The 112,350-nt window shown below is 65.1% G+C and carries 109 protein-coding genes (2 of these 109 only partly in view); 53 read left to right on the forward strand and 56 right to left on the reverse strand.

Annotated features, from left to right (window positions below):
- From SKP52_RS18995 to SKP52_RS19015, 5 genes are all read left to right on the forward strand, one after another.
- On the forward strand, positions 1–228 hold the 3' portion of the coding sequence (locus tag SKP52_RS18995; protein ID WP_039577485.1) for a histidine triad nucleotide-binding protein. 150 nt of this gene lie to the left of the window's left edge; the window shows 228 of its 378 coding nt (coding positions 151–378); its start codon lies off the left edge, out of view; the stop codon is at positions 226–228.
- A gap of 136 nt (positions 229–364) precedes the next feature.
- Entirely contained in the window at positions 365–6,205 is a 5,841-nt protein-coding gene (locus SKP52_RS19000; protein ID WP_081997443.1) for an alpha-2-macroglobulin family protein, read from the forward strand.
- Between the two features lie 229 nt (positions 6,206–6,434).
- Positions 6,435–8,582 (forward strand): penicillin-binding protein 1C, encoded by a 2,148-nt coding sequence (gene pbpC, locus SKP52_RS19005; protein WP_039577490.1) that lies wholly within the window; start codon positions 6,435–6,437, stop codon positions 8,580–8,582.
- 125 nt (positions 8,583–8,707) lie between these two features.
- Positions 8,708–10,246: an amino acid permease gene (locus tag SKP52_RS19010; protein WP_039577492.1), complete on the forward strand. Its 1,539-nt coding sequence runs from the start codon at positions 8,708–8,710 to the stop codon at positions 10,244–10,246.
- 170 nt (positions 10,247–10,416) lie between these two features.
- A complete protein-coding gene (locus SKP52_RS19015) occupies positions 10,417–10,656 on the forward strand; it encodes a hypothetical protein (RefSeq protein ID WP_039577495.1) in 240 nt (79 codons plus the stop codon).
- 111 nt (positions 10,657–10,767) lie between these two features.
- On the opposite strand, the gene SKP52_RS19020 is transcribed toward SKP52_RS19015, so the two are convergent.
- Positions 10,768–12,090 carry a hemolysin family protein gene (locus SKP52_RS19020; RefSeq protein WP_039577498.1) on the reverse strand — a complete coding sequence of 441 codons (1,323 nt, stop codon included), beginning with the start codon at positions 12,088–12,090 and terminating at the stop codon, positions 10,768–10,770.
- A gap of 215 nt (positions 12,091–12,305) precedes the next feature.
- Between SKP52_RS19020 and SKP52_RS19025 the strand changes: the two genes are divergently transcribed.
- A complete protein-coding gene (locus SKP52_RS19025) occupies positions 12,306–12,995 on the forward strand; it encodes an OmpA family protein (protein ID WP_039577501.1) in 690 nt (229 codons plus the stop codon).
- Between the two features lie 59 nt (positions 12,996–13,054).
- On the opposite strand, the gene SKP52_RS19030 is transcribed toward SKP52_RS19025, so the two are convergent.
- The 6 genes from SKP52_RS19030 to SKP52_RS19055 are packed head-to-tail and all read right to left on the reverse strand — an operon-like array spanning position 13,055 to position 17,147.
- The gene (locus tag SKP52_RS19030) at positions 13,055–13,681 is read right to left on the reverse strand and encodes a MarC family protein (RefSeq protein ID WP_039577504.1); all 627 of its coding nucleotides are present in this window, start codon (positions 13,679–13,681) and stop codon (positions 13,055–13,057) included.
- Positions 13,678–14,346, reverse strand: a complete 669-nt coding sequence (locus SKP52_RS19035; RefSeq protein ID WP_039577506.1) for a hypothetical protein — start codon at positions 14,344–14,346, stop codon at positions 13,678–13,680. Before SKP52_RS19035 ends, SKP52_RS19030 begins: the two co-directional genes overlap by 4 nt.
- Positions 14,346–15,242 carry a bifunctional methylenetetrahydrofolate dehydrogenase/methenyltetrahydrofolate cyclohydrolase FolD gene (gene folD / locus SKP52_RS19040; RefSeq protein WP_039577510.1) on the reverse strand — a complete coding sequence of 299 codons (897 nt, stop codon included), beginning with the start codon at positions 15,240–15,242 and terminating at the stop codon, positions 14,346–14,348. Before folD ends, SKP52_RS19035 begins: the two co-directional genes overlap by 1 nt.
- Positions 15,242–15,541, reverse strand: coding sequence for a YggT family protein (locus SKP52_RS19045; protein ID WP_039577512.1), 300 nt, complete (start codon positions 15,539–15,541; stop codon positions 15,242–15,244). Before SKP52_RS19045 ends, folD begins: the two co-directional genes overlap by 1 nt.
- 44 nt (positions 15,542–15,585) lie before the next feature.
- Positions 15,586–16,494 (reverse strand): acetylglutamate kinase, encoded by a 909-nt coding sequence (argB, locus tag SKP52_RS19050; protein WP_407695039.1) that lies wholly within the window; start codon positions 16,492–16,494, stop codon positions 15,586–15,588.
- Complete coding sequence (locus SKP52_RS19055) at positions 16,491–17,147, reverse strand: queuosine precursor transporter (protein ID WP_039577515.1); 657 nt, start codon at positions 17,145–17,147, stop codon at positions 16,491–16,493. Before SKP52_RS19055 ends, argB begins: the two co-directional genes overlap by 4 nt.
- A 116-nt stretch (positions 17,148–17,263) precedes the next feature.
- Between SKP52_RS19055 and SKP52_RS19060 the strand changes: the two genes are divergently transcribed.
- The 3 genes from SKP52_RS19060 (at position 17,264) to SKP52_RS19070 (ending at position 19,672) form a co-directional block, all read left to right on the forward strand.
- Positions 17,264–18,616 carry a NupC/NupG family nucleoside CNT transporter gene (locus SKP52_RS19060; RefSeq protein WP_039577518.1) on the forward strand — a complete coding sequence of 451 codons (1,353 nt, stop codon included), beginning with the start codon at positions 17,264–17,266 and terminating at the stop codon, positions 18,614–18,616.
- Between the two features lie 100 nt (positions 18,617–18,716).
- A complete protein-coding gene (locus SKP52_RS19065; protein WP_039577521.1) occupies positions 18,717–19,340 on the forward strand; it encodes a beta/gamma crystallin-related protein in 624 nt (207 codons plus the stop codon).
- Between the two features lie 14 nt (positions 19,341–19,354).
- Complete coding sequence (locus SKP52_RS19070; RefSeq protein WP_039577525.1) at positions 19,355–19,672, forward strand: MliC family protein; 318 nt, start codon at positions 19,355–19,357, stop codon at positions 19,670–19,672.
- 21 nt (positions 19,673–19,693) lie between these two features.
- Here SKP52_RS19070 and SKP52_RS19075 read toward each other — a convergent pair whose 3' ends face one another.
- From SKP52_RS19075 to gluQRS, 9 genes are all read right to left on the reverse strand, one after another.
- Positions 19,694–20,842, reverse strand: a complete 1,149-nt coding sequence (locus SKP52_RS19075) for an epoxide hydrolase family protein (RefSeq protein ID WP_321164059.1) — start codon at positions 20,840–20,842, stop codon at positions 19,694–19,696.
- 22 nt (positions 20,843–20,864) lie between these two features.
- Entirely contained in the window at positions 20,865–21,302 is a 438-nt protein-coding gene (locus SKP52_RS19080) for a hypothetical protein (RefSeq protein ID WP_228383701.1), read from the reverse strand.
- 119 nt (positions 21,303–21,421) lie between these two features.
- The gene (locus SKP52_RS19085) at positions 21,422–22,024 is read right to left on the reverse strand and encodes a class I SAM-dependent methyltransferase (protein ID WP_039577527.1); all 603 of its coding nucleotides are present in this window, start codon (positions 22,022–22,024) and stop codon (positions 21,422–21,424) included.
- On the reverse strand, positions 22,021–22,887 hold the full coding sequence (locus SKP52_RS19090) for a 3-hydroxyacyl-CoA dehydrogenase NAD-binding domain-containing protein (RefSeq protein ID WP_039577531.1): 867 nt from the start codon (positions 22,885–22,887) through the stop codon (positions 22,021–22,023). Before SKP52_RS19090 ends, SKP52_RS19085 begins: the two co-directional genes overlap by 4 nt.
- Positions 22,888–22,942: 55 nt before the next feature.
- Positions 22,943–23,929, reverse strand: coding sequence for an L-histidine N(alpha)-methyltransferase (gene egtD / locus SKP52_RS19095; RefSeq protein WP_039577535.1), 987 nt, complete (start codon positions 23,927–23,929; stop codon positions 22,943–22,945).
- Between the two features lie 2 nt (positions 23,930–23,931).
- Positions 23,932–25,203 carry an ergothioneine biosynthesis protein EgtB gene (egtB, locus tag SKP52_RS19100; RefSeq protein ID WP_052208575.1) on the reverse strand — a complete coding sequence of 424 codons (1,272 nt, stop codon included), beginning with the start codon at positions 25,201–25,203 and terminating at the stop codon, positions 23,932–23,934.
- Between the two features lie 184 nt (positions 25,204–25,387).
- Positions 25,388–25,969: a cob(I)yrinic acid a,c-diamide adenosyltransferase gene (locus SKP52_RS19105; RefSeq protein WP_039577539.1), complete on the reverse strand. Its 582-nt coding sequence runs from the start codon at positions 25,967–25,969 to the stop codon at positions 25,388–25,390.
- 12 nt (positions 25,970–25,981) lie between these two features.
- Positions 25,982–26,206, reverse strand: coding sequence for an HIG1 domain-containing protein (locus SKP52_RS19110; protein ID WP_039577543.1), 225 nt, complete (start codon positions 26,204–26,206; stop codon positions 25,982–25,984).
- A 9-nt stretch (positions 26,207–26,215) separates the two neighbouring features.
- Positions 26,216–27,079 carry a tRNA glutamyl-Q(34) synthetase GluQRS gene (gluQRS, locus tag SKP52_RS19115; protein WP_039577548.1) on the reverse strand — a complete coding sequence of 288 codons (864 nt, stop codon included), beginning with the start codon at positions 27,077–27,079 and terminating at the stop codon, positions 26,216–26,218.
- Between the two features lie 160 nt (positions 27,080–27,239).
- Here gluQRS and SKP52_RS19120 point away from each other — a divergent pair, with 160 nt between their 5' ends.
- The 3 genes from SKP52_RS19120 to ppc all read left to right on the forward strand — a co-directional run bounded on the left by SKP52_RS19120 (position 27,240) and on the right by ppc (position 31,110).
- Complete coding sequence (locus tag SKP52_RS19120; RefSeq protein WP_039577552.1) at positions 27,240–27,806, forward strand: HNH endonuclease; 567 nt, start codon at positions 27,240–27,242, stop codon at positions 27,804–27,806.
- 137 nt (positions 27,807–27,943) lie between these two features.
- Positions 27,944–28,354 (forward strand): YbaY family lipoprotein, encoded by a 411-nt coding sequence (locus tag SKP52_RS19125; RefSeq protein ID WP_039577555.1) that lies wholly within the window; start codon positions 27,944–27,946, stop codon positions 28,352–28,354.
- A gap of 77 nt (positions 28,355–28,431) precedes the next feature.
- Positions 28,432–31,110, forward strand: coding sequence for a phosphoenolpyruvate carboxylase (gene ppc / locus SKP52_RS19130; RefSeq protein WP_039577558.1), 2,679 nt, complete (start codon positions 28,432–28,434; stop codon positions 31,108–31,110).
- Positions 31,111–31,222: 112 nt separating this feature from the next.
- On the opposite strand, the gene SKP52_RS19135 is transcribed toward ppc, so the two are convergent.
- The 4 genes from SKP52_RS19135 to SKP52_RS19150 all read right to left on the reverse strand — a co-directional run bounded on the left by SKP52_RS19135 (position 31,223) and on the right by SKP52_RS19150 (position 35,129).
- Positions 31,223–31,738 (reverse strand): hypothetical protein, encoded by a 516-nt coding sequence (locus tag SKP52_RS19135; RefSeq protein WP_039577561.1) that lies wholly within the window; start codon positions 31,736–31,738, stop codon positions 31,223–31,225.
- A 146-nt stretch (positions 31,739–31,884) separates the two neighbouring features.
- Complete coding sequence (locus tag SKP52_RS19140) at positions 31,885–32,688, reverse strand: SDR family oxidoreductase (RefSeq protein ID WP_039577563.1); 804 nt, start codon at positions 32,686–32,688, stop codon at positions 31,885–31,887.
- 137 nt (positions 32,689–32,825) lie between these two features.
- Complete coding sequence (locus SKP52_RS19145) at positions 32,826–33,944, reverse strand: acyl-CoA dehydrogenase family protein (protein WP_039577567.1); 1,119 nt, start codon at positions 33,942–33,944, stop codon at positions 32,826–32,828.
- Between the two features lie 3 nt (positions 33,945–33,947).
- Positions 33,948–35,129, reverse strand: coding sequence for an acyl-CoA dehydrogenase family protein (locus SKP52_RS19150; RefSeq protein WP_039577569.1), 1,182 nt, complete (start codon positions 35,127–35,129; stop codon positions 33,948–33,950).
- A 172-nt stretch (positions 35,130–35,301) separates the two neighbouring features.
- Here SKP52_RS19150 and SKP52_RS19155 point away from each other — a divergent pair, with 172 nt between their 5' ends.
- The 10 genes from SKP52_RS19155 (at position 35,302) to SKP52_RS19200 (ending at position 46,617) form a co-directional block, all read left to right on the forward strand.
- On the forward strand, positions 35,302–36,159 hold the full coding sequence (locus SKP52_RS19155; RefSeq protein WP_039577572.1) for an SDR family NAD(P)-dependent oxidoreductase: 858 nt from the start codon (positions 35,302–35,304) through the stop codon (positions 36,157–36,159).
- Positions 36,156–37,616, forward strand: a complete 1,461-nt coding sequence (locus SKP52_RS19160) for an MFS transporter (protein WP_052208579.1) — start codon at positions 36,156–36,158, stop codon at positions 37,614–37,616. The genes SKP52_RS19155 and SKP52_RS19160 overlap by 4 nt, the downstream gene beginning before the upstream one ends.
- 111 nt (positions 37,617–37,727) lie before the next feature.
- Entirely contained in the window at positions 37,728–39,017 is a 1,290-nt protein-coding gene (locus SKP52_RS19165) for an acyl-CoA dehydrogenase family protein (RefSeq protein WP_039577574.1), read from the forward strand.
- A 122-nt stretch (positions 39,018–39,139) separates the two neighbouring features.
- Positions 39,140–40,231, forward strand: coding sequence for a Zn-dependent alcohol dehydrogenase (locus SKP52_RS19170; RefSeq protein ID WP_039577577.1), 1,092 nt, complete (start codon positions 39,140–39,142; stop codon positions 40,229–40,231).
- Positions 40,228–41,295, forward strand: a complete 1,068-nt coding sequence (locus SKP52_RS19175; protein WP_039577581.1) for a phosphotransferase family protein — start codon at positions 40,228–40,230, stop codon at positions 41,293–41,295. The genes SKP52_RS19170 and SKP52_RS19175 overlap by 4 nt, the downstream gene beginning before the upstream one ends.
- On the forward strand, positions 41,292–42,068 hold the full coding sequence (locus tag SKP52_RS19180) for an SDR family NAD(P)-dependent oxidoreductase (protein ID WP_039577585.1): 777 nt from the start codon (positions 41,292–41,294) through the stop codon (positions 42,066–42,068). The genes SKP52_RS19175 and SKP52_RS19180 overlap by 4 nt, the downstream gene beginning before the upstream one ends.
- Entirely contained in the window at positions 42,068–42,871 is an 804-nt protein-coding gene (locus SKP52_RS19185) for an SDR family NAD(P)-dependent oxidoreductase (protein ID WP_039577589.1), read from the forward strand. The genes SKP52_RS19180 and SKP52_RS19185 overlap by 1 nt, the downstream gene beginning before the upstream one ends.
- A gap of 13 nt (positions 42,872–42,884) precedes the next feature.
- Positions 42,885–44,087 (forward strand): serine hydrolase domain-containing protein, encoded by a 1,203-nt coding sequence (locus SKP52_RS19190; protein ID WP_039577592.1) that lies wholly within the window; start codon positions 42,885–42,887, stop codon positions 44,085–44,087.
- A gap of 121 nt (positions 44,088–44,208) precedes the next feature.
- The gene (locus tag SKP52_RS19195) at positions 44,209–46,242 is read left to right on the forward strand and encodes a 3-hydroxyacyl-CoA dehydrogenase NAD-binding domain-containing protein (RefSeq protein WP_039577596.1); all 2,034 of its coding nucleotides are present in this window, start codon (positions 44,209–44,211) and stop codon (positions 46,240–46,242) included.
- 144 nt (positions 46,243–46,386) lie between these two features.
- Positions 46,387–46,617, forward strand: coding sequence for a hypothetical protein (locus tag SKP52_RS19200; RefSeq protein ID WP_039577599.1), 231 nt, complete (start codon positions 46,387–46,389; stop codon positions 46,615–46,617).
- 132 nt (positions 46,618–46,749) lie between these two features.
- Here the strand turns inward: SKP52_RS19200 and mmsB are convergent, their stop codons facing one another.
- The 9 genes from mmsB to SKP52_RS19245 all read right to left on the reverse strand — a co-directional run bounded on the left by mmsB (position 46,750) and on the right by SKP52_RS19245 (position 53,762).
- Entirely contained in the window at positions 46,750–47,625 is an 876-nt protein-coding gene (mmsB, locus tag SKP52_RS19205) for a 3-hydroxyisobutyrate dehydrogenase (protein ID WP_039577602.1), read from the reverse strand.
- Between the two features lie 11 nt (positions 47,626–47,636).
- Positions 47,637–47,837 (reverse strand): hypothetical protein, encoded by a 201-nt coding sequence (locus SKP52_RS19210; RefSeq protein ID WP_039577606.1) that lies wholly within the window; start codon positions 47,835–47,837, stop codon positions 47,637–47,639.
- 41 nt (positions 47,838–47,878) lie between these two features.
- Positions 47,879–48,661, reverse strand: a complete 783-nt coding sequence (locus SKP52_RS19215) for an enoyl-CoA hydratase-related protein (protein WP_039577608.1) — start codon at positions 48,659–48,661, stop codon at positions 47,879–47,881.
- 119 nt (positions 48,662–48,780) lie between these two features.
- Complete coding sequence (locus SKP52_RS19220) at positions 48,781–49,827, reverse strand: enoyl-CoA hydratase/isomerase family protein (protein WP_039577612.1); 1,047 nt, start codon at positions 49,825–49,827, stop codon at positions 48,781–48,783.
- The gene (locus SKP52_RS19225; protein ID WP_039577617.1) at positions 49,824–50,969 is read right to left on the reverse strand and encodes an acyl-CoA dehydrogenase family protein; all 1,146 of its coding nucleotides are present in this window, start codon (positions 50,967–50,969) and stop codon (positions 49,824–49,826) included. The genes SKP52_RS19220 and SKP52_RS19225 overlap by 4 nt, the downstream gene beginning before the upstream one ends.
- Before the next feature lie 2 nt (positions 50,970–50,971).
- Positions 50,972–51,289: a RidA family protein gene (locus tag SKP52_RS19230; RefSeq protein WP_321164060.1), complete on the reverse strand. Its 318-nt coding sequence runs from the start codon at positions 51,287–51,289 to the stop codon at positions 50,972–50,974.
- Between the two features lie 70 nt (positions 51,290–51,359).
- A complete protein-coding gene (locus SKP52_RS19235; protein WP_052208583.1) occupies positions 51,360–51,668 on the reverse strand; it encodes an I78 family peptidase inhibitor in 309 nt (102 codons plus the stop codon).
- A gap of 20 nt (positions 51,669–51,688) precedes the next feature.
- The gene (locus SKP52_RS19240) at positions 51,689–52,198 is read right to left on the reverse strand and encodes a hypothetical protein (RefSeq protein WP_039581677.1); all 510 of its coding nucleotides are present in this window, start codon (positions 52,196–52,198) and stop codon (positions 51,689–51,691) included.
- A 70-nt stretch (positions 52,199–52,268) separates the two neighbouring features.
- Positions 52,269–53,762: a CoA-acylating methylmalonate-semialdehyde dehydrogenase gene (locus SKP52_RS19245; RefSeq protein WP_039577626.1), complete on the reverse strand. Its 1,494-nt coding sequence runs from the start codon at positions 53,760–53,762 to the stop codon at positions 52,269–52,271.
- A 99-nt stretch (positions 53,763–53,861) separates the two neighbouring features.
- On the opposite strand from SKP52_RS19245, the gene SKP52_RS19250 reads away from it, so the two are divergent.
- Positions 53,862–54,749 (forward strand): LysR family transcriptional regulator, encoded by an 888-nt coding sequence (locus tag SKP52_RS19250; RefSeq protein ID WP_187337304.1) that lies wholly within the window; start codon positions 53,862–53,864, stop codon positions 54,747–54,749.
- Positions 54,750–54,867: 118 nt separating this feature from the next.
- On the opposite strand, the gene SKP52_RS19255 is transcribed toward SKP52_RS19250, so the two are convergent.
- From SKP52_RS19255 to kduI, 7 genes are all read right to left on the reverse strand, one after another.
- Positions 54,868–56,190: a mannitol dehydrogenase family protein gene (locus tag SKP52_RS19255; RefSeq protein ID WP_039577629.1), complete on the reverse strand. Its 1,323-nt coding sequence runs from the start codon at positions 56,188–56,190 to the stop codon at positions 54,868–54,870.
- Positions 56,187–57,599: a glucuronate isomerase gene (gene uxaC / locus SKP52_RS19260; RefSeq protein WP_039577631.1), complete on the reverse strand. Its 1,413-nt coding sequence runs from the start codon at positions 57,597–57,599 to the stop codon at positions 56,187–56,189. The genes SKP52_RS19255 and uxaC overlap by 4 nt, the downstream gene beginning before the upstream one ends.
- Positions 57,600–57,603: 4 nt before the next feature.
- Positions 57,604–58,911: an MFS transporter gene (locus tag SKP52_RS19265; protein WP_039577634.1), complete on the reverse strand. Its 1,308-nt coding sequence runs from the start codon at positions 58,909–58,911 to the stop codon at positions 57,604–57,606.
- 22 nt (positions 58,912–58,933) lie between these two features.
- Entirely contained in the window at positions 58,934–59,719 is a 786-nt protein-coding gene (locus tag SKP52_RS19270) for a 2-keto-4-pentenoate hydratase (RefSeq protein WP_039577636.1), read from the reverse strand.
- A gap of 98 nt (positions 59,720–59,817) precedes the next feature.
- On the reverse strand, positions 59,818–60,822 hold the full coding sequence (locus SKP52_RS19275) for a sugar kinase (protein WP_039577640.1): 1,005 nt from the start codon (positions 60,820–60,822) through the stop codon (positions 59,818–59,820).
- Positions 60,823–60,832: 10 nt separating this feature from the next.
- Positions 60,833–61,585 (reverse strand): 2-dehydro-3-deoxy-D-gluconate 5-dehydrogenase KduD, encoded by a 753-nt coding sequence (gene kduD, locus SKP52_RS19280; protein WP_039581681.1) that lies wholly within the window; start codon positions 61,583–61,585, stop codon positions 60,833–60,835.
- A gap of 88 nt (positions 61,586–61,673) precedes the next feature.
- Entirely contained in the window at positions 61,674–62,516 is an 843-nt protein-coding gene (kduI, locus tag SKP52_RS19285) for a 5-dehydro-4-deoxy-D-glucuronate isomerase (RefSeq protein ID WP_039577643.1), read from the reverse strand.
- A gap of 168 nt (positions 62,517–62,684) precedes the next feature.
- Between kduI and SKP52_RS19290 the strand changes: the two genes are divergently transcribed.
- The gene (locus tag SKP52_RS19290; protein ID WP_039577646.1) at positions 62,685–63,734 is read left to right on the forward strand and encodes a LacI family DNA-binding transcriptional regulator; all 1,050 of its coding nucleotides are present in this window, start codon (positions 62,685–62,687) and stop codon (positions 63,732–63,734) included.
- Between the two features lie 3 nt (positions 63,735–63,737).
- Here the strand turns inward: SKP52_RS19290 and SKP52_RS19295 are convergent, their stop codons facing one another.
- Both SKP52_RS19295 and SKP52_RS19300 read right to left on the reverse strand, forming a co-directional pair.
- Positions 63,738–65,417, reverse strand: coding sequence for a hypothetical protein (locus tag SKP52_RS19295; RefSeq protein ID WP_052208585.1), 1,680 nt, complete (start codon positions 65,415–65,417; stop codon positions 63,738–63,740).
- 67 nt (positions 65,418–65,484) lie between these two features.
- Complete coding sequence (locus tag SKP52_RS19300) at positions 65,485–68,097, reverse strand: TonB-dependent receptor (RefSeq protein WP_160292445.1); 2,613 nt, start codon at positions 68,095–68,097, stop codon at positions 65,485–65,487.
- A 363-nt stretch (positions 68,098–68,460) separates the two neighbouring features.
- Here SKP52_RS19300 and SKP52_RS19305 point away from each other — a divergent pair, with 363 nt between their 5' ends.
- From SKP52_RS19305 to SKP52_RS19330, 6 genes are all read left to right on the forward strand, one after another.
- Positions 68,461–69,654, forward strand: coding sequence for an efflux RND transporter periplasmic adaptor subunit (locus tag SKP52_RS19305; protein WP_039577654.1), 1,194 nt, complete (start codon positions 68,461–68,463; stop codon positions 69,652–69,654).
- Between the two features lie 5 nt (positions 69,655–69,659).
- Positions 69,660–72,860, forward strand: coding sequence for an efflux RND transporter permease subunit (locus SKP52_RS19310; RefSeq protein ID WP_039577657.1), 3,201 nt, complete (start codon positions 69,660–69,662; stop codon positions 72,858–72,860).
- Positions 72,857–74,257 carry an efflux transporter outer membrane subunit gene (locus SKP52_RS19315; protein ID WP_039577660.1) on the forward strand — a complete coding sequence of 467 codons (1,401 nt, stop codon included), beginning with the start codon at positions 72,857–72,859 and terminating at the stop codon, positions 74,255–74,257. Before SKP52_RS19310 ends, SKP52_RS19315 begins: the two co-directional genes overlap by 4 nt.
- A gap of 158 nt (positions 74,258–74,415) precedes the next feature.
- Positions 74,416–75,219 (forward strand): ImuA family protein, encoded by an 804-nt coding sequence (locus SKP52_RS19320; protein ID WP_228383702.1) that lies wholly within the window; start codon positions 74,416–74,418, stop codon positions 75,217–75,219.
- A complete protein-coding gene (locus SKP52_RS19325) occupies positions 75,110–76,672 on the forward strand; it encodes a Y-family DNA polymerase (RefSeq protein WP_052208587.1) in 1,563 nt (520 codons plus the stop codon). Before SKP52_RS19320 ends, SKP52_RS19325 begins: the two co-directional genes overlap by 110 nt.
- Positions 76,669–79,950: an error-prone DNA polymerase gene (locus SKP52_RS19330; protein WP_039577668.1), complete on the forward strand. Its 3,282-nt coding sequence runs from the start codon at positions 76,669–76,671 to the stop codon at positions 79,948–79,950. Before SKP52_RS19325 ends, SKP52_RS19330 begins: the two co-directional genes overlap by 4 nt.
- Positions 79,951–80,259: 309 nt before the next feature.
- Here SKP52_RS19330 and SKP52_RS19335 read toward each other — a convergent pair whose 3' ends face one another.
- The gene (locus SKP52_RS19335) at positions 80,260–81,081 is read right to left on the reverse strand and encodes a flagellin N-terminal helical domain-containing protein (RefSeq protein WP_039577672.1); all 822 of its coding nucleotides are present in this window, start codon (positions 81,079–81,081) and stop codon (positions 80,260–80,262) included.
- A gap of 248 nt (positions 81,082–81,329) precedes the next feature.
- On the opposite strand from SKP52_RS19335, the gene fliE reads away from it, so the two are divergent.
- Genes fliE through SKP52_RS19420 form a run of 17 tightly spaced genes read left to right on the forward strand, consistent with a single transcriptional unit; the run spans position 81,330 to position 94,837 of the window.
- Positions 81,330–81,683, forward strand: coding sequence for a flagellar hook-basal body complex protein FliE (gene fliE, locus SKP52_RS19340; protein WP_039577675.1), 354 nt, complete (start codon positions 81,330–81,332; stop codon positions 81,681–81,683).
- Between the two features lie 3 nt (positions 81,684–81,686).
- On the forward strand, positions 81,687–83,354 hold the full coding sequence (gene fliF / locus SKP52_RS19345) for a flagellar basal-body MS-ring/collar protein FliF (RefSeq protein ID WP_039577679.1): 1,668 nt from the start codon (positions 81,687–81,689) through the stop codon (positions 83,352–83,354).
- Positions 83,347–84,378, forward strand: coding sequence for a flagellar motor switch protein FliG (gene fliG / locus SKP52_RS19350; RefSeq protein WP_039577683.1), 1,032 nt, complete (start codon positions 83,347–83,349; stop codon positions 84,376–84,378). Before fliF ends, fliG begins: the two co-directional genes overlap by 8 nt.
- Entirely contained in the window at positions 84,371–84,973 is a 603-nt protein-coding gene (locus SKP52_RS19355; RefSeq protein WP_039577686.1) for a FliH/SctL family protein, read from the forward strand. Before fliG ends, SKP52_RS19355 begins: the two co-directional genes overlap by 8 nt.
- Complete coding sequence (locus SKP52_RS19360) at positions 84,970–86,301, forward strand: FliI/YscN family ATPase (protein ID WP_039577688.1); 1,332 nt, start codon at positions 84,970–84,972, stop codon at positions 86,299–86,301. Before SKP52_RS19355 ends, SKP52_RS19360 begins: the two co-directional genes overlap by 4 nt.
- Positions 86,298–86,744: a hypothetical protein gene (locus SKP52_RS19365; protein ID WP_039577691.1), complete on the forward strand. Its 447-nt coding sequence runs from the start codon at positions 86,298–86,300 to the stop codon at positions 86,742–86,744. The genes SKP52_RS19360 and SKP52_RS19365 overlap by 4 nt, the downstream gene beginning before the upstream one ends.
- The gene (locus tag SKP52_RS19370; RefSeq protein WP_081997446.1) at positions 86,741–87,883 is read left to right on the forward strand and encodes a flagellar hook-length control protein FliK; all 1,143 of its coding nucleotides are present in this window, start codon (positions 86,741–86,743) and stop codon (positions 87,881–87,883) included. Before SKP52_RS19365 ends, SKP52_RS19370 begins: the two co-directional genes overlap by 4 nt.
- A 14-nt stretch (positions 87,884–87,897) precedes the next feature.
- Positions 87,898–88,506, forward strand: a complete 609-nt coding sequence (locus tag SKP52_RS19375) for a flagellar basal body-associated FliL family protein (RefSeq protein WP_228383703.1) — start codon at positions 87,898–87,900, stop codon at positions 88,504–88,506.
- Positions 88,503–89,450, forward strand: a complete 948-nt coding sequence (locus SKP52_RS19380) for a FliM/FliN family flagellar motor switch protein (RefSeq protein WP_039577699.1) — start codon at positions 88,503–88,505, stop codon at positions 89,448–89,450. The genes SKP52_RS19375 and SKP52_RS19380 overlap by 4 nt, the downstream gene beginning before the upstream one ends.
- Entirely contained in the window at positions 89,443–89,778 is a 336-nt protein-coding gene (fliN, locus tag SKP52_RS19385) for a flagellar motor switch protein FliN (RefSeq protein ID WP_039577700.1), read from the forward strand. The genes SKP52_RS19380 and fliN overlap by 8 nt, the downstream gene beginning before the upstream one ends.
- Positions 89,778–90,056 (forward strand): flagellar biosynthetic protein FliO, encoded by a 279-nt coding sequence (locus tag SKP52_RS19390; protein WP_039577703.1) that lies wholly within the window; start codon positions 89,778–89,780, stop codon positions 90,054–90,056. Before fliN ends, SKP52_RS19390 begins: the two co-directional genes overlap by 1 nt.
- Positions 90,046–90,816 carry a flagellar type III secretion system pore protein FliP gene (fliP, locus tag SKP52_RS19395; protein WP_039577707.1) on the forward strand — a complete coding sequence of 257 codons (771 nt, stop codon included), beginning with the start codon at positions 90,046–90,048 and terminating at the stop codon, positions 90,814–90,816. The genes SKP52_RS19390 and fliP overlap by 11 nt, the downstream gene beginning before the upstream one ends.
- Positions 90,817–90,820: 4 nt before the next feature.
- Entirely contained in the window at positions 90,821–91,090 is a 270-nt protein-coding gene (locus SKP52_RS19400; protein ID WP_039577709.1) for a flagellar biosynthetic protein FliQ, read from the forward strand.
- Positions 91,091–91,097: 7 nt separating this feature from the next.
- Positions 91,098–91,877: a flagellar biosynthetic protein FliR gene (gene fliR / locus SKP52_RS19405; RefSeq protein WP_039577711.1), complete on the forward strand. Its 780-nt coding sequence runs from the start codon at positions 91,098–91,100 to the stop codon at positions 91,875–91,877.
- A gap of 3 nt (positions 91,878–91,880) precedes the next feature.
- On the forward strand, positions 91,881–93,020 hold the full coding sequence (gene flhB / locus SKP52_RS19410) for a flagellar type III secretion system protein FlhB (RefSeq protein WP_039577714.1): 1,140 nt from the start codon (positions 91,881–91,883) through the stop codon (positions 93,018–93,020).
- Positions 93,021–93,065: 45 nt separating this feature from the next.
- Positions 93,066–94,436, forward strand: a complete 1,371-nt coding sequence (gene fliD / locus SKP52_RS19415) for a flagellar filament capping protein FliD (RefSeq protein ID WP_039577716.1) — start codon at positions 93,066–93,068, stop codon at positions 94,434–94,436.
- 11 nt (positions 94,437–94,447) lie between these two features.
- Complete coding sequence (locus SKP52_RS19420) at positions 94,448–94,837, forward strand: flagellar export chaperone FliS (protein WP_039577720.1); 390 nt, start codon at positions 94,448–94,450, stop codon at positions 94,835–94,837.
- A gap of 176 nt (positions 94,838–95,013) precedes the next feature.
- On the opposite strand, the gene SKP52_RS19425 is transcribed toward SKP52_RS19420, so the two are convergent.
- The 14 genes from SKP52_RS19425 to SKP52_RS19490 all read right to left on the reverse strand — a co-directional run bounded on the left by SKP52_RS19425 (position 95,014) and on the right by SKP52_RS19490 (position 105,777).
- Entirely contained in the window at positions 95,014–96,072 is a 1,059-nt protein-coding gene (locus SKP52_RS19425) for a sigma-54 interaction domain-containing protein (RefSeq protein ID WP_039581687.1), read from the reverse strand.
- A 196-nt stretch (positions 96,073–96,268) separates the two neighbouring features.
- Positions 96,269–97,117, reverse strand: coding sequence for a flagellar motor protein MotB (locus SKP52_RS19430; protein WP_039577722.1), 849 nt, complete (start codon positions 97,115–97,117; stop codon positions 96,269–96,271).
- Positions 97,117–97,980 carry a flagellar motor stator protein MotA gene (motA, locus tag SKP52_RS19435; RefSeq protein WP_039577724.1) on the reverse strand — a complete coding sequence of 288 codons (864 nt, stop codon included), beginning with the start codon at positions 97,978–97,980 and terminating at the stop codon, positions 97,117–97,119. The genes SKP52_RS19430 and motA overlap by 1 nt, the downstream gene beginning before the upstream one ends.
- A gap of 102 nt (positions 97,981–98,082) precedes the next feature.
- Positions 98,083–98,913, reverse strand: a complete 831-nt coding sequence (locus SKP52_RS19440) for a flagellin N-terminal helical domain-containing protein (protein WP_039577727.1) — start codon at positions 98,911–98,913, stop codon at positions 98,083–98,085.
- Positions 98,914–98,928: 15 nt separating this feature from the next.
- Positions 98,929–100,254 (reverse strand): flagellar hook-associated protein FlgK, encoded by a 1,326-nt coding sequence (gene flgK, locus SKP52_RS19445; RefSeq protein ID WP_039577731.1) that lies wholly within the window; start codon positions 100,252–100,254, stop codon positions 98,929–98,931.
- Positions 100,251–100,556 carry a rod-binding protein gene (locus SKP52_RS19450; RefSeq protein ID WP_039577734.1) on the reverse strand — a complete coding sequence of 102 codons (306 nt, stop codon included), beginning with the start codon at positions 100,554–100,556 and terminating at the stop codon, positions 100,251–100,253. Before SKP52_RS19450 ends, flgK begins: the two co-directional genes overlap by 4 nt.
- Complete coding sequence (locus SKP52_RS19455) at positions 100,553–101,662, reverse strand: flagellar basal body P-ring protein FlgI (RefSeq protein WP_052208591.1); 1,110 nt, start codon at positions 101,660–101,662, stop codon at positions 100,553–100,555. Before SKP52_RS19455 ends, SKP52_RS19450 begins: the two co-directional genes overlap by 4 nt.
- A gap of 13 nt (positions 101,663–101,675) precedes the next feature.
- Entirely contained in the window at positions 101,676–102,335 is a 660-nt protein-coding gene (locus SKP52_RS19460; protein WP_039577737.1) for a flagellar basal body L-ring protein FlgH, read from the reverse strand.
- Positions 102,316–103,101 carry a flagellar basal-body rod protein FlgG gene (flgG, locus tag SKP52_RS19465; RefSeq protein ID WP_039577740.1) on the reverse strand — a complete coding sequence of 262 codons (786 nt, stop codon included), beginning with the start codon at positions 103,099–103,101 and terminating at the stop codon, positions 102,316–102,318. Before flgG ends, SKP52_RS19460 begins: the two co-directional genes overlap by 20 nt.
- Positions 103,102–103,113: 12 nt before the next feature.
- A complete protein-coding gene (locus tag SKP52_RS19470) occupies positions 103,114–103,857 on the reverse strand; it encodes a flagellar basal body rod protein FlgF (RefSeq protein ID WP_039577742.1) in 744 nt (247 codons plus the stop codon).
- A gap of 35 nt (positions 103,858–103,892) precedes the next feature.
- On the reverse strand, positions 103,893–104,720 hold the full coding sequence (locus SKP52_RS19475; protein WP_039577745.1) for a flagellar hook-basal body complex protein: 828 nt from the start codon (positions 104,718–104,720) through the stop codon (positions 103,893–103,895).
- A 4-nt stretch (positions 104,721–104,724) separates the two neighbouring features.
- A complete protein-coding gene (locus SKP52_RS19480; protein ID WP_039577748.1) occupies positions 104,725–105,027 on the reverse strand; it encodes a flagellar hook assembly protein FlgD in 303 nt (100 codons plus the stop codon).
- Position 105,028: 1 nt separating this feature from the next.
- Positions 105,029–105,439: a flagellar basal body rod protein FlgC gene (gene flgC, locus SKP52_RS19485; protein WP_037512556.1), complete on the reverse strand. Its 411-nt coding sequence runs from the start codon at positions 105,437–105,439 to the stop codon at positions 105,029–105,031.
- Positions 105,436–105,777, reverse strand: a complete 342-nt coding sequence (locus SKP52_RS19490) for a flagellar basal body rod protein FlgB (protein ID WP_039577754.1) — start codon at positions 105,775–105,777, stop codon at positions 105,436–105,438. The genes flgC and SKP52_RS19490 overlap by 4 nt, the downstream gene beginning before the upstream one ends.
- A gap of 286 nt (positions 105,778–106,063) precedes the next feature.
- Between SKP52_RS19490 and SKP52_RS19495 the strand changes: the two genes are divergently transcribed.
- The 6 genes from SKP52_RS19495 (at position 106,064) to SKP52_RS19520 (ending at position 111,110) form a co-directional block, all read left to right on the forward strand.
- Entirely contained in the window at positions 106,064–106,579 is a 516-nt protein-coding gene (locus tag SKP52_RS19495) for a flagella basal body P-ring formation protein FlgA (RefSeq protein WP_039577758.1), read from the forward strand.
- Positions 106,580–106,747: 168 nt separating this feature from the next.
- Positions 106,748–107,047 (forward strand): flagellar biosynthesis anti-sigma factor FlgM, encoded by a 300-nt coding sequence (flgM, locus tag SKP52_RS19500; protein WP_160292446.1) that lies wholly within the window; start codon positions 106,748–106,750, stop codon positions 107,045–107,047.
- Positions 107,044–107,352: a hypothetical protein gene (locus tag SKP52_RS19505; RefSeq protein WP_228383704.1), complete on the forward strand. Its 309-nt coding sequence runs from the start codon at positions 107,044–107,046 to the stop codon at positions 107,350–107,352. The genes flgM and SKP52_RS19505 overlap by 4 nt, the downstream gene beginning before the upstream one ends.
- Positions 107,353–107,432: 80 nt before the next feature.
- Positions 107,433–108,254 carry a transglycosylase SLT domain-containing protein gene (locus SKP52_RS19510; RefSeq protein WP_039577765.1) on the forward strand — a complete coding sequence of 274 codons (822 nt, stop codon included), beginning with the start codon at positions 107,433–107,435 and terminating at the stop codon, positions 108,252–108,254.
- Positions 108,251–110,374: a flagellar biosynthesis protein FlhA gene (gene flhA / locus SKP52_RS19515; RefSeq protein WP_052208593.1), complete on the forward strand. Its 2,124-nt coding sequence runs from the start codon at positions 108,251–108,253 to the stop codon at positions 110,372–110,374. Before SKP52_RS19510 ends, flhA begins: the two co-directional genes overlap by 4 nt.
- A complete protein-coding gene (locus SKP52_RS19520; RefSeq protein ID WP_039577768.1) occupies positions 110,364–111,110 on the forward strand; it encodes a sigma-70 family RNA polymerase sigma factor in 747 nt (248 codons plus the stop codon). The genes flhA and SKP52_RS19520 overlap by 11 nt, the downstream gene beginning before the upstream one ends.
- 54 nt (positions 111,111–111,164) lie before the next feature.
- Here the strand turns inward: SKP52_RS19520 and SKP52_RS19525 are convergent, their stop codons facing one another.
- The 3 genes in view from SKP52_RS19525 to SKP52_RS19535 are tightly spaced (at most 27 nt apart) and all read right to left on the reverse strand, a layout consistent with a single transcriptional unit that may run on beyond the window.
- Positions 111,165–111,668: a MarR family winged helix-turn-helix transcriptional regulator gene (locus SKP52_RS19525; protein ID WP_039577770.1), complete on the reverse strand. Its 504-nt coding sequence runs from the start codon at positions 111,666–111,668 to the stop codon at positions 111,165–111,167.
- A 27-nt stretch (positions 111,669–111,695) separates the two neighbouring features.
- The gene (locus SKP52_RS19530; protein ID WP_039577772.1) at positions 111,696–112,109 is read right to left on the reverse strand and encodes a hypothetical protein; all 414 of its coding nucleotides are present in this window, start codon (positions 112,107–112,109) and stop codon (positions 111,696–111,698) included.
- Positions 112,110–112,134: 25 nt separating this feature from the next.
- Positions 112,135–112,350, reverse strand: partial view of a hypothetical protein gene (locus SKP52_RS19535; protein WP_039577774.1) — the 3' portion only. Its footprint extends 159 nt past the window's final position; the window shows 216 of its 375 coding nt (coding positions 160–375); its start codon lies beyond the right edge, outside the window; its stop codon occupies positions 112,135–112,137.

A 112,350-nucleotide genomic window follows, 5' to 3' on the forward strand; every position in this document is an offset into this window, starting at 1 on the left:
ATCCCCAAGGGCGCCTATGTCAGCTGGGACGACTTCTCCGAACGCGGCAGCGACGCCGAAATCGCGGGTTTCGTCCGCGCCGTCGGCCAGGTCGCGCGCGATCAGGGCCTCGTCGCGCCCGGCTACCGCCTGCTCGCCAACGTCGGCCTCGACAGCCATCAGGAGATCGCGCACCTTCACGTCCATATCTTCGCGGGACAAAAGCTCGGACCGATGCTCGCGCGCTGATGTTCGGGCGCAGTCTATGAAGGCGGTCACAGCAATTTCCCGAAACGCGATTAACCCTGTGCTATATGCGGCCACGGGTGGACTCTGTTCCCTGTTTCCAGCAGGATAGATGTTCGGACCGAAGGGGGAGCGGGTAATGGGTATGCGATGGCGCGCGCTGGCTACAGCATTGGCCGGCAAGGCAAAACTGGCGCTGATCCTGCCCCTCACCCTTGCGATGGCGGCCACCGCCGCCGACACCGTCCCACAGGTCACGCTCGCGACCCCCGGCAGCTCGGGCAGCGGCGACGGCACGATCACCCGCTTTACCTTGCGTTTCTCCGAAGACATGGTCCCGCTCGGTGATCCCCGCGCCCAGGCCCCTGCGACCAATGACTGCAAGCTCCCCGCGTCATCCCGCTGGGTCGACACGCGCACCTGGGTGCTCGAATTCGACAAACCGCTCCCCGGCGGGCTCGCCTGCCATGTCGAACTCCGCGATGGCCTGACCACCGCGCGCGGCGTGTCGGTCGTCGGCAACAGCCGCTTCGCGCTCGACACCGGCGGTCCCTCGGCACGCGCCGTGCTCGCGGGCGGCATCGGCGGCGATATCGAGGAAAACCAGATCTTCCTCGTCGCCACCAATGTCGCCGCCGATCGCGCCTCGGTCGGCCGCTACGGCTATTGCGCCGTCGACGGCATCGGCGAGAAGATCCCGCTCGACGTCCTGCCGCGCGAAACCGCGACCGAAATCCTGACCGGGCTGGGCGAGAATAACTGGTCGCGCCAGTCCTTCACCGAAGACGCCGGCCTGCCGCAGCGCTTCCCCGCCGCGGGCGCCGACCGCGATGCCGCGCTCGACCGCATCATCCCGGTCAAATGCCGCCGCCCGCTGCCCCCCGGGCGCGAGATGGCGCTCGTCTGGGACGCGCGCATTTCGCAAGCCGGCGTCCCCGGCCGCACCGCCGGCCGCGACCAGCGTTTCGACCATGACGTCCGCCCCGCCTTCACCGCCAAAATGTCGTGCAGCCGCGTCAATCTGCAGGCGGGCTGCAACCCGATCAAGGATGTCGTGCTGAGCTTCGCCTCGCCCGTCGCGCGCGAAACCATCCTTGCCGCGACGCTGAACACCGCCGACGGCAAGAAACTGGCGCCGAAAATCGCCGACGACGACCGCAACGACGCATGGCTCACGACCGTCCGCTTCACCGGCCCGCTGCCGCAGAATGTCGACGCGACGCTCGTTCTGCCCGCCGATGTCTCCGACCAGAGCGGCCGGCGCCTGCAGAACCAGTCGAATTTCCCGCTGAAATTCCACATCGACCGCGCTCCCCCGCTCGTCAAATTCGCCGCCGAATTCGGCATCCTCGAAGCCGGCGAGGGCGGCGTCCTTCCCGTCACCGTCCGCGGGGTCGAAAGCGCGCTCGTCCAGGCGAACCTCAAAATGCCCGCGACCGCGCTCCGGGTCGGCGACGACGATGCCGCGATCGCGCGCTGGCTTCGCCGCGTCGATGACGCCGACGACACCGACTATCGCGAGGAAAAGGACCGCAGCGGCAAAGAGGTCACGGTCAACTACACCGGCACCAAATCGGTGTTCGCGGGCGCGCCCTCGGGCGGCGAACGCCGCGACCTGCAACTCTCGCCTCCGGGCGGCGGCAAGCTATTCGAAGTTGTCGGCATCCCGCTCACCGAAAAGGGGTTCCACGTCGTCGAGATCGCCAGCCCCGAACTCGGCGCCGCCCTGCTCGGCCGCAAGACGACGCGCTACGTCGCGACCTCTGCGCTGGTCACCAACATGGCGGTGCATTTCAAATGGGGCCGCGAGGGGTCGCTGGCGTGGGTGACGTCGCTCGATTCCGGCCTTCCCGTTTCGGGCGCCGAAATCCGCGTCTCCGACAGCTGCACCGGGCGCCTGCTCGCGCGCGGCACCGCCGACAAGGCTGGCCGCCTCGCCTTTGCGGGCGGGCTGCCGCAGCCCGAAACCTATTCGAGCTGCGAAGAAAATCCCGACATGGCGAAAAGCGAGGGCCATGCCCTGATGGTCTCTGCCCGCGCCGGCGACGATTTCAGCTTCACCCTCACCGACTGGGGCGACGGCATCCGCCCCTATGACTTCGACCTCCCCTATGGCTGGTCCGAACGCAACGACATCCTCCACACCATCTTCGACCGCGCGCTCGTGAAGGCGGGCGAGACGGTGCATATGAAGCACCTGCTCCGCCGCCCGGTCGGCCTCGGCTTCCGCACCCCCGAACCGCTCGAGGGCAAGCTCCGTCTCGTCCACCGCGGTTCGGACACCGAATTTGAAATGCCCTTCAGCATCGCAGCGAACGGCAGCGGCGACAGCGTCTGGAACGTACCCGCCTCGGCGCCGATGGGCGATTATGAACTCGTCTTCGTCACCAAGGACAAGGACGGCGAAGACAAGACGATCTGGTCGAACCAGTCGGTGAAGGTCGACGAATATCGCCTGCCGACGATGAAGGCGACGGTCACAGGCCCGAAAACCGCGCTCGTGCGCCCTGCGGCGGTGCCTTTGTCGCTGTTCGTCGGTTATCTCTCGGGCGGTCCCGCGCCCAATATCCCGGTCGAGCTGCGCACCAATTTCCGCTCATCCTGGTCGCCGCCCGAAGATTATCGGGACTGGGATTTCGACGGCCAGCCCGTCAAGGAAGGCATCGTCCAGCTCGACGACAGCGGCGACACCCCCTCGGCCGACCTGCCGCTCGCGCGCTCGGTGCCGCTCAAACTCGACGCGAACGGCAGCGCGACGACCAATGTCACGGTCGACCAGCCGATCACCGAACCGACGCTGATGGCGGCCGAAATGGATTATCAGGATCCCAATGGCGAGACGCTGACCTCCAGCCGCCGCATCACCCTTTACCCCTCCGCCGTGCGCCTCGGGCTCAAGACCGACGGCTGGCTGATGCGCGACAACGACCTCAAACTCAATTTCATCGCGCTCGACCTCGATGGCAAGCCGATCCGCGGCCAGCGCGTGCAGGTCGCGCTCTACAATCGCGAAATCATCACCGCGCGGCGCCGCCTGATCGGCGGCTTCTATGCCTATGACAACCAGATGCGGACGACCAAGCTCGCCGCCAATTGCGCCGCGACGACCGACAAGCTCGGCCGCGCGAGCTGCGCGATGGCGCCGGGCATTTCGGGCGAAGTCACCGTCGTCGCAACGACGCTCGACGCCGACGGCAACGAAGCGCGCGCGGTCCGCTCGGTGTGGCTCGCGGGCGACGACGAATGGTGGTTCGGCGGCGACAATGGCGACCGCATGGACGTCATCGCCGAAAAGCCGCGCTATGCGGCGGGCGATACCGCGAGCTTCCAGGTCCGCATGCCGTTCCGCGAAGCGACCGCGCTCGTCACCGTCGAACGCGAGGGCGTGCTCTCCAGCTTCGTCGTGCCGCTCAAGGGCACCAACCCCGTCGTGAAGGTCAAGCTGCCCGCCACTTATGCGCCCGACGTCTATGTCTCGGTGATGGCGGTGCGCGGCCGCGTGACGGGGCAGGAAAGCTGGTTCCGCAAGATGAAGCGCGCGGTCGGTTTCAAGATCGAGAATAGCGAGGGCGCGCCGCCGACCGCGCTCGTCGATCTCGCCAAGCCCGCCTATCGCATGGGCATCGCGCGGATCAAGGTCGGCTGGGAAGGTCATCAGCTCGACGTCAAGGTGAAGGCCGACAAGGAGAAATATGCAGTCCGCGAAACCGCGAAAGTCGCGATCGAGGTCAAGACGCCCGGCGGCAAGGCGGCGCAGAATGCCGACGTCGCCTTCGCCGCGGTCGACGAAGCGTTACTCCAGCTCGCCCCCAACGAAAGCTGGGAGCTGATCGACGCCATGATGGGCGAACGCACGCTCGACGTCCTCACCTCGACCGCGCAGATGCAGGTCGTCGGCAAGCGCCACTATGGCCGCAAGGCGCTCGAACCCGGCGGCGGCGGCGGCGGCGACCTGTCGGGCCTGACGCGCGAGGATTTCCGTCCGGTCCTGCTGTGGAAAGGCAATGTCCCCCTTGACACCAAGGGCCGCGCCACCGTCGACGTGCCGCTGTCCGACAATCTGTCGGGCTTCCGCCTCGTCGCGATCGCGACCGACGGCTCGCAATTTTTCGGCACCGGCGAAACGAGTGTCCGCACCGTGCAGGATCTTGGCGTCTTCGCAGGGATGCCCGAACTCGTCCGCACCGGCGACACTTACGACGCGCGCTTCACGCTGCGCAACGGCACCGACAAGGCGATGGAGGTCATAGCGACCCCGACGCTGTCGCCCGCCGTCGCGACCGCGCCGCCGCTCACCGTCACCATCCCCGCGGGCGGCGCGGTGCCGATCAGCTGGTCGATGACCGCACCCGAGACGACCGGCCCGATCGAATGGACCGTCGAGGCGGCCCAAAAGGGCGGCAAGGCGCGCGACCGGCTCGTCTTTGCGCAGCAGGTCGAACCCGCGATCCCGGTCGAAACCTGGGCCGCCAGCCTCTTCCGCGTCGGCCCCGGCACCACCTTGCCGATCGCCATTCCGGCAGGCGCGCTGCCCGGCGGCTATGTCGATGTCGCGCTCGCGGGGACGCTGGCACCGCCACTGACGGGGGTGCGCGATTATATGAGCGCCTATCCGTACAACTGCTTCGAACAATCGACCTCGCGCGCGATCGCCCTCGGCGACCTCGGACGCTGGCAGGCGCTCGCGGGCGCGATGCCGACCTATCTCGATGACGACGGGCTGCTGCGTTACTGGCCCAACGAGCGGATGGAAGGGTCGATCGAGCTCACCGCCTATGTGATGAGCGTGACCGCAGCGAACGGCTTCGCGATCCCCGAGGCGTCGAAAGCGAAGATGGTCCAGGCGCTTCAAGCGGTCGTCGAAGGACGGCTGACGCGCAAAGGCCATGGCCCCTGGGATATTCGTCCCGTCCGCATCGCGGCGCTTGCGGCGCTCGCGCGCAACAATGCGTCGAGCGCGCAGTTGGTGTCGGCGATCGACGTCGCGCCGGTCGACATGACCACCGGCACGCTCGCCGACTGGCTCGTCGCGATTGAAAAAACGTCGGGCGTGCGGAACGCCCCCGCGCTGCGCACCGCAGCCGAGGCCGAGCTCCGCAAGCGTCTCGTTTATGAAGGCACGCGCCTCGATCTCGTCGACGACGCGCGCGCGCCCTGGTGGATGATGACCAGCGGCGACGAAATGGCGATCAAGGCGCTCGAAGCCATACTCGGGCGCAAGGGCTGGGAAGATGACGCGGGCAAGTTGATGGTCGGCGTCGCGCAGCGCCAGCGCAAGGGCCATTGGGACACTACCCCCGCCAACGCATGGGGCGCCGTCACCGTCCGCCGTTTCGCAAACCTCTATCCGGCGAGCGCGATCACCGGCGTCACCAATATCAGTCTGTCAGGCAGCTCCGCCTCGCAAAGCTGGCCGCTGCCCGCCGATCCCGTCTCGCCGCTGCGTGTCGCGCTGAACGCGGCGACGATGAGCCTCAAGCATGAAGGCACCGGCACGCCATGGGCCACCGTCAGCGTCAAGGCCGCCGTCCCGCTCAAGGAACCGCTGAACGTCGGCTACCGGATCAAGCGGTCGGTCAGCATCGTCAAGGCGGCGAACAAGGACCGGCTGACGCGCGGCGACGTGATCAAGATCCGGATTGAGGTCGTCGCGGCCGCGGGCCGGACGTGGGTGGTGATCAACGATCCGGTCGCGCCGGGCGCAACGATCGTCGGCAATCTCGGCGGCCAGTCCGAAATGTTTGGCCAACAGGCGGGCGGATCGGGCGCGCAGCCCAGCTATGTCGAGCGCGGCAAGGACAGCTGGCGCGGCTATTTCGGCTGGATGCCCGCGGGCACTCACGCGGTTGAATATGTCGTGTGCCTCAACGGCTCGGGCAAATTCACCCTGCCGCCGACGCGCGTCGAGGCGATGTATTCGCCCGCGATCCGCGGCCAATGGCCGAACGCCCCGCTGACGGTGGCGAGCGTCGGGCAGTGATGCCACTACGCTCTCCCTTTTTCCGTTCGTGTCGAGCGAAGTCGAGACATCCCAAAGGCCTGCACGACCGATGGGCATCTCGACTTCGCTCGATGCGAACGGGAAAAGCGGGTTTCGCTTCTCTATCCCTGTGCCCCTGCGAAGGCAGGGGCCCATCACCGATCGGTTCACGCTCGCACCGGCAGGAGATGGGCTCCTGCCTTCGCGGGAGCACGCGCTAATTTAGACAATGAATTTACCCTGCAAACGCCGCTGGCGTGACGCGCTGGCATGGCTCGCCCTCGCCCTGCTCATCCTCACAACCGCTGCGCATCTCGCGACGCGCCCGCCCGCGATGCCCGCATTCTCGGAAGTCCGCGCCGACTGGAAACCCAGCGAAGCCTGGCTCACCGACCGCGACGGCCAGTTGCTCGACAGCGAACGCGTCAATTTCGAACGCCGCCGTCTCGCATGGGTGCCGCTGAACGCCATCAGCCCTGCGGTCCGCACCGCCGTCGTGAAAGCCGAGGACCGCCGTTTCTGGTCGCACGGCGGCGTCGACTGGCTCGCGGTCGCCAGCGCCGTCCGGGCGCGCCTGACGATGGGGCGGGCCGGCGACCGGTCGCGCGGCGCCTCGACCCTCGCGATGCAGCTCGCCGCTTTCCTCGACCCCAGCCTCGCGCAGCCGGGAAAGCGCGACTGGCGTACCAAGCTGCGCCAAATGCGCGCGGGGCAGGCGCTCGCGGCGAACTGGTCGCACGAACAGATGCTCGAGGCTTATTTCAACCTCCTTCCCCTGCGCGGCGAGGCGCAGGGCATCGGCGCGGGCGCGCAAAGCCTGTTCGGCAAGAAGCCCGCCGACATGACCGGCACCGACGCCGCGCTCTTCGCCGGACTTCTCCCCAACCCCGCCGCCAGCGCCGAGGCGCTGTCCCGCCGTGCCTGCCGCGTCGCCCAAGCCAAGGACTGCACCGCGATCCGCGCCGCCGCCGCGACGCTCGTTTCCGGCGAATATGCCGCGCGCTTCGACCCCGGCCTCGCGCCGCACCTCGCCGTCCGCCTGCTCGACCAGCCCGGCAAGCGCGTCAAAACGACGATCGACCGCCGCATCCAGACCGCCGCGATCGTCGCGCTGCGCCGCCAGCTCGCGGGCCTCGGCGCGGACCGCGTCCGCGACGGCGCGGTCGTCGTCCTCGACAATGCCACCGGCGAAGTCCTCGCCTATGTCGGCGGCGTCGGCCTCAAATCGACCGCCGCGATGGTCGATGGCGCCAATGCGCGGCGGCAGGCGGGATCGACGCTGAAACCGCATCTTTACGCACAGGTGATCGAACATGGCTGGCTTACCGCCGCGTCGATCCTCGACGACAGCCCGGTCCAGCTAGACACCGCCTCGGGCCTCTATGTCCCCAAGAATTACGACCACAGCTTCAAGGGCCCGGTCAGCGTCCGCCACGCGCTCGCCTCGTCGCTCAACGTCCCTGCCGTGCGCGCGCTCATCATCGACGACGTCCAGCAATTCCGCGACCGCCTCTGGGCATTGGGCTACCATGGCCTCGTCGAAGACGGCGAATATTACGGCTTCAGCCTTGCACTTGGCTCCGCCGAAGTGTCGCTCGTAGAACAAGCTAACGCATTCAGAACATTTGCTAATATGGGAAGGTGGTCGCCCGTTTCATACCATATTACGCGGCACTTTCGACAACATCCGCCGCGCCAGATCGTGGGCCCCGCCGCCGCCTTCATCGTCGGCGACATCCTCGCCGACGCTTCCGCCCGCACCGACGCCTTCGGCGCCGACAGCGCGCTCCGCCTCCCCTTCTGGGCCGCCGCCAAGACCGGCACCTCCAAAGGCATGCGCGACAATTGGTGCATCGGCTTCACCGACCGCTTCACCGTCGCCGTCTGGGTCGGCAATCTCGAGGGCGATTCGATGCGCGCCGTCTCGGGCACCTCGGGCGCCGCGCCGGTGTGGCGCGACGTGATGCTCGCGCTCCACGCCGACCGCCCCGGCAAGCCACCGACGATGCCCGCCGGCGTCGAGGCGCGCCAGATCGTCCTCCCCGGCACCCGCGAACCCCCGCGCCGCGAATATTTCCTTCGCGGTACCGCGCAAAGTGAAATGGCCGCAGCCCCGCAAGCTGCACGCCGCCCGCGCATCACCAGCCCGGTCAGCGGCAGCGTCTATGCGCTCGACCCCGACATCCCGATCGACCGCCAGCGGCTCGCGGTGACGGTCAGCGGCTCGGTCGCCGGATACCGCCTGCTCCTCGACAAGAAGCCGCTTGGCGACGCCGACGCAGGTGCACAAATCCTGCCGCGCCCCGGCGTCCATATGCTCGCGCTAGTTGATCCAGGCGGCCGAATGATTGACCGCGTGCGCTTTACCGTACGGTAAAGCACCGCTGGTCCCCATTATATGCTGCATTGGCCCCATGAAATTAAGTTGCGCTGACGCGCGGAGCGGCTAGTCTGCCCCGCCATGAGACGGGCGGCAGTTCAGCCGCTCCCAAGGGGAAGATTATGCTATTTGACCGCGTAAAGTCGTTGGATGCCATTTTGGCGACAGCGGAAAAAAAGTCGCTTACGCGCACATTGGGCGCCTTTCAGCTCACCATGCTGGGGATTGGCGCCGTCATTGGGACCGGAATTTTCGTCCTGACCGCCGAAGCCGCGCAAAAGGCGGGCCCCGGCATGATGATCAGCTTCATCATTGCCGGTTTCGTCTGCGCCTTTGCCGCGCTCTGCTACGCCGAAATGGCCTCGATGGTCCCCGTCTCGGGTTCGGCCTATACCTATAGCTATGCCGTGATGGGGGAATTGATCGCCTGGATGGTCGGCTGGGCGCTGATCCTCGAATATGCCGTTGCGGCGGGCGCCGTTTCGGTGGGCTGGTCGGGCTATGTCGTCGGCCTGATCGAAAACGCCTTCAGCATAGATATACCGGCGACATGGGTTCTCGGGCCGTTCGACGGCGGCATGATCAACTTGCCGGCGATGTTTATTGCGGGCCTCGTCACCATGCTGCTCGTCATCGGCACGCGCGAATCGGCGACGGTCAATGCGTTCCTCGTGGTCATCAAGGTCGCGGCGTTGACGCTCTTCGTCGTCCTCGCGGTCCCCGTGATGAACATGGAGAATTTCGAGCCCTTCGCTCCGCTCGGCTTTGGCGGCATTGGCGCCGCGGCCGCCTCGATCTTCTTTGCTTATGTCGGCTTCGACGCCGTTTCGACGGCGGCCGAGGAAACCAAGAACCCGCAGCGCAACATGCCGATCGGCCTGATCGGCAGCCTTGCCATCTGCACCATCTTCTATCTGCTCGTTGCCGCCGGCGTGATCGGCTCGGTCGGCGCGCAACCGGTCGGGATCGATGCTGCGACCCAGCATGCGCTGGAACCCGGCAGCCGCGAACTCGCCGCGGCGTGCGCCGCGATGGGCGATCAGGCGGTCGTGTGTTCGAAGGAAGCGCTTGCCTGGACGATGCGTGAAATCGGATGGCCGCAGGTCGGCAACCTGATCGGCCTTGCGGCTGGCCTCGCGCTGCCATCGGTCATCCTGATGATGATGTTCGGCCAGACCCGCATCTTCTTCGTCATGAGCCGCGACGGCCTGCTTCCGAAAGCCTTCTCGAAGATCCACCCGAAGTTCAACACGCCGCACGTGATCACGATCATCACGGGCATTGCGGTCGCGCTGTTCGCCGCCTTTTTCCCTGTCGGGCAGTTGGCGAACATCTCGAACTCGGGCACGCTCTTCGCCTTTGCCGCGGTGTCGATCGCAGTGATGGTGATCCGCAAGACCGATCCCAGCCGCCATCGTCCGTTCAAGACGCCGCTGATCTATATCACGGCGCCGATTGCGATCCTTGGCTGCCTCTACCTCTTCTTCAACCTCGATCAGAAGAGCATCAACCTCTTCCTGATCTGGGCCGCCATCGGCCTCGTCGTCTACTTTGCCTACAGCCGCTCGCGCAGCCATGTGGGTCAGGGACATATCGAGGTGCATGAGGACGACGCGGACGCACCGCCGCCGCCGGTCCCCCCGGCTCCGTCGTTCCGCTGAGGGTTCGAAACGCAAAGGGAAAGGGGGCTTCGGCCCCCTTTCTTTTGACCAGCGTGTCGAGCAGGGCCGCGGCCGTTATCGACCGTTTGACGACTTTCCACTGAATATCTGGTAATAGCCATCACGGGCGGTCGGCATCAGTCGCGCGAAAATCGTGAGGGGCAGGCGAGATGGTGGAGAGTTATGGGGCACTGGTTGGCTGGGCACATCATGATGCAGGGGACCGCATCATGCTCCGGCTCGAAAGCGTACAATCTTCGGAAGCGGCCAAGAAGCACGACCCCGATTTGTTTCGTTTCCTTATGACCAAGCAGCAAGCGGCTATCCTGGGCAATTATCTGGTGCGGCTTTCCGGTCAGTCCCCGGCCGTTCCAAAAAAGCGGCGTTGGTTTCGCCGCTTCTTGGGCTGACGGAGGTTTCTGGCGATTGCTGATCGCGTCGCAATATCCGCAATAGGCCAGCGGCCAATTGCAGGCCCTCGTTGCGCAGGCGCAGCCGTATCTTTTTCGCCTTAAGCCCGCCTACTCCGCATCCTCATCCTTTGGCGCCCGCACTTCGCTGACGAGCAATTTGTCGATCTTGCGTCCGTCCATGTCGACGATCTCGAACCGCCAGCCCCTGTCGGTGAAGCGCTCGCCTTCCTTGGGCAGATGCTTGAGGATCGCGAGCGCATGGCCTGCCGCGGTCGCGTAATCACGGTCGTCGCCAAGTTCGATGCCCAGCCGCTCGGCCATCTGGTCCGCGGGCATCGACCCCGCAATCAAGAGGCTGCCGTCCTCGCGCTCGACGACGAAGGGCTCGCTGCCGATATCCTGGTCCGACGCGAATTCGCCGGCGATCGCAGCGAGCAGATCGGCGGGGGTTACCAGCCCTTCGAAATGGCCATATTCGTCATGGACGAACAGCATCGGCACGTCGGCGACGCGCAGGGCTTCAAGCGCATCCATCGCGTCGATCTGGTCGTGAATGACCTTCGCCGACCGGGTCAGACGGTCAACCTCGAGCGCTTCGCCGCGGAACAGCGCCGCGGCGATATCGCGCGCCTGGACGACGCCCACGATATCGTCGACCGACCCGCGCGCCACGGGCAGCCGCGTGTGGGGGCTTTCCAGCAATTTGGCGCGCACGGCTTCGGCGTCCGCCGCGATGTCGATCCAGTCGACATCGATGCGGGGGGTCATCACCTCGCGCACCGGCCGGTCGGCGAGGCGCACGACGCCCGAAATGATCGCGCGCTCGCTTTCCTCGATCACCCCCGATTTTGAGGCTTCGGCGACGATCAGGTGAAGTTCCTCGGCGGTCACCCGGTCTTCGGATTCGCGATTGAGACCCAATATGCGAAACACGAGCGCCGAGCTGCGATCGAGCAACCAGACAAGCGGCGCGCCGATTTTCGACAGCCACAGCATCGGCAGCGCGATGAAAATAGCGATCGGTTCGGGCGCACGCAGTGCAAATTGCTTGGGCACCAGTTCGCCGACGATCAGGGAGAAATAAGTAGTGACCGCAATTACGACGGCGAAGCCGACCGTCAGCGCGGTCTCGTCGTCAAATCCGAACAGCACCTGCAGCCGCTCACCGACCGGTCCGCCCAGGCTGGCACCGGAATAGGCGCCGGCAAGGATGCTGATCAGCGTGATACCGACCTGTACCGTCGACAGAAAGCGCCCCGGATCCGCTGTCAGTTGCCGCGCGATTTTCGCACCGCGGCTGCCGCGCTTCTCGGCCGCCTGCAGTCGCGGGTCGCGCGCCGAGACGATGGCCAGTTCGGACATGGCGAAAACGCCATTGAGAAGGACAAGGACCGCGATGATCGCTACATCGGACCAGGGAAAGGGGGTCATTGGGCAGTCGTGCGGCGGGTCGGCGCCCAGCCCCTGTCTACGTCGGTCATGCCGGGCTTATAGGACAAAGCCGCGGCGATGCACAATGGCGGCTGAACACCCGGCTCAGTTATCGTTCAGTCGGATTCTGGAACTAGATCGTCGGCCATATGTTATCGGCATGAACGGTGGAATGCGAACGACCATAAGCAGCCACCGGATAAGGGAGCGACATAATGAATATCAACACGATCAAGCTGACCACCATCGCCGCATTGGGTGCGATGACCCTCACTGGCTGCGTCACCGATCCCGTGACCGGGGAACGCAAGATATCGAAGGCCGCGATCGGCGGTGTCGGCGGCGCGCTGGGTGGCTATCTGCTCGGCGACCTGATCGGCGGCCGCAACAGCCGCACCGAAGAAATCGTCGGCGCGGGTATCGGCGCGGTCGCCGGTGCGGGCGTCGGCTATTATATGGATCAGCAGGAAAAGAAGCTGCGCGAGCGTACCGCGGGCACCGGCATCGATGTCGAACGCCAGGGCGACCAGCTCGTGCTCAACATGCCCGGCGATGTGACCTTCGACCTCAACAGCGCGATGGTGAAATCGCAGTTCCGCAGCGCGCTCGACAGCGTCGCGTCGACGCTCGCGGAATATCCGAGCACCTATATCGACGTTTATGGTCACACCGATTCGACCGGCAGCGACACCTATAATCAGGGCTTGTCCGAACGCCGCGCGGCATCGGTCGCCGACTATCTGGCCGGCCGCGGCATCCAGCGCGCACGCATGGCGACGCTTGGTTATGGCGAATCGCAGCTGAAATGCTCGCCCGAACGCAGCGAGGCCGACTATCAATGCAACCGGCGCGTCGAAATCCGCATCGCGCCGGTCACCCAGTCCGACGTCAACGCGGCGCGCTAACCCGTTTCCATTCCCGTGGAAAAGAAAGGGCGTCGCCGAAAAGCGGCGCCCTTTTCATGTCAGCCGAGGTTGAAGCTCGCCTTGACCCCGTCGATGACGAACTGCGCGGCAAGCGCCGCGAGCAGGACGCCGAGCAGGCGGGTGATCACCGCTTCGCCCTTATTGCCGATAATCCGCATCAACGGCCCCGCCGCGAGCAGCGCGCCGAGCGTCAACAACAGCACGAGCAGCAATGCTCCGAAAATGACAAAGGCGCGGTCGATCCCGTTATTCTGCGACACGAGCAGCATCACCGACGCGATCGAGCCCGGCCCCGCCAGCATCGGCATCGCCATGGGAAACACCGAAACATCGTCGATCTCGGGGGTCGCGATCACCTTTTCGGCGCGCTGCTCGCGGCGTTCGGTGCGCTTTTCGAACACCATGTCGATCGCGATGATGAACAGCATGATGCCGCCCGCAATGCGGAAACTGTCGAGGTCGATATGCAGGAAGCTTAGCAGCGCTTCGCCGAACATCGCGAAAAAGACGAGAATGCACCCCGCGATCAGCGTCGCGCGGATCGCCATCGAACGCCGCTGCGCCGCGCTCGCGCCCGTCGTCAGGCTGGCATAGATCGGCGCGCAGCCCGGCGGGTCGATGACCACGAACAGCGTGACAAAGGCCGAGATGAACAGGTCGATCATGGCTGCTTCGGCGCCGCGACCTGGTCGTCGATGAACGTCGCCATATCCTTGCCGTCCCACAGGCGGATCGTCACGCGGCGCGACTGGTCGGCGCGCACGGTCGACGTCCAGCTCAACGTCTGATCCGGCGACAAGCCGACGGCCATATCCTCGCCATCACCGCCCGCTTCGATCGCCACCGCGGGACGCGATCCGCAGACCGCCTGCTTCGATGCGATGAATTCGGGGGCTTCGCGCGCGCTCGTCAGGCCATCGCCATGATCGAGGATCCAGCTAAGCTTGCCCTTCTTGGGATCGCGCAGCCAGACGGTCGTGAAATAACCGTTCGCCGGCCCCTTCTGCCACGCACCCGTGGTGACGCCGACATTGCCGTCGCAGCTGATATAGACCGCATGCGGCTGCCACTTCACCGCCTCTGCGGGGTCCTTCTGCGACTTCAGCCAATCGCGCGCCTTCACGCGCTGCGGCACGAACATCACCGCTTCGGGCGATGCGGTTTCGCTAAACGCCGTCCACTGGCCCTTTTCCTGCGCGAGCCGTGAAAAACCGATCTCGGCGGCGATGAAAGCGCTGGGGTTCGCTGCGAGCGGATCGCGTTCGCGTGCCGCTGCAGCGCCACCCGCAATCACCGAAAGCGACATGACTGCGACAGCCAGGTAGCGCATCAAAAACCCTCCGGATCGGCGAGCCCGGCGCGGCGGTGCGCGGCGACGAGCGTGTTGCGCAGCAGGCACGCGATGGTCATCGGGCCCACACCGCCCGGAACCGGCGTGATCGCATCGGCGACCGCGGCGACGCTGTCATAATCGACGTCGCCGACGAGCCGCCCCTTCGCCGCACCGTCGGCGGGCGGCAGGCGGTTGATACCGACGTCGATCACGGTCGCACCGGGCTTGATCCAGTCGCCCTTCACCATCTCGGCGCGCCCGACCGCCGCGACGACAATGTCGGCGCGGCGAACAAGCGCGGGCAGATCCTTGGTCCGGCTATGCGCCATGGTGACGGTGCAGTTCGCGCCGAGCAGCAATTGCGCCATCGGCTTGCCGACGAGGATCGAGCGCCCGACGACGATCGCGTCCTTGCCCGACAAATCACCGAGCCGGTCCTGCAACAGCAACAGGCAGCCATAGGGGGTGCACGGCACCATGCCGACTATGCCGAGCGCGAGACGTCCGGCGCTGACCGGGGTCAGGCCATCGACATCCTTGTCGGGATCGATCGTCGCGACCGCCGCCTGTTCGTCGAGATGGCCAGGCAGCGGCAATTGGAGGAGGATGCCGTCGACCGCCTCGTCGGCGTTGAGCCGCGCCAGCAAGGCCTCGACCTCGTCCTGCGTCGCGGTGGCGGGCAAGCGATGCTCGAAGCTTTCCATGCCGGCGGCGACCGTCGCCTTTCCCTTCGACCCGACATAAACCGCGCTCGCCGGATCGTCGCCGACGAGCACGACCGCCAGGCCGGGCGCACGCGACGTCGCGGCCTTGAACGCCGGAACCGCATCGGCAATCCGCGCCCGCAGGCCGGCGGCGAAAGCCTTGCCGTCGATCACCTGCGCAGCGGTCATCACGCCATCCCGTTGGCGTAGGCAAGCCGCGCAAGATAGCTAAGCACCGGACCGTCGAGAATGATGATGATGATCAGCACCAGCATGGGTGTCAGGTCGAGCCCGCCGAAATCGGGCATGATGCGGCGGAAAGGCCGATAAAGCGGCTCGGTAATCCGGTCGAGGACCGTCCAAAGCTGGCCGACGAACTGGCTGTGCGTGTTGATGACGTTGAACGCGATCAGCCACGACATCACCGCCTGCGCGATGATGAACCACCACAGGACCGTCAGGATGATGTGGACGATCTGGAGGAGCATGAGAAGCAAGGCGATTTCTCCGTAAAAGGGTCTTGCCGCGTCTCTTAGCGGTGAATGAGCGTGCCTGCACCCCTCGCGGTGAAAATTTCGAGCAGCATCGCGTGCGGGATGCGCCCGTCGAGGATGACCGCCGCCTCGACCCCGGCGTCGACGGCGGCGACGCAGGTCTCGACCTTCGGAATCATGCCGCCGGTGATCGTCCCGTCCTGTTTCAGTTCGTCGATCGCCGGGCGGTCGAGGTCGGTGAGCAGCGCGCCCGACTTGTCGAGCACCCCGGCGACGTCGGTGAGCAGGAAGAATCGTTTGGCGCCGAGCGCGCCCGCGATCGCGCCCGCCATCGTGTCGGCGTTGATATTATAGGTCGCGCCGTCCGCACCAAGCGCTACCGGCGCGACGATCGGAATGAAATTGTCCTTGGTCAGGTTGACGAGGATCGTCGGGTCGACCGCGACGGGTTCGCCGACGAAGCCCAGGTCCACATGCCGCTCGATCCCCGAATTGGGATCGGGTTCGGTGCGGCTGACCTTTTCGGCGAGCACAAGGTTCGCGTCCTTGCCCGAAATGCCGACCGCGCGGCCGCCAAGCGCGGCGAGCCAGCTGACGATCTCCTTGTTGATCTTACCCGCCAGCACCATCTCGGCGACCTCGGCGGTCGCGGCGTCGGTGACGCGCAGCCCGCCGACAAAGGTCGATTCGATCCCGAGCTGTTTCAGCATCGCGCCAATCTGCGGCCCGCCGCCATGGACGACGACCGGGTTGATACCGACGGCTTTCAGCAGGACGACATCCTCGGCGAAGTCGCGCTGCGCCTCGGGATCGCCCATCGCATGGCCGCCATATTTGATCACGAAGGTCTCGCCCGCATAGCGCTGCAGATAGGGCAGCGCCTCGACGAGCGTTTCGGCCTTGGCGAGCAGGTCGGGCATTTTCGAAGGATCGGTCATCGTCATCATCCTGCCGGCAGTTCGGCTTTGGCGTCCATCTTGCGGCCGATCGCGACCACCGCCATCACCAGCAAGGGCACCATCACCGCCGACAGAGCGACCTTGGCAAGCATCTGGCCGATCATCAGGTCGGCGATCGGGCGCACGCCATAGAAGCTGACCGTGATGAAGATCAACGTATCGATGATCTGGCTGAGCGCCGCCGCGACGAAGCCACGCAACGGCAACAGCCGGCCGTTGTTCGCGGTCATCCGCGCAAAAATCCAGACGTTGAGGCTGACCGACACGCCATAGGCCAAAATCCCCGCGGCCATCATCCGCCAGCCCTGCCCGACGATAATCGGAAAGGCTTCCTTGGCGGGTTCGTACATCCCCTCGTCGGTCGGCAGCTGCAGCACGAACACCGTCAGGATGATCGCGAGAATGAGCGGAATGAAACCGAACCGGACCAGCTTGTCGGCGACGGCGCGGCCGTGCAGTTCGGCGATGCCGCTCGATATCGCGATCAGCGTCAGAAAGGGGAAAATCCCGGCCTCGACCGCGAGCGGACCAAGCGCGACCTGCTTCGCGCCGAGGAAACCGCCGAGCGGGACCATGCCGCCGTAGAGGATTGCGAACAGCAGCAGCGAAGGCGCGATCAGGCGCGAGGAGCTATTTTCCATCGAGGCCGCTTAATCGCTTTTGCGGCGGGTGGAAAGGTGCCGCATCGGCACAGACTTGCCCCACCCGGAAAGCCCGCTAGAGACGGGTATCAATTTGCGGGGGACGCACAGACATTATGGAACGCCTGATCGGTTTGCTTGGCATCGTCGCATTGCTTGCGATTGCCGTGCTGTTTTCGTCGAACCGTCGCTGGATTCGCCCGCGCATCGTCATCCCGGCGTTCCTGCTCCAGGCCGGATTCGCGGTGCTCGTCATCGGCACGCCGTGGGGCCGCGCGGTGATTCAGGCGATGTCGAACGGCGTTTCGAACCTCTTGAGTTATGCCGACGAAGGCACGAAATTCCTGTTCGGCGAAGTGCTGACGCAGGCGCCCTATGGCAAGGCGGTGTTCGCGATCGGCGCACTGCCCGTGATCATCTTTTTCGCCTCGCTGATCTCGGTGCTCTATTATCTCGGGATCATGCAGCTGATCATCAAATGGGTCGGCGGCGCGATCCAGAAGGTCACCGGCATCACCAAGGTCGAAAGCCTCGGCGCCGCCGCGAACATCTTCGTCGGCCAATCCGAATCGCCGCTCGTCATCCGCCCTTATCTCGCCGGCCTCACCCCGCCGCAGCTGTTCACCGTGATGACGGTCGGCATGGCGGGCGTCGCGGGCACCATCCTCGGCGCTTATGCCGGGATGATCGGCCCGCACCTCCTCCCCTATCTGCTTGCAGCCAGCTTCATGTCGGCGCCCGGCGGCATCCTGATGGCCAAGATCATGATGCCCGACGATCCCAAGGACATCGGCATCGAACCCGTCGTAATGCCCGAGGCGAGCCATGACGAGGAAAAGCCCGCGAACATCATCATGGCCGCCGCGCAGGGCGCGCAGACCGGCGTCAAGCTCGCGGTCGCGGTCGGCGCGATGGTGATGGCGTTCGTCGCGCTCGTCGCGCTCGCCAACGGGCTGCTCGCGGGAATCGGCGGCTGGTTCGGCGTCGAAGGTCTGTCGTTCCAAGCGATCATCGGCACGATTTTCCGCCCCGTGATGTGGCTGATGGGGGTGCCATGGGAAGAAAGCGCCGTGGTCGGCGGGCTGTTCGGCAGCAAGGTCGTGCTCAACGAATTCGTCGCCTTCATCGACCTCGGCCGCGCGCAGGGCGATATGTCGGCCGCAGCGGTCGCGATCGCGACCTTTGCGCTCTGCGGTTTTGCCAATTTCAGTTCGATCGCGATCCAGATGGCGGTGACCGGCGGCCTCGCCCCGAACCAGCGTCCGATGATCGCCAAGCTCGGCCTCAAGGCATTGCTCGCGGGCAGCCTGTCGAACCTGATGTCGGCGGCGCTCGCGGGGCTGATGCTCGGCGTCGCCCCGCCGCTCGCTGCGCCTCCTCCGGCGACGCCCGCCGTTGCAGCGCCCGCGCCCGAAACCCATGCGGCTCCCCCGGCCGTACCGACAGCGGAACCAGCCAAGGCGCCCTAACCTCCCCGGCCGATTGGGACAATTTGCAAGCCGCCTGCGAATGACGTAAACTTTGGGATATAACGAATCCCGGGTCGCGTTCGCAATATGGGAGGCTGTCATGAAAACCGCTTATCGTTTGTCGATACTTGCCGCAGCAGCGGCGTCGATAGGGGCGGGTTTCCTCGCCACATCCTATGCCCAGACTGCCGAAACCGAACGCTATCGCCCCGAGCGACCGCCCAAAGCGACCATCTATCGCGATGCCGGCTATCGCGGCCCCGCGGTGTTCATCGGCGAGGAAAAGCCCAACCTCGGCCTCGCCTGGCCGGTCAATTCGATCCGCGTCCCGAACGGCCGCTGGGAGCTTTGCGAAAAGACGCGCTATCGCGGCAACTGCCGGACGGTCGATCGCGACACGCCGATGCTGAACAATGTCCTGCGCGGAATTACCATCCAGTCAATTCGCCCCGTCGGCGGGGGCGGCGGTGGATGGAACCCGAACCCGCCCGCCAACGACCAGGTCGCGCGCGGCAATTTCGCCGAATTCCACACCCAGCCGGCGGAGCGCAACTACCGCGTGCTCGCCTGTGCTCGCGGCTCTGCAACTGCCAATTGCGCCGCGCAGACCGCCGATACCTGGTGCCGCTCGATCGGCTGGAACGGGTCGGCACGCGAGCATATGGAAACGATCAGCGGGCGGGTCTACCTCGCCGACGTGCTGTGCGTCCGTTCGGGCTATTGAGGGGGAGACAGGATATGAAGACGACGATTTTCGTCGCGGCAGGCGCCGCGATCCTCTCGCTTGCGGCCTGTTCGTCGGTCCCGCGCAACACCGGCACCAGCTATGACTGCAGCGGCGGCACCAAGCTGAAGGTTGACTATGTCGGCAATACCGCCGTCGTTCGCGTCAACGGCATGCGTTCGATGTTACTCAAACAGACGCCGGCGAACAGCGGCCAGATTTACGAGAACAAGAACGGAGCACGGCTGCAGCGCAATGGCAACGACGTGACCTGGAACACGGCTTTGCGCTCGGCGCCCGAAAGCTGCCGCGTCGTCTATACCCCGATGTGATTCGGAAATCCGACGGCGCGGTTACAAAGTCATTTGCGCCAGCGCCGCGCGGACTTCGCCGACGAACAATTCGGGCTGTTCCCACGCCGCGAAATGCCCGCCGCTTGTCAGTTCGTTCCAGTAGACGATATTCTTGTAGCGCCGCTCGGCCCAGCGCCGCGATAGGCGCATGATCTCGTTCGGGAACAGGCTGCACCCCGTGGGTACCAGAATTTCCCCGGCAGCGAAGCTGCGGAAGCTGTGCCAATAGAGCCGCGCCGAGGATGCTGCGCTGGCGGTCAGCCAGTACAGGCTGACCGTATCAAGCATAGCATCGCGCAAAAGCGCATTTTCGGGATGGCCGCCGATTGACAGGCCGCCGGGCTGGTGCCCGCAGTCAGTCCATCCGTGAAATTTTTCGACGATCCACGCCATCTGCCCCACGGGTGAATCGGTCAGCGCATAGCCGATTGTTTGCGGCCGCGTCGCTTGCTGCGTCGAATAACCGCTGTCCTTCGACCGATACCAGCCGAAGCGCGCAAGATAGAGTTTCTCGCTATCGGAAAGGTCGGTCATCAGGTCGGGCGGCGGCGCGCCGACCACCATATTGACATGGATGCCAGCGCAACGATCGGCATGGTTCATCGCGATCGCGCACGTCACCGCGCTCCCCCAATCGCCGCCCTGCGCAAAATAGCGATCATAGCCGAGCGCCCGCATAAGCGCGTCCCACGCCGCGCCAATATGCTCGATGCTCCATCCGGCCTCGCCGGGCTTGCCCGAAAAGCCATAGCCAGGAAGTGACGGGATCACGAGATGATAATCGGCGACAAGCGGTTCGATCACGTCGAGGAATTCGAGCACCGACCCCGGCCAGCCGTGCGTCAGGACCAGCGGCCGTGCGGTTGGGTTGGCCGACTGGATATGCAGGAAATGGATGTCGACCCCGCCCACCGTCGCGAGATAATTGGGCAGCGAATTGACCCGCGCCTCGACCCGGCGCCAGTCATACGCATCGCGCCAATAGACCGCGAGTTCCTGCGCATAGGCGAGCGGAATGCCCTGATCCCAGTCGTCGACGGTTTCTTTTTCCGGCCAGCGGGTGCGCGCCAAACGCGCCTTCAGATCGTCGAGCGCCGCTTGCGGCATGTCGATGGTAAAGGCACGAATATTGTCGACCTGCATCCGCATCCTCCCGCTCAGGCCAATATGCTCAGGGGCGTGCGGGCGCCTTGCAACCGCGTTCGAGCCCGACACCCTTCAGGAAACCGCGGCGCACCGTACCGGCATAGACCGCCAGCGCATAGCGGCGACGCTCGGCGTTGGCGCCGGTGACTTCGCCAATCAGCCCGCGGAAAGGAATAATGCCGCCCGCGATCGTTCCGGCGACGCGGCCCGCGGTTTCCTCGCGCTTCTTGGCACGGTCCTTGTCGACCTGTTCGTTGACGTCGGGACCCAGCACTTCGTTGAGTTCGTTCACTTCGTTGATGATCGCCGCACATTTTCCAAGCCCCGCGAGCGAATAGGGATTGTCCTGAATCGCCAGCAACTTTGGCGGAACTTCCTTGCCGTCGAACGGCGCGGCCACCGAGTTGGCGGTGTCTTTGATAGTCGATTCTTCGGGCGCGCCCTGCTGTGCCTGGGCGGTCACAGCTCCGGCCAGAAGAACGGCGGCAAGTAAGAATAAGGTCTTGTTACGCATGATCATATCATCCCCTGCATTCCATATACCCAACGCATTGGATGCCTTTCGGCTCCCTCTGGTCAGACCTATAGCGGACGACGCAGGGTGATTTGAACCCACGGCCCCTGTGCGCCGTCATAGCCGCCGCCAACACCCTCGGAGATATCGAGTAAATCCCAAACGGCGGCGTCGCGATAGATGGATTCGAGCTCTGCGCGCGCAAAATAGTTGAAATAGCGCCCGAAGCGGTCGCGTCCTTCCGCCCCGCCGCCTTTGTAGCTTGCGAAATGCAACCCGCCCGGCCTCAGCGCGCGGTGAATGCGCGCAATTACCTCCCGAAGATCGCGGCGCGGTACGTGGAGCAAGCTCGCCGACGCCCAGACGGCATCATAGCGCGCGGTCGCATCGAGCTCTCCGAAGCGCATCACGCGCACCGGGCGACCGATCTGCGCTTCCGCCTTCGCAGCGATCTCGGCGACCCCGTCGGTCGGATCGACCGCAAAGCCCCGCGCCATCATGTGCGCGGCGTCGCGGCCGCCGCCGCATCCCAGTTCGAGTATCTCCGCTCCGGCGGGCAGCCGGTCGAGGAAGCGATCGAGATGGCGCGACACGCCAAGCTTGCCCGACGCCGTATAGACCGGCGCTTCCGCCGCATAGAATGCGAGGGTCCGGGCGTCGTATCCGCTCACCGCGTCGGGACGGGTTCCGACCCGGTCCAGTCGTAGAAGCCGCGCCCTGCCTTTTTGCCGACCCAGCCCGCATCGACATATTGGACGAGCAAGGGCGCGGGACGGAATTTCGGATCGCCGGTGCCGCTGTAGAGGACGCGGATGATCTCAAGGCAGGTGTCGAGCCCGATGAAGTCGGCGAGCGTGATCGGACCCATCGGATGATTGAGGCCGAGGCGGCAGCCGACGTCGATGTCCTGCATCGTTGCGACGCCTTCGCCCAAAGCGAACACCGCCTCGTTGATCATCGGCATCAGCACGCGGTTGACGATGAAGCCCGGCGCGTCGTTGGCGTGGACGATTTCCTTGCCGAGACCGCGGCCAAAACCTTCAACCTTTGCGAGCGTGTCATCGCTGGTGGCGAGGCCGCGGATCAATTCGATCAGGCCCATGACGGGCACCGGGTTGAAGAAATGAACGCCGATGAAGCGCGCCGGATCGGGCGCGGCCTGGGCCAGCCGCGTGATCGGGATCGAGCTGGTGTTGCTCGCGAGGATCGCTGTTGCCGATAGATGCTGGCCAACGCTGGCGAAGATCGCACGCTTGATCTCTTCGCGCTCGGTCGCCGCCTCGATGACGAGATCGGCGGGGGCGAAGGCGCTGTGATCAGCGACCGGGGTGATGCGGCCGAGCAGCGCGTCGGCATCGCCCTGCGTCATCTTTTCCTCGGCGACGAGGCGGCCGAGCGCCTTGGCGATGCCGGCCTTGCCCGCTTCGGCGCGCGCGAGGTCGATGTCGGATAGCAGCACATCATGCCCGGCGCCCGCCGACACCTGCGCAATTCCCGCGCCCATTTGTCCCGCACCGATAACGCCGACGATCATATGCTGCCCTTTCGCTGAAAACCGTGCCCGCTGCCTAGGCGCTGGCACGCCAGCGTCAAGGGGCGGAACGGAAAGCGGTCGCTTCGGCGAGAATCAGCGCAAAGGCAGGGTCGGCGTCGTCCCATGTTGCGACCGGCGTCCATCCGCTCGCGCGCAGGAGCAGGTTCGCGTCGCGCGCGCCATATTTATGGCTGTTTTCGCTGTGGATCGTCTCGCCCTTCGCCATCGCATAAAGGCGGCCGTCGATCGTGAATTCCATGTCGCACGCCGCGACGAGATGCATCTCGATGCGCGCATGGACATCGTCCCAGATCGCGCGATGCGAAAAATTGGCGACCGGGATATCGCCGCCAAGTTCGCGGTTGATCCGCTCGAGCAGGTTGAGGTTGAACGCCGCGGTCACGCCGGCCGGGTCGTCATAGGCCAGTTCGAGCGTCGCCACATCCTTGATCCGGTCGATCCCGATCAACAGAAGCGACGCTTCGCCGAGCGCGCAGCGCCAGTTGCGCAGCAGGTCGATCGCGGTGCGCGCGACCATATTGCCGATCGTGCTACCGGGGAAAAATCCGAGCTTGGGCAGGTCCGCAATTTCATCGGGCATGGTCACGCGCTGGGTGAAATCGGCCTCGACCGGATAGATTGGGAGGCCCGGAAAACGCGCCGCGAGCGCCTCGGCACTGCCGCGCAGGAAATCGCCCGAAATATCGACGGGGACATAGGCCGAGGGATCGATCGCATTGAGGAGCAACGGCGTCTTGGTCGAGCTGCCCGAGCCGAGTTCGACGACCGCGCGCGCCGGACCGGTCGCAGCCGCGATATCGGCGGCATGGCGCGTCAGCAGATCGGTTTCGCTGCGCGTGGGGTAATATTCGGGGAGCGCAGTGATATCCTCGAACAGCGCCGAGCCGATCGTATCGTAGAACCAGCGCGCCGGGATCGCCTTTTGCCTTTGCGCGAGGCCGGCGTGGACGTCGGCGCGAAAGGCTATGTCGACCCCCGCGGCATCGGCATCGACCTGACGAAGATTACGGACGACACCCATGGTCAAAGGTCCTTTGCGAGCCGCACGCCGGTGAATTGCCAACGCTGGTGGGGGTAGAAGAAATTGCGGTAGGAGGGGCGGAGGTGGCCGCGCGGGGTCGCGCAGCTGCCGCCGCGCAGCACGAACTGGCCGTTCATGAACTTGCCATTATATTCGCCGACCGCGCCGGGCGCAGCGCGGAAGCCGGGATAGGGACGATAGGCGCTGCCGGTCCATTCCCACACGCTGCCGAACATCTGTTGCAGACCCGTGTCATCGACCGGAGCCCGCGGCTGGACGGGCCCGGCGGTATCGAGCTGCTGCCCGCCGGTCGGGTCGAATGCCGCCGCCGCGGCTTCCCATTCCTGTTCGGTCGGGAGACGCGCGCCGGCCCAGCTCGCGAAGGCGTCGGCCTCGAAGAAGCTGATGTGCGTCACCGGCGCCGCGGGATCGATTTCGCGCCACCCCGAAAGCGTGAACTGGCGGTCGCCGTCCCAATAGGCGGGGGCGTCGATATTGTCGGCCTGCACCCACGCCCAACCGTCGCTGAGCCAAAGCGACGGCGTGTGGTAGCCGCCGTCGGCGATGAATTCGTGCCACTCGCCATTGCTCACCGGGCGGCTGGCAAGCGCGTGCGGGGCAAGCAGCGCGTCATGGCGCGGCCCTTCGCAGTCGAAGGCGAAGCCGTTACCGTCATGCCCGACCGCGGTCACACCGACGGCACCCTTGATCCATTTCATCGCAGAAAACTGCGTAACTTCACTCGCGATTCGCTTTTCGGCACCCCACACGGCGGGGCCGAGCGGGTTCTGCGCGAAGAGATGCTTGAGGTCGGTAAGCAGCAATTCCTGATGCTGCTGCTCGTGATGGATACCAAGCTCGACGAGCATCAGCGCGGCGGGTGGCAGGCCGGGCAAGGCACTTTGCACCGCGGTGTCGACATGCGCACGCCAGATGCAGATTTCGTCGAGCGACGGGCGCGTCAGCAGGCCGCGCTGCGGCCGCGCGTGGCGCGGCCCTTCGGCTTCATAATAGCTGTTGAACAGAAAGGGATAGCGTTCGTCGTGGAGCCGATAACCCGTCACATGGTCACGCAGCACAAAGGTTTCGAAGAACCATGTCGTGTGCGCGAGATGCCATTTGGCGGGCGAGGCATCGGGCATCGACTGCGCGCTCGCATCGGCGTCGGAGAGCGTCGCGACAAGATCGAGCGACAGGCGGCGTGTCGCGGCGAAGCGCCTGGTGACCTCTTCCAGCGGATCGGTACGATTTTGGGCATCTGTGCGGCTGGCCATGGTGAGACAATTCCCCGAGGTGCGATTCGGTTTCGCTGAGTCGCGGATTATGGTTACGCCGCAGAGAAAAGTCTAGAACGTTTGGGGAACATTGCTACCGTTCGTCATGCCAGCCCGATCCGGCATCCACCTTTCCGGCGTTGAGCTGGACCCCGGATCAAGTCCGGGGTGACGAGAGATTTGATCAGCGCGTCGCGCCCGGTTTCCAGAGGATGTCGCCGCCCGCCGCGGCATTGAGGTGCCGCGTGAGGACGAACAGATGATCGGACAGTCGGTTGAGATAATTGAGCGCGATCGGGTTGAGATCGCGCGTCGCCCCCGCTGCAACCGCCGCGCGTTCGGCGCGGCGCGTCACGGCACGGGCAAGGTGGAGCCGCGCGGCGGCTTCGGTCCCGCCCGGCAGGATGAAGCTTTTGAGCGTATCCAGGGCGTCGTTCATCGCGTCGATCTCGTCCTCGAGCCGCGCGATCTGGCTCGGCACGATACGCAGCGCCATTTCGTGCGGGCCGAAACCGAACTGGATGTCGGGCGGGGTAGCAAGGTCGGCGCCGAGGTCGAACATCTCGTTCTGGATCCGCGCGAGCATCGCGGCTTCGTCGCTCGCCGCGTCGAGCGCCGCGGCGGCGAGGCCGACCCAGCTGTTCGCTTCGTCGACATCGCCGATCGCCGCCATCAGCGCGTCGGACTTGGCGACGCGCGAGCCATCGACGAGTCCGGTCGTGCCATCGTCGCCGGTGCGCGTGTAGATCTTGTTGAGCTTGACCATCGGTGCGGGCGCTTACTTGCCGGCGGCGAACAGGCCGATCAGCACGAGCAGCATGATGGTGATCGCCTGCCACTTCACGCGCGACATCATCATCTTGTTCTGCATCACCTGATTTTCGTGCGCGGTGCCGTCCATCTGGGCTTTGTGCCCTTGCGAGAAATAGAAGAGCCCCCGCGCGAGCGAGAAGAGGACGAAGCCGGCGGCAATCACGACGCCAAGGATGAGCAGGATTTCCATAATGTCTATCTAGGGATTTTGCAGCGAATAGCCAGCGGGAAGCCGGTCGGCCGCCAAATCGGCCGCGAGTGTCGGCCCGTCGATCCCGGCCGCGCGGAGCGAGGCGAGCGAGGCCGCGGCTTCGCGTTTCGCGAGCCTCTTACCATCGGGGCCACAGACGAGCGCGTGGTGACGATAGAGCGGGGTCGGCAAGCCCAGCAGCGCCTGGAGCAGGCGGTGGACGTCGGTCGAGGCGATGAGGTCGGCGCCGCGGATCACGTGCGTCACCCCCATCGCCGCATCGTCGAGCGTGCTCGCGAGGTGATAGCTCGCGGGGGCGTCCTTGCGCGAGAGGACGATATCGCCGTGCGCGAGCGGATCGGCGGTGCGCAGCCCATGCCCCATTTCTTCCCACGCCTGCTTGCCCGTTTGCGCCACGGCGCGCGCCATGTCGAGCCGCCAGCAATGTGGCTCGCCCGCTAGGCGGCGCTCGCGCTCCGCATCTGGCAGGTTGCGGCAAGTGCCCGGATATACCGCCCCGGATGGCCCATGCGGAGCCGAAAGGCTCGCGGCGATGTCGGCGCGCGTGCAGAAGCAGGGATAGACGAGGTCGCGTTTTCGCAGCACTTCTAGCGCGGCGGCATAATCGCCAAGTCGCGCCGACTGGCGCACCGGATCGCCATCCCAATCGATCCCGAGCCAGGCGAGGTCGGCGAGCGATGCGCCGACAAATTCCTCGCGCGAACGGCTGCCGTCAATATCGTCGATGCGGATCAGGAAGCGCCCACCCGTGGCGCATCCCGCACCGTGCGCGAGCACCGCGCTATAGGCGTGGCCGAGGTGAAGCTCGCCGGTCGGGCTGGGGGCGAAACGTGTCAGCATCTTCCGCGCCATGAATCCATATGCTGTGCCGAGTCAAAGCGAATCATTCCATATCTTGCTAGCATATCCCCCCTTGACGTCAGAATCTGATAGGGCATGTAATGATGGTGTCACGCGCGGGAGGCAGTGGCGCGCCATCCCGTGAAACAAAGGGGGGCAGCGTTACCTAGCCATGTTCCATCCCGATCTTGCCCGGCATCCCGATAGCTGTCCGGCGCTCGTACTCAACGCAGATTATACGCCGCTGAGCTATTATCCCTTGAGCCTGTGGCCGTGGCAGACCGCGGTCAAGGCGGTGTTCCTCGACCGTGTCACCATCGTCGAAAATTACGAACGCGAGATCCACTCGCCGACGCGGACGATGGCGATCCCGAGCGTCATTGCGCTGCGCCAATATGTGAAGCCGTCGGAGCATCCGGCGTTCACGCGCTTCAACCTCTTCTTGCGCGACCGCTTCGCCTGCCAATATTGCGGGTCGGGCAAGGATCTGACCTTCGATCATGTCGTGCCCCGCCGCCTCGGCGGGCGCACGACATGGGAAAATGTCGCGACCGCCTGCGCGCCGTGCAACCTCAAGAAGGGCGGCCGTACGCCGAGCCAAGCGCATATGCCGATCTATCGCCAGCCGTGGCGCCCGACGAGTTGGCAGTTGCAGGACAATGGCCGCGCCTTTCCGCCGAACTATCTCCATACGAGCTGGATCGACTGGCTTTACTGGGATGTTGAGCTGGAGGGGTAGGCCTTTCGTCACTGCTCGCCTATATGGTTTTTGTGTCCCCGCGAATGCGGGGACCCATCTCCCGCAGCCTCCATATTGCGCCAACGGGAGATGGGCCCCTGCTTTCGCAGGGGTGCATGATTTGACGGGAGAAGATCATGCTTCGTATCGCCGCCCCTATCGGTCTGACGCTTTCGCTCGCCGCCTGCGCAACCACGCCCGCCGAGCAGCCGGTGTCGGTCATCGGCAGCATCACCTATCGCGAGCGCATCGCGCTGCCGCCGACGGCGCAGGTCGAAATCACGCTCGCCGACGTCAGTTTGGCCGACGCGCCGTCGAAAACGATTGCTCAACAGGCCTTCACCGCCGACGGTCGGCAGGTGCCCTTCGCCTTTACAATGACGGTCGACCAGCGGCAGCTCGACGCGCGCCACAGCTATGCGGTGTCGGCGCGCATTACTGACGCGTCGGGGAAATTGATGTTCATCACCGACACGCGTAACTCTGTTGCGTTCGATGGCCGCCGCGCGATCGATCTGGGAATGTTGACCCTCATCAAAACGCCTTGATCGAACGCTGCGGGCTTTTTGGCGCATAGCTATGCGCGGGTTGACGATGCGCCTTCGCAGGTGCAGCAATCCCGCGCATGGGCCCGCGTATCCAGATCTCGCAAAATCCCGACATCCGCTATTTGGGGCGGATCCTCGGCGACGTCATCCGCGCCTATGGCGGCGACAAATTGTTCCGTCAGACCGAATATATCCGTTCGTCGAGCGTTGACCGGCACCGCGGGATCGCGGGCGCCGAGGCGATCGACCCGGGGCTCGATGCGCTGAGCCTCGACGACACGATCGCATTCGTGCGCGGCTTCATGCTATTTTCGATGCTCGCGAACCTCGCCGAGGACCGGCAGGGGGTTACCGCCGAGCCCGAAGCCACGGTTGCGGCGGCGATCGAGAAGCTGAAGACCGACGGGATCGATAGCGACGCGATCGCGGCGCTGCTGAGCGCCTCTCTCGTCGCGCCGGTGCTGACCGCGCACCCGACCGAGGTGCGCCGCAAATCGATGCTCGACCACAAGAACCGCATCGCCGAGCTGATGCTGCTGCGCGACGGCGGCGCCGACGAGACGCCCGAGGGCGATGTCGTCGAGGATGCGATTCGGCGGCAGATCGTGCTGCTGTGGCAAACGCGCCCGCTGCGCACCGAAAAATTGTTCGTCGCTGACGAGATCGACAATGCGCTGACTTATTTGCGCGACGTCTTCCTACCCGTGGTGCCAAAACTCTATGCGCGCTGGGAAGCCGAGCTGGGGCAGCGCCCCGCGAGCTTTTTGCGGGTCGGCAGCTGGATCGGCGGCGACCGCGACGGCAACCCCTTCGTCACCGCCGAGACGATGGGCATGGCCACCGCGCGCAACGCGGCGGCGGTGCTCGGCCATTATATCGACGCGGTGCACGGGCTGGGCGCCGAGCTGTCGGTGTCGGCGAGCCTCGCCGCGGTTCCCGACGCGGTCGAGGCGCTGGCCGAGGCGAGCGGCGACAACGCGCCGAGCCGCCGCGACGAACCCTATCGCCGGGCGCTGTCGGGCATTTATGCACGGCTTTGCGCGACCTATACGCAGATCGTCGGCAAGGCGCCGCCGCGTCCGTCGGCGCTGAAGGGGGAACCCTATGACACGCCGGGCGATTTCCGCCGCGACCTGGTCACTATCGCGAATGGCTTATCGTCGAACAGCCAAGGCCAGTTCGGCGGCATCGGCGCGCTGGGGCGGCTGATCCGAGCTGTGGAAGTGTTCGGGTTCCACCTTGCGACGCTCGACATGCGGCAGAATAGTGCGGTGCACGAGCGCGTGCTCGCCGAGCTGCTCTCGGTGTCGGGCGTGTGCGCCGATTATCTGGCGCTCGATGAAGAGGCGCGCGTCGCGCTGCTCACCGCCGAGCTGCAAAGCGACCGGCCGCTTGCGGCGCCGTGGCACCAGTGGAGCGACGAGACTGCGGGCGAACTCGCGATCGTTCATGCCGCCGCCGATGTGCGCGCGCGGCTCGGCAACGACGCGATCTGCCAGTGGATCATCAGCATGGCGCAGGAATTGTCCGACCTGCTCGAAGTCCATGTCCTCGCGCGCGAGGCGGGGCTGTGGCGGAGCGGCGGCGACGCGGGCAAGACGAACCTGATGGTTGTGCCTTTGTTCGAGACGATCGCCGATCTCGATCGTGCGCCCGCGATCATGGCGCGTTATTTCGCGATGCCCGAAATCGGGCCGCAGATCGGGCAGCGCGGACATCAGGAAGTGATGATCGGCTATTCGGATTCGAACAAGGATGGCGGTTATCTGACCTCGACCTGGGGATTGCATCAGGCGTCGCAGGCGCTGACCCCGGTGTTCGAGGAGGCCGACACCGCTATGCAGCTGTTCCACGGCCGCGGCGGCGCGGTCGGGCGCGGCGGCGGCAGCGCCTTTGCCGCGATCCGCGCGCAGCCCGCGGGCACGGTGCAGGGCCGCATCCGCATCACCGAACAGGGCGAAGTGATCGCGGCGAAATATGGCACCGCGGCGAGCGCGGCGACGAACCTCGAGGCGATGGTGTCGGCGAGCCTGCTCGCGAGCCTCGAGCCCGAGGCGTTGAACGACAAGGATGCGGCGCGTTTCACTGCGGCGATGGATGCCGTGTCGAGAAGCGCCTTCGCGGCGTATCGCGGGCTGGTTTACGATACGCCGGCGTTCAAGGATTTCTTCCGCGCGATGACCCCGATCGCCGAGATTGCGACGCTGAAGATCGGGTCGCGCCCGTCGAGCCGCACCAAGTCGAGCGCGATCGAGGATTTGCGCGCGATCCCCTGGGTGTTCAGCTGGGCGCAGTCGCGCGCGATGCTGCCGGGCTGGTACGGCACCGGCGAAGGCTTTGCGGCGTTCGAGGACAAGGCGTTGCTGGCCGACATGGCGGCGGGCTGGCCCTTCTTTGCAGCATTGCTCGGCAATATGGAGATGGTGCTCGCGAAATCCGACATGGGGATCGCGGCGCGATACGCCGATCTCGCGGCGGGCGTTGACGGGCATGATGCGATCTTCGTGCGTATCCGCGACGGGTGGAACCGCGCGCATGACGGGCTGCTCGATATTACGGGCCAGACACGGCTGCTCGAAAAGAACCCGGCGCTCGAGGCGTCGATCCGACTGCGCCTGCCCTATATCGAGCCCTTGAACCTGCTCCAGATCGAACTGATGAAGCGCCACCGCGCGGGCGAGACCGACCCGCGCATCGCCGAGGGCATTCAGCTGACGATCAACGCGATCGCGACGGCGCTCAGGAATAGCGGATAAGGTCTGGTTCTACCCCATCCCGCTTGTGTCGAGCGAAGTCGAGACACGCCAACACCGCGCCTGCGTGTCTCGACTTCGCTCGACACGAACGGAAGTTGGTGTCGGGCTGTCCTCAAACCTTCGTGATCACCACCTCGCCCTTGGCGGTCGCGCCATCGGGGGCGAAGTTGATGCGGAAATCGGCGCCGTCCTTGTCCTTGCCCGCAAGCGTGTCGCCGCTGCGCGTGACCTTGACGCCCTTCTTGGCGAACTCGCTGGCCATCCAGTCGGCAGCCTTCTTCGGCGCGGCGGGCGAGGTGAAGCCGAGCTTGACCGTCGCCGTGTCGGCACCATTTTTGTCGTTCGCGTCGACGTCGACCTTGGTGACCTTGCTGCCCGGATAGAGCTTCACGCCATCGATATCGAAATCATCTTCGATGTTCAGATCGACGAAATCGGGGATGTCGATGTTGATCGCGGCGCCGTCGCCGCCGATCTTGATATTGCCGCCGTCCTTGCCGGACTTGATCTGCACCCCGCCATGCTCGTCGCCGGCGTTGATCGAGACTTCGGTGCCCTCGGTATTTTCCTTCTCCTGCCCGCAGGCGGCGAGGAGCATCATCGGGGAAATGAGGAAAGCGAGACGCATGGGAAATCTCCTTGGTGAGTTATATAAATAATACACCAAGGAGATCGAGAGTCAATTTCTCTGCATCGTCATGCCGGACTTGATCCGGCATCCATGCCTCCCGTGCGGTCGTGGACCCCGCATCAAGTCCGGGGTGACGAGAAAAATCAGGCGTCGATGCTGGTCCGCACGTCGCCGTGCACCAGTCCGCCGTCGACGGTGATCGTGTCGCCGACGACATAATCGCCCGCTTTCGACGCGAGGAAGATCGCGGCGCCCGCCATATCTTCGGGCACGCCGATGCGCTTGACCGGAATGCTCTTTGCCACCGCGTCGCCATGGTCGCGCGCGGCCTTGTTCATGTCCGACTGGAACGCGCCCGGCGCGATGGCGGTGACGAGGATATGGTCGGTGACGAGCCGCGCGGCGAGGCGCTTGGTGAGATAGAGGATCGCGGCCTTCGACGCATGGTAGCTGTAGGTTTCCCACGGATTGAGGCGCATCCCGTCGATCGAGCCGATGTTGATGACCTTGGCCGGGCGTTCGTGCGTCCCGCCCGCCTTGAGCAACCCGTGCAAAGCCTGCGTCAGGAAGAAGGGCGATTTGACGTTGATGTCCATCACCTTGTCCCAGCCCGCCTCGGGGAAGCCTTCGAAGGGTTCGCCCCACGCGGCGCCGGCATTGTTGACGAGGATGTCGAGGCGTTCCTCGCGCGCTTCGAGTTCCTTGGCGAGCGCGCGGCAGCCCTCGACGGTCGACAGGTCGACCGGAAGCCCGATTACCTTGCCCGGATAGCGCGTTTCGAAATCGGCGATGGCTTCCTCGATCTGCGCAGTCTTGCGCGCCGAGATATAGACGCGCGCGGCGCCGGCGGCGAGATAGCCCTCGACGATCATCTTGCCGATCCCGCGCGAGCCGCCGGTGACGAGCGCGATGCGGCCGTCGAGGCCGAACATGTCCTGAAGGTTCATTGTCTCATCCTTTTGCTCCCTCCCCTTCAGGGGAGGGTTGGGGTGGGGCGTGTGGGCTCACGATGCCCTCCCCGCTGCGCCCCGGACTTGATCCGGGGCTCGCTGCCCCTCCCGCTTGCGGGAGGGCGTAATCCAGATCAATATCCGTTCATCCGCGCGACCTGGTCGATATGATAATGCACGTCGCCCATATATTCGGCGAGCGCGCGGTCGCGTTTCATATAGAGCCCGATGTCATATTCGTCGGTCATGCCGATGCCGCCGTGCATCTGCACACCCTCGCGCACTGCGAGGTTGGCGGCGCGGCCGGCCTTCGCCTTGGCGACCGAGACCATCAGCTTTGCGCCTTCGCTGCCCTCATCGAGCAGTTGCTGCGCTTTCATTACGGTCGCGCGTGCGACTTCCATCTCGCCGTAGAGATGCGCGGCGCGGTGCTGGAGGCCCTGGAACTCGCCGATCAGCTTGCCGAACTGCTTGCGTTCCTTGAGGTATGTGACGGTCATGTCCATCGCGCCCTGCCCGACGCCGACCATTTCGGCGGCGGCACCGGTGCGCGTCGCGGCGAGCAAAGCGTCGAGGATGTCGCCGCCCGCATCGACTTCGCCAATCACCGCGTCGGAATCGACCTCGACGCCGTCGAGCGTGACATGGCTCGCGAGCGAAGAGTCGACGAGGCGGCGCGCGTCGGCCGTCAGGCCCTTGGCGTCCTTGGGCACTGCGAACAGGGTGACCCCGCCATCAGTCTTCGCCGCGACGATGCTCATGTCGGCGACATGGCCATGGAGGACGAAGCTCTTCTTGCCGTCGAGGCGGAAGCCGTTGCCGGCGCGCGTCGCGGTGGTCGCGATGCGGTCGGGGCGGTGCTTGGCGCCCTCGTCGATCGCGAGCGCGACGATCGCCTCACCCGACGCAATCGCGGGGAGCCAGCGGCCCGCCTGCGTACCGCCCGCCTTCGCCAGCGCGGCGACCGCACCGACGCTGGTCGACAAGAAGGGCGACGGGGTCAAATTGCGGCCGATTTCCTCGAGCACGATGCCAGCCTCCATATGCCCCATGCCGAGCCCGCCATGCGCCTCGGGAACAAGCATGCCGGGCAAGCCCATTTCGGTGAACTGCGCCCAGAGGTCGCGCGAAAAGCCGGTGGCGTCGGCACTGTCGCGAAGCTTGCGCAGATGCGACACCGGCGCCTGTTCGGCCACGAAGGGCGCGACGCTGTCCTTGAGCATCGCCTGGTCGTCATTGTGGTACAAAGGCATGGGTCAGGCTCCGGGCAGGTCGAGGATACGCTTGGCGATGACGTTGAGCATGACTTCGCTCGTCCCGCCTTCGATCGAATTGGCCTTGGTGCGCAGCCAGCCGCGCGCACGCGCGCCGCCCTTGGTCTCTTCACTGTCCCATTCGAGCGCTTCGCTGCCGCCTCCCGACATGACGAGTTCGTGGCGGCGCTTGTTGAGTTCGGTGCCGACATATTTCATCATGTTCGAGCTGGCCGGATGCGCGCGGCCGGTCTTCCACATGTCCATGAAGCGTTCGCCCATCGCGCGATACGCAAAGACATCGACGTCGAACGCCGCCATTTCGGCGCGCAGGATCGGATCGTCGAGTTCGCCCGCCGCATTCTTGCCGAACGCCTTGGCAAAGGCGCCGCCGATGCTGATCATGTCGCCGCCCGCGCCGCCGCCCGAGATCATCTCGCGTTCGTGGCCGAGCAGATATTTGGCGACGTCCCATCCGCGGTTGATCTCACCGATAAACTGCGTCTTCGGCACTTCGACATCATCGAAGAAGGTTTCGCAGAAGGGCGAGTTGCCGCTGATCAGCAGGATCGGCTTGGTGGTGACACCCTTACTCGCCATGTCGAAGAGCATGAAGGTGATGCCCTGATATTTGTTCGCCTTGTCGGTGCGGACGAGGCAGAAAATCCAGTCGGCCTGGTCGGCGTAGCTGGTCCAGATTTTCGACCCGTTGACCACCCAGTGATCGCCCTTGTCCTCGCCGAAAGTTTGAAGCGAAACGAGGTCGCTGCCCGAGCCGGGTTCCGAATAGCCCTGGCACCAGCGGATTTCGCCGCGCGCGATCGGGTTGAGATATTGGACCTTCTGCTCCTCGGTGCCGAATTGCAACAGCGCGGGGCCGAGCATCCAGATGCCGAAGCTGTCGAGCGGCGAGCGCGCATGGATGCGCTTCATTTCCTGTTTGAAGATCTTGGTCTGCTCGGGCGTCAGCCCGGCGCCGCCATAAGCCTTGGGCCAGTCGGGGACGGTATAACCCTTGGCAGCACAGGCTTCGAGCCATTGTTTCTGGGCGTCGTTCTTGAACACCCAATTGCGTCCGCCCCAGCAGACGTCGCCTTCTTCGCGGATGGGTTCGCGCATTTCGGCGGGGCAGTTCGCTTCCAGCCAAGCGCGCACTTCAGCGCGAAAAGCGTCCAGATCGCTCATATTTCAGGCTCCTCTTCCTGCGCCAAATCTAGGAGCAGTCGCCAGCTTTACGCAAGCGTCAACTTGGGCGGACGCACCTGCCGTTACGGCGCCGTAGCGTCGGTTCGACCGCCGTTGACGCGTCACCTTTGGCGCCTAAGCTAAGTGGCAAAAGAAAACGGGAGAATGGGTCATGCGATTCGCGGGCAAGATTGCCGTCGTCACCGGAGCAGCGTCGGGAATCGGCAAAGCCACAGTTTTGAAACTCGCGAGCGAGGGCGCGCATGTCTTCGCTGCCGATATCGACGAAGCGGGCGGACAGGCGCTGGCCGGACAGTCGAACGGCAAGATCGACTTCGTGCGATGCGACGTGACCGTTCCCGCCGACATCGAAGCACTGATGAACGCCGCCGCCGCGAAAGCCGGCGGCATCGACATCGTCTTCAACAATGCCGCGGCGGGAGGCGACCGCGCGCCGATCGACGAGATCAGCCCCGAGGGTTGGGACCGCACGATGGACCTAGTCCTGAAATCGGTCGCGATGGGCATCCGCTATGCCGCGCCGCATATGAAGGGCCGCAAAGGCGCCAGCATCGTGAACACCGCTAGCGTCGCGGCGCTCGGCGCCGGCTATTCGCCGATCGCCTATGCGGTGGCCAAGGCGGGTGTCCTGCACCTCTCAAAGGTCGCGGCGACCGATCTCGCGCAGTACGGCATCCGCGTCAACGCGATCTGCCCCGGCTTCATCAACACCAATATCTTCACCGCCTCGCTCGAAGTGCCGGGCGAACTCAAGACGCAGGCGAATGAAGTGATCGCCCAGATGAGCGCGAACGCCCAGCCCGTCGCGCGCGGCGGCCAGCCCGACGATATCGCCAACGCCGTCGCTTATCTGGCGAGCGAGGAATCGAGCTTCATGACCGGCACGCATATGCTGGTCGACGGCGGGCTGACGATCGGCCAGCGCCACGCGTGGGACAAGGAAACGCCAGGCATGTTCGATGCCCTGCTTGCGATGGAGGAAGCGGCGAAAGCCGGAGCCACCGCGTGAGCGCGGCGACAGTCGCGGTTCCGCGCCCCCAGCGGCTGCCGCTCTGGTTAAAAGCTACACACGGGCTTGGCAGCATCGCTTATGGCGTCAAGGACAATGGCTTTTCGACCTTCCTGCTGCTCTTCTACAATCAGGTGATCGGGATCGACGCGGGGATCGTCGGCGCCGCGATCATGGTCGCACTGATCGCCGACGCGTTCGTCGATCCGGTGATCGGCGAGCTTACCGACCGCACGCGCAGCCGCTGGGGCCGCCGCCTGCCCTGGCTCTATGTCGCTCCTATCCCGCTCGCAATTGCATGGATGTTGCTGTGGAGCCCGCCCGCGATGAGCGACACGATGACGGTCGCGTGGCTGATCGGCTTTGCGATCATCGTCCGCTCACTGGTGTCCTGCTGCGAAGTGCCGTCGGTTGCGATCGTCCCCGAACTGACCGGCGATTACGACGAACGCACCGCGGTGATGCGTTTTCGCTTTCTGTTCGGCTGGGGCGGCGGGCTGCTCATCCTGCTGCTCGCTTATGGGGTTTTCTTCGGCGGCGCCAAGGGCCTCGTCGATCCCGACGGCTATTTCCCCTATGCGCTTGCCGGGGCGTTGATGATGGCGGGCGCGGTGCTGGTTTCGGCGGCCGGGCAGCATAAAAGGATCGCGGTATCGAACGTCGCCGATGTGAAGCCGAAAACGACCTTGCGACGGGTGCTCGGCGAGATGCGCGACACGCTGTCGAACCGCGCCTTCCTGTGGCTGATCTTCGCGGCGCTGTTCGGTTTCATCAATCAGGGCATCACTTTTTCGATGAACAATTATCTGCTCGGGTTTTTCTGGCAGTTCACGCAGGGCGAAATGGTCGCTTATGTCTTCCTGCTCTTCGCCTCGATGATCGCCGCCTTCGTGCTCGTCGCGCCGCTCTCGGCAAAGCTTGGCAAGCGCGACGGTGCGATTTTTGCGGGGGCGATCGCGCTGCTCGTCAACAGCGGCATCTATTTCGCGTGGATCCAGGGCGTCTTTCCCGGCCTACCCGGCAAGCCGAGCGTGGCGACAATGTTCGCGCTGGTGTTCGTGTCGAACAGCTTTTCGATCATCCTGATGATCCTGTCGTCGTCGATGATGGCCGATGTCGTCGAGGCGTCGCAGAGCGAAACGGGGCGGCGGTCGGAGGGATTATTCTTCGCGGGCTATTTCTTCATGCAGAAATGCGCGACGGGTATCGGCATTTTTGTCGCCGGGCTGATCCTGTCCTTCGCGGCCTTTCCGCCGAATGCGAAGCCGGGCGAGGTCGGTGGCGACGTGCTCGGCAATCTCGCGCTCGGCTATGCGCTCGCGGTGCTGATCATCGGCACGCTAGGGCTGATCGTGATGCGCAAATTCCCGATCTCGCGCGCCGACCATGAGGCGCGGCTCGCGCTGCTGGACGATGCGGCGCGCGCCGAACCCGATGCGAGCGGCGCGCATCCGTGAGCGAAAAATGCGCCGCATGACCAAATGAGGTAATTTTAGGACCGCAGGACTTGGCAAGGCCGACGAATCGGTCCAAGGGTTTACGTGAACGTAAAGGGAAAGGAAGCGCAGATGGATTTCGACCTTACCGACCGGCAGGTCTATTGGCGCGACCGGGTGCGCGATTTCATCGAGCGCAAGGTTCGCCCCGCCGTCCCCGTTTATAACGAGCAGGACAAGGCCGGCGACCGCTGGAAAGTCATCCAGATCGTCGAGGATCTGAAGGCCGAGGCGAAGGACGCCGGCATCTGGAACCTGTTTATGCCCCCGCGCAGCGGCGCGCACCACCATGTCGACGAGACCTTCGAATTCGAGGGCCCCGGGCTCACCAACCTCGAATATGCGCTGTGCGCCGAGGAAATGGGCCGCGTCGGTTTCGCGAGCGAAGTGTTCAACTGCTCGGCGCCCGACACCGGCAATATGGAAGTGTTCCACCGTTACGGGACGCGCGCGCAGAAGGAAAAATATCTCGGCCGCCTGATGAATGGTCAGATCCGTTCGGCCTTCCTGATGACCGAGCCTGCGGTCGCCTCGTCCGACGCGACGAACATCGAAACGCGGATCGAGCGCGATGGCGACGATTATATCATCAACGGCACCAAATGGTGGTCGTCGGGCGCGGGCGATCCGCGCTGCGAGGTCGCGATCGTGATGGGCAAGACCGACTTTGCCGCCAAGCGCCACGCGCAGCAGTCGATGGTGCTGATGCCGCTCGACGCGCCCGGCGTGAATATCCTGCGCCACCTGCCGGTCTTCGGTTACGACGATGCGCCGCACGGCCATATGGAAATCGAGTTGAAGGACGTCCGCGTCAATGCCGAGGAGGCGATGCTGCTCGGCGAAGGACGCGGCTTCGAGATCGCGCAGGGACGCCTCGGCCCGGGCCGCATCCATCACTGCATGCGCACGATCGGCGTCGCCGAGGAAGCGATTGCGAAGATGGCGAAGCGGCTGCAGTCGCGCGTCGCGTTCGGCAAGAAGATCGCCGAATATAGCATCTGGGAACATCGCATCGCGCGCGCGCGCATCGATATCGAGATGACGCGCCTCTTGTGCCTCAAGGCCGCCGACATGATGGACAAGGTCGGCAACAAGTCGGCCGCGGCCGAGATCGCGATGATCAAGGTGCAGGCGCCTAACATGGCGCTGAAGATCATCGACGACGCGATCCAGGCGCATGGTGCCGGCGGCGTGTCTGAGGATTTCGGGCTGGCCAAAGCCTTCGCGCACCAGCGCACGCTGCGTCTGGCCGACGGTCCCGACGAGGTGCACGAACGCGCGATCGCCCGCATCGAATTCGCCAAGCATAGCGAAGCGAGCGAGCCGGGCTTCTCGTCGGGCGATGTCGGGGTTTCGCGATAAACTTTCTCCCCTCCCGCTTGCGGGAGGGGTCGGGGGAGGGCCTGTTCCTTCCCCGTCAGGAATTGACATGCCCTCCCCTAGCCCCTCCCGCACGCGGGAGGGGGACTGAACGGAGATTTTGAATGACCAAAGCCGCGATCCTGATCGAACCGGGCAAGCCGCTGTCGATCGAAGACGTCGTGATTGCCGATTGCGGCCCGCACGAGGTGCGCATCCGCACCGCCGCGTGCGGGCTCTGCCATTCGGACCTGCATTTCATCGACGGCGCCTATCCCCACCCCCTCCCCGCTATTCCCGGCCATGAGGCGGCAGGCATCGTCGAGGCGGTCGGCAGCGAAGTGCGCACGGTCAAGGTCGGCGACGCGGTCGTCACCTGCCTGTCGGCCTTTTGCGGCCATTGCGAGTTTTGCGTCACCGGCCGCATGTCGCTGTGCATGGGCGGCGACACGCGCCGTGCGGTGGGCTCCGCACCGCGCATCACGCGTCCGGACGGGTCGCTGGTGAACCAAATGCTCAACCTCTCGGCGTTTGCCGAAACGATGATCGTCCACGAACATGCCTGCGTCGCGATCGATCCCGCGATGCCGCTCGACCGCGCGGCGGTGATCGGCTGCGCGGTGACGACGGGCGCGGGGACGATCTTCAATGCGTGCAAGGTGACCCCGGGCGAGACGGTGGCGGTCGTCGGCTGCGGCGGCGTCGGCCTGGCGACGATCAACGCCGCGAAGATCGCGGGCGCGGGGCGGATCATCGCCGCCGACCCGGTGCCCGAAAAGCGCGCGCTGGCGATGAAGCTGGGCGCGACCGATGTCGTCGATGCGCTCGCCGACGATGCCGCGAAGCAGATCGTCGAGCTGTCGAAGGGCGGCGTCGACCATGCGATCGAGGCCGTCGGGCGCCCCGCCTCGGCCAGCCTTGCGGTCGCATCGCTGCGCCGCGGCGGCACCGCGACGATCCTCGGCATGATGCCGCTGTCCGAAAAAGTTGGGCTCAGCGCGATGGACCTGCTCTCGGGCAAGAAATTGCAGGGCGCGATAATGGGCGGCAACCGTTTCCCGGTCGACATTCCGCGCCTCGTCGATTTCTACCTGCGCGGCCTGCTCGACCTCGACAGCATCGTCGCCGAGACGATCCCGCTCGCCAAGGTCAACGACGGGTTCGACAAGATGCGGAAAGGCGACGCCGCGCGGTCGGTGATCGTTTTCGATCAATGACGCTCGACGCGCAAAAGGCCTTTAGCGGCACCGTCGCGCCCGAGGGCGCCGATGTGCTCGACGAGGCGAAGCTGACCGCATGGATGGAAGCCAATGTCGAAGGGTTCGAAGGCCCGCTGACGCAGAGCAAATTCGCCGGCGGCCAGTCGAACCCGACCTACAAGATTTCGGCGCCGTCGGGCAATTATGTGCTGCGCCGCAAGCCGTTCGGCCCGCTGCTGCCGTCGGCGCATGCGGTCGATCGCGAGTATAAGGTGCAGGCGGGCTTGCACAAAATGTGTTTCCCCGTCGCGCGCCAATATGGGCTTTGCACCGATGACTCGGTGGTCGGCAGCTGGTTCTATGTGATGGGCATGGTCGACGGCCACACGATCTGGGACGGCGCGATGCCGGGATCGACCCCCGAGAACCGCCGCGCGACCTATGAAGCGATGATCGACACGCTCGCGGCGTTGCACGCAGTCGATGTCGAGGCCGCAGGCCTGTCCGATTTCGGCAAGCCCGGCAATTATTTCGGCCGCCAGGTCGACCGCTGGACCAAGCAATATCGGCTCGCCGAGACCGAGACGATGGACGAGATGGAAAAGCTGATCGCCTTCCTGCCGGCGAGCCTCCCCGAACAGACGCGCACCAGCGTCGTCCATGGCGACTATCGTATCGACAATATGATCTTTGCCAAGGACCGGCCCGAGGTGTTGGCGGTGCTCGATTGGGAACTGTCGACCTTGGGCGACCCGCTCGCCGATTTTACCTATGTCGCGATGGCGTGGGTCACCGAAAATGGCGGCCGTTCGGGCGTCATGGACCTCGATCGCAAGGCGCTCGGCATTCCCGAACTCGACGCGATGGTCGAACGTTATTGCGCCGCGACCGGGCGCGACGGGGTGCCCGACATGAACTGGTACTTCGCCTATAATTTCTTCCGCCTCGCCGGCATCATCCAGGGCATCAAGAAGCGCGTGATCGAGGGCACCGCCTCGTCGCAGCATGCGAAGGATATGTCCGAACGCGTCCGTCCGCTCGCCGAAAAGGCGTGGGAATTTGCACGAAAGGCCGGCGCATGAGCCTGTTCGACATGACCGGCCAGGTCGCGCTGATCACCGGCTCGTCGCGCGGCATTGGCAAAGCCACAGCGGAAGCGATGGCCGAGCAGGGCGCGAAAGTCGTGATTTCGAGCCGCAAGCAGGATGCGTGCGACGCGACCGCGGCGGCGATCAACGCGAAGTTCGGCGAGGGCACCGCGATCGCGGTCGCCGCCAATATCTCGTCGAAGGACGACCTCCAGAACCTCGTCAACGAAACGCGCGCCGTGTTCGGGAAGATCACTGCGCTCGTCTGCAACGCGGCATCGAACCCATATTATGGCCCCGGCCTTGGCATCAGCGACGATCAGTTCCGCAAGATCATGGACAATAACATCTTGTCGAATCACTGGCTGATTTCGATGGTCGCGCCCGAAATGCTCGAACGCGGCGACGGGTCGATCACCATCATCAGCTCGATCGGCGGGCTCAAGGGATCGCCGATCATCGGCGCTTACGGGATTTCCAAAGCCGCCGACATGCAGGTCGCGCGCAACTTCTCGGTCGAGTTCGGGCCCAAGGGCGTGCGCGTCAACTGCATCGCGCCGGGGCTGATCCGCACCGACATGGCGCGCGCCTTGTGGGAAAATGAAGAGAATTTGCGGCGCTCGACCGCGGCTTCGACCTTGAAGCGCATCGGCGAGCCGCACGAGATCGCCGGCGCCGCGGTCTTCCTTGCCAGCAAGGCGGGGGCATTCACCACCGGCCAGACCATCGTGTGCGATGGCGGGGCCACGATTTCGGGAGGCGCATGATGGGCGCATTGGACGGCAAGGTTGCGATCATCACGGGTGCGGGCAGCGGCATCGGCCGCGCGAGCGCGCTGCGCTTCGCTGCCGAAGGGGCGAAGCTCGTCATTGGCGACAAGAGCGCGGCGGTGCATGAGACGGCGCAAATGGTGAAGGATGCCGGCGGCGAAGCCGTCGCGCTGGAGATCGACGCGGGGGTCGAGGCCGATGTCGCGAAGCTCGTCGCCACCGCGAAGGATAGCTTTGGCGGCCTCGACGTCGCTTTTGCCAACGCCGGGATCATCGGCGACATGGGCGGCATTTTCGATTTCGACCCCGCCCAATGGGCCGAGACGTTGCGCGTCAACCTGATCGGTCCCGCGCTGATGGTCAAACATGCGGGCAAGGCGATGGTCGATCAGGGCCGCTGCGGCGCGATCGTGCTGACCGCGAGCGTCGCCGGGATCAATTCGGGCGCGGGGCCGGGTGCTTACTCCGCATCGAAGGCGGGGGTCATCAACCTCGCCAAGGTCGCGGCGCAGCAGCTGTCGACCAGCGGCGTGCGCGTCAACGCCATCTGCCCCGGCCTCACCGAAACGGGGATGACCAAGCCAACCTTCGACTATGCCAGGGCGAAGGAGGTCACGCACAAGCTGGGCCAGCTCAATCCGCTGCGCCGCGCGGCGCAGCCCGAGGAGCTGGCGAATGTCGCGCTGTTCCTTGCGAGCGATCAGGCGAGCTATGTCAATGGACAGGCGATCGCGGTCGATGGCGGGCTGACGAGTTCGCATCCGGTAACGCGCCAGTTGCTTGGCCAGACCTCGCACTGATAGGCAGCCACGCATGACACATGGATTCGACACGACGCGGCTCGACCGCATCCCCGCCTTTCTTGCCGCCAAATATATCGACACCGGCCGATTGCCGCATGCCGCGACTTTGGTGTCGCGGCGCGGCGAGATTGCGCACCAGTCCGTCATCGGCGAAGCGCGGCCGGGCCAAGCGCTGAAAGACGATGCGATCTTTCGCATCGCGAGCATGACCAAGCCGATCACCAGCATCGCCTTCATGATGTTGGTCGAGGAGGGCAAGGTCGCGCTGTCCGACCCGCTGGTGAAGTTCTGCCCCGAGTTCAAGGACACCGGCGTGTTCGTCGCGGGCGGCGGCAATGTGCCGTTCCTGATGCGCCCACCCGCGTCGCCGATCCGCATGGTCGATCTGCTGCGCCACACGTCGGGACTTACATACGGATTTCAGGAGCGCACGCCGGTCGACGCCGCGTACCGCAAAGCAAAGATCGACGATTTCGATGCCGATTATACGATGGACAGCTTCATCGCCGACCTGGCGAAAATCCCGCTGCAGTTCGACCCCGGCGCGCACTGGAATTATTCGATGGCGACCGATGTGCTCGGCGCGGTGATCGAGCGGATCGAGGGCAAGCCGTTCGGCGAGGTCTTGCAGGAGCGCATCTTCGACCCGCTCGGCATGGTCGATACCGGGTTCAAGGTGCCCGCCGAGCAGCAGCATAGGTTGGCCGACGCCTATTCTTTCCACCCCAGGGACAAGATGCAGGGCTTTGACGAAGGCGCGCGCAGCCGCTGGGCGAAGGACCGCAGCTTTCATTCGGGCGGCGGCGGGCTTGCCTCGACGCTTCACGATTATCATCGTTTCTGCCTGATGCTGCTCGGCGGCGGCAAATATGGCGACACACGGATCATTAGCCGCAAGACGCTCGATCTGATGACGTCGAACCACCTCGTCGGCGGCGGCGATTTGACGCAGCACAGCGTCGGCATTTTCAGCGAAGACGAGAATGCGGGGGTCGGCTTCGGGCTCGGCTTTGCGGTCACGCTCGATCCGGCGCGCGCGGGCATTCCCGGCTCGGCGGGCGATTTTTACTGGGGCGGCATGTTCTCGACCGGCTTCTTCGTCGATCCGCTCGAGGAAATCTGCATGGTCTTCATGACCCAGTTGATGCCCTCCTCCACCTATCCCGTGCGGCGCGAGGTCAAGACGATGGTCCACGCTGCGCTTGATGATTGAAATGCAACACCACCTCTCCGTTCGTGTCGAGCGAAGTCGAGACACCCAGATGGCATGCGCCAACGATGGGCATCTCGACTTCGCTCGATGCAAACGGGTTTTTGATTGAAGGAGTTCCCCCATGTCCGAAGACACCCCCGTTAGCGTCACGATGGAAAAGGATGGCGAGATCGCCGTCATCATCGTGAGCAACCCGCCGGTCAACGCGCTGAGCTGGCACGTCCGGCAGGGGCTGGAGGATCATTTCACCGCCGCGCTCGCCGACGACAGCGTCAAGGCGATCGTGCTGCGCTGCGCCGGGGCGACCTTCATCGCGGGCGCCGACATCAGCGAATTCGGCAAGCCGCCGCGTGGTCCCGATTTCAACGCGGTGCTCAACAGCATCGAAGCGGCGTCGAAGCCCGTCGTCGCGGCGATCCACGGCACCGCGCTCGGCGGTGGTCTCGAAACTGCGCTCGTCTGTCATTACCGGATCGCGGTGCCGTCGGCGAAGCTCGGCGTGCCCGAGGTCAAGCTCGGCCTGCTGCCCGGCGCGGGCGGCACGCAGCGGTTGCCGCGCGTCGTCGGCGTCGAAGCCGCGGCGACGATGACCTCGACCGGCGATCCCGTTCCGGCACCGAAGGCGAAGGAAATGGGCCTCGTCGACGAACTCGCGGGCGAAGACAGCCTGGCCGCCGATGCCATCGCCTTTGCGCGCGCGAAGATCGCCGACGGCCCGCGCCCGACGCGCGAACGCCCGGTGTTCGGCGATATTGCCGTCATCGAGGAGCTGAAGGCGAAGAACGCCAAGCGCTGGCGCGGTTTCGAGGCACCCTATGCTAACCTCGCCTGCGTCGAAGCGGCGACGAGGCTGCCGTTCGAGGAAGGGCTGGCGTTCGAGCGCGAGCAGTTCATGAAGCTGATGTTCGGCAGCCAGTCGGCGGCGCAGCGCCACATCTTTTTCGCCGAGCGCCAGGCGGCGAAGATCGACGGCCTGCCCAAGGACACGCAGCTGCGCGATATCAAGAAAGTCGGCATCATCGGCGCCGGCACGATGGGCGGCGGGATCATGATGAACTTCCTGCAAAAGGGCATCCCCTGCACGATCGTCGAAATGCAGCAGGACGCGCTGGACCGCGGGCTCCGCGTCGTGCGCAAGAATTACGATGCCTCGGCCGCCAAGGGCCGGTTCAAGCTCGAACAGGTCGATCAGATGATGGGGCTCGTCACTCCGTCGCTCGAGCTGGACGCGCTGGCCGACTGCGACCTCATCATCGAGGCGGTCTATGAGAATATGGACGTCAAGAAGGACATCTTCGGCAAGCTCGACAAAATTGCCAAGCCCGGCGCGATCCTCGCGTCGAACACCTCCTACCTCGACATCGACGAAATCGCGACCGCGACGAGCCGCCCCGGCGACGTGCTGGGCATGCATTTCTTCTCGCCCGCCAATGTGATGAAGCTGCTCGAGGTCGTGCGCGGTAAGAAGACCGCGCCCGACGCGCTGGCGACGGCGATGGCGATCGGCAAGAAGATCGGCAAGGTCGCCGTGGTCGCGGGCGTTTGCGATGGCTTCATCGGCAACCGGATGCTGAAGCCGCGCCAGGTCGAGGCGATGAAGCTGCTGCTCGAAGGCGCTACCCCGGCGCAGGTCGACAAGGTGCATGTCGAATTCGGCATGCCGATGGGGCCGTTCCAGATGAGCGACCTTGCGGGTGTCGATATCGGCTGGCACCGCGACCCGAACCGTATCGAAAGCATCCGCGACGCGCTCGCCGCCGAAGGCCGCTGGGGCCAGAAGAAGCAGGCGGGCTTTTACGATTATGACGAGAAGCGCCAGCCGTCGGAAAGCCCGCGCGTTGCCGAACTCATCGAGGAGTTCCGGGCGAAGGAAGGCGTCGAAAAGCGCGAGATCACCGATCAGGAGATTATCGAGCGCACGCTGTATCCGATGGTCAATGAAGGCGCGCTGATCCTGTCCGAAGGCAAGGCGCAGCGGGCCAGCGACATCGATGTCGTGTGGATCTATGGCTATGGCTGGCCGGTCTATCGCGGCGGCCCGATGTTCTGGGCGGGGCTGGAAGGCACCGACAAGATCGTCGCGGCGCTGGAAAAGCACGGGTTCAAGATCGCGCCGCTGCTGAGAGAAAAGGCGGAAGCGAAGACGGGCTTCTAGGCCCTTCGCCGCTTACAAAGATCAGGTCGTCTGTCCCGCTGCGGGGCAGGCGGCCTTTCTTTTGCCCCGCGGGCGCGGGGGGCATGAGCAACAACTTGCGATTCAGGGTTAAAGCGCTGGCAAGACATGCCGTTAGGACAGAGCATGAACGCCATGTCCGCCCTTGCCGTCCTGTTGCTCGCCGGCAGCGCGCCGGCCGCCGCCCCCGTGGCGACGCCGCAAGCGACCGCGGTCGCCGTCGCGCGCGCGCGGATATTGGCGCCCGCCGAGGTGCGGCGCGTCGATGGACGGATCGAGGTGCGGACGGGCGATCGCAAGACGCAGGTGCATCGGGGCGAGCGCCGCGACGGCGGCGAGACGGCGGATTTTTACTGAACCCGTCGGCTCGATCCGAACCCGACCACAGGATAATCTCCATATCATCGTCATCCCGGACTTGATCCGGGGTCCATGACTTCGCCGCTAGTGGATCCCGGATCAAGTCCGGGATGACGAAGATGGGAGTGGTTAGCCCTGCAACGTCTTGATGATCGCCGAAAAGTCGCGGCCGTCCGTGTCGGCTTCGACAAAGGCTTCGTAGAGTTCGCGCGCTTTCGACCCCATCGGGACGTCGGCATCGACGCTCGCCGCCGCTTCCATCGCGAGCCGCAGGTCCTTGAGCATCAAAGCCGCAGCGAACCCGCCCTTGTAATCATTGTCGGCGGGCGTCGTCGGGCCGACGCCGGGCAGCGGCGCATAGCTCGTCAGCGACCAGCACTGCCCCGACGACACGCTGGCGATGTCAAAGAATTTCTGCGGATCAAGCCCCAATTTCTGCGCCAGCGCGAGCGTCTCGCACGTCGCGACCATCGAGGCGCCGAGGAGCATGTTGTTGCAGATCTTCGCTGCCTGCCCCGCGCCGGCGTCGCCGGCGTGGATCACCGCCTTACCCATAAGGCCAAGGATCGGTTCGGCGCGTGCGAAGCCTTCGTCGGTGCCGCCGACCATGAAGGTCAGCGTGCCGGCGTTGGCGGCGGCGATGCCGCCCGAGACGGGCGCGTCGACCGCGACGAGGCCCTTGGCGGTCGCGGCCTCGATATTCGCGCGCGCGGTCGCGACGTCGATCGTCGAGCAATCGAGGAGCAAGGTGCCCGGCGCGGCGTTCGGGAACACATCGCTTTCATAGACCGACGCGACATGCTTGCCCGCGGGAAGCATCGTCACGACGGCTTCGGCGCCGGTGACCGCTTCAGCCGCCGACGCAGCGCGCGAACAACCGGCTTCGGCCGCGCGCGCAAGTGCCTCTTCGCTGAGGTCGAAGGCGCGGACTTCATGGCCTGCTTTCGCGAGGTTGGCGGCCATGCCGCCGCCCATATTGCCGAGCCCGATAAAGGCGATTTTCATGTTCACTCCAATCAGACGAATAAGATCACAAGACCAAGAAAGATCATGACAGGTCCGAATATCAGCATCAGGACCGGTTGTGCGTAGGCCATGCCACGATCCCAGCGGTTGCGCGGCAGTGGATCGGCGTCGCCCAGCTTCAGAATCGCTGCTTCGACAATGTTTATGCGTTCTTCCCGGCGATGCTTCCAACCGGAAATGCCGAGCCACATGAATAGCAGCCCGACGAATAGCAACCCAACGCCTTTGAGGATTATCGCCCCTTCCACACGCCCTCGCGCTTTTCGATGAAGGCGGCCATGCCTTCGGCCTTGTCCTCGGTCGCGGCGAGGATCTGGAACAGGCGGCGTTCGTAGATCAGCCCCTGGTCGAGCGTCGTCTCATACGCGGCGTTGACCATATCCTTGTTCACCATCGCGGCCATCGGCGGCATCGCTGCGATCACCGTCGCGGTCTTCACCGCTTCGTCGACCAGATTTTCATGTTGGACGACGCGCGCGACGAGTCCCGAACGCTCGGCCTCTTCGGCGTCCATCATCCGGCCGGTGAGGCACATTTCCATCGCCTTGGCCTTGCCGACCGCGCGCGTCAGCCGCTGCGACCCACCCATGCCGGGGGCGACGCCGAGCTTGATTTCGGGCTGGCCGAATTTCGCCTTGTCCGACGCGATGATGAAATCGGCCATCATCGCCAGCTCGCAGCCACCGCCGAGCGCGAAGCCGTTCACCGCGGCGATCCACGGCTTGCGGACCTTCTTCACAAAATCGCTCGTCCATTTCGAAAAGAAATCCTCGAGGTAGAAATCGGCCGCCGGCTTGTCGGCCATTTCCTTGATGTCGGCGCCGGCGGCGAACGCCTTGTCGCCCGATCCGGTGAGGATGGCGCAGCGCTGGCTGGCGTCGACCTCGAACGCCGCAAAGGCCGCGATCAGGTCGTCGAGGACGCACGAGTTCAGCGCGTTCAGCGCCTGCGGGCGATTGAGCGTCACCAAGGTGACGGCGCCGCGCGTTTCGACGAGGAGGGTTTCGTAGGTCATTCTCAGATTCTCCAATCATTCGTCATGCCGGCCCCTTCGACCTGCTCAGGACAGGCTTGATCCGGCATCCATTCCAGCGAAGCCCGAATGGCCCGCGGATCAAGTCCGGGGTGACGAAGTTAAGTGAGCGGGGTCCATTTCTCATTATCGGGCAAAGGCACGAAGATCGCGTCGATCCAGTCGTCGGTGACCGCTTCGGGTGTCGGCGGGTCCCATTTCGGGCTGTTGTCCTTGTCGATGATCAGCGCGCGGACGCCTTCGAGGAAATCATGCATCTGGACGACGCGGCTGCCGATCGCATATTCCTGGCGCATCTGCTCCGCGAAGTCGTGCATCTCGCGGCCTTCCTTCAGCTGGCGCAGCGCGACCTTGCACGTCTGCGGAGATTTGGTGCGCAGCGTCGCGAGTTCCTTTGCGGCCCATTCGCCGCCGTCGGCTTCGAGCGCGGCGAGAATCTCCTCAAAAGTATCGCTCGCGAACAGGCGGTTGATCCGTTCGAGATGCTGGGTGATTCCGGCCGGCGGCGCGGTGACCGACAATTCGCCCAATATGCCGCCGATGCGTCCCGGGTCGACCGCGATGCGCTCTTTGGCTTCGGCGAGCTTTTCCGATGGAAGATAGTGCGTCGCTAGGCCGAGCGCCAAACATTCCGCGCCGTCGAGCCGCGCGCCGGTCAGCGCGAGATAGGCGCCGACGCGGCCTTCGAGGCGCGGGAGATACCAGCCGCCGCCGACGTCGGGGAACAGGCCGATCCCCGTTTCGGGCATCGCGAAGCGCGTATGTTCGGTCGCGACGCGATATTTCGACGGCTGCGAAATGCCGACCCCGCCGCCCATCGTGATGCCGTCCATGAAGGCGACGACGGGCTTGGGGTAAGTGAAGAGCAGATGGTTGAGGCGATATTCGGTGTGGAAGAATAAGCGCGCTTCGGTGCCGTCCTTCGCGCCGCTATCCGCGAGCATGCGGATGTCGCCGCCAGCGCAGAAGCCGCGGCCTTCGCTATGGTCGATGATCACCGCCTCGACGCGATCGTCGCCCTGCCACTTCAGCAGCGCGTCGATCATCGCTTCGCACATCGGCAGGTTGAGCGCGTGGATCGCCTTGGGGCGGTTGAGCGAGATACGGCCGACGCGGACGTCGGCCGAGATCAGGACATCGTCGGTCATTGGCGCAGCAAATCCCTTCCAACGATCATCCGCATCACCTGGTTGGTGCCTTCGAGGATCGAATGGACCCGCAGGTCGCGCCAGAAACGCTCGATCGGATAGTCTTTCAGATAGCCATAGCCGCCGAACAGCTGGAGCGCATCGTTGACGACCTTGCTCCCGCTGTCGGTCGCGAGCCGCTTTGCCATCGCGGAGAAGCGCGACTTGTCGGGCGCGTTCGCGGTGACCTTTGCCGCCGCCATATAGAGCAAGGCGCGCGCGGCTTCGAGGTCGGTCGCCATGTCGGCGAGCATGAACTGGGTGTTCTGGAAATCGGCGATCGGCTGGCCAAACTGCTGGCGGTCCTTGGTGTAGGCGACCGCTTCGTCGAGGCAGCGCTGCGCGCCACCCAAGGAGCACGCGCCAATATTGAGACGGCCGCCGTCAAGTCCCGCCATCGCGAAGCGGAAGCCGTCACCCTCGGCCCCGACGCAGTTCTCGACCGGCACGCGGCAGTCCTCGAAGATCACCTGCGCGGTCGGCGAGGCATTCCAGCCCAGCTTTTTCTCGGGTGCGCCGAAGCTGAGGCCCGGCGTGTCCTTTTCAACGACGAGACAGCTGATGCCTTTCGATTTTTCCTCGCTGGTGCGGACCATGCAGACATAGATGTCGTTGACGCCCGCGCCCGAGATGAACTGTTTGGTGCCGTTCAGCACATAATGGTCGCCGTCCTTCTTCGCCGTCGTCTTAAGCGCGGCGGCGTCGGACCCCGAACCCGGCTCGGTCAGGCAATAGCTGGCGATCTTCCCCATGCTGACGAGGTCGGGCAGGAAGCGCGCCTTGATCTCGGGGCCGCCAAAGCGGTCGATCATCCACGTCGCCATATTGTGGATCGAGACATAGGCGCTGGTCGCGGGGCAGCCATAGGCCATCGCCTCCATGATCAGCGCCGCCTCCAAGCGGCCAAGCCCGATGCCACCCGATTCCTCGGCGACGTAAATCGCGCCGAAGCCAAGCTCGCCCGCGGCCTTCCACACATCGACGGGATAATAATGTTTCTCGTCCCATTCGGCTGCAAAGGGCGTGATGCGATCGGCGGTGAATTTGCGCGCCATATCCTGGATGGCGAGCTGGTCGTCGGTAAGCTGGAACTGGTCGGTCATGGTCATTTCTCGATGATGGCTTCGGCTTCGATTTCGACTTTCCATTCGGGCCGGATCAGCGCGGGCACAACCAGCATCGTCGATGCCGGACGGACATTTTTGAATGCCGATCCGTGCGCCCGGCCAACGAGGTCGGCGTCGGCGGCATCGGTGATATACATGCGCGTGCGGACGACATCAGCAAAGCTGCCGCCGAGCGCTTCGAGCGCCTCGCCGATAATCGCGATGCAACGCGCCGCCTGTGCCCCGGCGTCGCCCGGGGTCGAGGAGCCATCGGGTTCGATCGGCGCGCAGCCCGCGACGTCGATGCGGCTGCCCACCCGAACCGCGCGGCTGTAGCCGTAGACCGGTTCAAAGGGGGAAGCCGAGCTATGATTGCGACGGGCCGGATCAGCCACAAGTGACCTGCGTGATCTTGTAGGCATCGTCGTACATGACGTTCACGCGGTCGACGCGATAATCCATCGTCATCGCCGAGCGTGGCGGCCCCCAGCGCAAGGTGCGCGCGCCCGCAACTTTCAGGAGGGCACCGCCGAGGTCGGGCGTCGCGGTCTGGCCGACAAAGGACTGCGCGGCGTCCGCCTTGCACGTCATTTCGGCTTCGGGTGGCGGCGGGGTCGAATCGACGGGCGGCCGTTCCTGTGTGCAAGCGGCGAGCGGCAAGGCGGCGGCAATTGCGAGCAGGCGAATGTCCATCATGAGTCTCCCTTTCAAAACCATCAAACGCAGCGCGTATAGCGCATCGGACCGGCGGCGGCACCCTCGCCCTCGTCGCGGCGGATCAGCGTTTTGCCGCCATCGGCGAGGTCGAGCCGCATTCGGCGATCCCATTCCTCGCCCTCGCCGCTGAATCGGTAATCGGCGACGATTCGGCCGGCACCGCTTTCGCGCACCCGCGCCAATTCGCCGTGCGATTCGTGGAAGCGCAGGTTCGCCCCGTCGATCGTCAGCACGGTCAGATCGGTGCCAGGACGCTTTGGGCAATCGGTCGCGTCGAGCGCCCATCGGCCACGGATCGCAGCCGGAATCGTCCTTACGTCGATGGTGTCGTCGGCCTTTGTGGGCGCTTCGGTTTCCGTGTCCGCCGGAGACATTTCGGCGGGCGCCGGACGCTCGGCCTTTTGGAGCGGGCCGACATTCGAGCTGGCTTCGGGGCTCGATTCGTCGTCCTGACCGCCGCTGCATGCGGCCAGCAGCAACAACGCCGCAGGTATCGTCCATCGCATCATCGTCATTCTCCTTCGCGGGAGAAATGTTCGACCGGGCGCAGAGGTTTCACCGATGCGCCCGGCGAGCCCATTAACCCATCGTCGGGATGACGAAGGCGTTGCCTCCGTCGGGCGAACCGTCGGGCCAGCGCTGGGTGATCGTCTTGACCTTGGTCCAGAATTTCACGCCTTCCATGCCGTGCTGGTTGGTGTCGCCGAATGCCGAGCGTTTCCAGCCGCCGAAGCTGTGATAGGCGACGGGCACCGGGATCGGCACGTTGATTCCGACCATGCCGACCTGCACACGCGCGGCGAATTCGCGCGCGGCGTGGCCGTTGCGCGTGAAGATCGCGACGCCATTGCCATATTGATGCTTGCTGGGCAGTTCGAGCGCGGCCTCGAAATCCGCTGCGCGAACGATCTGGAGCACGGGGCCGAAAATCTCTTCCTTGTAGCTTTCCATGTCGGGGGTGACATGGTCGAACAGCGTCGGGCCGACGAAAAAGCCCTTTTCATGGCCCTGCAGCGTAAAGCCGCGGCCGTCGACCACCAGTTCGGCTCCTTCGTCGGCGCATTTCTGGATCCAGCCTTCGACCTTTTCCTTGTGCGCCTGTGTCACGACGGGGCCGTAATGCGCCTCGGCATCGGTCGACACGCCGACGCGCAGCGCCTCGATCGCCGGGATCAGTTTTTCGCGCAGGCGGTTGGCGGTGTCCTCGCCGACGGGAACGACGACGGGCAGCGCCATGCAACGTTCACCTGCCGACCCGAAGGCGGCGCCGGTGAGGTCGTTCACCACCTGGTCGAGATCGGCGTCGGGCATGACGATGCCGTGATTCTTCGCGCCGCCCATCGCCTGCACGCGCTTTCCGTTCGCGACGCCGCGGTTGTAGACATAATGCGCGATGTCCGACGAGCCGACGAAGCTGACCGCGCCGATGTCGGGATGGTCGAGGATCGCGTCGACCATTTCCTTGTCGCCGTGGACGGTCTGGAAGATGCCTTCGGGCATTCCGGCTTCGAGGAAGAGTTCGGACAGGCGCACCGGCACCGAGGGGTCGCGCTCGCTGGGCTTCAGGATGAAGGCGTTGCCCGTCGCGGTCGCGACGCCGCCCATCCACAGCGGGATCATCGCGGGGAAGTTGAACGGCGTGATCCCCGCGCCGATGCCTATCGGCTGGCGCATCGAATAGACGTCGATGCCGGGGCCGGCGCCTTGTGTATATTCGCCCTTCAGCACGTGCGGGATGCCGCAGCAGAATTCGATCACCTCCAGCCCGCGCTGGATGTCGCCCTTTGAATCAGCGATCACTTTACCATGCTCGGCCGAGAGCATTTCCGCGAGCTGGTTCATATTGGCTTCGACGAGGCGCTTGAACTCGAACATCACGCGCGCGCGGCGCTGCGGGTTGGTCGCGGCCCAGGCGGGCTGCGCGGCCTTGGCGGCGGCCACCGCGCGGTCGAGGATGGCGCGGTCGCCAAGCGCGACTTGTGCCTGCACGCCGCCATTATTGGGGTCGAGAACGTCGCCGAACCGGGCGGAACCGCCGGCGCCGCCCGCAATGTGATGGTCGATCTGTCGCATGGCTGTGAGTCTCCCAAAAGATGTTGCCGCTGCAACAGACCAATCGGGACGCGATTGCAAGGGATAGACTTGCAGCGTGATCCTGCATATTTGCAGCCTGTGGATTGGGACAAGCTGCAATATTTCCTGATGGTCGCACGTCATGGCACGCTCGCGCGCGCCGCCGCGGCGCTGCATGTCGATGCGACGACGGTCAGCCGCCGCGTGAGCGCACTCGAAGCCGCGCTCCAGCAGACCTTGTTCGAACGCGCGCCGACGGGATTCATTCTCACCGCCGCGGGCCGGGCGCTCGTCCCGCACGCCGAAGCGATGGCGGCGGCGGCGGCGCGTATTCATTCGGCGCGTGAGGGCGGATCCGCGCTGTCGGGGCAATTGCGGGTGAGCGTGTCCGAAGGATTTGGCAACAGCTTCATCGCGCCGCGGCTGGGCGGCTTCGTCGCGGCGCATCCCGAACTCGAAATCGACCTTGTCGCGTCGTCAGGCTTTCTCAACCCGTCGCGGCGTGAAGCCGATATGGCGGTGCTGCTCGCGCGCCCGCGCAAGGGCCCGCTGATCACGCGCAAGCTGTCGGACTACAGCCTCGGCCTATATGCGCCCACGGGCCGCCCCGACTGGCAGGAGGCGGTGAGCGCCGCGCCGCTGTCGCGCGCGGGCATTCCGGTGATCGGATATATGCCCGACATTCTTTACGCCCCCGAACTCGATTATCTGGGCGAGATCGAGCCAGGATTGCGCGCGACGGTCCGTTCCTCCTCGATCCTCGCGCAGCGCCGGATGATCGCGGGGGGCGCGGGGGTCGGCGTGCTGCCGTGCTTCCTCGCGAACGGCGATCCGGCGCTGGTGCGCGTGCGGGGTGAACAGACGGTGGCGCGCGCCTTTTGGTTGGCGCTTCACCGCGACGTCGCACCGCAACCGCGCATAAGGGCGTTTATCGACTGGCTCGATGCTGAGGTAAGGGAAAGCCGGGGGCTGCTGGTTCCGGACTAGCGCCCAAATCGCTTTTCATATGTGCCGTGTTCCCCGCGAAGGCGGGGACCCATCTCCTGCACGCGCAACCTTGAACCGGCGGGAGATGGGCCCCTGCCTTCGCCGGGGCCCTGTATATCTATGTTCCCGGCCGCCATTCCGAGGCGATCAACCCGCCTTCGCCAAACAGCCGCTCCATCGCATCCGGACCCGCCGCCGCGTCGCGCAACCTGTCCGCCAGCGGATCGTCGATCGGGTGATCGCTTCGCAGGAAAGCGATCCACGCCGCGATTGCCGCCTCCAGCGAGGGGCACCGCTGCCCGCGTGCCTGGTGCCACGCGAGCGTTTCGAGCCAGCGCTGCGGGATCTTCTGGCTGCCGTCCATCGCGATCTGGATCAGCCGGTGATGCAGCGCCGGATTGGCGAAGCGGTCGAGCAGGGCGCCCGCATAGGCGGTCAAATCCTGGCCGGGCAGGGCGGCGATTGTCGGCGCGGCCTCGCCCAGCATCAATCGTTCGATGAGCAGGCGGATTTCGGGGTCGGCAATCGCCTGATGGACGAATTCATGTCCCTGGCCGAGCCCGATATAGGCGAGCGCCGAATGCGCGCCGTTGAGCATGCGCAGCTTGGCGGTTTCATAGGGCGCGACGTCAGCGACCAGCTCGGCGCCGACATCTTCCCAGCGCGGGCGGGGACCGGCGAAATCATCCTCGATCACCCATTGGCTGAAGCTTTCGGTGGCGACAGTCCCTTCGTCGCGCGCGCCGAACACCGCTTCGACGGCGGCGCGGGCGGCGTCGGTCGTCCCGGGGACGATGCGATCGATCATCGTTGCGGGGCAGCGGCATTCGCTGTCGAACCATGCCGGTAAATCGGGATGACAGGCCGCAAGATATTCGCGCATCAGCCGGCGCAACACGCCGCCATTGCCCGCCAGATTGTCGCAGCTGAGTAGCGTGACGCCGCCGCGCCCCCCCGCCTTGCGCGCGGCGAGGCCGGCAGCGACGAAACGATAGAGGCTCGCCGGCCCGCGCGCCGCGTCAAGATCGAGCGATCCGTCGGCGCGGCGCAGATAGCCCTTCTCGGTCACAGTAAAGCTGACGATATGCGTCGTCGGTGCGGCGATGGCGTCGATGACGGCCTGCGGATTTTCCGACGCGACCAGCACCCGTTGCACGACGCCGATCATCCGCAATTCGCTGCCCGTCGCGCTGCGCGTCGCGACGGTGTAGAGCCCGTCCTGCGGGTTCAGCTGCGCCGCGACGTCGCCCGAGCGCAGCGACACGCCGATGATGCCCCAACCCGCGTCGCCCGCGGCCATCGCATCGTCGGTGTAGACCGCCTGATGCGCGCGGTGGAACGCGCCGATGCCGATATGGACGATGCCGGCGGTTTGGGCGGAACGGTCATAACCCGGCGCCCGCACCGATGGCGGCAGCGGCGTTTGCGCGGTCAGCCTCACAGCTTGTACGCGGCCTTGGCGAGATTATAGCTGAGGTCAGCTGCGAGTTCGGCGGCTTCCCATTCTTCCATCCGGTGTTCGGCCACGAGCTGCGCCAGAAAGCCGCAGTCGATGCGCCGCGCGACGTCGTGGCGCGCGGGGATCGACAGGAAGGCGCGCGTGTCGTCGTTGAACCCGACGCCGTTGTAGAAGCCCGCTGTCTCGGTCATCTGGTTCCTGAAGCGCCGCATCCCTTCGGGGCTGTCGTGGAACCACCAGGCGGGTCCGAGCTTCAGCGCCGGATAATGGCCCGCGAGCGGCGCCAGTTCCCTCGCATAGCTCGTCTCGTCGAGGGTGAAGAGGATGATCGTCAGCCCGGCTTCGTTGCCATAGCGTCCGAGCAGCGGGCGCAGCGCGTGGACATAGTCGGTCGCCATCGGGATGTCGGCGCCCTTGTCGCGGCCATAGTTGGCGAACAGCCATGGATTATGATTGCGGAACGCGCCGGGGTGGATCTGCATGACGAGGCCGTCGTCGAGGCTCATCCCCGCCATCACCGTCAGCATATGCGCGCGGAACAGCTCGGCATCGGCGGCGCTGACATTTGCGCCGGTGACGCGCGCGAACAAGGCTTCGGCCTCGACATCGGACAGATCGGCGGTCGCCGCGGTCGGATGGCCATGGTCGGTCGAGGTCGCGCCCATGTCGGCGAAGAAGGCGCGGCGGCCCCGGTGCGCGGCGAGGTAGCCCGCGTAGCTGAAGGCATCCTCGCCCGACAACTCGGAGAAACGCGCGAGATTGTCGCGGAAGCCCTCAAATTCGGGATCGACGACCGGGTCGGGGCGATAGGCGGTGATGACGCGCCCGCCCCATTCGCCGCTGGCGTTGGCGGCGCGGATCGCGGCGTGATGGGCGAGCGTGTCGAGCGGGCTTTCGGTCGTCGCGATCACCTCGATCCCGAAACGGTCGAACAGCGCGCGCGGGCGGAAGGCGTCGGTCGCGAGCGCTTCGGTGATGCGGTCGTAATAGAGATCCGACGTCTCGGCCGAAAATTGCACGTCGAAGCCGAAGGCCTCGGCGAACACCCAGTCCATCCACATGCGGCTCGGCGTGCCGCGGAAGAGATGATAATTTTCCGCGAACAGCCGCCAGCTTTCACGCGGGTCGGCATCGGGGTTGCGGATGCCTAGCGCGTCGAGGGCTATTCCCTGCGAATAGAGCATCCGGAACACATAATGATCGGGATGGAGCAGCAGCTCCGCCGCATTGCCGAACGGCGCATTGCCCGCGAACCATGCCGGATCGGTGTGCCCGTGCGGGCTGACGATCGGCAGGCCGGCGACCTCCTTATAGAGCCGACGCGCGATGTCCCGCTGCGCCGGATCGGACGGAAAGAGGCGGTCGGGGGAGAGATGCAACGGACGCGGCATGGGATCAGGCTTTGCTTTCGACGGTCACCGGCGCGAGGCGCGGGCTCAAGATATGGACCGCGAGCACGGCGAGGAAATAGACGGTCGTGCAGGCGGCGAAGATGATCGTGTAATTGCCCCCCGTCGCATCGAGCACCAGCCCGGTCGATTTCGCCATGATCATGCCGCCGATACCGCCCATGAAGCCGCCAAGCCCGATCACCGAGCCGACCGCGCGTTTGGGGAACATGTCCGGCGGGATCGACAGGATCGTCGACGAAAAGGCTTGGTGCCCGGCGAGCGCGATGCCGATCAGCACGACCGCGAGCCACATATTCGCGAGCCCGGTGACGAACAGCAGCGGCAGCACGCAGAGGCCCGCGCCGATCATCGTGACCTTGCGCGCGAAATTGACGCTGTGGCCCGACTGGATCAGCTTCGACGACACCCAGCCGCCGAGAATGCTGCCGACGTCGGAGAGCAGATACATGATGATCATCGGCAGCAGGACGATCTTCAGATCGACATTATAGGTGGTGCTGAAATATTTGGGCAGCCAGAAGAGCATCAGGAACCACACCGGGTCGGTCAGGAATTTCGCCATCGCAAAGGCCCAGGCCTCGCGCTTGGTGACGATCTTGCCCCAGCCAAGGCGTTCGATTTTTTCGGGCGGGTCATGTTCGATCCACGCAAGTTCGGCCTCGCTGACCTTCCCGCTTTCGCGCGGGTTGCTGTAGAGCCAGAGCCATAGGATCAGCAGCAGGACGCCGAAAGCGCCGGTGTAGATGAAGGTTTCGCGCCAGTCGAAACCGAGCACGCGCATGCACAAGGCGACCGTCGGCGCGGTCAGGATGACGCCTATCGTCGTCGCGCTGTTGACCCAGCCGATCGCGTAGGAGCGTTCCTTTTGCGGGAACCACTCGCTCGACGCGCGGACGACCGAGGGGAAATGCCCCGCCTCGCCGACGCCGAGGATGACGCGCGCGAGCATGAAGGAGATGACCGACGAGGCGAAACCGTGCGCGACATGGCCGACGGTCCAGATCGCGATGGCGATCCCATAGCCGATTTTGGGCCCGAAACGGTCGATCAGCCAGCCCATGAGAAGGAAACCCATCGCATAGGCGGCCTGGAAGGCGGTGACGATGTTGCCATAGTCATTCTCGCTCCACCCAAGCTCGCTGCCGAGCGTCGGGGCGAGCAGGCCGAGCATGGTGCGGTCGATATAATTGACCGTGGTCGCGGCGAACAGCACCGCAACGATCAGCCAGCGGTAGCGGCCCGACTTCGGCACCGGCGACGCCGCACCTCCGTCCGCGAATGACTGTGCCATTTTTCTCTCCCGTTTTGGCCTATTAGCCTGTGATGGAGCAGCTGACGCGGATTTTTCCGTCGAAGACTGCGTCGGCGCGCTGGCCCGGTCTGATTTCGTGAATTCCGGTGATCGCCCCTGCCGACACCCAGGTGCCGGGCGCGATCGCGATGCCGCGCGCGCGCAGCGTGCGGATCAGGAACAGCGCCGATCCGAAGGGACCGTCGAGCATGGTGCCCATCGTCGCAGCGCCGACGGCCTGGCCGTCGATCGCCATTTCTACCGGCATCGCGATCAGGTCGGCGTCGCGCCAGTCGGGGATCGACGGACCGAGGATCAGCCCCTTGTTGTTGCCATAATCGGATGCGGTGACCGCGGGGCCGTGGCGGTTGATCTGGGCGAAGGGCGAACTCGCAATCTCGATCCCGGTGCGCACGTCGGCGATACAATCGCGGACCGAAGCCAAATTATAGTCGCGCGCGCCGACCTCGCCGAAGCAGAGCAGCACCTCGGCCTCGGCCGCGGCAAAGCCCGCAGCATAGACGGGCATCGCGGGCACCTGCCCATCGCTGCCGTCGAATATTTCGTCACTGAAGATCGGCCCGGTCAGGCGATTGTCACGATAGCGCTCGACGAATTCCGCGGCGATACGACCGACCTTCCAGCCGCCGACCCGCCGCCCGTCGCGCGCGATGGCCGTATCCTGAATTGCATATGCGTCCGCCATCGTCTGCGGCATTGCGCCAGGATAGGCAGGAAGCGGTGTCTTTTCCGCGCGCGCTGCCAGAAAGGCACGGGCGATATTTTCCTGTTCGGGGCTTGCCGACATCTTTGTAATTTTCCCTCTTCCGTCAAAACACCTAAGAGACACCGGTGTCAAAGGCAAGCAAATAGCGAATAGGATCTGCGGACTTATGTACGACAGTCTTATCGCCTGACGTCGAGCCCGCCGCTGTGGAATGCGTCAATATCGGCTTGGCAGAACCGGCTCGCGTCGCCCGGCAGCGAATGTTTAAGCGCGGTCAGCGCCAGGCCCGATTCGGCCATCGCCTTCGCGTCGCCGCCCGAAAGATGCGCATGGAGCACCCCAGCGGCAAAGGCGTCGCCAGCGCCGATGCGGTCGACGATGCCCGTCACATCGACGTCGGGGGTCTGATAGCCGTCGCCGCGCAAATCGACGCGCGCGGCGATGCGGTGATGATCGGCGGTGAGCGTGTGGCGTGCGGTCGAGGCGATCAGCTTGAGATCGGGGAAAGCGGCGAAACCCGCCTCGGCCGCCTCGCGCCGCCGGTCCTCGCCTTCGCCGCTGAACTCCCTGCCGAGCACGAGCGACAGGTCGCGATGGTTGCCGAACAATATGTCGGCGGTGCCGATGAGTTCGGAAAGGACCCCGCGCGGATCGCTGTCCCACGCCTCCCACAGCATCGCGCGATAATTGCCGTCGAAACTGACGGGAACGCCGCGCCGCTTCGCCGCGCGCGCCGCGGCGAGCGCCGCCTCGGCCGAGCGCGGCCCGAGCGCGGGGGTGATGCCTGAAAGGTGGAGCAGGCCCGCGCCTTGCAGCAGCGCGTCCCAGTCATAATCCTCCGCGCCCGTCGCCGCAAAGGTCGATCCGGCCCGGTCGTAGACGATTTCGGATGACCGCAGCCCCGCCCCGACGCTGAGGAAATAGAGCCCCATGCGTCCCGGGCCGCTGGCGATCGCGGAGCAATCGACGCCCGCGCCGCGCACCGCCGCTACAGCTCCACGACCCAGCGCGTTGTCGGGGACCCTGCTGACCATCGCGCAATCGTGGCCGAGATGCGCGAGTCCGATCGCGACATTCGCCTCAGCGCCTCCTACGTGCAGCGACAGCGACGGCGACTGCATCAGCAGCTCATTGCCCGGCGCGGTGAGGCGGATCAGCAGTTCGCCGAAAAAGACTAAGGTCATGGGCGCAATGCTAGCGCGCGAGCCAGCCGCCGTCGACGGCGAGGATATGGCCCTGGACATAGTCGGACGCCGACGAGGCGAGGAACACGGCCGCACCGCCGATGTCGCTGGGGTCGCCCCATCGACCGGCCGGGATGCGCTCGATGATCTGGCGGTTGCGCGTCTCGTCGCCCTGCAGCGCGGCGGTGTTGTTCGTCGCGATATAGCCGGGTGCGATCGCGTTGACCTGCACGCCCTTCGCCGCCCACTCGTTCGCGAGCAGCTTGGTGAGGCCCCCGACCCCCGATTTCGACGCAGTATAGCTCGGTACGCGGATGCCGCCCTGAAAAGTCAGCATCGAGGCGATGTTAATGATCTTGCCCGAACCGCGCGCGATCATGTGGCGGCCGACACTCTGGCAGAGGAAGAAGAGCGTCTTGAGATTGGTGTCCATCACCGCGTCCCAATCAGCCTCGGTGAAATCGACCGCGTCGGCGCGGCGGATGATCCCGGCGTTGTTGATGAGGATGTCGATGTGGCCAAATTCAGCGAGCACCGCATCGACGAGCGGCTGCACCGCGCCGACGCTCGACAGGTCGGCGGCGAAATTCTCGGCCCTTCGGCCAAGCCCGCGCACCTTGCCCACGGTCTCGTCGGCGGGCGAACGGCCCGCAGCGGCGATATCCGCCCCGGCTTCGGCGAGCGCGAGTGCGATCCCCTGCCCGATGCCGGTGTTGGCACCCGTGACGAGCGCGACTTTCCCTGTGAGGTCGAACATCTTCATCTTCCCATACTTCGTCATACCGGACTTGATCCGATATTCGGCGGCGTTGTCTGGACCCCGGATCAAGTCCGGGGCGACGATGAATGAATTATGACAGCTGGCAGATGTCGAGGACATTCATGTCGGTATAGTCCTGATTCTCGCCCGCCATCGCCCAGATGAAAGCGTAGGATTTCGTGCCCGCACCCATATGAATCGACCAGGGCGGCGAGATCACCGCTTCCTCATTCTGCATAACGATGTGGCGCGTCGCCTCACCCTCGCCCATGAAATGCATGACGCGGTCGTTGTCGACATTGTCGAGTTCGAAATAGAAATAAATCTCGCTGCGCCGCTCGTGGATGTGCGGCGGCATGGTGTTCCACACGCTGCCTTCCTTGAGCACGGTCAGCCCCATGACGAGCTGCGCGCTGTCGCAGACCCCCGGAATGACGAGCTGGTAGATAGTGCGTTCGTTCGATTCGGCGAGGCTGCCGCGATCGAGCGCATTCGCGTCGGCGATGCCGAGCTTGCGCGTCGTGAACGCCTTGTGCGCCGGGCACGACGCCAGATAGTAACGCGCGCCCTCGCCTGCGAACTCGACGTCCTTGGCGCCCATCGTCACATAGAGGCAATCCTTGTTGCCGAGCGTGAAGCTCTCGCCGTCCACAGTGACCGCGCCTTCGACGGAGGACACGTTGACGATCGCGAGCTCGCGGCGCTCGAGGAACGGATGGCCCGCGGCCGAAGGCGGCTCGCTCTGCGCCGGCAGCTTGACCGGCGTCGAACCGACGGCAACCCCGCCGATCACGAAACGGTCGGCGTGGGTGTAGTTGAGGACGCACTCGCCGGTGCGGAACAGGTTCTGGATCAAGTAGCGATCGCGCAGCTCCGCGTTCGACACCTCTTCCATCATCACGGGATGGGTGGCGTAATAGGTCTTGGAAAACATTGGATCGCATCCTCGCTCAAGATTTATGACTTGTCGCCTTGCTAGATTTGATGGTAACCGGTGTCAAGAGATGTTCGCGCCACCTCGGGGCGTTGATTTTACGCTTTCAAGCGCCCATCAGCATGGAAAGCGCGAGCCGGGCCAGAGGCTTGCAGGGGAAAGATAGATATGGCGGCACAGAATAAGGCGCCGGGGGGCAAGCAGCCGACGATCAACGATGTCGCGGCGCTTGCGGGGGTTTCGAAAAAGACCGTGAGCCGGGTGATTAACCGGTCCGAATTCCTGACCGACAAGACGCGCGCCGCAGTCGAAAAGGCGATCGAACAGCTCGGTTTCGTCCCCAATCCGCAGGCGCGCGCGCTCGCCTTTCGCCGCAATTTCCTGATCGCTTTGCTCCACGACAATCCGAACGCGCAGACGGTGCTCAATTTCCAGCGCGGCGTGCTCGACGCGATCAAGGACAGCGACCTCGCGTTGCTCGTGCGTCCGGTCGACCGCACTTCGGACGCGATGCTCGAAGACGTGCGCACCTTCCTCGAAAAACAACGGCCGATCGGCGCGATGCTGTTGCCGCCGATCTCCGAAAATGACGACCTCGCTGCGCTTTGCGAGAATCTGGGCGTGCGCTATGTCCGCATCGGGTCGGCGCCGCTCGACGACGCCAAACATTGCATTTCCTCAAACGATCGCGAGGTCGTGGCCGAAGCGGTGCGCCGGTTGATCGCGCTCGGTCATCGCCGCATCGGCTTCGTACGCGGCCCGGTCGGATTCCGTTCGGCCGCCGAGCGCGAAACAGGCTTTCTCGAAGCGCTCGCCGACGCCGGGCTCGAACTTCCGGCCGAATTCAACGCGCCGGGTAATTACCGCTATACCGCGGGCATCGAGGCCGGCGAAGCCCTGCTGTCGCTCGCCGCGCCGCCGACGGCGATCTTCTGCTCGAACGACGAGATGGCGGCGGGCGTGATGAGCGTCGCGCACGGCAAGGGCGTGAAGGTGCCCGAGCAGCTTTCGATCATCGGCTTCGACGACAGCCCGACCGCGACGCATATCTGGCCCGCGCTCAGCACAGTGCGTTGGCCAATTCACGAGATGGGCATCCGTGCCGCGCAAACGCTGGTGCCCGACTTCCTTGCCCCGGGAACCAAGGTCGCCGAGGATGCGGTTCTCGCCTCGACCTTCGTCGAACGCCAGTCGGTCGCCCCGCCGCCGGGAAGCTAGTCCTCAGCGCCGTCGGCGCGCGAGCTGATACTCATAGAGCGACGGCGCGGCGTCGACCGCCTGCCCCGTTCCCTCGATATAGGGTGCAGGCTTGTAGCTGACGCTGATCTTGCGGTTCGCGTGCAGCCCGACGATCCGCTCGCCCGGGCCTTCGAGCCCGCTCGTGATCGCCACCGTCGCGTCGGCGGGAACGCTGTCGGGTATCACCAGCTTCGCGTTCCAGAGCGTGTTGTAAAGCCCGTGCCCAGGCTTCCAATAGGGCGCGCCACCGCCGACCCACAGCTGATATTGCCACGCCCCCTTCACCTGTTTCGGATCGATATGCATCTCGATCTGATCGAACAGATTCTGATGGTTCGACCCGCTATGCTGGTCGATGATCGCTTGCCGGTCGACGACCGAGCGCAGGAACACCGATCGCGTCGAGCGCGTGTTGATGCTGACCGGGTGGACAACCGGATTCTCGACCTTCAGATCCTTGACGAGCACATTGTGCACCGCGCCGACATGCACCGAATAATGCGCGCTGCGGTCGCCCGTCGTGGCGACGTCGGCGATCGTCAGGCTCGCCGCATTGTCGGTCAATATGCCGCTGTCCGCCCGGTCGATCGTCAGCTTTTTGACCCAGCCATCGAACACGCCCGTCATATAGATGCCGTTATAACCCTGTTCGAGATGGTGGCCGAAGGCGGGGGCTTGTGGAAATTGCAGCCGCAGATTTTGGATGCCGACATTGGTCAGATGCTGCCAGTCGGCGACCACCGCGGGCTGGTCGGCACGGATATCGTGGAGCAACGGATCGCCAAGCGTCACCGTCTTGCCCCGGATCGCCACAATGCGCGTCGCCTGCGCGACCACCGGCCGGTTCGGGAAGGTCCAGTGGTGCGATCCGATCGGCAGGTCGGTGTCGCCGTAGAGCGACTTCAGTATCTGGCTCTTTGGCCCGTCGACCGAAAACCATTGCAGCTGTACGACGTCGCCGACCTTCAGCTTTGCGGCATTATCGACGGTCAGCGTGCGGCTGAACTGCTTGCCCGACACGCCGTTGGCGAGCACGGGGTCGCGAACATCCTTCGTCCCGTCGTAGGAGACCGGGCGACTGCCCTCGGGCGCGACATAGATCATCCCGCCGGACCAGGTATATTCGGTGAACAGATAGTCGATATTATTTTCGGGCTCGACCTGCTGCTTCTTCTCGCGGACGAGATATTCGCGCAATTCGTCATAATCATGGCTTTTGTCGATGAGCTTCAGCGGGCGCGGGAACCAGAGTTCGCTGCCCCCTGGCCCATTACCCGCGCCGTCGAGTATGATGTCGCTGCGCGTGATACGCAGCACTTCGGTGATCTGTATGCGCCCCTTGGGGAAACGCAGCGTCACCTTGCCCTTGACCGCGTTCGCCACGGCGAGTGCGCGCAGCACCGCCTTCGTATCGTCGAGCCCGTCGTCGGGGATCGCGCCATGATCGGTCACGTCAACGATCGTTCCCGCATCGGCAGGGATCGGCGCGAGGCCGAAGCCATAGCCGGCGTAGCTGAAGTCGGGGAGCGGGTTCGCGGCGGCCGTTGCCGGATCCGAAAGGATCCTGGGCAATGTCGTCGGCTGCGCCTCTAGCGGGAAAGTCAGTGCCGCGCCGAGCGCCAGAACCGAAACGAAGCGCGCACGCTGATTACCCGAAATCATAACCCGTAATACTCCCTGCGGTCTCAACCATGGCGGCGCGCGACCCACCCCGCCATGGCGAGACCCTTTAGAACTTCGCGCGCACGCCGACCGAGAAGCGCCGTTCGGACAGGGCGTAGCTGTTGAGCGCGGTCGTGTTGAAATTGCTATACTCGCTCGTCGCCGATTTCTTGGGCATCAGATTCTGCGCTTGCAACGACAGCGCGATATTCTTCGTGAGGTCGAGCCCGACCTGCGCGTCGAGCTGCGAGCGCGAGCCGACGAAGCTGGGGCGTCCCTGCGAAAATTCGAACACCGCCTCGTCGCGGTAATTATAGGCGAGACGCGCCGAGAAAGGGCCTTTCTCGTAGAGGCCGACGAGGTTGTAGCTGTTCTTCGACACCGCGACGAGCGGGAAGCCCGCATTATCCTCGGCGTCCGAATAGGTATAGTTGGCGATGACGCCAAAGCCGTCGAGCGGCGAGGGCAGGAAGTCCAGGAATTGCTGGATGCCGATTTCGAACCCCTTGATCTTCGCGCTCGCAAGATTCTCCGGGCGCGAGAAGGTCAGTTCGCGGCCCTGGTCGTCAAGATTGAGGTCGACGCCGGTGGTTACGAAATTGGCGATGAAATTCTTGACGTCCTTGTAGAAAAGCGCGCCCGAGATCAGCGAACTTTTGCCCGTATAATATTCGAAGCTGATATCGGCCTGCGTCGCGATCGGCGGTTCGAGATTCACATTGCCACCGGTGACCGACAGGTTCGTCGCGTTGAAGAAGGTCGATGGTGCAAGATCGGCGATCGAGGCGCGCTGCATCGTCTGCGATCCCGACACGCGGATCAGGAAATCGTCGCTGATGTTGAACGCGATATTCGCGCTGGGCAGGACGTTGGTATAGCGGTTCTTGTCGGTGACCAGCGTGCTGACCGCGCCGACATTGACATAGCTGTCGACCGACAGGCGCGTCGAGGCGATACGCACCCCGGCGTTGGCCTTGTACGGGATGCCAGCGATCTCGCCTTCGCCCGACACCATCAGGTAACCCGCGAGCGTCTTTTCGCTGAAGTCATAATCGCGCTGGAGATTGGGCAACAGGGTCGAGCGGCCGTTCGGATCGGGGTTGGGTTCAGCCCCCTGCGCGCGGTTGAAGACATAGTCGAAGGTCGGCGCGGTGCTCAAAAAACTGCGCGGGAAGGTGCCGGGCATGTCGGTCAGGAAATCGCCCGCGTCGACCAGCTTCAGATAGGGCTCGATCTCGTCGCGGGTCGGCGTGACCTGGCTGCGGAAGGCGTTCGAGCGCGCGTGGAGGTCGGTATAGCGCACCCCCGCCGCGATCGTGACCCCGCCCCCCGTCTCATAACTGACGTCGAGCTTGCCCGTCCATTCTTCGAGCAGGCCGAGCAGGCGGTTGCTGCGCACGCCGTTGGTCGCGGGATTGTAGGACGCGTAATCCGTTGGATCGAACGTGCCCCCAAGCGTCAGCGACGGGACCGTCTGGTCCCGAAAATCGAACGCGCCGGGCACCGCGGCGGTCCCTTGCAAGGTGATGATCTGGATCGTCTGGTCGATCGTGCCCTTGCTGTAATAGCCGTCGGCCTCGATCGTCAGCCCGTTGTCGCCCTGATATTTACCGTTGAGCCCGTAGAGGAAGCTTTCGGTCGGCTCGTTGCGGATCTGTCCGGCGGTGGTGACCGTGCCATTGGTATTGCCCGCGACGACCATGCCGTCGTCCACCACCGCGCCCGTCACCGGATTGGTGCCGGTGGGCAGGCGAAAGGCGAAGAAGTCCTGGCGGCGCCCGGTCTTGAGCTTCGAATAGAGCGCGTCGGCGGTGATGGTGAATTCGGGCGTCACCTCGAACTGGATAGCGCCGTTGAGGCCGAGCCGCGAGCGGTCGACCGTGAACTGTTCATATTGCAGCAGCACCGGCGTCTGTTGAACCGTCGTCGTCCCACCGGCGGTGTAATTACGGTTGAGGAAATTGTTGCGCTCGAACGTCTGCGTCGTCGAGGTGCGCTTCTGATATTCGCCGGCGAGCATGACGCCGATACGGCCGTCGGCGAACTTGGTCGTCGCAAAGCCGGTGATCGCGGGTTCGAACTTGTCCGAATTTTCCGAATAAACACCCTGCGCGCGGAGCGAGATCGTCGGCTCCTTGAATGACAGCGGCTTCGGCGTGACCAGGTTCACCGTGCCGCCAAGCCCGCCCTCGGCATTGCTCGCGAGCGGCGATTTGCGCACTTCAAGGCGGCCAAACAGGCTGGAGGGCACCGAATCGAGCCCCGACGAACGGCCGAGCTGGTCGTTTTCGGGCGGCGAAAGACGCGCCGACCAGCCGAGCAGCGTGCGCCCGTCGACCTCGACGCGCACCTGCTGCAGGCCGCGCACCGACACCGACTGGCCTTCGCCGAAGACGCGGGTGATCTGAACGCCGGTGACGCGCTGAAGCGCCTCGGCGACGTTGGCGTCTGGCAGCTTGCCGACGTCCTCGGCGGTGATGACGTCCATCACCTGCGACGCTTCGCGCTTGATGTCGGCCGCCTGTTCGAGCGAGGCGCGAATGCCGGTGACGATGATCGCGTCATCCTCGGGCGCCGCCGCGGCATCCTGCGCATAAGCCGAAGCAGTCGCCAATATGGCAAGCGATGCCCCGCCCGCCAGTCGTGCCAACGCGTGCACGCCCCTCATCCGAATAGCCATTGTCATCCTCCCACCTCGAAAACCAGTTCGTGTGAACCGCTTTTTCAGAAATTCCCGGAGAGATATGCGGGGCCGTGACCTTGTGGCCGACCAAAACATCCCCTCACGCATATTGTTTTGTTATCACCGATCTAGGTAACCGGTGTCATGGACTATCCAAAATTGATACACCGGTGTCAAGCCCCTAATTGTAGGACAACCCAGCCTCCCAAAGCCGGAGTTTTCTTCGGCACAATCGCCGGGGCAGGAAATTGTCGTAATTTGTCGCAACCCCCGCATTGCGCTTGCATGGGGCAACCCAATGGGTTGAATAGGGCTAAATTCCTCCCCGCCCTCGGCGAACCGATACGAGAACAACCAACTATGCTGGACAAAAGGTCGCTGTTGCTGGCCGGAGCCCTGTGTGCCGTTAGCCTGTCGCTTGGCGCCTGCTCAGCCGAAGAGGAAAAGGGCGGCCGCGGTGCGCCCGAGGTCGGCTATGTCGTCGCCAGGGTCGAGGCGGTGCCCGTGACCACCTCGCTCGGCGGGCGCACCGTCGCGTTCGAAACCAGCGAAGTGCGGCCGCAGGTCAACGGCCTGATCCGCCGCCGCCTGTTCACCGAAGGCGGCTTCGTCCGCGCCGGCCAGCCGCTCTACCAGATCGACCCGAGCCTCTATCAAGCGGGGGTCGAACAGGCCGCGGCAAATCTCGCCAGCGCCCGCGCGAGCGCGCAGGCTGCGGAGGAGCGCGCGCGCCGCCTCGAACCGCTGGCCAAGATGCAGGCCGTCGCCGAGCAGGATTATACCGACGCACTGGCAGAGGCGCGGATGGCGCGCGCGGCGATCGCCCAGAATAACGCCGCGCTCGAAACCGCGCGGATCAACCTCCGCTATGCGACGATCACCGCGCCGATCAGCGGACGCATCGGGCGCAGCCTCGCGACCCCCGGCGCGCTCGTCAGCGCGAGCCAGGCGACCCCGCTCGCGACGATCCAGCAGACCGACCCGATGTATGTCGACATGCAGCAGTCGAGCGCCGAACTCACGCGGCTGCGCCAGGCGATCGAGAGCGGCGGGGTGACAGCGGGCAGCGCGTCGGTGCGACTGCGGCTCGAGGATGGCAGCGCCTATGGCCCGGTCGGCACCGTCCAATTCTCCGAAGTCACGGTCAGCGAGGCAACCGGCACGGTGACGCTGCGCGCACGCTTTCCCAACCCGCGCGGCGTGTTGCTGCCCGGCATGTTCGTGACCGCATTGTTCGACCAAGCGGTGAACCCGTCGGCAATCCTGTTGCCGCAGGCCGCGGTCCAGCGCGATTTCGACGGCTCGGCCTTCGTCTATCTCGTCGGCAAGGACAATAAGGCGGCGCGGCGCAAGATCGTCGCCGACCGCACCGTCGGCGCCAACTGGGTCGTCACCGACGGGCTGAAACCGGGCGAGCGCGTGATCACGCAAGGGATCGGCAATTTGCGCCAAGGGGCGCCGATCCGGCCGGTGCCCGCGAGCAGCGTACAGCGGGTGGGAGCACAACCCAAGGGTGCCGCGACGGGCGGCACCGCCGAAGCCAAGGGCAAGTAGCGCCCATGTCACGCCTCTTCATCGACCGGCCGATCTTCGCCTGGGTGCTGGCGATCATCGTCATGCTCGGCGGGGTGGGCGCGCTTTTTTCGCTGCCGATCGAGCAATATCCCGACATCGCGCCGACGCAGGTCAATATCCGCGCCACCTATCCGGGCGCGTCGGCCGAGACGATCGAGAACAGCGTTACGCAGGTGCTCGAACAGCAACTGACCGGGATCGACGGCCTGCTCTATTTCAGCTCGCAGTCAAGCTCGCGCGGACAGGCGAGCATCACCGCGATTTTCGAAAAGGGCACCGACCCCGACATCGCGCAGGTGCAGGTCCAGAACAAGATCCAGTCGGCGGTCTCGCGCCTGCCGCAACAGGTCCAGCAACAGGGCGTGCGCGTCACCAAGTCCAATTCGGATTCGCTGCTGCTCGTCGGCGTCTATGACACGACCGACACACGGTCGAACCAGGACGTCTCCGACTATCTCTCCTCCAATATCCAGGACCCCCTCTCGCGCGTCGAGGGCGTCGGCGACGTCAACGTCTTCGGATCGCCGCACGCAATGCGGATCTGGCTCAACCCGCAGCGGCTCGCCGCGGTGTCGTTGATGCCAAGCGACGTGGTCGCGGCGATCACCGCGCAAAACAGCGAGGTCGCGGCGGGCGAAGTCGGCGGCCTTCCCGCGCCCGAGGGCCAGATGCTCAACGCGACGGTCACCGCCCAGTCACGGATGCAGACGGTCGACCAGTTCGAGAATATCGTGCTGAAGACGCTGCCCGATGGCGCGACGGTGCGGATCAAGGATATCGCACGGGTCGAGGTCGGCGCCGAAAATTACAGCACGATCGTCCGCATCAACGGGCACCCCGGATCGGGCATGTCGATCTCGCTGTCGCCGGGCGCCGACGCGCTCGAAACCGCCGACCGCGTCAAGGCGCGGATGACCGAACTCGGCGCCGATTTTCCCGACGGCCTGACCTACAGCTATGCCAATGATTCGACCGCCTTCATCAAGCTGTCGGTGAGCGAGGTGCAGAAATCGCTGTTCGAAGCGATCCTGCTCGTCATCCTTGTCATGTTCGTCTTCCTGCAAAGCTGGCGCGCGGTGTTGATCCCCGCGATCGCGGTGCCCGTCGTGCTGCTCGGCACCTTCGGCATTTTCTATATGCTGGGCTTCAGTATCAACACACTGACCCTGTTCGGGTTGACGCTGGCGATCGGGCTGCTCGTCGATGACGCGATCGTCGTCGTCGAGAATGTCGAGCGGTTGATGGAAGAAAATCCCGGCATGTCGGCGCGCGAGGCGACGATCCAGTCGATGAAGGAATTGCAGGTCGCGCTGATTGCGATCGCGCTCGTGCTGTCGGCGGTGTTCCTGCCGATGGCCTTCTTCGGCGGGTCGACCGGCGTCATCTATCGCCAATTCTCGGTCACCATCGTTTCGGCGATGGCGTTGTCGGTGCTCGTCGCTCTGATCCTGAGCCCCGCGCTGACCTCGACCTTGCTGAAACCCAAGGAGCATGGCGACGCGGGTAACGGCGGGCGCTTCCCGCGCGTCCATGCCTTTCTCGAACGCGCCAAGACCGGCTTCAACACGCGCTTCGACCGCTCGGTCGACCGCTATGTCGGCAGCGTCACCAAAGTCGTCGACCGCAAATGGCTGTTCCTCGGCATCTATGTCGTGCTGCTCGCCGCGCTTGCCTTCCTCTTCCTTCGGCTGCCGAGCGGCTTCCTGCCCAATGAGGACCAGGGTCGCGTTTCGGTCCAGTTCCGCCTGCCCGCGGGCGCGACGCAGGCGCGCACGCTCGAAGTGCGCGACAGGGTCGAAAAATATCTGCTGAGCGAGGAAAAGGCGAATGTCGGGGCGCTATTCCTCGTCGCCGGCGGCGGCGGCGGTGGCGGCGCGGTCGGCCAGAACACCGGCCAGGGCTTTGTGAACCTCGTCCATTGGGACGAACGCCCGGGCAAGGAACGCAGCGCCGAGGCGATCGCGACGCGCGCACGCGCCGCGCTCGCCGGAATACGCGACGCACAGGTTTTCGCGCTGGTCCCCGGCGCGGTGCGCGGGCTCGGCGATTCGGCAGGCTTCACGATGCAGTTCCAGAACCGCAGCGGGATGAGCCGCGACGAGTTTGTCGCCGCGCGCGAAAAGCTGCTCGCGATGGCGAACGAAAATCCGAAACTCACCTCGGTGCGCCTGTCCGATCTGCCCGACGTGTCGACGCTGAAGATCGATGTCGATACGCAGCGGCTAACCGCTTATGGCATCGACAATGGCGATGTGAACAACACGCTCGCGACCGCGTGGGGCGGACGCTACGTCAACGATTTCATCGACAAGGGGCGCGTCAAGCGCGTCTATGTCCAAGGCGATGCCCCCTATCGCGCCAAGCCCGAAGACCTCAGCCAATGGTATGTCCGCGCAACCGACGGCGAAATGTCGCCCTTCTCGGCCTTTGCGACCGTCGGCTGGTCGACGACGCCGAGCAGCAGCTCGCGTTTCCAGGGCGTCCCGGCGTTCGAAATCTCGGGCCAGCCCACCCCCGGCACCAGTTCGGGCGAGGCGATGGACGAAATGGAGCGCATGGCGAACGAAATTCCGGGAACCAGCGTCGCCTGGTCGGGCTCCTCTTATGAGGAGCGCCTCTCTTCGGGGCAGGCGCCTTTGCTCTACGGCCTGTCCTTGCTCGTCGTCTTCCTCTGCCTCGCCGCGCTCTACGAAAGCTGGTCGATCCCGCTCGCGGTGCTGCTCGTCATTCCGCTCGGGCTGATCGGCGCGGTATTCGCGGTGAATTTGCGCGGGCTCGAAAACGACGTCTATCTCCAGATCGGTCTGCTCACAACCATGGGGCTCGCCGCGAAGAATGCGATCCTGATGATCGAATTTGCCGAGCAGGAGGAGCGCAAGGGCAAGCGTGTGATCGAGGCCGCGGTTGCCGCGGCGCGCATCCGCCTGCGCCCGATCCTGATGACCAGCTTTGCCTTCATTTTCGGCGTGCTGCCGCTCGCGATCGCGACCGGCGCGGGGGCGAACAGCCGCGTCGCAATCGGCACCTCGGTGATCGGCGGGATGCTCACCGCGGCCTTCCTCGCGATCTTCTTCATCCCGCTCTTCTTCGTCCTCGTCCGCCGCGGCGTGCGCGACGGCTTGGCGGCGGTGCGCGCGCGGTTCGGCAAGAATAAGGGTGAAGGCGCGGCGGAGGTGCCGGCATGACCCGCGCCCGCGTCCTGCTGATGGCCAGCACGCTCGCCCTCGCTGGCTGCTCGCTTGCGCCGAAAACGGTGCTGCCGACGCCGCCCGTGCCGCAAAGCTGGCCCGCCGGCGACGCCTATCTGCTACAGAGCGAAGCGGCGCTGCCGATCCTCTCGTACAAAAGCGTGTTCACCGACCCCCGGCTGCAATCGCTGACCGATCAGGCGCTGACGAACAACCGCGACCTGCGCGTCGCCTACGCCAATGTCGCCGCGGCGCGTGCGCAAGTGCGTGTCACACGGTCGGGGCAATTCCCCGAACTCGGGATCAGCGCAGGGGCGGGCTATTCGGATTCGAGCGGAAGTGGTGGGAGCAGCGGCGATTTTTCGCTACGCGGCGGCATCACCGCCTTCGAGCTCGACCTGTTCGGCAAGCTTGCCAACGCGACCGAGGCCGACCGCAACCGTGCGCTTGGGACCGAGGCGGCGTCGCGCACCGTGCGACTCGCGCTGATCGCCAGCCTCGCCGATACCTGGGCGACCTATGGCGCCGACCGCGACCTGCTCAAAATTGCCGAGGATACCGCCGCCAGTGCGCGCGAAAGCGTGCGCCTGACCAAAGCGCGGCTCGACGGCGGCGTCGCGCCGCGCACCGATCTGCGCCAGGCCGAACAAATCCTCGCGACCGCCGAGGATTCGATTGCACAGCAACGGACCGCGCTCGCGCAGGACGAGAATCTGATCCGCCTGCTGGTCGGCGGCGATATCGACCGCGCGCTGCTCCCCGCGAGCCTGACCGAAGTGACGCCGGCGATCGTGTCGCTGCCCGCCGGGGTCAGCTCCGAAATCCTGCTTCGCCGTCCCGACGTAATCGAGGCCGAATATGGCCTGCGCGCCGCGGATGCCGACATCGGCGTCGCGCGCGCGCAGCTCTTCCCCTCGATTTCGCTGACCGGACTGCTCGGCTTTGCCAGCAACGCGCTCGGCAGCCTGTTCGACAGCGGGTCGTTCAGCTGGTCGGCGGGCGGCGATGCCACCGCGCCGATCTTCGACGCCGGCGGGCGCCGGGCGGGGGTTGCGGTCAGCGAGGCGCAGCGCGATGCCGCGCTCGCAGGCTATGAAGGCGCGATCCAGACCGCGTTCCGCGAGGTCGCCGATGCGCTGGCGGTGCAGGGCACGATAGCGGAACGCGTCCGCGCCGCCGCAGCGAACACCGAAGCCGCCGCCGATACCGCGACGCTGACCGACGCGCGCTACAAGGGCGGCGTCGACAGTTTCCTCTCCAGTCTCGACGCACAGCGCAGCCTTTATTCGGCGCGGCGGAGCGAGATCGCGACGCAATTGCTGCTCGTCAGCACGCGAATCTCGTTGTTCCGCGCATTGGGCGGCGACAGCAGCGCAGGCGTAGAAGCCCGCTAACCCACCGTCGTCATTCCCGCGAAAGCGGGAAGCCAGCGAGCCAGCGTCGGGAACTGGGTTCCCGCTTTCGCGGGAATGACGAACTATGGATGCGCGCCATCCCGACTCATCTTGACAATCGCACCCGCTCGCGCGCTAATAGAACATATCAGGAACAAATGATGCGCGAGTCGTCTCCCATACTCGCCGGGCTGCGCCAACGCATCGCTCGGCTGTCCGCCGATGGCGGTTTCGAAAGCCGCCCGGCCCAGGGCTGGCTGGCGAGCGGGCACGCGCGCTTCGACGCCGCGATCGGCGGCGGGCTTGCGACCGGGCGCACCCATGAATTTTTCGCCGCCGACGCGCTCGACGCGACGAGTGCAGCGGCCTTTGCGGCGCTCATGGCCTTACGCACGCCCGGCAAGGCGCCGCTGATCTGGCTGCGCACGAGCGATGCCGGCAAGCGTAGCGGCCATATCTACGCCCCCGGCATCGCCGAACTCGGCGGCGACCCCGACCGGTTGCTGCTTGTCGAGGCGGGCGATCCGAAAATGCTGCTCGCCTGCGCGAACGACGCGATCCGCTGCGCGGGGTCGGCGGCGGTGATCGTCGAAAGCTGGGGCAAATTCCCTTTGCTCGACCTCACCGCCGGACGCCGCCTTACGCTCGGCGCACGCGATGCGGGCACCACGCTCCTGATGCTTCGGCTCAATGCATCGCCGTCGCCGAGCGTCGCCGAAACGCGCTGGAACGTCGCCGCCGCGTCGTCGCACGCTCTGGAAGCGAACGCCCCGGGCGCCCCCGCCTTCGACCTCGAACTGCTGCGCTGGCGCGGCGGCCCCGCGGGGACGCGCTGGCGACTGGACTGGAACCATGACGAAAAATGCTTCGGCCCAAATGCCGACGAAGCGGCGCTATCTGGCGCTCTTCTTCCCCTTCCTGCCCGCCGAGCGATGGCTTCGCACGGCGCCGAGGCTGCCTGACGCCCCGCTCGTCTTCGCCGAGAAGCAGCGCGGCGCGATGCGGATCGCGAGCGTCGACGCGGCGGCGCTGGCGGTCGGGCTGCGCGTCGGCATGCCGCTCGCCGATGCGCGCGCGCAAGTGGGTGAACTCGCCGTCGTTCCGCATGATCCGGTGCTCGACCAGGACTGGCTCGACCGGCTCGCGCAGGGCTGCGCGCGCTACTCTCCGCTTGTCGCGCTCGACGCCCCCGATGGCCTGATCCTCGATATCGCGGGCGCCGACCATCTTTACGGCGGCGAGGCGGAGCTCGTGCGCGATGTCGAAAGGCGCCTTGCGCGGCTCGGTTTGACCCTCCGCCACGCACTCGGCCCCACCGCCGACGCCGCGCGTGCACTCGCGCGCTACCAGACGCGCCCCGCCCCAGATGAAGGAGAGGCGATCCGCCGCCTGCCCGTCGCCGCGCTCGAACTCGAAGCCGAAGCGGCGACCGCGCTCGTCCGCGCGGGATTGAAGACGATCGGCGACCTCGCGAGCCGCCCGATGGCGAATATCGCCGCGCGCTTCGGCGCCGACGCCGCGATGGCATTGCGCCGCCTGCTCGGCGATGCGCCCAGCCCGCTCGACCCGCGCATTGCCCTACCCCCAGTGGTCGCCGAACGCCGCTTTGCCGAGCCGCTTGGCAGCACCGCGTACGCGGCCAAGGTGCTAGCCGAGCTCGTCGGCGAAGCGATCGAGGAGCTCGGCGAACGCGGCAAGGGCGGGCGCCATTTCCGCGCCACCTTCTTTCGCAGCGACGGCCTCGCGCGCGCCATCGCAATCGAAACCGGCCATCCGACCCGCGACACCGGCCTCGTGATGCGCCTGTTCGCCGAGCGTATGGACAGCCTCGCCGACCCGCTCGACCCCGGCTTCGGCTTCGACATGATACGCCTCGCGGTGCCGCGGCTCGAGGCGCTCGGCGCGACGCAATTGAAGCTCGAAGGCGGCGCGGTCCGTGCGGCAACCGAAGGCGCGGCGATGGACGAACTCGCCGACCGGCTGACGACGCGGCTCGGGCGCGGGCGCGTTCGGCGGCTGCGCCCCGCCGATACGCATATCCCCGAACAGGCGCAGCTCGAACTGCCCGCGGCCGACGCGCCGCCACCGCTGGCCTGGCCCGCTCCCGAAGAAGGCGAACCGCCGACACGTCCCTTCCACATCTTCGACCCGCCGCAACCGATCGAGGTGATCGCCGAGGTGCCCGACGGCCCGCCGCATCATTTCCGCTGGCGCCGCGCAACGCACGCGATCCGCCGCTACGAAGGCCCCGAACGCATCGCCGCCGAATGGTGGCGCCGCCGCGACAATGGCGGCCTGACGCGCGATTATTACCGCGTCGAGGATACGCAGGGCCGCCGCTTCTGGCTTTTCCGCCACGGGCTTTACGACGAAAAGCCCGACCCGCGCTGGTATATCCACGGGGTCTTTGCATGAGCGAGGAATTTGCCGATCCCGGCTTCGCCGAACTGGTCGCCGCGACCAACTACAGCTTCCTGCGCGGCGCATCGCACCCGCATGAGATGGTTGCGGAGGCCGTCGCGCTCGGCATGACGGGCATCGGCATCGCCGACCGCAACAGCGTCGCGGGGGTGGTGCGGGCGCTGACCGGGCTGCGCAAGCTGCGCGAAGATGCCGCAGAGGAGGGAGTCGCGTTCCCGGACATAAAGCTCGTCGTCGGGTCCCGACTGGTTTTCGACGACGGCACGCCCGACATCATCGCCTATCCGACCACGCGCCATGGCTGGGGCCGGCTGACCCGGATGCTCACCATCGGCAATCGCCGCACCACAAAGGGCGACTGCGTGATGAAGCTCAAGAACCTTCTGATTCACTGCGAGGATATGATCCTGATCGCGATGGCGACCGAAAAGGACGAAGCCGTGTTGCGCCGTCTCGATGAGGCAGCTCCAAGCTCACTTTGGCTCGGCGCGACGATGCCCCGTGGCGGCAGTGACCGCCGCCGTCTCACCAGACTGAGCGCCTTGGCCGACCGTGTCGGCATTCCGATGCTCGCGACCAACGACGCGCTTTACGCGACGCGCGGGCAGCGGCCACTCCATGATGTCATCACCTGCATTCGCGAAGGCACCAGCCTCAACGATGCCGGCCGCCTGCTGCGCGCCAATGGTGAGCGTCATCTGAAGTCGCCGCAGGAAATGCGGCGCCTGTTTCGCACCTGCCCCGAAGCGGTCGACGAAAGCGCGAAGATCCTCAATCGCATCGCCTTTTCGCTCAGAGATTTGGAGTATGAATATCCGCACGAGCCGGTCCCCAAAGGTTGGGAGCCGCAAAGCTGGCTCGAACATAGGGTGATGGAAGCGGCGAACAGGCTTCATCCGGGCGGATTGCCCGACCGTTGGCGGGAGGTACTCGACGAGGAGCTCTCGCTCATCCGTAAATGCAAATTCGCCTGCTATTTCCTGACCGTCCACGACATCGTCAATTTCGCCCGCACGCAGGACCCGCCCATTCTTTGCCAAGGACGCGGTTCGGCGGCGAATTCGCTCGTCTGCTACCTGCTCGAAATCACCTCGATCGATCCCATCGCGAACAATCTCCTGTTTACCCGCTTCCTGTCCGAAGAACGTCGTGAGCCGCCCGATATCGATGTCGATTTCGAGCACGAACGGCGCGAGGAGGTGATGCAATATATCTATCGCCGCTACACACGGCGGCGCGCGGGCATTGCCGCAACGGTGATCCATTACCGGCCGCGCAGCGCGGTCCGCGAGGTCGGAAAGGCATTGGGGCTCAGCGAGGATGTCACGCAGCGGCTTGCTGATACGACCTGGGGCAGTTGGGGCAGCGAGATGCCCATCGAACGCTTCATCGAAGCGGGCCTCGACCCCGAGCTGGACGATATTGCGCGGCTGCAATGGATCGTCGCGCAACTGCTCACTTTCCCACGCCACCTGTCGCAGCATGTCGGCGGCTATGTGCTGACCGAGGATCGGCTCGACGAAATGGTGCCGATCCACAATGCCGCGATGGAGGACCGCACCTTCATCGAATGGGACAAGGATGACATCGACGAACTGAAACTGATGAAGGTCGATATACTCGCGCTCGGGATGCTGACCTGCATCCGCAAATGTTTCGACCTGATGCGGCTGCACGATCTGGGCGATCATGACCTCAAGTCGGTCCCGCCGGAAGATCCGGTTGTCTATGATATGCTTTGCACAGGCGACAGCATCGGCGTCTTTCAGGTCGAGAGCCGCGCGCAGATCAACATGCTGCCGCGTCTTCGCCCACGCGAATTCTATGACCTTGTCATTCAGGTCGCGATCGTTCGGCCAGGGCCGATCGAAGGAGATATGGTCCATCCCTATCTGAAGCGCCGCAATGGGGAAGAAGCGGTGGACTTTCCTTCTCCCGCCCCGCCCCATGACCCGAAGGAACTTTACAAGCTGCTTCGCAGGACATGCGGCGTTCCCCTGTTTCAGGAACAGGCGATGAAGCTGGCCATCGTCGCTGCAGAATTTACCCCCGACGAAGCCAACGGCCTGCGGCGCGCAATGGCGACCTTCCGCAATGCCGGGACGATCCATCAATATAAGGAAAAGATGATCGGCGGCATGATCCGGCGCGGCTATGAACCCGATTTCGCAGCCCGATGCTTCAAGCAGATCGAGGGGTTCGGCAGCTATGGCTTTCCCGAAAGCCACGCCCAGTCGTTCGCCAAGCTCGTTTATGTGTCGTCGTGGCTGAAATGCCATCACCCCGCCGTCTTCGCCTGCGGCATCCTCAATTCGCAGCCTATGGGCTTCTATGCCCCCGCGCAGCTCGTCCGCGATGCGCGCGAACATGGGGTCGAGGTGCGCGCGGTCGATGTGAATGCGAGCTTTTGGGACAACAGCCTCGAACGGCGCGACGATGGCAGCCTCGCGCTGCGGCTCGGATTCCGGCAGGTCGATGGATTTCGCGAGGAATGGGCGATGCAGATTGCCGACGCCCGCGCGACGCCTTTCGCCTCGGTCGAAGAACTCGCACGCCGCGCGGGCCTGCCGTCGCGCGCGCTGCGCTTGCTGGCCGAGGCCGATGCCTGCCGGTCGATGGGGCTCGATCGGCGCCCGGCGCTATGGGATGCGCGGCGCGTTCGGCAGGGCGTGCTGCCGCTGTTCGGTGCGGCCGAAACCGACGAACTCGGCGCCGAGGAGGATGCGCAGCTGCCGCCGACGCCGATGGTCGAACATGTCCTCACCGATTATCAGACGACGCGGCTGTCGCTGAAAGGCCATCCGATGGCCTTCTTGCGCCGCGATTTCGAACGCGAAGGCGTGCTGAGCGCGGGCGGGGTCGCCGCAGCGAAGAACGGATCGATCGTGCGCACTGCGGGGGTCGTGCTGATCCGTCAGCGCCCCGGCAAGGGCAATGCGATCTTCATCACGCTCGAGGATGAGGGCGGGGTCGTCAACATCCTGCTGTGGGCACGCCATTTCGAACGCTATCGCCGCGCCGTCATGGCCTCGCGGCTGATGCTGGCCGAGGGCGAGGTGCAGCGGAGCAAGGAAGGCGTGATCCACCTGATGGCGACGCGCATCGTCGATCGGACCGCGATGCTCGATACGCTGGGGAGCGACCGGCGCTTCGAGCCCGACGTCTGCCGCGCCGACGAGGTCAAGCATCCGCAGCTCCCGCGCGGTTATGCGGCGAAGCATGGCCATCCACGCGACGTCCGCATCCTGCCCAAGTCGCGGGATTTTCATTGAGGGGGACGAATGCGGCGGGCGGCATATGGCTTGCCGACGTGGCGGCTAAGGGGTGGGCAGCGGACATTCCCAAGTTCGTCATTCCCGCGAAAGCGGGAACCCAGTTGTGACGTCAGCTCGCTGGGTCCCCGCTTTCGCGGGGATGACGAGTAAGAAGTAGAACGGCAACTATCGGCCGAGACCGCCGTTAGCGATAGTTCGCAACCCGTCGCCTCCGAAAAAGATGATGCCCCGGCTGTGGGGGCCGGGGCATCGGATCAGGCTATCTAAGGGACCAACCAAATATAGCCTGAAATTTGTTCGCGAATTTTAGCCGCGGAGCAGGTTCATCACGCCCTGCTGGCTCTGGTTCGCCTGGGCGAGCATCGCGGTCGATGCCTGTGCCAGGATGCCAGCGGCCGCGAGGTTCGTCGATTCGACCGAGAAATCGGCGTCTTCGATGCGCGATTTCGATTCCGACAGATTGGTGACGCTCGACGTCAAATTGTCGACAGCCGACGACAGACGGTTCTGCTGGGCACCCAGGTTGGCGCGTTCGGTCGCGACCGTGTCGATCGCGGTGTCGAGCGTTGCAAGCGCGGCCTGCGCACCCGCCGCGGTCGAGAAGTCGAGCGCATCGACGCCGAGCGCAGCGGCCTGCATGTCGGCGACCGTGATGTTCACGACCTGGCCGGTATCCAGACCCGTCTGAATGTCGAAGCCCGCAGCGACGCTGCCGTTGAGCAGCACATTGTCGTTGAACGTAGTGCGGGTCGCGACGTCGCCGATCTGCGAAATCAGCGCGGTAACTTCTTCCTGCACCAGCGTACGGTCGTCATCGCTCAGCGTGCCCGTCGAGGCCTGCATCGCCAGTTCGCGCATGCGGACGAGGATGTCCGAGATGCTGCCAGCGGCGCTGTCGGCAGTCTGGGCAAGCGAAATGCCGTCGTTGGCGTTGCGGATCGCCTGCGTCAGGCCGCGCGCGCTGGCGTCCATGCGGGTCGCGATGGCGAGACCAGCGGCGTCGTCCTTCGCGCTGTTGATGCGCTTGCCGCTCGACAGGCGTTCCATGGCCTGCGACTGCATTTGGCTGGCGACGCGCGAGTTATTCTGGGCGCGAAGCGCGCTCACATTGGTGTTGATGACAGTCATCTTTGTTCCTTTCCGGCCTCGATGGCCATTCCCGTGATGTGAGGGCTCGAGGAGCGGTCACGGAAAGCAGTAACGGCGGGCCGCGAGGGCGATTAAGCGCACCCCGTCAAAAAAACGCCGACGCCGCTTGAAAGGCCGACGCGAACACAGTCAATTTCTTGAAAACAAGCCATATATATTTTTGGCACGCGCTTTGCATTGTTCTTTGCGTGCGGCACGTCGCCGCCATCAGGACGGATGAAAAAGCAATGAGCACGATTGACCCGAGCCGGCTGCTGCAGATGCGCAGTTCGATTCTCAATCAGAACCAGGCGTTGCAGCGCGCCGCGGGCCGTGGCGGCATCGGCGGAGCCGAAGGCGGCGTCGGCGGCGCAGACGGAACGCCGGATTTCGGCGCCGCGATCAACAATGCGCTGCAACAGGTCAATGCGCAGCAGTCGAAGGCGAGCAACCTAAGCGAAGCCTATGAACGCGGCGACACGCACGACATCGTCAGCGTGATGATCGAGCGCCAGAAGGCCTCGCTCGGTTTCGAAACCACCCTGCAAGTCCGCAACAAGCTGCTGTCCGCGTATCGCGACATCATGAACATGCCGGTGTAATCCATGGCCGAGACCCAGATCCTGACCCCCGTCCCCAATTCGATGGACGACGGCTCCGCGAACCGCCTGTCCGCTCCCGTCTTCGGTGGCCGGCTCGCACCGTTTACCCAGTTCATGCGCCAGCCCGCCGTCCAGCGCGCGCTGCCCGCGATCGCGATGACCTCGGCGATCGGCATCGCCGCGTTCGCCTATTTCACGATGCAGGCGTCGCCGCAGGCGCAGCTGTTCGCCGGGCTCGATGACAGCGACAAGGCGGCGGTCGCCGACGCGCTGCAGACGCAGGGCATCGGCCACAGCATCGACCCCACGACCGGCGCGCTCACCGTCGATGCCGACAAGCTCCACCAGGCGCGCATCGCGCTCGCTGGGCAGGGCCTGCCCAAGGCGGCGCCGAGCGGCGACAGCCTGATCGCCGCGCTCCCCATGGGGTCGAGCCGCGCGATCGAGGGCGAAGCGCTGCGCTCGGCGCGCGAGGCCGACCTGTCGCGCACGATCGAGACGATCGACGCGGTCAAGAGTGCGCGCGTCCATGTCGCCGCCGCCGAACCCAGCCTGTTCGTCCGCGAGGACAAGCCCGCCACCGCGTCGGTCATGCTGACCCTGCAGAACGGCCGTTCGCTCAGCGACGGCCAAGTGCAGGCGATCCGTTTCCTCGTCGCTTCGTCGATCCCCGGCATGAACGCCGATCAGGTGTCGGTGATCGACCAGCGCGGCGCTTTGCTGTCGGACACCGCATCGGGCAGCGACATGAAGGCATTCCAGTTGCAAGTGCAGGTCGAGGACCGCTTCCGCCGCGCGCTCGACACCTTGCTCGGCCCGATGCTCGGCGCCGGCAACTATACCGTCGAGGTCCACGCCGACGTCGATATGTCCGAAAGCCAGGCGACGCGCGAAAGCTTTCCCGAGAACGACCGCGCGCTGACCAGCGAACAGATCACCCGCTCGACCAGCGGCACGAGCGCGCCCGCGGTCGGCATCCCCGGCGCGCTGTCGAACCAGCCGCCGCAGGCGACCACGATCACCGCGACCGGCCCGCAGCCCGTCCCCGTCGGCGCGCCCCCGGCACCCGGCACCGAAAGCAATGAAAATGCCGCGCGCGCCTATGAAGTCGGCCGCGAGATTTCGGTGACGCACTCGCCGCAGGGCAAGCTGCGCCGCGTTTCGGTCGCGGTCGCGCTCAATCAAGGCAAAAAGGCACTGACGCAGGCTGATCTTACCAAGATCGACAATCTGGTGAAGGGCGCGATCGGTTTTGACGCGACGCGCGGCGACCTCGTCGCGATCAACCAGCGTCCGTTCGTTCAGGTCGAAGACACCGCGCCCGCCTTTTACGACCAGGGCTGGTTCCTGCCGCTCGTCAAGCAGGTCGGCGCGATCCTCGTCGCGCTGCTCGCCTTCCTGTTCGTCGGCCGGCCCATGATCCGCGCCGCCAAGGAACGCGCCGCCAAGCGCATCGCCCAGCATCAGGAACTCGAAGCATCGCTGCTCGCCGCGACCGATCGCCCGGCACTCGCCAGCGGTCAACACGGCCGCGAAATCACGCTCGAGATGATCGAACAGGCGCCGAGCTATGAAGCCCGCGCCAACCTCGTCCGCGCCTTCGTCCGGCAGGACTCGGCGCGCGCCGCGCTGGTCGTCCGCCACCTGATGCAGGAGGGCGCCCGTGCCTGACGTCGCCGAACTAGATAATGTACCCGCGATGCCCGCGATCGAAGGATCGGCCGCCGCCGCGATCCTGTTGATGCTGCTCGATGAAAGCGAAGCCGCGACGATCCTGAAACAGCTCGGTCCCGAAGAAGTGCGCCAGCTGGCGAAAGCGATGTTCGACACCGCCAACGCCAGCGAGCAGCAGATCGGCCAGGCGCTCGACCGCTTTGTGACGCGCAGCCGCGACGTCAGTGCGCTCGCGATCGGCGCCGACATTCGCATCCGCACCGTGATGAACGAAGCCGTCGGCAACGTCCGCGCCGACAATATCCTTGCCGCCGTCGCGCCGCAGCGAAGCGCCGCGTCGCTCGAAATGCTGCGCTGGATGGACGTCGACGCGATCAGCGGGCTGCTTGCCAGCGAACATCCGCAGGTCGGCGCGCTGATCCTCTCGGTGCTCGTCCCCGATGTCGCCGCGCGCGCGATCGAGACGCTCGACGAAGTGCTGCAGGCCGACCTGGTGCTGCGCGCCGCGATGCTGACCTCGGTCCCCGCCGCGGCGATCGAGGATCTCGAAGCGGTGCTCGCGAGCGCCAATGTCGATGGCCAGCGCGTTGCAAAACAGGCAATCGGCGGCCCGAGCGATGTCGCCAAGATCATGAAGAAAATGCCGAAGCAGCTTTCGGAGCGCACGCTCCGTTCGCTGAAGAAGCACGACCGCATCCTCGCCCAGGCGATCGAGGAAGAGATGTTCATCTTCGAAAATCTGCGCGATCTCGACAAGAAGAGCCTCAGCAGCGTGCTGCGTTCGGTCGACGCCGCCCAGCTCGCGATTGCGCTCAAGGGCGCCGACGAAGAGATGGTCGACATGTGCCTCGCCACCATGTCGCAGCGCGCCGCCGAAACGATCCGCGACGAGATGGCCGAAATGACGATGGTCAAGCGCGCCGACGTCGACGATGCGCAAAAGAGCGTGATGCAGATCGTGCGCCAGATGGCGGCGGCCGGCGAAATCATGATCGCGGGCGGCGGCGACGACTATGTCTGATCGCGTCACCGAAACCGGCTTCGCCCCCGTCTCGCTCACCGACGCGATGGCGCGCGGCAGCGGCTTCCGCCCGATGTCCTTCGCACCCGCGACCTACACGGCGCAGGCGACCGAACAGGAAAACATCGACGAACTCGACCTCGAAGACCCCTTCGCACTCGGCCTCGCCGAAGGCCAGCGCCTCGCCGAAGCCGCCTTTGTTGCCGAGCGCCACCAGCTGCTCGCACTGCTCGCCGGTGCCGAAGCGCTGCAAGACGAGCCGAGCGAAGAACTCGCGCAGCTGATCGCCGAGACCGTCGAGCGGCTGGTCCGCCAGATCGTCGCCGCCGCACCGATCGATGCCGAATGGCTGCAGGCGCAGGCCCAGACCGCGGCCGACATGGTCGCCGACGCCGACAAGGCGCGCACGCTGTGGGTCCATCCCGACGATGCCGCGCTGCTCGCCGACGCGCCGCTGACGCTAGCGATCGAATGCGATCCCGCGATGGTGCGTGGCACCGTCCGTCTCGAAACCTCGACCGGCTGGATCGAGCATGGCCGCGCGGTCTATCTCGACGAACTGCGCACCGCGCTCGGCACCGGAGACCTCGCATGACGCGCCGGCTTGCCATGAGCGCGCAGCAGCTGCTCGACCCCGTCGACCTGGCGAACGCCAGCCCGCGCCGCATCGGCACGCTCGTCGCGCACGAGGGCATCATGCTCGAAGTGTCGGGTTTCCCGCAACCGCTGGGCAGCAACGTCCGCATCAAGTCGGCCGACAACGACTATGTCTACGGCGAAGTCGTTGGCTTCCGCGGCCACCGGAGCCTCGTCCTCCCCTTCGACATGAACAAGCCGCTCGTCACCGGCGCGCCGGTCGAACCGCATGGCGCGAGCAGCATGGTTGCCGTCGGCAAGACGCTGCTCGGCCGCATCATGGATGCGCAGGGCAATCCGCTCGACGGCCGCCCGGCGATCAAATCGCAATTCCAGTGGCCGCTCGCCGGCCGCAAGGTTAACCCGCTGCGCCGCGGCCGTGTCACCAATCCGCTCAACATGGGCGTGCGCGCGATCAACGGTCTGCTCACCGTCGGCGAAGGCCAGCGCGTCGCGATCATCGCGGGTTCGGGCGTCGGTAAGTCGGTGCTGATGGGGCAGATGATCGCGGGCACCGAATGCGACGTCATCGTCGTCGGGCTGATCGGCGAGCGCAGCCGCGAAGTCAGCGATTTTGTCGAAACCAAGCTGCCCCCCGAAGTCCGCAAGAAGTCGGTCGTCGTCGCGGTTCCCGCCGACCATCCGCCTTTGCTCCGCCTGCGCGCCGCGATGCGCGCGACCGCGATCGCCGAGGCCTTCCGCGCCGAGGGCAAGAAAGTATTGCTGCTGATCGACAGCCTGACCCGCGTCGCGCATGCGCAGCGCGAGATCGGGCTGACGCTGGGCGAGCCGCCGACGATGAAGGGTTATCCCCCGTCGGTCTTCGCGCTGATCCCCTCGCTGTGCGAGCGTGCCGGAATCGACCGCCTGACCGGCGGCTCGATCACCGCGCTCTACACCGTGCTCGCCGATGGCGGCGACATCGACGATCCGGTCGTCGACAGCGCGCGTGCGATCGTCGATGGCCATATCATCCTGTCGCGCCAGCTGGCCGAACAGGGCGTCTATCCCGCGATCGACGTCGCGCGTTCGCTGTCGCGCACGATGGTCGATTCGGTCGATCCCGAACATGCCGCCGCCGCCGCGCGCTTTCGCCAGCTGTGGTCCGTCTATGAAGAGAATCGCGATCTGATGCTGATGGGCGCTTATGTCGCCGGCGCCGATCCGGTGCTCGACACCGCCATCACGCGCCACGCCGACCAGATCGCCTTCGTGTCGCAGCCTGCCAAGGCGCAGGTCGATTTCCAAAATTCCCGCCAAGCCCTGATTGAAGGATATTCCGCATGAACGCCCGTACCGCACGCCGCAAACGTATCATCCGCGTGCGCTCCGTCGAACATCAGATGGCGGAGGCCAATCTGGCGCGCGCCAATGGCGAACTCGCGAACCTCGTCGAACTGGCGAAGCGGCTCGAAACGCTGCGCGTCGACCTCGCGATGGCCAAGGGTGCCGTCGCCGGCCGCGCGCTCAACTCGGTCGGCGAGCTCGCGATGCGGCTCGACATTGCGCAGGAAAGCCTGACCGCGCCGCTGGCAGGTGCCAGCGAGCGCCGCGACCAGGCCGGTGCGCTGGTACAAAGCGCGATGGTCAAGGAAGAATCGGCGGTCCGCCTCTACGAACGCAGCCGGAAGGCGGCGCAGGTCGAACAGGAACGCCGGGACGACGCCAACCGCCCGCACCGTCCGCGCACGGGCATGCGTCTACGCCTGATCGAAGGCGGCGCGTCATGATGAGCGCGCCCTCTATCCCCACGCCGCAGGGCGCCATGCCCGCGGGCTTCGCAACCTTCCTCGCCAACATCGGCCAGCTTCCGGCCGATGGCGGCGAAAGCCCCAGCTTCGACCGGCTGCTCGCCGCCGCGCCGGGTGCTGCCGTTCCGATCGCGAATGCCACCGCGACGATCAAGATCGATCCGGTACTGGCCATCGACGCCGCGGCGGCGCAAATCGAAACCCCGGTCGAATCGGATGTCGAAGACCCCGCGGCCAAGGCCGCGCCGGTTAAAGCCGATCCCGCTGCGCTGGCCGCGAACCTGCTTATCGCGCTGAACGGTGCCATCCCCGGCGCCGCACCCGCAACTGGCAAGCCCGTTCCGGCCAAGCCCGGAACCGACGCGGCGGCGTCGGAGACGACCGAGACCGGCGAGACCGTCCCGACTGCCCCGCCCCCAAATTGGGACGCGATCGTGGCGGTCGCTATCCCGGCCGTCCCAAAGCCCGCAAGGCCGTCAGAAACGGGGAAGGCTGCGGCCGACAATAGTGCGCCAGCACTTCCCGTCGCCGCCCGCCCCCGAGACGCCGCGATGCCGACGCTCAACGGCGCCGAGGCGCCTGTCGCCAAATCCCCCGAAGCCGCTTCTTCGATGACGATCCTCTTCACCCAGCCGACCGCGCCGGGGGCCGCAACGCTCGCCGAAGCCGCAGCGCCCGCGGCGATCGCCGAACAGGTGATCGACATCGACAGCGACGGCGCGTGGATCGACCAACTTGCACGCGACATCGCCGCGACCAAATCGGAGAGCGGCGATATCAGCTTTCGCCTGATGCCGAAGCATCTCGGCCGCCTCGACGTCGCAATGCAGATGGGCGACGAAGGCATGTCGCTGAAAATGGACACGCATCACGAAGCGACCGCGACGATCGTCACCGCCGCGCAGGGGCGTCTCGTCGACGAACTCCGCCAGCAGGGCGTGCGCGTTACAGGGTCCGAAGTGACCTGCACCCCAGGCGAAACCGGACGCCAGTCGCAAAGCCAGGGTCAGGGCCGCGCCGCTGCCCCCGATCCCAGCCACCTCATCGAAACCGCCACCGAACGCGCCGAGCCGCGTGACGAAGACCGCGCCGCCGACCGCCGCGGCCGCTTCGCCTGATCAGAAAGGGTCCCATGATGGCCAAGGATAATGTCGAAGGCGCCCCCAAGAAAAAGGGCAAGTTCAAGAAGCTGCTGCTGATCGGCGTCGCCGCGATCGTCCTGATCGGCGCCGGTGCGGGCGCGGGCATCTATTTCGGCGCGCTGTCGGCGCACGAGGCGAAGCCCGAGGATCATTTTCCCAAGCTCGTCCTGCGCAGCGAAGGCGAACCTGAGCCGGCCGCCGAGGGCGAAGAGAAGGAAGCGCCGCTGAAGGTCGGCACGGTGTCGGTCCCGAACGACAAGTTCAAGGTCGACCCCAAGAAATATGAGATCACCTATTATCCGATTGCCGACAGCTTTACGACGAACCTCGCCGACGGATCAGGCTTCCTGCAGGTGGGTATCAGCCTTTCGACCTTCTATGACGGCAAGGTTATCAATAATATCAAACGGCAGGCTGTTCCGATCCGTTCGGTCGTGCTTATGGTGCTCGCCGAACAGGATCCGGCGTTGCTCTCCACATCACAGGGGAAACAGCGGCTGCAGCGTCAGCTGACCGCCGCGATCAACGATGTGTTGCGCGACAAGGAAGGTTTCGGGGGCATCGACAATGTTTATTTCACAAGCCTGGTGATTCAGTGACCACCAGCACCAAAACCGTCAAGGCCGTGAAGGCACCGGCCGCTCCTGCACCCGCAGCTGCGGCCACGCCTGCGGAGACCAAGGAGTCGCTGCTGCTGCGCCGGGCGGCCGACGGCTATGCCTTCCCCGCGCTTGAGGGCGTCGCGAACCAGTTTGCGCGCAGCTTGCGCGACCTGATCCGCGCGCTTGGTGCGCCCACGATCCAGATCGAACGGTCAGGCGCCGAACAGGTGAGCTTTGCCGAATGGAGCGCGGCCGCGGCCCCCGCGATCTTCTGGCGCTATCATGCGCCGCCGCTCAAGGGCCCGGTGATGCTCGCCGGCTCGCGCTCGCTGCTGCTCCAGCTCGTCGACATCTTCTATGGCGGCCGCGGTCAACTCGCCGCCGAGCGCGAGGAGCTGACCGATGCCGAGGATCGCTTCGCAGCGCGCCTCGGACGCGACATCGGGTTGCAGCTCGCCGCCGCATGGCGCGGCAAGCTGGCGATCGAGCCCGAACTTGACAGCGTCACCGCCGATCCCGCGAAGCTCGCCGCGGTGCGCGCCGACGATGAATTGTTCGTCCAGCGCTTCACGCTGCGCGGCGCGCCGTTCGACGGGCGGACGATCATGTGCGCCTATCCGGTCGCGGCGCTGCGTGGGATTGCCGGCGACGAGCTGCTTCCCGAAGCGCAAGGCAATGGCGCCGACCCGGTATGGGCCGGCGCGCTCGACAAGGCGCTGCGCGACGTCCGCATGCCCGTCCGCTCGGTGCTCGCACGCCCTGAGATCAGTCTCGTCAAATTGCTCGCACTCGAGGTCGGCGACATCATTCCGCTCAATATGCCGCGCCATGTGCCTGTGACCGTTGCCGGCCACAGCTTCGCGCTCGGCAGCATCGGCGAGGCCAATGGCAACGCCGCGATCATGATAGACCATATCGAAAAAGGACCCGACCATGACTGACATCAGCGACGCCCCGAAGGTCGCGCGCGCCGACCGGCGCGACAAGAGCATCGCCGCCGCACCCAATTTCGACCTGCTCGCCGGCGTTTCGCTGCGCGTGTCGGTCGAGGTCGGGTCGACCTCGATGACGCTCTCCGAACTGCTCGCGATCGATGAGGGCAGCGTGATCGAACTCGACCGCGCCGCGACTGACCTGCTCGACATTTATGCCAATGGCACGCTGATCGCGAAGGGCGAGATCGTCAGCATCGACGGCCGCTACGGCATCCAGGTCGCCGAAGTCGTCGCGCCGGCACGCGGGCTCGAGGGTTTCGAACGGAGAGCCTGATGTTCGAATATATTCTCCGCCTGCTCATCCTGTTGCCGCTCGTCGGCGGCATGGCGTGGGGCAGCCTGTGGCTGTGGAAACGCGTCCAGATGGGGGTGCCCCTCGTCGGCGGCGCCACCAAGACGCGCGCGGTCGAGATGATCGACGTGCTGCCGCTCGGTCCCGGGTCGAAGCTCGCGGTCGTCGAATTTGCCGGGCAGCGGGTGCTGATCGCGGTGTCGCGGAACGGCATCACGCGGATCGCCGACGACAGCCAGGGCGATTTCCATGCGGACTGATCACCGCTTCTGGCTGCGCGCCGCGGCGCTAGCCGGCGGCGCCGCGCTGCTCTGCGCCGCGCCGGCCGCCTATGCGCAGGCCGCCGATGGCCTTAGCCGCGCAGTCGGCGAAATCGGCGGCGACGGCCGTCCCTTGAGCCTGTCGCTCCAGATTCTCGTGTTGATGAGCTTGCTGACGGTGCTGCCGTCGCTGCTATTGATGATGACCAGCTTCACGCGGATCATCATCGTGCTCTCGATCCTGCGCCACGCGCTCGGCCTGCAACAAACGCCACCGAACCAGGTGCTCGTGGGCCTCAGCCTGTTCCTCTCGCTGTTCGTGATGCAGCCGGTGATTACCGAGGTGAATCGCGTCGCGATCGAACCCTATGGCCAGGAACAGATCGACATTGGCGAGGCGGTATCGCGCTCGGGCGTCGCGCTCCACGGCTTCATGATGAAGCAGACGCGCAAGACCGACCTGATGATGTTCGCCAAGATCGCCAAGGCGCCAACCTATGCGAGCCCGAAAGACGTACCCTTCTCGATCCTGCTGCCCGCCTTCGTCACCAGCGAACTCAAGACCGCGTTCCAGATCGGCTTCCTGATCTTCCTGCCCTTCCTCGTCATCGACCTGATCGTCGCCTCGGCGTTGATGTCGCTCGGCATGATGATGCTGTCGCCGACGATCATATCGATGCCGTTCAAGCTGCTGCTCTTCGTCCTCGTCGACGGCTGGGCGCTGACGATGGGGTCGCTCGCCTCCTCCTTCGTGAGTTAGCGCGATGGAAGCCGATTATTTCATCGGAGTCGCGCAGCAATCGCTATGGATTCTCGCGCTTGCGTCGGCGCCGCTACTGCTGCCGGTGCTCGTCATCGGCGTGCTGCTCGGCATGGTGCAGGCGGCGACGTCGATCAACGAACAGACTTTGACGTTCGTGCCCAAGCTGATCGTCGCGGCGATCTGCCTCGCGATCTTCGGCGGCAGCATCCTCGTCCTGCTCACCGACTTCACCCGGGAAATCTTCGCCCAAATCCCCAGCCTGGTGAAGTAAGCCGGGGATGAATCCCGCCGACATCCCGAATATCGAGGCGATGCTCCAGCTGTGGATGCTGGCGATGATCCGCCCCGGCGCGGCGTTCATCGCCGCGCCGGTGTTCGGCGCGTCGAGCGTGCCGGTGCAGCTCAGGCTGGTGATCGCGCTCGCGGTCGGGGTGCCCGCGGTCGCGGCATCGGGCATGGCGTTGCCGCCCGAAGGCATTGTGTCGGTCCCGGGCTTTTTCCTCATCATCGGCGAGGTCGTGATCGGGCTCGCGATGGGCTTCGTGCTCCAGATGGGGCTCGCCGCGGCGCTGATCGCGGGCGAGGCGATCAGCAACGCGATGGGCCTCGGCTTCGCGTCGATGGTCGATCCGCTGAGCGGCGCGTCGAGTTCGGCGATCGGCCAATTCCTGTCGATGATGGCCACCGCGCTCTTCCTCGCCGCCGACGGCCATCTCGTGCTGATCAACATCATCGTCGACAGTTATAGCGCGCTACCCCCCGGCAACGCCTTTCCGTCGTGGGACGCGATCGGCGGCATTATTCGGTTCGGCAGCCTGATGTTCGCCGCGGGGCTTACCATCGCGATGCCCGTGGGCTTCGTGCTGATCCTCGTCCAGATCATCATGGGCGTCATCGGCCGTTCGGCGCCCGCGCTCAACCTGTTCGCCGTCGGCATTCCCGCGACCCTGCTCGCCGGAATCGTACTACTGGGTGTCGCGACGCCCGCGATGGCCGAGGCGATTGCGCGCATCCTGTCCGACGCGCTCGACGCCGCGCGCATGGTCGCGGGAATCTAGGCCATGTCGGCGCCGACCGAGAAGGACCAGAAGACCGAACAGCCGACGGCAAAAAAGCTGTCGGACTCGGCGCGCGAAGGCGATGTGCTGATGTCGCGCGAGTTGGCGACGGCGCTGGCGATGCTCGCCGCCGCGGGGTGGATGGTCGCCGCGGGCGGCTGGTTCGTCCAGTCGGCGAGCGATCTTGTCCGCCGCGGGCTGACCCTGACCGCCGCCGACGTCGCCGATTTCGCGCCCGCCGAGGCGCTGATGCGCAACGGCGCCGAAATCTTGCTGCCACTCGCCAGCCTGTTCGCGCTGGCGCTCGGCGCCGCGGTCGCGGGCCCGGCGATGCTCGGCTCGATCGGGTGGCGCGGCAAGGCGCTCCACTTCAAGGGCAACCGGATCAATCCGATGAGCGGGCTCAAGCGGATGTTCGGGATGCAGGGCCTGACCGAACTCGGCAAAGCCTTGGCGAAAGTGCTGCTGCTTGGCAGCATCGGCTATTGGCTTGTCCTGAACAGCCTGCCCGCGATCATGACGATGGCGTCGACCGACCTGATCGGTGCGATCGGCCTTGCCGGAAAGGAAATCGGCCATGCCATGCTGACGCTCGCCGGCGGGCTGGTGGTCATTGCGCTGATCGATGTGCCGGTGCAGTGGTTCACGCGCAACCAGCGGCTGATGATGAGCAAGCAGGAGGTGAAGGAGGAAATGCGCCAATCCGACGGCGCCCCCGAACTCAAGCAGGCGCAGCGCCAGCGTGCGCACGAAATTTTGAGCGGGTCGGCGCGCAAGGCGGTGTCCGACGCGACCGTCGTCCTCACCAATCCGACCCATTTCTCGGTCGCGCTGCGCTATCGGCCCGGGGTCGATGCGGCCCCCTTCGTCGTCGCGCGCGGGCGCGGCGATGTCGCGCTGTCGATCCGCGAGCTGGCGCGCGGCGCCAATGTGCCGCTGCTCGAATATCCGGCGCTCACGCGCGCCATCTATTTCACCGCGCGCGCCGGCCGCGTCATCCCGGAGGAATTGTTCGTCGCGGTCGCCACCGTGCTCGCCTTCGTCTTCCAATTGGAACGCGCCGCTGCCGAAGGCACCGCGCCGCCCGCCGTCGACGTGCCGCCCTCGCATCGTTTTGATCCCGAAGGGCGTCGTCAGGCTTAAACTTCTTCGCGGGCCGCCGTTAAGGGGTGCGAAGGATATTTTGCCATGGTCAGTTCAATCGCAAACAGCCTCGGCTTCGGGTCGGGCCTCGATGTCAAACAGCTTGTCGCCGACCTGTCGAATGCGTCGCGCGACCCGAAGATTGCGCGGATGACCTCGCTGACCCAGGCGAACCAGACGCGGATCAGCGCGCTGGCGCAGGCACGATCGAACCTCGACGGCTTCGCCGATTCGCTGGGCCAGATGGTATCCGACGGCACGTTGCGCAGCACGCCGACGGTGTCCGACGAGAGCGTGCTTGGCGCTACCAGCCGCGCCGGCCTCTCCGCCGACAGCTTCGCCGCGACCGTTGTGGTGAACCAGCTTGCGCGCGCGCAGACCAATTATTCGGGCATCGTCGCTGACAAGGCGGCCGCGATCGGCACGGGCACAATGACGCTGACCGTCGGAGGCGTCGCCAAGACGATCACCATCGATGCGACCAACAACAGCCTCGAAGGGCTGGCCAACGCCATCAACGCGAGCGGCGCCGGCGTGACCGCGTCAATCATCGCCGACGAAGGCGGCCACCGCCTGATCGTCAAAGGTCCGACGGGCGAAGTCGGCGCCTTCACCCTCACCGCCGACGCCGGGGCCGACCCCGGCCTTTCTGCCTTCTCCACCAGCGGCGGCATGACCGTCGGCCAGAGTGCCGCCAACGCCGAATTCACGATCGACGGCGTGGCGTTCAGCCGCGCGAACAACATCATCGACGATGTGATTCCGGGCATGTCTCTCACGCTGAAAAAGGCGGCGCCCGGTCAGGGCGTCGATATTGGCGCGAGCCGCCCGCTCGACATGATCAAACAGACCGTCGGCGATTTCGTCTCGGTCTATAACCAGCTCAAGAAAAGCCTTGTCACTGCCTCTAGCATGTCGGGGGAAACGACCTCGCTTCGCGAGATCGAACGCGAACTTTCCAATCTCGTCAACAAGGTGCTGTCGAGCCACGGCAGCATCAACAAGCTGTCCGACATCGGCATCTCGTCGACGCGCGACGGCCTGCTTTCTGTCGACAACGCGAAGCTCGACAAGGTGCTCGCCAGCGATGCCGGCGCGGTCGAGGCGCTGTTCAATCCGCGTCGCGATGCGACCCATACCGAACAGAGCGATCCCGGCATCGCCTTTGCGCTCGACGCGATCCGCGACAAGGCGGTCGGCGTCAATGGCGCGATCGATCGCGTGTCGAAATCGCTCGACGCGAAAAGGGAAAATCTCGCCGACCAGCTCGAAAAGATCGAAGAGCGCGAGAGCGCCTATAAGGCCCGGCTGGAGAAGCAATATGGCTCGCTCGAAGCCAAGCTTGCGGCGTTCAAGGCAACGCAGAGCTATCTCGAACAGCAAATCAAGCTCTGGAACAACCAGGGTAACGATTAAGGACCCCCGCCGTGACCGCTACCGCCTCGACCGTCCGGGCGACCGGACTTTATCGCCGATTGCAGAACGAAAGCCGCGCCGCCGCCGCCGACCCTATCGAACTCGTCACCATGCTTTACGACGAGTTGGAGACCGCCGTCGGCGTGCTCGGGGCGATGGTGCGCCAAGGGCAGCGCATTTCGGCAACCGAGCCCGCGCATCGCGCGCGGGCGATCCTGATCGGCCTCGACGTCAATCTTGACCGTGACAAGGGCGGCGATGTCGCGACCGCACTGTCGCGCGTCTATCGCAGCATGCGCCGCAAGCTCGACGATGCGGTGGCCGCGAACAGCGCCGAGGGGCTTGCCGAGTTGCTCGAAGGAATCCTAACGATCAGCGCCGCGTGGCGCCAGCTTCGCTGAACCTTCTGGACCTGAAAACGACAACGGCCCGCTCCTGATTCGAGGGGCGGGCCTTTGTCCGTTTTGGTGAACCCCCGCTGTTACCCGGCCGCCCAAGGTGGGGATAGGCGGCCGGGTGGTGCAGGAGCGGACCAGAGCTCCCTTTTCAGCGGGTGCTGAAACTCGTTTCGCGGCCGTCAGGCGGCCTGCTGGTGGACGCCATATTTGCGCATCTTTTCGATGAGCGTGGTGCGCTTCAGCGTGAGCAGGCGCGCCGCTTCCGAAATGATGCCGTCGGCGAGGTCGAGCGCGACGTGGATCTGTTCGAGTTCGATCGTTTCGATCTCGCGCTTGAGGTCGATCGGGCGGCCCGGCGCCGGCGTCTTGGCGTGCGGCGCGGCCGCGGCCACATCGTCCGCGCTGGCCGGCACTGCGGCAGGGCTGCTGGGGACAGCCCGCCGCGGCGCCAGCGCTGCGGTGGGGTTCAAAAGCATGGCGACATCCTCGAAACCGAGCGTCTCGCCGCCATGGAGAACGCTGGCGCGCTCCACGAAATTCCTGAGTTCGCGCACATTGCCCGGCCATGCATGCTGCATCAGCAACGTCATCGCCGCGTCGTCGAAACGGCATTTGGCGTCGGCGGGCATCTGGCGCTGGAAATGGCGGATCAGTGCGGGAATATCCTCGGCGCGGTTGGCGAGGCTGGGGACCTGAAGCACAACCACGCCGAGCCGGAAGAACAGGTCTTCGCGGAATTTTCCATCGGCGATCGCAGCGCCGAGATCCTGGTGGGTGGCCGAAATGACGCGGACGTCGACGGCCTTCACATCGCTGCTGCCGACGCGGACGATCGTCCGGTCTTCGAGCACGCGGAGCAGTTTGACCTGCATGTCGAAACGCATGTCGCCGATTTCGTCGAGGAAGAGCGTGCCGCCCTCGGTCGCTTCGAAATGGCCGATGCGGCGGGCATGGGCGCCGGTGAAGCTGCCCTTTTCATGCCCGAAAAGTTCGGATTCGATCAGTTCGCCGGGGATCGCGCCGCAGTTGATCGCGGAGAAAGCCTTGCCGGCGCGGGCGCCTTCGTCGTGGATTGCACGGGCAACAAGTTCCTTGCCCGAGCCCGACGGGCCGCAGAGCATCACCGAGGCGTTCGAACGCGCCACGCGGCGGATCATCTCGCGCAGCCGACAGGCGGCCTCACTCGTGCCGATGATCAGCGCTTCGAGCGCTGCGTTGTTACCATGCCCCAGTGTCATTTTGGTCTCCATCGCACCGCCCGCTCGGTGCCCCCTTCGATGGATTCAGGAATTGACGAAATTGGTAAACAAAAGTTTATCTGACCTTCGTTAAGTCATTCAAAACAAAGAGATATTGCCACAATGGTGACATTAAGGGCGCAATCGCGTTAACTGTCTCCGATATGCTGCCAAACTGGCACTAATTGCCATGCGCCTATCGCCAGCCCAGCGTGATCGAGATGCGGCGATTGCGCGGATCGAATCGGTCGGAGGGGACATAGGGCTCGCGATCGGCGACCCCTTCGATTCGCGAAAAGCGCTCCGAAGCGATGCCGCGATACTCGAGATAGTGGCGCGTGACCTCGGCGCGGTCGACCGACAGGCGCCAGTTGTTCGTGCCCGATTTCGCTGACCAGGGCGCCGCATCGGTGTGCCCGCGCACCATCACCTTGTTCGATACCGCCGCGACCGGTTTCGCGATCTCGCGAAACAGGCGTGCGCCATCGGGGGTGAGCTGGCTGGTGCCGATCACGAACATCGAAAAATTCGCATCGTCGACGACGTCGATGCGCAGCCCCTCGAGCGTTTCGGTAAAGCGCAGGTTCGGCGCGAGGCGCTTGAGGTCGCCCTTGCTCTGCAATTGATCCATCAACGTCTGGGCGAGCTTCTGGAACTGTTGCTTGTCGCTTGCGCGCTCGCGCCCCGACGCTTCGCGCGGACCGCCTTGGGCGTCGCGCGGGATCGTCATCGCGCGTGTGCCCGTCTGCGCCGCGCCGTGGGGATATTTGTCGACCGACACCAGCGAGTCGCCTCCGAACAGGCCGTTCGACCCCGCCGTGTCCTGCTTGGTCTGGACGATCGTCGGTGCGAAATAATCGGCGAGCGCCTTTCGCTGCGCCTCGTTCGTCGCGCCGAGCAGCCACATCAACAGGAAGAAGGCCATCATCGCGGTGACGAAGTCGGCATAAGCGACCTTCCAAGCGCCGCCATGATGGCCGCCGTGCGCCTGCTGGATCACCTTCTTGACGATGATCGGCCGCGGCATGTTGGGACGGGCGGCCATTAGCGGCCCCGCATTCCGTCAAAGACTTCGGCGAAACTCGGCTGGTTGATGTGATCGACCCCCGAGCGTGCGGCCTCGATCACCAGCGGCTGCGGGTGGCCGTGGAGCGAGGCGATGATCAGCTGCTTGACCGTGTGATAGATGGCGGCGTCGCTTTCGATCACGGCCTTGGCGCGCGTCGCGAACGGACCGACAAGGCCGTAAGCGAGAAGCACGCCGAGGAAGGTGCCGACGAGCGCCGAACCGATCATTCCGCCAAGGATCGCCGGCGGCTTGTCGATCGAGCCCATCGTCTTCACGACACCGAGCACCGCGGCAACGATGCCCAGTGCGGGAAGCGCGTCGGCTAGGCTCTGCAAGCCTTCGGCGGGCTTCATCGAATGATGATGGTGGCTCTTCAGCGCATTATCCATCACCTCTTCGACCGCGTGCGGATCGAGCGTGCCCGACGACACGACGACCAGGCGCAGCGTGTCGCAGATCAGGTGGACGAGCGTGTCGTCCTTCAAAAGTTTCGGATATTGCTGGAAGATCGTCGAGTTTTTCGGGTCTTCGATATGCGGCTCGACCGCGACCGGTCCTTCGGTGCGCATCATCTTCATCAGCGTCGAGACGAGCAGGATGCAGTCGAGATAATCCTGCTTCTTATACTTCGGTCCTTTAAAGACCTTGGCCAGCCCGCCGCCGAGCGCCTTCAGGTCGGCGCCCGAATTGCCGATGATCAGCGAGCCGATCGCGGCGCCGCCGATGATCAGCATCTCGTGCGGCAGCGCGTGCATCACCGGACCCAGATTGCCCCCGGTCAGCGCAAAGCCCCCGAACACCAGCAGGATCAATACGACAATGCCGACAACGGGAAACATGTGCGAGCAACTCCATTCGGGACCCGGCTGTCGAAGCCGGCCCCCGGAAATTCAGGGACGTCTTGATGATTAACGGCAGCAGCGCCGCAAGATTGAGGGGTATCAGTTCAAAATATCGAACAAGGTCTGCCGGTTAATCTTGGCAAAGGCCGCCTGCGCCGCCTGGAGGGTCAGGTCCTGGGCGTTGAGCTGTGCGATCGCGATGTCGAGATTGGTATCCTCGATCGTCGATCGTTCATCCTTGAGTGTGATCTCGCGGACGGCGAGCCCGTCGCCCATGCGTTCGAGCCGACCGCCCGCGAGGCCGAGCTTCGCATGTTCGTCGGCGACATGGCTGATCGCGGTGCCGAGCGTCGTGATCGACGTACCCATCGCCGCCTTGTTGCCCGCGGCGATCGCCGTCGCGGCGTCACGAATGCTCGTCGACAGGCTGTTTCCCCCGACGACGAAGACATCCGCCGCCGACTGGACCGGTGCGAAGCTGACATCCGAATCGAAACGCATCACGCGCGCCGTCCCGGTCGCGAACACGGGTTCGCCGTTCGAATCGCGCGTCGCCGCCAGCGCATCGAGTTCGTCGGCGATCGTGCCAAGTTCGGCGGCGATCGTCGCACGGTCGGCAGGGTTCGCAGTATCGCTCGCCGCGGCGAGCGTCAGCTCGCGCGCGCGCGTCATCAGGCTGCTGACCGATTTCATCACGCCATCGGCCTGCGACACCAGCGCGTCGGCCGTATTCAGATTGGCCGACCAGGCGGTCATGCTAGCCTGGCTCGTGCCGATTGTCGCGATCCGACGCGCCGCAATCGGATCGTCTGACATGCGCAGCAGTCTCTTGCCGCCCGAAATCTGGATTTGTGTCCGCTCGATCGCCTCGGCGAGTTTCTGTTGGCGCGCGATTTCGCGTGTCATGCGGTTGCCCACGGCGTTGATCATGATTTCGGCCCTTCCTTAGAGCGAGCTGAGCAATGTTTGCAGGGTTTCGCGCGCGACCTGAATCGTGCGCGAGGCTGCCGAATAGGCCTGCTGGAACCGCAGCAGTTCGGCGGCTTCGGTGTCGAGATCGACCTGGCTGACGCCGTCGCGAGCCGCAGCCGAAGCATCGGCGCGCGTCGCCGCAGCGGCATCTTGCGCCCGCGCCGAAGCCACGGCCTGCGCCTGGGTGGCCAGATGGCCCGACCAGCGCGCTTCGGGATCGTTCGCCCCGCGCATCGCGCCGAGCGCCAGCATATTGCCGTTGCTGCCCGACGCGTCCGCCGCCGCCACCTGATCTGGGGTCAGCGGCGCGGCAGTCAGCGTTGCGGCGCTGGTGCCGGTGAACAACGGCTGGCCTGGATTGCCATTGGCGTCGGTGCCCGCCTGGTGCGCGGCGTTGAGCTGGTTCGCAAAATCGGTCGCCATCGTATCGAGCGCGGCGCGCTGATCGGCGACATGGTTCGCGCCGTCGGCCAGCCCGGCAAGCGAGCCCGTCGAGATCGTCAGCGGGGAACCGCCGAGGCTATAAGACAGGCGTCCGTCAGGAGCGGCGGTGACCGAAATCGGATTCACCACTCCCCCGCCGACGAGCAGATCGCCCGATCCGGACGCACGCAATGTTACCGCGCCATTATTGTCGAAGGTCGGGCTGACACCCGCCTGCGACGACAGTTTGTCGAGCAGCCGGTCGCGTTCGTCGAGCAGGCTCGCTTCGTTGGTCGAACCCGGCCGCGCCTTGCGCAGGCCGACGTTAATCTGCTCGAGCGCATTGAGGTCTGCGTTGAACTGGTCGACTTCACTTGCCGCTGCACCCTCGATCCCCTCGCCCATCTTGTCGAGCTGGCCCGCGGCGGTGCGAAAGCCCGACGCGACATCGTCGACCGCTTGCAGGAACTGGGCGCGCAGCGTCCGGTTCGACGGATCAGCGGTGAGCTGGTCGGCAGTGGTATAAAGCGTGGTAAGTGCGGTCTTGATGCCGTTGGTCTCGTCGCTCAGCGCGTCCTCGGTCTTGCCGAGCCAGCTGAGCTTCGTCGCCGAATGTTCGGCGCCGCCCAAGGTGATGCGCGAATCCTCGATCAGCCAGCCGTCGACCGAACGGTCGATACCGCGGATGTCGACCCCGCCGGGATTGGTATTGCCGCGATAGAAGATCGAATTGCCGCCGCCGACGGCCTCCATCATCTCGAGCCGGCGCCGCGCATATCCCGGAGTCTGGGCATTTGCGATATTGTCGCCGATCGTCGCGAGGGCGCGCGAATAGGCTTTGAGCCCGCTGAAGCCGATGCCGAGCAGGTCGCTCATTGTACGCCTCCCTTAGGTGCGCCGAGCTGGCCGCGGAACTGCCGTTCGACCATGTCGGCGATACCGAACTGGCGCATCGCGGCAATCGAATCCGCGGTGCGCGCGTCGGCCATTTCCCGGAAATTGTCGGTCGCACTCGATCCGAAAATATCGTCGCCAAGCTTGGCCTGCCGCATCGACGCCATCAGCTGGCGCAGGATCACGGCCTCGAAAGCCTCGGCCGCCTTGCGCAGCCCGCCATCGCCGCCGCCAGCGGCGGCGGGGGTCGGCGTGGCGCCGAAAGAAGAAACAGGGTTCGTCATATGATCACCAGTTCCGCAGTGAGCGCGCCGGCCTGGCTCAGCGCTTCGAGGATGGCGACGAGGTCGCCCGGGGGAACGCCCATGCGATTGATCGCATCGACGAGTTCGGAAAGCGAGGCGGTGGGCCGCACCAGCATCACCGGGCGATAGTCCTGCTCCACGCTGATCTCGCTCGATGGTTCGACCGCGGTCTCGCCGCGGCTGAACGGCGCGGGTTGCACGACCATCGGCGATTCCTTGATCGACACCGTCAGCTTGCCCTGCGTCACCGCGGCGGTGCCGACGCGGACCGCGCCATTGATGACGACGGTGCCGGTGCGCGCGTTGACGATGACCTTTGCGGGGGGCTCGGCGCGCTGGACGCCCAGATTTTCAATCTGCGAGATCAGCCGCATGCGTTCGTCGCCATTGCCGCCGGTACGGATCGCGATGCTGGCGCCGTCAATCATCGAGGCGCTGCCGGGCAGCGCAGCATTGATGGCATCGGTCACGCGCTTGGCATTGGTGGCGTCGAACTGGTGGAGGTTGAAGGTCAGATAGCTGGTCGTGGCAAAGCCGGTGTCGACCGCGCGCTCGACCGTCGCGCCGCCCGCGATCCGTCCGCTCGACGGCACATTGACCGTCAGCTTCGATCCGTCGGCGGCATCGACGCCGAGCCCGCCGATGACCAAATTGCCCTGCACCATCGCATAAATCTGGCCGTCGGCGCCATAGAGCGGCGCGAGCACGAGCGTGCCGCCGCGCAGGCTTTTGGACTTGCCGATCGCCGATACGGTGACGTCGAGGCGCTGGCCGGGCTTGGCGAAGGGCGGCAGTTCGGCGGTGATCATCACCGCTGCGGCATTTTTCAGCGCCGGGTTCACCCCCGGCGGCAGGGTCAGCCCAAAGCGCGAGACCGCGCCCTTCATGCCCAGCGTCGAATAATCGAGGCTGTCGTCGCCGGTGCCCGCGAGCCCGACGACGATGCCGTATCCGGTCAGCTGGTTGGCGCGCAGGCCCTGGAACTGGCCCATGTCCTTGATACGCTCGGCATGCACCGGCGCCGCGAAGGCGAAGCTGGCGAGCAGAAGCGCGACAAGGGTGAACAGGGACGGACGCTGGGTCACTTGATATTCCTCTTTAGAACGGGCTGATGATCGAGAAGAAACGTTGCAGCCAGCCTTGCTTGCTGGCGCGAGCGATCTCGCCCTTGCCGACGTACCTGATGTTCGCGTCGGCAACGCGGGTCGACAGGACGCGGTTGTCGGGGCTGATGTCGATCGCGCGAATGATCCCGGAGATCTGGACACGTTCGTCGCCGCGATTGAGCGTGAGCAGCTTTTCGCCGCGCACCAACATCGTGCCGTTCGGATAGACCGCGGCGATCGTCACGCTGACTTCGCCCGACAAGGCGTTCGACTGCGATGCGTCGCCCTTGCCCTTGAACTGCTGGCCGCCACCCATCGCGATGTCGCTTGGGTTGAACAGCGACAGCGGGCCGGTGGTCGGCGGAGTCAGGCCGATGCTGCCGTCACGCTGCGTTCCCGCGGCATTACTTTTGGTCGCCGCGGTACGCTCGACGAGCTGAATCGTGACGATATCGCCGACCTGGCCCGCACGGCCGCCCGAAGTGAGCGCGACATAGCTGCCCTGAAAGATCGAGCCATTGCCCGGCAGCGGCGCCGGACCGACCGGCGCCGTCGCGGCAAAGGCATCGGGCGGCTGTTTGTCCTTCGCGAGCGCCGAAAAGGGCGCTAGCGCAACGGCGAGCAGGACCAGCTTAGAGAGTCTGCGACGCATTTTTCATCATCTCGTCGGTCGCGGAGATCATCTTTGAATTGACCTCATAGGCGCGCTGCGTCTCGATCATGTCGACGAGTTCCTCGACGACATTGACGTTCGACCCCTCGAGCATCCCGCCACGCAGCGTGCCGCGGCCTTCCTCGCCCGCGCCGCCAACGAGCGGCGCGCCCGAGCCCTGCGTTTCGACGAGCAAGTTGCCGCCGATCGCCTGAAGGCCCGCGGGGTTGGCAAAGCGCGCAATCTCGATCCGGCCGAGCTCGAGCGCGGTGCCGTCGGCGCCGGTCGCCGACACGGTGCCGTCGGCGCCGATCGCCACATTGCTCGCGTCTTCGGGAATCTGGATCGCCGGCAGCATCGGCTTGCCGTCCGAGGTCACGATCGTGCCGTCGGGGGCGCGGCCGAAATTGCCCGCGCGGGTATAGCCGGTGCGCCCGTCGGGCATCTCGATCTGGAAATAGCCGGCGCCGTCGATCGCGACGTCGAGCCCGTTGCCCGTCGTCTGGAACGTACCCTGCGTATCCATGCGCGCGGTGCCGTTGAGCGCGACGCCGGTGCCGAGATTGAGCCCGGTGGCATAGCGGTTTTCGGCCGTCGACGGGGCACCCGCCTGCGTCATCATCTGATAGCTCAACGTCTCGAAGCTCGCGCGGTCGCGCTTGAAGCCCGTCGTGTTGACGTTGGCGAGGTTGTTGGCGATCACCTGCATCCGGAAGCCCTGGGCATCCAGACCGGTCCGCGCGACGTGCAAGGCACCGATACTCATCTCATAATCTCCTTAACGGGGAAGCTGCATCAGGCTGGCGGTCGCGCTATCCATGTCGCGCACGTCGCCGATCATCTTCAATTGGGTGTCCCAGCTGCGGCTCGCCTCGATCATCTCGACGAGCGCGCTGGTCGCGCTGACGTTCGATCCTTCGATCGAGCGGGTCAGCAGCCGCGCTTCGGGATCGTCGGGCAATATGCCGCCGCCCTTCACGCGGAACAGGCCGTCAAGGCCCTTGGCGATGTCCGATCCCGTCGGGGTCGCGAGCCGGAGCCGGTCAACCTCCTGCGGATTTTCGGGATCGCCGCCCTGCGGCACGATCCACACACGGCCTTCCTGGTCGATCGTGATCGCGTCGGCGGGCGGGATCGTCACCGGCCCCTGCCCGCCCTGAACCGGATGGCCGTCGCCGGTGGTAAGCAGCCCGCTCGGCGAAATCTGCAAATCGCCGCGCTTTGTGTAGGCCTCTTCGCCATTTTTCGCCTGGACCACAAGCAGCGCATCGCCCTGCATCGCAATGTCGAGATCGCGCCCTGTCGAGGTGATGGTGCCGGCGCGCATGTCGGCGCCGAGCACCTCTTCCGACGACATGGCACGGGCATCGAGCCCGCTGCCATCGAGCCACAGCGTCTGCGCATTGGCCATGTCGGCGCGGAAGCCCGGCGTTTCGGCGTTCGCCAGATTGTTGGCAATCGCCGTCTGCCGGGACATGCTGCCCCGCATCGCGGTGAGGCTGGTGTAGATGAGGCGGTCCATCGAAATTCTCCCGGCAGGCGGCGGTCAGCGTTACGTCAGCGCATGCCGATGATCGTCTGGGTCAGCTGCGACGCGCCCTCGATCGCCTTGGCATTCGCCTGGAAATTGCGCTGCGCCGACATCAGCATCACCAGTTCCTCGGTGATATCGACATTCGAGCGTTCGAGCGCGCCCGAACGGACCGCCCCCATCGAGCCGTTGGTCGGACCATCGATCGTCGGCGGACCGCTTTCGCCCGTCGACTGCCAGTGCGCGTCGCCGGTGGGGCGCAGGCCCGACATCGTCGGGAAGGTCGCCATCGCAACCTTGCCGAGCATCTGGTCTTCGCCATTGGCAAAGGTGGCGGTGACGAGCCCATCGAGCCCGATCGACACATTGACCAGCGACGAGGTCGGGTCCGACGGCGCGCCCGTGGGCAGCTGCATGTCGAATGCACCGGCAAGCGTGTTGTTGGTGACATTGCCGTCGGCATCGACCGGCAGCAGCTGCAGCTTCGCCCCGGTCGTGTCGATGACATAGCCGTCGGGGGTCGGTTCGAACGAACCGTTGCGCGTATAGGTAATCGCTTCGGTCGGCGGATTGCCCTTCACGATAAACATGCCCTCGCCGACGATCGCCATGTCGAGCGTCTTTTCGCTGGCTTCGTACGACCCCTGCGTGAACTGCTGGGTGATGCCGTTGAGGCGCGTGCCCTGCCCCGCGATTGTCTTCGTCGACTGCGTCGGCGATGAAGCGAAAATATCACCGAACTGCGCCTTGCTGCGCTTGAAACCGATCGAGCCGGCGTTGGCGATATTGTTCGAGATGACCGACATATCGGTCTGCGAGGCCTTGAGGCCCGAAAGCGACGTATAGAATGACATGAGTTTATCCTTCCTGCGTGGTGGGGGTCGAAGGCGTCGCCGCCTTGATGTCCTGAAGCAGCTGCGTCTGCGCCGCGAGCTGCTCCGAAATGTGCGCGAGCACATTGTTCGTCTCGCTGATCCCGGCGAGGCTGGAAAATTGCGCCATCTGTGCAACCATCTGCTGGTTATCGACCGGGTTGAACGGATCCTGCTGCGACAGCTGCGCGGTCATCAGGCGAAGGAAGTCGCTCTGATCCATCTGCTGCCCCGTGCCTTTGGCATTTATCACGGGGTTGCTGTTGCTGGTGATGCTGTTGACGCTCATTTTACTGTCCCATCCTGAGGGTTTCGTTGATCAGGCCTTTCGCGGTTTCGAGGACCTGGACGTTGTTTTGATACTGGCGCGCGGTCTCGACCATCTCGACCAGTTCGGCGGCGCTATCGACCGCGGCTTCCCAGACGTTGCCGTCGGCATCCGCGAGCGGGTTCGATGGATCGTGGCGCTTCGACGGCGCCATTTTCGAGGTCGTGACCTGGTCGATCTGGACCGTCGCGCGGCCGTGATCGTCCATCACGGTACGAAACACCGGCTTCAATGAACGGAAAGCGCCCGCCTCACTGCCCGCAACCGTTCCTGCGTTGGCGAGGTTCGACGCGGTGGTGTTGAGCCGGACGAGCTGCGCCGACATCGCGCGGCCGCTGATGTCGAAGACGGAGAAATTGCCGTTCATCGTCATTCGCCCTTGATCGCGCGGGTCAGCGTGTTGATGCGGCCGCTGAGGAACGACAAGCTCGAGCGATAGGCGAGCGCGTTTTCGGCGTAGGCGGTCTGCTCGGTCGCCATTTCGACGGTGTTGCCGTCGAGCGAGGCCTGAACCGGGACGCGATACGAAATCGCACCGTCGGTCGAGCCGCCCTGCTGTGCGAGATCGAGCGCCTTGGCGAAATCGATGTCGCGCGCCTTGTAATTCGGCGTTGCGGCGTTCGCGATGTTCGACGCGAGCATCATCATGCGCTGGCTGCGCAGCTGGAGCGCCGTCGCGTGCAGGCCAAAGAGTTTCTCGGATGCCATCATCACATTCCTTCGCTTGCCGCTATCCCGCGGCGGAGCCTTTCGCCGGGTCCGAGCCAAGTGCGGCACGAACGCGCGGAAAACATCAAGGCATGATGCAATGGGCGTGCCAAATATTGTTTATCCTTTATTTTCAAATATTTAATTAGAGGTGACAGTGAGATCGATTTGCGCGAGTCAAAAATCTGACGACGCCGCAGGCAGCTCCGCAAAACACCGCATCAAACCGCGACTGGCACGCTTCCTGCAAAATGACGAACGACCATTTTGGCCCCAAAGGAGATGGACCTTGTCCCGCAAAACTCTCGCGCGCCTTGCCGGCCTCGCCGCATGTGCTCTCGCCGCCCCCGTTGCGAACGCCCAGCAGGGCAATGAGGATTGGCAGACGATCGACGTGCTGACCGACATGGTCGCCAAGGCGATGGGCCGCAATGCGACCCCGGTCGATCGCCGCATCAAGCTCGCACGCTGCCCCGAACAGGCGTCGGTCACCATGATCGACGCGCAGACGCTCGCGGTCCGCTGCGCCTCGCTTGGCTGGCGCCTGCGCGTTCCGATGACCGCCCCCGCGGGTGCGTCGCCGGTCGCAGCTAGCTTCGCCCGTCCCGCAGCGAGCGCGCCCGTCATTCGCCGCGGCGACAATGTCCGCGTGACGATCGACACCGAAAGCTATTCGATCAGCTATGCCGCGGTCGCGACCCAGGACGGTCGCGTCGGCGAAACGATCGCCTTGCGCGGCAGCGACGCCAAATCGATGCTCAGCGCCACCGTCACCGGTCCGGGCCGCGCGAGCCTGCAAGACTGACACCCCTTCACGACCCACCCACTTGGCCCGGGCTGTCGGCTTTCCGACGGCGCCGGGCCTTTCTTTTGTCTTTTTGCGGCGAGCCGCCTTAATCGCCCCGAACGCCGTCCGTTAAAGCCTTCGTGAACCGCGTCGTCACTTTTCTGACGGCACCGGATGGAGGCTTTTATGTCGGGTGACAGCAAGATCGGACCAGTTGGCGGCATCAGCCGTGCCGGCCCGCTGCGCAGGGTCGCCAGCGAGGCGGCGACCGCGATGCGCGCCCAAACACAGCTTCAGCCGGTGCAGGACAATGTGCCGACGGCGCGACTGAGCCGCCTTGCGACCAGCCTCGCCGACCAGGCGGCGCCGGTCGACGTTGCACGCGTCGCGACGCTGCGCACCGCGATCGCCAACGGCAGCTATGGCGTGCATCCCGCGATCATCGCCAGCGCGATGATCGACTTCCACGGCCGCGGGGGCGAATGATGCAGGTACAGATGGAAGACCTGCAATCGCGGCTCAACGACCTGGTCGGCGCGCTCGACGGCCATGACGCCGGCGCGATTATCGCCGCGACCGAGGAATTGGCGACCGCGGTGATCCTATTCCGTGGCGTCACCATCCCTGCGGGGAGCGAACATCGCGCCCGCGCGCTGATGGGCCAAACACTCAACCAGCTCGAAGCCGCCGCGATGCGCGTCAACATCTTGAAGAACTGGACGCGTCAGAGGATTGACAAAAGCCACGACATCCGCGGCACCCGGCCGCGCGGTGCGGCTTTAAGCTACTGATAACCAGATAAATATCCGCCGTTTCTGCGAAATGGCACGATGATTGCTTTTGGTCTGCTGAACAAGCGGAACCAAAGACCATGAACGCAGTCAACAATCCCCTGGGCCCGGCCCGCATAGCCGCACCCGTCATGGACGCGGTGCAGAGCGCGTCGGCGCGCACGGGGATCGATTTCGATTATCTGGTCGACGTCGCGCGCGTCGAAAGCGGTTATAACCCAACCGCGAAAGCGTCGACCTCGTCGGCGCGCGGGCTGTATCAGTTCACCAAGCAGACCTGGCTCGCGACGCTCGATCGCCATGGCGCAAACCACGGCCTCGCCTGGGCCGCCGACGCGATCGGCCGCGACGCATCGGGGCGCCTGTCGGTTTCCGATCCGGTGCTCCGCCAGCAGATTCTCGACCTGCGCGACGATCCCGCCGCCTCGTCGAGCATGGCCGCCGCGCTGACCGGCGACAATCGCGACTATATCGAAAGCCGGATCGGTCGCAGCGCCGAACCCGTCGACCTCTACCTCGCGCATTTCCTGGGGTCGAGCGGCGCTGCCAATTTCTTGACCGCGCTCGCAGCGAATCCCGATCAGCCGGGCGCATCGATGATGCCCGAGGCCGCGGCCGCGAACCGCTCGGTCTTCTATGCCCCCGACGGCAGCATGCGCAGCCTCGCCGAGATCCGCGAACGCTTTCGCGTGAAGCTCGATGACGGCGGCAAGATCGAAAATATGAAGCCCTTCGCCCCTTCGGGCTGGCACGCTGAGACGAGCAGTTCGGCGGGCCTCGCAGGCGGCGGACGCCCGCCGCTCCAGATGATGGATATCCAACCTATGCCCAAAACTCTCTCGATGGGCTTTGCCGCCGATGCCTATCGGCGGCTCGCGTCGCTTTCGGGAGGCGCGGCATGACCGCCGGCTTCAACCTCGGCAACATCGGCCGCATGGCGGGCACCGCGGCGCTGCCCGTCGGAATGCTGATTCTCGTCGGCTTGATGGTGATCCCGGTTTCGCCGCTGATCCTCGACATCAGCTTCGTCGCCAATATCATGATCAGCCTCGCGATCCTGATGGTCGCGCTGTCGGCCGCAAAGCCGCTCGACTTTTCGTCCTTTCCGACTGTCCTGCTCCTCGCGACCTTGTTCCGGCTTGCGCTCAACGTCGCCTCGACACGCGTTGTTCTGGTCCACGGCCATGAGGGCACTGCAGCGGCGGGCCATGTCATCGAAGCCTTCGGGCAGGTGCTGATTGGCGGCGATTATGTCGTCGGCCTTTTCGTCTTTTTCGTGCTGATGATCATCAACATGGTCGTGATCACCAAGGGCGCCGGGCGCGTGTCCGAAGTGTCCGCGCGCTTCACCCTCGACGCCCTGCCGGGCAAGCAAATGGCGATCGACGCCGACCTCAACGCCGGGCTGCTCAGCCCCGAGGAAGCCAAGGCACGCCGCGTCGAAGTCGCGACCGAAGCCGATTTTTATGGCTCGATGGACGGTGCGTCGAAATTCGTGAAGGGCGACGCGATCGCCGGCCTGCTGATTCTGTTCGTCAATATCATCGGCGGGCTGATCCTGGGCATTTTCAGCCATGGCCTGAGCTTCTCCGAAGCCGGCAGCAATTATGTCACGCTCGCGATCGGCGATGCGCTGGTGGCGCAGATCCCGGCGCTGCTGCTCTCGATCGCCGCCGCCGCCATCGTCACCCGCGTCGCCTCGCCGTTCGATCTCAGCGGCCAGATCAGCAGCCAGTTTGCGGCGCCGTCGGTCTGGATGGCGGTCGGCGGCATCCTCTTCATCCTCGGGCTCGTCCCCTCGATGCCGCAGATGCTGATCCTGCCCGCCGCAGCTTTGTCCTTCGGCATGGGCTGGCAGCTGCGCCGCAGTGCCGCCGCGATTGCCGACTTGCCCGAACCCGCCGCCCCCGCGCCCGACCCGTCGCGGATCGAATGGGCCGACGTCAGCGACGCAAGCGCGTGCCAGCTCGAGATCGGCTATGCGCTCGTCACCCTCGTCGACGAACGCAAGGGTTCGCCGCTGATGACGCGCATCACGGGCATCCGCCGCCAGCTGTCGAAAGAACTCGGCTTCGTCATCCCGCCGGTAAAGGTCAGCGACGATTTGTCGTTGCCCGGCAACGTCTATCGCATCTCGGTCGCCGGGGTGATCGTCGGCGAAGACGAGGTCTTCCCCAACGAAATGCTCGCGCTCGATTCGGGTGACCTCGTCACCAAGGTCGTCGGCCGCCCGTGCAAGGACCCGACCTTCGGCCTCGATGCGCTGTGGATTCCCAAGGCGATGCAGAATGATGCGATCGCCGCGGGTTATACCGTCGTCGACCCGGCGACCGTGGTTGCGACGCACCTCAACAACAGCATCGTCGGATCGGCGGCCGAACTGTTCGGGATCGACGATGCGCAGGCGCTGATCGAGAATCTCAAGGTTCATTATCCGCAGCTCGCGCAGAATCTCTCACCCCAGGGCTATTCGCTGCCGCGCGTCGCGAGCCTCTGCAAATCCTTGCTCGTCGAGCGCGTACCGCTGCGCGATTTCCGCAAGATCGCCGAAGCGATGGTGTCGCTCGCGGCGCAACAGCTTGGCGAAATCGACTTGGTCGAAGCGGTGCGCCAGCGCATCGGCGCGCTGATCGTCCAGACGATCGTGCCGAGCCGGATGCCGCTGCCCGTCGTGACCTTCAGCCCCGAGGTCGAGATGTTGCTCAACCAGGCGGTGCGCGCCAATCCCGCCGCCGAATGGCCGTTCGAACATGGCATGGCGATGACGATCATCGAACAGGTCGGCCAGGCGGTCGAGCCGCTGCTTCTGCAAACGCGCAGCTTCGCGCTCGTCGCCTCGCCGATCTGCCGCTCGGCGCTGTCGCGGCTGGTGCGCGCCACTTTCCCGGATGTCGCCGTCATTTCGTACCTCGAAATCCCGGCGAACAAGCAGACCGAAATCGTCGCGACGATCGGCGCCGAAGTGCCCCGCCTCGCGTCCGGGCCCGAAGCCCATATGGAGGACCAACCACATGAGAATTGAGCCCGCCGAACAATTTGCCGGGACCGCCAGCCGCGCGCCGCGCGCGCGCGGCTACGGCGAAAGTGTCGAAGCGCTGGTCGAGGAATATTCGCCGCTGGTCCGCAAGATCGCGTGGCAGGTATTTTCGCGCGTGTCGCGGACGAGCGAGCTCGACGACCTGATCCAGACCGGGCTCATCGCGCTGATCGAGGCGAGCCGCAATTATGAAGAGCGCGGCTTCGCCTTTGCCACCTATGCGACGACGCGCATCCGCGGCGCGATGATCGACCAGCTGCGCCGCGAAGCAGACGTCGGCCGTTCGGCGATGGTTGCGGCGAAGCGGATTCACGCGATGCGCAGCACGCTCGAACAGCAGTTGATGCGCGCGCCGACGACGGCCGAAATGGCGGTCGCGTTCGATATGTCGGCGGAGGACTATTTCGCGCTCGAGCGCAATGCGACGCACGGCCGGTCGACCTCGCTCGACGAACTCACCGACATCGGCGCGTTCCTTGCCGCCGACGAAGACGCTGGCGCCGACGAACGGTTCGAACAGGAGGATCTGATGGGCGCGCTGCGCCAGTGCGTCGGCCGCCTGTCGCATCGCGAACAGATGGTGTTGCAGCTCTATTTCTTCGAAGAACTCAACCTGCACGAGATCGGGTTGACCCTCGACGTTAGCGCCGCGCGCATTTGCCAGATCAAGCGCGAAGCGATGATCAAGGTCGATCGCATGATGAAGGACATGACCGAATAGGGGTGACCGGGTGCGGCGCGCGCGACCAGTCGGCCCGCACCCGATCGGGGGGGGTCAGGCGGCCAGCGTCTGCGCGTTACGCCAGGCGGCGCCGATTTTGTCGAAATAGGTGGCCATGCGTTCGGTCCCCATATCGGTGAGCCGGACGATTGTCCGCCGACGGTCGCGCTCGTCGATCGAGCGGTGCACCAGCCCCCGCCGTTCGAGCGCGCTGATCATGCGCAGACCCGACGAGAGCGGGACGCCCGCGCCGGTCGCGAGATCGCTGGCGCTGAGCACGCGGCCGTGCGCGCCCGCGAGCATCAGGTCGAGCATCATATCCCACACCGGCCCCGACATTTCGGCGCTGCCGAAATGGCTGCGCCGGATGCGCCGCATCTGGATGCTGAACGACAGCTGGTCGAGCAGCCCCGTCTTTTGGGGCGCCTCGGGTCGGCTGCTGTCGACCGCGCGCAACGTCGCGACGGGCGATTCCTCGCCGCGGCCAGCAAGCAGGTCATGGATCTGGTCGACCCGCGATTTCAGTTCGGCAATTTCTTGATTCGAAAATTGCTGCATGTGACAATGCCCCTGGGGAGCCACACATCAGGCCGCAACGTCACTCCGCCGACTGGACGAACCCGATGCATAGATGATCAGCAGCAGGATCGGGTACGATATATAGACTGAGAGGAGCGAATAGGGTCGCGCCAATATCTCCGAGAACATGAACTTCTGGATATGGCCGAAAATGGCGATCAATTGCCATCCGGTAATCCAGTAGGGCCAGAAACTCTGCGTCCGCATGGCAATGAACCAGAAACTCAGCAGAACCAGCATGTCTATAAGGAAGATATTCAGTTCGATATCAGTCCAAGTCGGAAAAGGCGTCAAGGCACTGGTGAGGACCGAGGCGATCAATGCCGTATAGGCAGCCCAGCGCTCCAGTGGTCCGCCGCGTCGAGTCGCGACGGCCACGGTGAGGAGCAGCACGGCATAATAAATCGCCACGGACCACATTGTGGCAGTCAACCTTTCTTGCGGATCAACCGGCCTTCACGAACGCCGGGGCGTCGACACCCGAACGATCGTTGCTGCCTTCGTCGACGAGCTTCGCAGCGGCCGGCTTGACGCCCGCGCCGAACATGCGCGTGCCGAGGCCGACTTCCTTCTGCGTCACCGTCAGCGCCAGATGCGCATCGGTGAGCAGCTGGCGAACTTCGCCGGCGGCGGCAAGCGCATGCGCGACCTTGGCCATCGC

The sequence above is a fragment of the Sphingopyxis fribergensis genome (assembly GCF_000803645.1).
In the GTDB taxonomy this organism is placed as follows: domain Bacteria; phylum Pseudomonadota; class Alphaproteobacteria; order Sphingomonadales; family Sphingomonadaceae; genus Sphingopyxis; species Sphingopyxis fribergensis.

Excerpts from the sequence above, each read along its gene's own strand:
- fliE (WP_039577675.1), top strand. The coding sequence starts at position 81,330 with ATGAGCACGATTGACCCGAGCCGGCTGCTGCAGATGCGCAGTTCGATT.
- flhB (WP_039577714.1), top strand. The coding sequence starts at position 91,881 with ATGTCGGCGCCGACCGAGAAGGACCAGAAGACCGAACAGCCGACGGCA.
- SKP52_RS19185 (WP_039577589.1), top strand. The coding sequence starts at position 42,068 with ATGGGCGCATTGGACGGCAAGGTTGCGATCATCACGGGTGCGGGCAGC.
- SKP52_RS19440 (WP_039577727.1), bottom strand. The coding sequence starts at position 98,913 with ATGATCAACGCCGTGGGCAACCGCATGACACGCGAAATCGCGCGCCAA.
- SKP52_RS19065 (WP_039577521.1), top strand. The coding sequence starts at position 18,717 with ATGAAAACCGCTTATCGTTTGTCGATACTTGCCGCAGCAGCGGCGTCG.
- SKP52_RS19015 (WP_039577495.1), top strand. The coding sequence starts at position 10,417 with ATGGTGGAGAGTTATGGGGCACTGGTTGGCTGGGCACATCATGATGCA.
- SKP52_RS19480 (WP_039577748.1), bottom strand. The coding sequence starts at position 105,027 with ATGAGCGTCAACAGCATCACCAGCAACAGCAACCCCGTGATAAATGCC.
- SKP52_RS19505 (WP_228383704.1), top strand. The coding sequence starts at position 107,044 with ATGATGCAGGTACAGATGGAAGACCTGCAATCGCGGCTCAACGACCTG.
- SKP52_RS19155 (WP_039577572.1), top strand. The coding sequence starts at position 35,302 with ATGCGATTCGCGGGCAAGATTGCCGTCGTCACCGGAGCAGCGTCGGGA.
- SKP52_RS19245 (WP_039577626.1), bottom strand. The coding sequence starts at position 53,762 with ATGCGACAGATCGACCATCACATTGCGGGCGGCGCCGGCGGTTCCGCC.
- SKP52_RS19470 (WP_039577742.1), bottom strand. The coding sequence starts at position 103,857 with ATGGACCGCCTCATCTACACCAGCCTCACCGCGATGCGGGGCAGCATG.
- SKP52_RS19055 (WP_039577515.1), bottom strand. The coding sequence starts at position 17,147 with ATGGAAAATAGCTCCTCGCGCCTGATCGCGCCTTCGCTGCTGCTGTTC.
- SKP52_RS19120 (WP_039577552.1), top strand. The coding sequence starts at position 27,240 with ATGTTCCATCCCGATCTTGCCCGGCATCCCGATAGCTGTCCGGCGCTC.
- SKP52_RS19270 (WP_039577636.1), bottom strand. The coding sequence starts at position 59,719 with ATGTCGGCAAGCCCCGAACAGGAAAATATCGCCCGTGCCTTTCTGGCA.
- SKP52_RS19175 (WP_039577581.1), top strand. The coding sequence starts at position 40,228 with ATGACGCTCGACGCGCAAAAGGCCTTTAGCGGCACCGTCGCGCCCGAG.
- fliP (WP_039577707.1), top strand. The coding sequence starts at position 90,046 with ATGCGGACTGATCACCGCTTCTGGCTGCGCGCCGCGGCGCTAGCCGGC.
- SKP52_RS19035 (WP_039577506.1), bottom strand. The coding sequence starts at position 14,346 with ATGCGCTACCTGGCTGTCGCAGTCATGTCGCTTTCGGTGATTGCGGGT.
- SKP52_RS19010 (WP_039577492.1), top strand. The coding sequence starts at position 8,708 with ATGCTATTTGACCGCGTAAAGTCGTTGGATGCCATTTTGGCGACAGCG.
- SKP52_RS19225 (WP_039577617.1), bottom strand. The coding sequence starts at position 50,969 with ATGACCGACCAGTTCCAGCTTACCGACGACCAGCTCGCCATCCAGGAT.
- SKP52_RS19265 (WP_039577634.1), bottom strand. The coding sequence starts at position 58,911 with ATGGCACAGTCATTCGCGGACGGAGGTGCGGCGTCGCCGGTGCCGAAG.
- flgG (WP_039577740.1), bottom strand. The coding sequence starts at position 103,101 with ATGAGTATCGGTGCCTTGCACGTCGCGCGGACCGGTCTGGATGCCCAG.
- SKP52_RS19450 (WP_039577734.1), bottom strand. The coding sequence starts at position 100,556 with ATGACGAACCCTGTTTCTTCTTTCGGCGCCACGCCGACCCCCGCCGCC.
- SKP52_RS19170 (WP_039577577.1), top strand. The coding sequence starts at position 39,140 with ATGACCAAAGCCGCGATCCTGATCGAACCGGGCAAGCCGCTGTCGATC.
- SKP52_RS19525 (WP_039577770.1), bottom strand. The coding sequence starts at position 111,668 with ATGCAGCAATTTTCGAATCAAGAAATTGCCGAACTGAAATCGCGGGTC.
- SKP52_RS19020 (WP_039577498.1), bottom strand. The coding sequence starts at position 12,090 with ATGACCCCCTTTCCCTGGTCCGATGTAGCGATCATCGCGGTCCTTGTC.
- SKP52_RS19360 (WP_039577688.1), top strand. The coding sequence starts at position 84,970 with ATGACGCGCCGGCTTGCCATGAGCGCGCAGCAGCTGCTCGACCCCGTC.
- SKP52_RS19125 (WP_039577555.1), top strand. The coding sequence starts at position 27,944 with ATGCTTCGTATCGCCGCCCCTATCGGTCTGACGCTTTCGCTCGCCGCC.
- SKP52_RS19025 (WP_039577501.1), top strand. The coding sequence starts at position 12,306 with ATGAATATCAACACGATCAAGCTGACCACCATCGCCGCATTGGGTGCG.
- SKP52_RS19070 (WP_039577525.1), top strand. The coding sequence starts at position 19,355 with ATGAAGACGACGATTTTCGTCGCGGCAGGCGCCGCGATCCTCTCGCTT.
- flhA (WP_052208593.1), top strand. The coding sequence starts at position 108,251 with ATGACCGCCGGCTTCAACCTCGGCAACATCGGCCGCATGGCGGGCACC.
- SKP52_RS19290 (WP_039577646.1), top strand. The coding sequence starts at position 62,685 with ATGGCGGCACAGAATAAGGCGCCGGGGGGCAAGCAGCCGACGATCAAC.
- SKP52_RS19030 (WP_039577504.1), bottom strand. The coding sequence starts at position 13,681 with ATGATCGACCTGTTCATCTCGGCCTTTGTCACGCTGTTCGTGGTCATC.
- SKP52_RS19060 (WP_039577518.1), top strand. The coding sequence starts at position 17,264 with ATGGAACGCCTGATCGGTTTGCTTGGCATCGTCGCATTGCTTGCGATT.
- SKP52_RS19315 (WP_039577660.1), top strand. The coding sequence starts at position 72,857 with ATGACCCGCGCCCGCGTCCTGCTGATGGCCAGCACGCTCGCCCTCGCT.
- SKP52_RS19135 (WP_039577561.1), bottom strand. The coding sequence starts at position 31,738 with ATGCGTCTCGCTTTCCTCATTTCCCCGATGATGCTCCTCGCCGCCTGC.
- SKP52_RS19140 (WP_039577563.1), bottom strand. The coding sequence starts at position 32,688 with ATGAACCTTCAGGACATGTTCGGCCTCGACGGCCGCATCGCGCTCGTC.
- SKP52_RS19145 (WP_039577567.1), bottom strand. The coding sequence starts at position 33,944 with ATGCCTTTGTACCACAATGACGACCAGGCGATGCTCAAGGACAGCGTC.
- SKP52_RS19510 (WP_039577765.1), top strand. The coding sequence starts at position 107,433 with ATGAACGCAGTCAACAATCCCCTGGGCCCGGCCCGCATAGCCGCACCC.
- SKP52_RS19235 (WP_052208583.1), bottom strand. The coding sequence starts at position 51,668 with ATGATGGACATTCGCCTGCTCGCAATTGCCGCCGCCTTGCCGCTCGCC.
- fliF (WP_039577679.1), top strand. The coding sequence starts at position 81,687 with ATGGCCGAGACCCAGATCCTGACCCCCGTCCCCAATTCGATGGACGAC.
- SKP52_RS19375 (WP_228383703.1), top strand. The coding sequence starts at position 87,898 with ATGATGGCCAAGGATAATGTCGAAGGCGCCCCCAAGAAAAAGGGCAAG.
- flgK (WP_039577731.1), bottom strand. The coding sequence starts at position 100,254 with ATGAGCGACCTGCTCGGCATCGGCTTCAGCGGGCTCAAAGCCTATTCG.
- SKP52_RS19370 (WP_081997446.1), top strand. The coding sequence starts at position 86,741 with ATGATGAGCGCGCCCTCTATCCCCACGCCGCAGGGCGCCATGCCCGCG.
- SKP52_RS19390 (WP_039577703.1), top strand. The coding sequence starts at position 89,778 with ATGTTCGAATATATTCTCCGCCTGCTCATCCTGTTGCCGCTCGTCGGC.
- egtB (WP_052208575.1), bottom strand. The coding sequence starts at position 25,203 with ATGGCCAGCCGCACAGATGCCCAAAATCGTACCGATCCGCTGGAAGAG.
- SKP52_RS19090 (WP_039577531.1), bottom strand. The coding sequence starts at position 22,887 with ATGATCGTCGGCGTTATCGGTGCGGGACAAATGGGCGCGGGAATTGCG.
- SKP52_RS19190 (WP_039577592.1), top strand. The coding sequence starts at position 42,885 with ATGACACATGGATTCGACACGACGCGGCTCGACCGCATCCCCGCCTTT.
- SKP52_RS19180 (WP_039577585.1), top strand. The coding sequence starts at position 41,292 with ATGAGCCTGTTCGACATGACCGGCCAGGTCGCGCTGATCACCGGCTCG.
- fliD (WP_039577716.1), top strand. The coding sequence starts at position 93,066 with ATGGTCAGTTCAATCGCAAACAGCCTCGGCTTCGGGTCGGGCCTCGAT.
- SKP52_RS19105 (WP_039577539.1), bottom strand. The coding sequence starts at position 25,969 with ATGGTCAAGCTCAACAAGATCTACACGCGCACCGGCGACGATGGCACG.
- SKP52_RS19215 (WP_039577608.1), bottom strand. The coding sequence starts at position 48,661 with ATGACCTACGAAACCCTCCTCGTCGAAACGCGCGGCGCCGTCACCTTG.
- SKP52_RS19400 (WP_039577709.1), top strand. The coding sequence starts at position 90,821 with ATGGAAGCCGATTATTTCATCGGAGTCGCGCAGCAATCGCTATGGATT.
- SKP52_RS19475 (WP_039577745.1), bottom strand. The coding sequence starts at position 104,720 with ATGTCATTCTATACGTCGCTTTCGGGCCTCAAGGCCTCGCAGACCGAT.
- SKP52_RS19150 (WP_039577569.1), bottom strand. The coding sequence starts at position 35,129 with ATGAGCGATCTGGACGCTTTTCGCGCTGAAGTGCGCGCTTGGCTGGAA.
- SKP52_RS19305 (WP_039577654.1), top strand. The coding sequence starts at position 68,461 with ATGCTGGACAAAAGGTCGCTGTTGCTGGCCGGAGCCCTGTGTGCCGTT.
- SKP52_RS19165 (WP_039577574.1), top strand. The coding sequence starts at position 37,728 with ATGGATTTCGACCTTACCGACCGGCAGGTCTATTGGCGCGACCGGGTG.
- SKP52_RS19210 (WP_039577606.1), bottom strand. The coding sequence starts at position 47,837 with ATGTGGCTCGGCATTTCCGGTTGGAAGCATCGCCGGGAAGAACGCATA.
- pbpC (WP_039577490.1), top strand. The coding sequence starts at position 6,435 with ATGAATTTACCCTGCAAACGCCGCTGGCGTGACGCGCTGGCATGGCTC.
- SKP52_RS19220 (WP_039577612.1), bottom strand. The coding sequence starts at position 49,827 with ATGACCGACGATGTCCTGATCTCGGCCGACGTCCGCGTCGGCCGTATC.
- SKP52_RS19460 (WP_039577737.1), bottom strand. The coding sequence starts at position 102,335 with ATGCGTCGCAGACTCTCTAAGCTGGTCCTGCTCGCCGTTGCGCTAGCG.
- folD (WP_039577510.1), bottom strand. The coding sequence starts at position 15,242 with ATGACCGCTGCGCAGGTGATCGACGGCAAGGCTTTCGCCGCCGGCCTG.
- SKP52_RS19490 (WP_039577754.1), bottom strand. The coding sequence starts at position 105,777 with ATGATGGCATCCGAGAAACTCTTTGGCCTGCACGCGACGGCGCTCCAG.
- flgM (WP_160292446.1), top strand. The coding sequence starts at position 106,748 with ATGTCGGGTGACAGCAAGATCGGACCAGTTGGCGGCATCAGCCGTGCC.
- SKP52_RS19325 (WP_052208587.1), top strand. The coding sequence starts at position 75,110 with ATGACGAAAAATGCTTCGGCCCAAATGCCGACGAAGCGGCGCTATCTG.
- SKP52_RS19520 (WP_039577768.1), top strand. The coding sequence starts at position 110,364 with ATGAGAATTGAGCCCGCCGAACAATTTGCCGGGACCGCCAGCCGCGCG.
- SKP52_RS19045 (WP_039577512.1), bottom strand. The coding sequence starts at position 15,541 with ATGCTCCTCCAGATCGTCCACATCATCCTGACGGTCCTGTGGTGGTTC.
- SKP52_RS19000 (WP_081997443.1), top strand. The coding sequence starts at position 365 with ATGGGTATGCGATGGCGCGCGCTGGCTACAGCATTGGCCGGCAAGGCA.
- argB (WP_407695039.1), bottom strand. The coding sequence starts at position 16,494 with ATGATGACGATGACCGATCCTTCGAAAATGCCCGACCTGCTCGCCAAG.
- motA (WP_039577724.1), bottom strand. The coding sequence starts at position 97,980 with ATGTTTCCCGTTGTCGGCATTGTCGTATTGATCCTGCTGGTGTTCGGG.
- SKP52_RS19240 (WP_039581677.1), bottom strand. The coding sequence starts at position 52,198 with ATGATGCGATGGACGATACCTGCGGCGTTGTTGCTGCTGGCCGCATGC.
- SKP52_RS19295 (WP_052208585.1), bottom strand. The coding sequence starts at position 65,417 with ATGATTTCGGGTAATCAGCGTGCGCGCTTCGTTTCGGTTCTGGCGCTC.
- fliN (WP_039577700.1), top strand. The coding sequence starts at position 89,443 with ATGACTGACATCAGCGACGCCCCGAAGGTCGCGCGCGCCGACCGGCGC.
- SKP52_RS19320 (WP_228383702.1), top strand. The coding sequence starts at position 74,416 with ATGATGCGCGAGTCGTCTCCCATACTCGCCGGGCTGCGCCAACGCATC.
- uxaC (WP_039577631.1), bottom strand. The coding sequence starts at position 57,599 with ATGCCGCGTCCGTTGCATCTCTCCCCCGACCGCCTCTTTCCGTCCGAT.
- SKP52_RS19355 (WP_039577686.1), top strand. The coding sequence starts at position 84,371 with ATGTCTGATCGCGTCACCGAAACCGGCTTCGCCCCCGTCTCGCTCACC.
- egtD (WP_039577535.1), bottom strand. The coding sequence starts at position 23,929 with ATGGGTGTCGTCCGTAATCTTCGTCAGGTCGATGCCGATGCCGCGGGG.
- SKP52_RS19300 (WP_160292445.1), bottom strand. The coding sequence starts at position 68,097 with ATGGCTATTCGGATGAGGGGCGTGCACGCGTTGGCACGACTGGCGGGC.
- mmsB (WP_039577602.1), bottom strand. The coding sequence starts at position 47,625 with ATGAAAATCGCCTTTATCGGGCTCGGCAATATGGGCGGCGGCATGGCC.
- fliR (WP_039577711.1), top strand. The coding sequence starts at position 91,098 with ATGAATCCCGCCGACATCCCGAATATCGAGGCGATGCTCCAGCTGTGG.
- SKP52_RS19530 (WP_039577772.1), bottom strand. The coding sequence starts at position 112,109 with ATGTGGTCCGTGGCGATTTATTATGCCGTGCTGCTCCTCACCGTGGCC.
- SKP52_RS19430 (WP_039577722.1), bottom strand. The coding sequence starts at position 97,117 with ATGGCCGCCCGTCCCAACATGCCGCGGCCGATCATCGTCAAGAAGGTG.
- SKP52_RS19110 (WP_039577543.1), bottom strand. The coding sequence starts at position 26,206 with ATGGAAATCCTGCTCATCCTTGGCGTCGTGATTGCCGCCGGCTTCGTC.
- SKP52_RS19335 (WP_039577672.1), bottom strand. The coding sequence starts at position 81,081 with ATGACTGTCATCAACACCAATGTGAGCGCGCTTCGCGCCCAGAATAAC.
- gluQRS (WP_039577548.1), bottom strand. The coding sequence starts at position 27,079 with ATGGCGCGGAAGATGCTGACACGTTTCGCCCCCAGCCCGACCGGCGAG.
- kduI (WP_039577643.1), bottom strand. The coding sequence starts at position 62,516 with ATGTTTTCCAAGACCTATTACGCCACCCATCCCGTGATGATGGAAGAG.
- flgC (WP_037512556.1), bottom strand. The coding sequence starts at position 105,439 with ATGACGATGAACGGCAATTTCTCCGTCTTCGACATCAGCGGCCGCGCG.
- SKP52_RS19275 (WP_039577640.1), bottom strand. The coding sequence starts at position 60,822 with ATGACCTTAGTCTTTTTCGGCGAACTGCTGATCCGCCTCACCGCGCCG.
- SKP52_RS19310 (WP_039577657.1), top strand. The coding sequence starts at position 69,660 with ATGTCACGCCTCTTCATCGACCGGCCGATCTTCGCCTGGGTGCTGGCG.
- ppc (WP_039577558.1), top strand. The coding sequence starts at position 28,432 with ATGGGCCCGCGTATCCAGATCTCGCAAAATCCCGACATCCGCTATTTG.
- SKP52_RS19330 (WP_039577668.1), top strand. The coding sequence starts at position 76,669 with ATGAGCGAGGAATTTGCCGATCCCGGCTTCGCCGAACTGGTCGCCGCG.
- SKP52_RS19425 (WP_039581687.1), bottom strand. The coding sequence starts at position 96,072 with ATGACACTGGGGCATGGTAACAACGCAGCGCTCGAAGCGCTGATCATC.
- SKP52_RS19200 (WP_039577599.1), top strand. The coding sequence starts at position 46,387 with ATGAACGCCATGTCCGCCCTTGCCGTCCTGTTGCTCGCCGGCAGCGCG.
- SKP52_RS19365 (WP_039577691.1), top strand. The coding sequence starts at position 86,298 with ATGAACGCCCGTACCGCACGCCGCAAACGTATCATCCGCGTGCGCTCC.
- kduD (WP_039581681.1), bottom strand. The coding sequence starts at position 61,585 with ATGAAGATGTTCGACCTCACAGGGAAAGTCGCGCTCGTCACGGGTGCC.
- SKP52_RS19075 (WP_321164059.1), bottom strand. The coding sequence starts at position 20,842 with ATGCGGATGCAGGTCGACAATATTCGTGCCTTTACCATCGACATGCCG.
- SKP52_RS19195 (WP_039577596.1), top strand. The coding sequence starts at position 44,209 with ATGTCCGAAGACACCCCCGTTAGCGTCACGATGGAAAAGGATGGCGAG.